Source organism: Dendronalium sp. ChiSLP03b (assembly GCF_034531165.2).
GTDB lineage: Bacteria > Cyanobacteriota > Cyanobacteriia > Cyanobacteriales > Nostocaceae > Dendronalium > Dendronalium minutum.
This window is the reverse complement of record NZ_JAVRBR020000125.1, coordinates 1-115,343: the sequence shown is the minus strand read 5'-3', so window position 1 is coordinate 115,343 and position 115,343 is coordinate 1. Positions and strand designations below refer to the sequence as shown.

At 41.0% G+C, this 115,343-nt stretch carries 102 protein-coding genes, 4 tRNA genes and 1 pseudogene (1 of these 107 running past the window's edge); 65 read left to right on the top strand and 42 right to left on the bottom strand.

The window, feature by feature from the left end:
- From RMY31_RS29290 to RMY31_RS29175, 24 genes are all read left to right on the top strand, one after another.
- On the top strand, positions 1-756 hold the 3' portion of the coding sequence (locus tag RMY31_RS29290) for a glycosyltransferase family A protein (RefSeq protein WP_322656496.1). 201 nt of this gene lie to the left of the window's left edge; only the last 756 of its 957 coding nucleotides appear in the window; its start codon lies beyond the left edge, outside the window; its stop codon occupies positions 754-756.
- Between the two features lie 530 nt (positions 757-1,286).
- Positions 1,287-1,370: transfer RNA gene (locus RMY31_RS29285), tRNA-Leu, on the top strand.
- A 738-nt stretch (positions 1,371-2,108) separates the two neighbouring features.
- Positions 2,109-2,696, top strand: coding sequence for a methyltransferase domain-containing protein (locus RMY31_RS29280; RefSeq protein WP_322656743.1), 588 nt, complete (start codon positions 2,109-2,111; stop codon positions 2,694-2,696).
- Between the two features lie 211 nt (positions 2,697-2,907).
- On the top strand, positions 2,908-3,099 hold the full coding sequence (locus RMY31_RS29275; protein WP_322656495.1) for a hypothetical protein: 192 nt from the start codon (positions 2,908-2,910) through the stop codon (positions 3,097-3,099).
- A gap of 503 nt (positions 3,100-3,602) precedes the next feature.
- Positions 3,603-4,400 carry a WecB/TagA/CpsF family glycosyltransferase gene (locus tag RMY31_RS29270; RefSeq protein ID WP_322656494.1) on the top strand — a complete coding sequence of 266 codons (798 nt, stop codon included), beginning with the start codon at positions 3,603-3,605 and terminating at the stop codon, positions 4,398-4,400.
- 181 nt (positions 4,401-4,581) lie between these two features.
- The gene (locus RMY31_RS29265; protein WP_322656493.1) at positions 4,582-5,268 is read left to right on the top strand and encodes an acyltransferase; all 687 of its coding nucleotides are present in this window, start codon (positions 4,582-4,584) and stop codon (positions 5,266-5,268) included.
- A 668-nt stretch (positions 5,269-5,936) separates the two neighbouring features.
- Complete coding sequence (locus tag RMY31_RS29260) at positions 5,937-6,203, top strand: oligosaccharide flippase family protein (protein ID WP_322656492.1); 267 nt, start codon at positions 5,937-5,939, stop codon at positions 6,201-6,203.
- A 135-nt stretch (positions 6,204-6,338) separates the two neighbouring features.
- Positions 6,339-7,148 carry an ABC transporter permease gene (locus RMY31_RS29255; RefSeq protein WP_409878799.1) on the top strand — a complete coding sequence of 270 codons (810 nt, stop codon included), beginning with the start codon at positions 6,339-6,341 and terminating at the stop codon, positions 7,146-7,148.
- A gap of 2 nt (positions 7,149-7,150) precedes the next feature.
- The gene (locus RMY31_RS29250) at positions 7,151-8,488 is read left to right on the top strand and encodes an ABC transporter ATP-binding protein (RefSeq protein ID WP_322656490.1); all 1,338 of its coding nucleotides are present in this window, start codon (positions 7,151-7,153) and stop codon (positions 8,486-8,488) included.
- A gap of 68 nt (positions 8,489-8,556) precedes the next feature.
- Complete coding sequence (locus RMY31_RS29245; RefSeq protein ID WP_322656489.1) at positions 8,557-9,402, top strand: FAD-binding protein; 846 nt, start codon at positions 8,557-8,559, stop codon at positions 9,400-9,402.
- Positions 9,403-9,459: 57 nt separating this feature from the next.
- A complete protein-coding gene (locus tag RMY31_RS29240) occupies positions 9,460-10,584 on the top strand; it encodes a polysaccharide pyruvyl transferase family protein (protein WP_322656488.1) in 1,125 nt (374 codons plus the stop codon).
- Between the two features lie 110 nt (positions 10,585-10,694).
- Positions 10,695-11,675 (top strand): glycosyltransferase, encoded by a 981-nt coding sequence (locus RMY31_RS29235; RefSeq protein WP_322656487.1) that lies wholly within the window; start codon positions 10,695-10,697, stop codon positions 11,673-11,675.
- A gap of 369 nt (positions 11,676-12,044) precedes the next feature.
- Complete coding sequence (locus RMY31_RS29230) at positions 12,045-13,223, top strand: glycosyltransferase family 4 protein (protein WP_322656486.1); 1,179 nt, start codon at positions 12,045-12,047, stop codon at positions 13,221-13,223.
- A gap of 78 nt (positions 13,224-13,301) precedes the next feature.
- Positions 13,302-14,405 carry a glycosyltransferase family 4 protein gene (locus RMY31_RS29225; RefSeq protein ID WP_322656485.1) on the top strand — a complete coding sequence of 368 codons (1,104 nt, stop codon included), beginning with the start codon at positions 13,302-13,304 and terminating at the stop codon, positions 14,403-14,405.
- A gap of 86 nt (positions 14,406-14,491) precedes the next feature.
- Positions 14,492-15,724, top strand: a complete 1,233-nt coding sequence (locus RMY31_RS29220; RefSeq protein ID WP_322656484.1) for a glycosyltransferase — start codon at positions 14,492-14,494, stop codon at positions 15,722-15,724.
- Between the two features lie 97 nt (positions 15,725-15,821).
- On the top strand, positions 15,822-16,736 hold the full coding sequence (locus RMY31_RS29215) for a glycosyltransferase (RefSeq protein ID WP_322656483.1): 915 nt from the start codon (positions 15,822-15,824) through the stop codon (positions 16,734-16,736).
- Between the two features lie 60 nt (positions 16,737-16,796).
- Complete coding sequence (locus RMY31_RS29210) at positions 16,797-17,762, top strand: glycosyltransferase family 2 protein (protein ID WP_322656482.1); 966 nt, start codon at positions 16,797-16,799, stop codon at positions 17,760-17,762.
- A gap of 112 nt (positions 17,763-17,874) precedes the next feature.
- Positions 17,875-18,999, top strand: coding sequence for a glycosyltransferase family 1 protein (locus tag RMY31_RS29205; RefSeq protein ID WP_322656481.1), 1,125 nt, complete (start codon positions 17,875-17,877; stop codon positions 18,997-18,999).
- Positions 19,000-19,059: 60 nt separating this feature from the next.
- Positions 19,060-19,872, top strand: coding sequence for a hypothetical protein (locus RMY31_RS29200; protein WP_322656480.1), 813 nt, complete (start codon positions 19,060-19,062; stop codon positions 19,870-19,872).
- Between the two features lie 23 nt (positions 19,873-19,895).
- The gene (locus RMY31_RS29195; protein WP_322656479.1) at positions 19,896-21,152 is read left to right on the top strand and encodes a glycosyltransferase; all 1,257 of its coding nucleotides are present in this window, start codon (positions 19,896-19,898) and stop codon (positions 21,150-21,152) included.
- 19 nt (positions 21,153-21,171) lie between these two features.
- Positions 21,172-22,350, top strand: coding sequence for a glycosyltransferase (locus RMY31_RS29190; protein ID WP_322656477.1), 1,179 nt, complete (start codon positions 21,172-21,174; stop codon positions 22,348-22,350).
- A 28-nt stretch (positions 22,351-22,378) separates the two neighbouring features.
- Positions 22,379-23,740, top strand: coding sequence for a hypothetical protein (locus RMY31_RS29185; RefSeq protein WP_322656476.1), 1,362 nt, complete (start codon positions 22,379-22,381; stop codon positions 23,738-23,740).
- A gap of 302 nt (positions 23,741-24,042) precedes the next feature.
- Positions 24,043-25,278, top strand: coding sequence for a glycosyltransferase family 4 protein (locus tag RMY31_RS29180; protein WP_322656475.1), 1,236 nt, complete (start codon positions 24,043-24,045; stop codon positions 25,276-25,278).
- A gap of 93 nt (positions 25,279-25,371) precedes the next feature.
- Entirely contained in the window at positions 25,372-26,586 is a 1,215-nt protein-coding gene (locus RMY31_RS29175) for a glycosyltransferase family 4 protein (protein WP_322656474.1), read from the top strand.
- Positions 26,587-26,662: 76 nt separating this feature from the next.
- Here the strand turns inward: RMY31_RS29175 and RMY31_RS29170 are convergent, their stop codons facing one another.
- The 7 genes from RMY31_RS29170 to RMY31_RS29140 form a co-directional block, all read right to left on the bottom strand.
- Positions 26,663-27,898, bottom strand: a complete 1,236-nt coding sequence (locus RMY31_RS29170) for a nucleotidyltransferase family protein (RefSeq protein WP_322656473.1) — start codon at positions 27,896-27,898, stop codon at positions 26,663-26,665.
- Between the two features lie 99 nt (positions 27,899-27,997).
- Positions 27,998-29,836 carry an ABC transporter ATP-binding protein gene (locus RMY31_RS29165; protein ID WP_322656472.1) on the bottom strand — a complete coding sequence of 613 codons (1,839 nt, stop codon included), beginning with the start codon at positions 29,834-29,836 and terminating at the stop codon, positions 27,998-28,000.
- A gap of 32 nt (positions 29,837-29,868) precedes the next feature.
- Complete coding sequence (locus RMY31_RS29160; protein ID WP_322656471.1) at positions 29,869-30,771, bottom strand: hypothetical protein; 903 nt, start codon at positions 30,769-30,771, stop codon at positions 29,869-29,871.
- Between the two features lie 231 nt (positions 30,772-31,002).
- The gene (locus RMY31_RS29155; RefSeq protein ID WP_322656470.1) at positions 31,003-31,185 is read right to left on the bottom strand and encodes a lasso peptide; all 183 of its coding nucleotides are present in this window, start codon (positions 31,183-31,185) and stop codon (positions 31,003-31,005) included.
- A gap of 104 nt (positions 31,186-31,289) precedes the next feature.
- Positions 31,290-33,305: a lasso peptide isopeptide bond-forming cyclase gene (locus RMY31_RS29150; RefSeq protein WP_322656469.1), complete on the bottom strand. Its 2,016-nt coding sequence runs from the start codon at positions 33,303-33,305 to the stop codon at positions 31,290-31,292.
- Positions 33,302-33,736, bottom strand: a complete 435-nt coding sequence (locus RMY31_RS29145; protein WP_322656468.1) for a lasso peptide biosynthesis B2 protein — start codon at positions 33,734-33,736, stop codon at positions 33,302-33,304. Before RMY31_RS29145 ends, RMY31_RS29150 begins: the two co-directional genes overlap by 4 nt.
- Positions 33,720-34,034, bottom strand: coding sequence for a PqqD family peptide modification chaperone (locus RMY31_RS29140; protein WP_322656467.1), 315 nt, complete (start codon positions 34,032-34,034; stop codon positions 33,720-33,722). The genes RMY31_RS29145 and RMY31_RS29140 overlap by 17 nt, the downstream gene beginning before the upstream one ends.
- Positions 34,035-34,639: 605 nt before the next feature.
- Between RMY31_RS29140 and RMY31_RS29135 the strand changes: the two genes are divergently transcribed.
- From RMY31_RS29135 to RMY31_RS29125, 3 genes are all read left to right on the top strand, one after another.
- Complete coding sequence (locus RMY31_RS29135; RefSeq protein ID WP_322656466.1) at positions 34,640-34,816, top strand: hypothetical protein; 177 nt, start codon at positions 34,640-34,642, stop codon at positions 34,814-34,816.
- Positions 34,817-34,907: 91 nt separating this feature from the next.
- Positions 34,908-34,979, top strand: a tRNA-Gln gene (locus RMY31_RS29130).
- Positions 34,980-35,523: 544 nt separating this feature from the next.
- Positions 35,524-37,722, top strand: a complete 2,199-nt coding sequence (locus tag RMY31_RS29125; protein ID WP_322656465.1) for a GumC family protein — start codon at positions 35,524-35,526, stop codon at positions 37,720-37,722.
- Positions 37,723-37,803: 81 nt separating this feature from the next.
- Here RMY31_RS29125 and RMY31_RS29120 read toward each other — a convergent pair whose 3' ends face one another.
- Positions 37,804-38,283, bottom strand: coding sequence for a hypothetical protein (locus tag RMY31_RS29120; RefSeq protein ID WP_322656464.1), 480 nt, complete (start codon positions 38,281-38,283; stop codon positions 37,804-37,806).
- Between the two features lie 237 nt (positions 38,284-38,520).
- Entirely contained in the window at positions 38,521-38,706 is a 186-nt protein-coding gene (locus RMY31_RS29115) for a hypothetical protein (protein ID WP_322656463.1), read from the bottom strand.
- Between the two features lie 96 nt (positions 38,707-38,802).
- On the opposite strand from RMY31_RS29115, the gene RMY31_RS29110 reads away from it, so the two are divergent.
- Positions 38,803-40,098 (top strand): hypothetical protein, encoded by a 1,296-nt coding sequence (locus tag RMY31_RS29110; protein ID WP_322656462.1) that lies wholly within the window; start codon positions 38,803-38,805, stop codon positions 40,096-40,098.
- Positions 40,099-40,306: 208 nt separating this feature from the next.
- Here the strand turns inward: RMY31_RS29110 and RMY31_RS29105 are convergent, their stop codons facing one another.
- Positions 40,307-41,452 carry a SpoIID/LytB domain-containing protein gene (locus RMY31_RS29105; protein WP_322656461.1) on the bottom strand — a complete coding sequence of 382 codons (1,146 nt, stop codon included), beginning with the start codon at positions 41,450-41,452 and terminating at the stop codon, positions 40,307-40,309.
- Between the two features lie 283 nt (positions 41,453-41,735).
- Here RMY31_RS29105 and RMY31_RS29100 point away from each other — a divergent pair, with 283 nt between their 5' ends.
- The gene (locus tag RMY31_RS29100; RefSeq protein WP_409878766.1) at positions 41,736-41,948 is read left to right on the top strand and encodes a hypothetical protein; all 213 of its coding nucleotides are present in this window, start codon (positions 41,736-41,738) and stop codon (positions 41,946-41,948) included.
- Positions 41,949-41,995: 47 nt separating this feature from the next.
- Here the strand turns inward: RMY31_RS29100 and RMY31_RS29095 are convergent, their stop codons facing one another.
- Positions 41,996-42,157, bottom strand: a complete 162-nt coding sequence (locus RMY31_RS29095) for a hypothetical protein (RefSeq protein ID WP_322656459.1) — start codon at positions 42,155-42,157, stop codon at positions 41,996-41,998.
- 95 nt (positions 42,158-42,252) lie between these two features.
- Here RMY31_RS29095 and RMY31_RS29090 point away from each other — a divergent pair, with 95 nt between their 5' ends.
- Together RMY31_RS29090 and RMY31_RS29085 are read left to right on the top strand one after the other, a co-directional pair.
- Positions 42,253-42,438 carry a hypothetical protein gene (locus RMY31_RS29090; protein ID WP_322656458.1) on the top strand — a complete coding sequence of 62 codons (186 nt, stop codon included), beginning with the start codon at positions 42,253-42,255 and terminating at the stop codon, positions 42,436-42,438.
- A 420-nt stretch (positions 42,439-42,858) separates the two neighbouring features.
- A complete protein-coding gene (locus tag RMY31_RS29085) occupies positions 42,859-43,170 on the top strand; it encodes a hypothetical protein (RefSeq protein ID WP_322656456.1) in 312 nt (103 codons plus the stop codon).
- A gap of 118 nt (positions 43,171-43,288) precedes the next feature.
- On the opposite strand, the pseudogene RMY31_RS29080 reads toward RMY31_RS29085, so the two are convergent.
- The 3 genes and pseudogenes from RMY31_RS29080 to lgt form a co-directional block, all read right to left on the bottom strand.
- Positions 43,289-43,483: pseudogene (locus RMY31_RS29080) on the bottom strand (phenylpyruvate tautomerase MIF-related protein); the annotation flags it as partial.
- Between the two features lie 119 nt (positions 43,484-43,602).
- Positions 43,603-44,388 carry a precorrin-4 C(11)-methyltransferase gene (gene cobM / locus RMY31_RS29075; RefSeq protein WP_322656455.1) on the bottom strand — a complete coding sequence of 262 codons (786 nt, stop codon included), beginning with the start codon at positions 44,386-44,388 and terminating at the stop codon, positions 43,603-43,605.
- A gap of 307 nt (positions 44,389-44,695) precedes the next feature.
- Positions 44,696-45,562: a prolipoprotein diacylglyceryl transferase gene (gene lgt / locus RMY31_RS29070; protein ID WP_322656454.1), complete on the bottom strand. Its 867-nt coding sequence runs from the start codon at positions 45,560-45,562 to the stop codon at positions 44,696-44,698.
- A 263-nt stretch (positions 45,563-45,825) separates the two neighbouring features.
- On the opposite strand from lgt, the gene coaD reads away from it, so the two are divergent.
- From coaD to RMY31_RS29045, 5 genes are all read left to right on the top strand, one after another.
- The gene (gene coaD / locus RMY31_RS29065; RefSeq protein ID WP_322656742.1) at positions 45,826-46,377 is read left to right on the top strand and encodes a pantetheine-phosphate adenylyltransferase; all 552 of its coding nucleotides are present in this window, start codon (positions 45,826-45,828) and stop codon (positions 46,375-46,377) included.
- Positions 46,287-46,937, top strand: coding sequence for a DivIVA domain-containing protein (locus tag RMY31_RS29060; protein WP_322656453.1), 651 nt, complete (start codon positions 46,287-46,289; stop codon positions 46,935-46,937). The genes coaD and RMY31_RS29060 overlap by 91 nt, the downstream gene beginning before the upstream one ends.
- A gap of 251 nt (positions 46,938-47,188) precedes the next feature.
- Positions 47,189-48,136 (top strand): LysR family transcriptional regulator, encoded by a 948-nt coding sequence (locus RMY31_RS29055; RefSeq protein ID WP_322656452.1) that lies wholly within the window; start codon positions 47,189-47,191, stop codon positions 48,134-48,136.
- A 455-nt stretch (positions 48,137-48,591) separates the two neighbouring features.
- Positions 48,592-49,671 (top strand): anthranilate phosphoribosyltransferase family protein, encoded by a 1,080-nt coding sequence (locus RMY31_RS29050; protein WP_322656451.1) that lies wholly within the window; start codon positions 48,592-48,594, stop codon positions 49,669-49,671.
- Between the two features lie 703 nt (positions 49,672-50,374).
- The gene (locus RMY31_RS29045; RefSeq protein WP_322656450.1) at positions 50,375-52,795 is read left to right on the top strand and encodes a sucrose synthase; all 2,421 of its coding nucleotides are present in this window, start codon (positions 50,375-50,377) and stop codon (positions 52,793-52,795) included.
- Positions 52,796-52,947: 152 nt separating this feature from the next.
- Here the strand turns inward: RMY31_RS29045 and RMY31_RS29040 are convergent, their stop codons facing one another.
- The gene (locus RMY31_RS29040) at positions 52,948-53,622 is read right to left on the bottom strand and encodes a peptidoglycan-binding domain-containing protein (RefSeq protein ID WP_322656449.1); all 675 of its coding nucleotides are present in this window, start codon (positions 53,620-53,622) and stop codon (positions 52,948-52,950) included.
- A gap of 475 nt (positions 53,623-54,097) precedes the next feature.
- Entirely contained in the window at positions 54,098-54,223 is a 126-nt protein-coding gene (locus RMY31_RS29035; RefSeq protein WP_409878760.1) for a hypothetical protein, read from the bottom strand.
- A 308-nt stretch (positions 54,224-54,531) separates the two neighbouring features.
- Between RMY31_RS29035 and RMY31_RS29030 the strand changes: the two genes are divergently transcribed.
- Positions 54,532-55,251, top strand: a complete 720-nt coding sequence (locus RMY31_RS29030) for a hypothetical protein (protein WP_322656448.1) — start codon at positions 54,532-54,534, stop codon at positions 55,249-55,251.
- A 146-nt stretch (positions 55,252-55,397) separates the two neighbouring features.
- Here the strand turns inward: RMY31_RS29030 and cax are convergent, their stop codons facing one another.
- Positions 55,398-56,480, bottom strand: coding sequence for a calcium/proton exchanger (gene cax / locus RMY31_RS29025; RefSeq protein WP_322656447.1), 1,083 nt, complete (start codon positions 56,478-56,480; stop codon positions 55,398-55,400).
- A 486-nt stretch (positions 56,481-56,966) separates the two neighbouring features.
- Here cax and RMY31_RS29020 point away from each other — a divergent pair, with 486 nt between their 5' ends.
- Positions 56,967-59,681 carry a DUF3536 domain-containing protein gene (locus tag RMY31_RS29020; protein ID WP_322656445.1) on the top strand — a complete coding sequence of 905 codons (2,715 nt, stop codon included), beginning with the start codon at positions 56,967-56,969 and terminating at the stop codon, positions 59,679-59,681.
- An 82-nt stretch (positions 59,682-59,763) separates the two neighbouring features.
- Here RMY31_RS29020 and RMY31_RS29015 read toward each other — a convergent pair whose 3' ends face one another.
- Positions 59,764-60,003 (bottom strand): hypothetical protein, encoded by a 240-nt coding sequence (locus tag RMY31_RS29015; RefSeq protein WP_322656444.1) that lies wholly within the window; start codon positions 60,001-60,003, stop codon positions 59,764-59,766.
- 30 nt (positions 60,004-60,033) lie between these two features.
- Complete coding sequence (locus RMY31_RS29010; RefSeq protein ID WP_322656443.1) at positions 60,034-60,279, bottom strand: HNH endonuclease; 246 nt, start codon at positions 60,277-60,279, stop codon at positions 60,034-60,036.
- 220 nt (positions 60,280-60,499) lie between these two features.
- On the opposite strand from RMY31_RS29010, the gene RMY31_RS29005 reads away from it, so the two are divergent.
- From RMY31_RS29005 to RMY31_RS28990, 4 genes are read left to right on the top strand one after another with little or no spacing between them, the layout of a single operon-like run.
- On the top strand, positions 60,500-60,928 hold the full coding sequence (locus RMY31_RS29005) for a hypothetical protein (protein ID WP_409878756.1): 429 nt from the start codon (positions 60,500-60,502) through the stop codon (positions 60,926-60,928).
- Positions 60,925-62,139 carry an Nramp family divalent metal transporter gene (locus tag RMY31_RS29000; RefSeq protein ID WP_322656440.1) on the top strand — a complete coding sequence of 405 codons (1,215 nt, stop codon included), beginning with the start codon at positions 60,925-60,927 and terminating at the stop codon, positions 62,137-62,139. Before RMY31_RS29005 ends, RMY31_RS29000 begins: the two co-directional genes overlap by 4 nt.
- Before the next feature lies 1 nt (position 62,140).
- Positions 62,141-62,497: a hypothetical protein gene (locus RMY31_RS28995; protein WP_322656439.1), complete on the top strand. Its 357-nt coding sequence runs from the start codon at positions 62,141-62,143 to the stop codon at positions 62,495-62,497.
- Positions 62,498-62,499: 2 nt separating this feature from the next.
- Positions 62,500-62,826, top strand: a complete 327-nt coding sequence (locus tag RMY31_RS28990) for a hypothetical protein (protein ID WP_322656438.1) — start codon at positions 62,500-62,502, stop codon at positions 62,824-62,826.
- Between the two features lie 180 nt (positions 62,827-63,006).
- Here the strand turns inward: RMY31_RS28990 and RMY31_RS28985 are convergent, their stop codons facing one another.
- Positions 63,007-65,466, bottom strand: a complete 2,460-nt coding sequence (locus RMY31_RS28985; protein ID WP_322656437.1) for a dynamin-like GTPase family protein — start codon at positions 65,464-65,466, stop codon at positions 63,007-63,009.
- A gap of 289 nt (positions 65,467-65,755) precedes the next feature.
- Between RMY31_RS28985 and RMY31_RS28980 the strand changes: the two genes are divergently transcribed.
- Positions 65,756-65,896, top strand: coding sequence for a PPC domain-containing DNA-binding protein (locus RMY31_RS28980; protein ID WP_322656436.1), 141 nt, complete (start codon positions 65,756-65,758; stop codon positions 65,894-65,896).
- Positions 65,897-66,133: 237 nt separating this feature from the next.
- Here the strand turns inward: RMY31_RS28980 and RMY31_RS28975 are convergent, their stop codons facing one another.
- Complete coding sequence (locus RMY31_RS28975) at positions 66,134-67,084, bottom strand: RsmB/NOP family class I SAM-dependent RNA methyltransferase (RefSeq protein WP_322656435.1); 951 nt, start codon at positions 67,082-67,084, stop codon at positions 66,134-66,136.
- A gap of 230 nt (positions 67,085-67,314) precedes the next feature.
- On the opposite strand from RMY31_RS28975, the gene RMY31_RS28970 reads away from it, so the two are divergent.
- Complete coding sequence (locus RMY31_RS28970; RefSeq protein WP_322656741.1) at positions 67,315-68,751, top strand: DUF2157 domain-containing protein; 1,437 nt, start codon at positions 67,315-67,317, stop codon at positions 68,749-68,751.
- 174 nt (positions 68,752-68,925) lie between these two features.
- Entirely contained in the window at positions 68,926-69,672 is a 747-nt protein-coding gene (locus RMY31_RS28965) for a GDYXXLXY domain-containing protein (protein ID WP_322656434.1), read from the top strand.
- 149 nt (positions 69,673-69,821) lie between these two features.
- On the opposite strand, the gene RMY31_RS28960 is transcribed toward RMY31_RS28965, so the two are convergent.
- Positions 69,822-70,640 carry a sulfurtransferase gene (locus RMY31_RS28960; RefSeq protein WP_322656433.1) on the bottom strand — a complete coding sequence of 273 codons (819 nt, stop codon included), beginning with the start codon at positions 70,638-70,640 and terminating at the stop codon, positions 69,822-69,824.
- A gap of 35 nt (positions 70,641-70,675) precedes the next feature.
- Between RMY31_RS28960 and RMY31_RS28955 the strand changes: the two genes are divergently transcribed.
- The 3 genes from RMY31_RS28955 (at position 70,676) to glmU (ending at position 75,020) form a co-directional block, all read left to right on the top strand.
- On the top strand, positions 70,676-71,641 hold the full coding sequence (locus RMY31_RS28955) for a tRNA (5-methylaminomethyl-2-thiouridine)(34)-methyltransferase MnmD (protein ID WP_322656432.1): 966 nt from the start codon (positions 70,676-70,678) through the stop codon (positions 71,639-71,641).
- Positions 71,642-72,220: 579 nt separating this feature from the next.
- Positions 72,221-73,453, top strand: coding sequence for a two-component system response regulator (locus RMY31_RS28950; protein WP_322656431.1), 1,233 nt, complete (start codon positions 72,221-72,223; stop codon positions 73,451-73,453).
- A gap of 181 nt (positions 73,454-73,634) precedes the next feature.
- The gene (gene glmU / locus RMY31_RS28945; protein ID WP_322656430.1) at positions 73,635-75,020 is read left to right on the top strand and encodes a bifunctional UDP-N-acetylglucosamine diphosphorylase/glucosamine-1-phosphate N-acetyltransferase GlmU; all 1,386 of its coding nucleotides are present in this window, start codon (positions 73,635-73,637) and stop codon (positions 75,018-75,020) included.
- A gap of 3 nt (positions 75,021-75,023) precedes the next feature.
- Here the strand turns inward: glmU and RMY31_RS28940 are convergent, their stop codons facing one another.
- The 3 genes from RMY31_RS28940 to RMY31_RS28930 form a co-directional block, all read right to left on the bottom strand.
- Positions 75,024-75,980, bottom strand: a complete 957-nt coding sequence (locus RMY31_RS28940; protein ID WP_322656429.1) for an isoaspartyl peptidase/L-asparaginase — start codon at positions 75,978-75,980, stop codon at positions 75,024-75,026.
- A 100-nt stretch (positions 75,981-76,080) separates the two neighbouring features.
- Entirely contained in the window at positions 76,081-76,245 is a 165-nt protein-coding gene (locus tag RMY31_RS28935; RefSeq protein ID WP_322656428.1) for a DUF2256 domain-containing protein, read from the bottom strand.
- Positions 76,246-76,729: 484 nt separating this feature from the next.
- Positions 76,730-79,600, bottom strand: a complete 2,871-nt coding sequence (locus RMY31_RS28930; protein WP_322656427.1) for a GAF domain-containing protein — start codon at positions 79,598-79,600, stop codon at positions 76,730-76,732.
- Between the two features lie 147 nt (positions 79,601-79,747).
- Here RMY31_RS28930 and RMY31_RS28925 point away from each other — a divergent pair, with 147 nt between their 5' ends.
- On the top strand, positions 79,748-80,884 hold the full coding sequence (locus RMY31_RS28925) for a quinone-dependent dihydroorotate dehydrogenase (protein WP_322656426.1): 1,137 nt from the start codon (positions 79,748-79,750) through the stop codon (positions 80,882-80,884).
- Between the two features lie 158 nt (positions 80,885-81,042).
- Here the strand turns inward: RMY31_RS28925 and RMY31_RS28920 are convergent, their stop codons facing one another.
- Complete coding sequence (locus RMY31_RS28920) at positions 81,043-81,768, bottom strand: hypothetical protein (RefSeq protein ID WP_322656425.1); 726 nt, start codon at positions 81,766-81,768, stop codon at positions 81,043-81,045.
- 496 nt (positions 81,769-82,264) lie between these two features.
- Here RMY31_RS28920 and RMY31_RS28915 point away from each other — a divergent pair.
- From RMY31_RS28915 to RMY31_RS28905, 3 genes are all read left to right on the top strand, one after another.
- A tRNA-OTHER gene (locus RMY31_RS28915) sits at positions 82,265-82,389 on the top strand.
- 255 nt (positions 82,390-82,644) lie between these two features.
- Positions 82,645-82,768: transfer RNA gene (locus RMY31_RS28910), tRNA-OTHER, on the top strand.
- Between the two features lie 37 nt (positions 82,769-82,805).
- Complete coding sequence (locus RMY31_RS28905) at positions 82,806-84,407, top strand: TROVE domain-containing protein (RefSeq protein WP_322656424.1); 1,602 nt, start codon at positions 82,806-82,808, stop codon at positions 84,405-84,407.
- Positions 84,408-84,614: 207 nt separating this feature from the next.
- On the opposite strand, the gene RMY31_RS28900 is transcribed toward RMY31_RS28905, so the two are convergent.
- Both RMY31_RS28900 and RMY31_RS28895 read right to left on the bottom strand, forming a co-directional pair.
- Positions 84,615-84,935, bottom strand: coding sequence for an NACHT C-terminal helical domain 2-containing protein (locus RMY31_RS28900; protein ID WP_322656423.1), 321 nt, complete (start codon positions 84,933-84,935; stop codon positions 84,615-84,617).
- Positions 84,936-85,224: 289 nt separating this feature from the next.
- Positions 85,225-86,076, bottom strand: coding sequence for a peptidoglycan-binding protein (locus tag RMY31_RS28895; protein WP_322656422.1), 852 nt, complete (start codon positions 86,074-86,076; stop codon positions 85,225-85,227).
- A 279-nt stretch (positions 86,077-86,355) separates the two neighbouring features.
- Here RMY31_RS28895 and RMY31_RS28890 point away from each other — a divergent pair, with 279 nt between their 5' ends.
- Positions 86,356-88,683 carry an AAA family ATPase gene (locus RMY31_RS28890; RefSeq protein WP_322656421.1) on the top strand — a complete coding sequence of 776 codons (2,328 nt, stop codon included), beginning with the start codon at positions 86,356-86,358 and terminating at the stop codon, positions 88,681-88,683.
- 303 nt (positions 88,684-88,986) lie between these two features.
- Positions 88,987-90,333, top strand: a complete 1,347-nt coding sequence (gorA, locus tag RMY31_RS28885; protein WP_322656420.1) for a glutathione-disulfide reductase — start codon at positions 88,987-88,989, stop codon at positions 90,331-90,333.
- A gap of 317 nt (positions 90,334-90,650) precedes the next feature.
- On the opposite strand, the gene RMY31_RS28880 is transcribed toward gorA, so the two are convergent.
- A complete protein-coding gene (locus RMY31_RS28880; protein WP_322656419.1) occupies positions 90,651-93,185 on the bottom strand; it encodes a CHASE2 domain-containing serine/threonine-protein kinase in 2,535 nt (844 codons plus the stop codon).
- A gap of 771 nt (positions 93,186-93,956) precedes the next feature.
- Here RMY31_RS28880 and RMY31_RS28875 point away from each other — a divergent pair.
- Together RMY31_RS28875 and RMY31_RS28870 are read left to right on the top strand one after the other, a co-directional pair.
- Positions 93,957-94,478: an NYN domain-containing protein gene (locus tag RMY31_RS28875; RefSeq protein WP_322656418.1), complete on the top strand. Its 522-nt coding sequence runs from the start codon at positions 93,957-93,959 to the stop codon at positions 94,476-94,478.
- Positions 94,479-94,570: 92 nt separating this feature from the next.
- The gene (locus tag RMY31_RS28870; protein ID WP_322656417.1) at positions 94,571-96,175 is read left to right on the top strand and encodes a 2-isopropylmalate synthase; all 1,605 of its coding nucleotides are present in this window, start codon (positions 94,571-94,573) and stop codon (positions 96,173-96,175) included.
- Positions 96,176-96,299: 124 nt separating this feature from the next.
- Here the strand turns inward: RMY31_RS28870 and RMY31_RS28865 are convergent, their stop codons facing one another.
- On the bottom strand, positions 96,300-98,777 hold the full coding sequence (locus tag RMY31_RS28865; RefSeq protein ID WP_322656416.1) for a HEAT repeat domain-containing protein: 2,478 nt from the start codon (positions 98,775-98,777) through the stop codon (positions 96,300-96,302).
- A 213-nt stretch (positions 98,778-98,990) separates the two neighbouring features.
- Between RMY31_RS28865 and RMY31_RS28860 the strand changes: the two genes are divergently transcribed.
- Positions 98,991-100,430, top strand: coding sequence for an ATP-dependent DNA helicase RecQ (locus RMY31_RS28860; RefSeq protein ID WP_322656415.1), 1,440 nt, complete (start codon positions 98,991-98,993; stop codon positions 100,428-100,430).
- Positions 100,431-100,536: 106 nt separating this feature from the next.
- Here the strand turns inward: RMY31_RS28860 and RMY31_RS28855 are convergent, their stop codons facing one another.
- On the bottom strand, positions 100,537-100,926 hold the full coding sequence (locus RMY31_RS28855; RefSeq protein WP_322656414.1) for a hypothetical protein: 390 nt from the start codon (positions 100,924-100,926) through the stop codon (positions 100,537-100,539).
- The gene (locus tag RMY31_RS28850; protein WP_322656413.1) at positions 100,913-101,506 is read right to left on the bottom strand and encodes a Uma2 family endonuclease; all 594 of its coding nucleotides are present in this window, start codon (positions 101,504-101,506) and stop codon (positions 100,913-100,915) included. The genes RMY31_RS28855 and RMY31_RS28850 overlap by 14 nt, the downstream gene beginning before the upstream one ends.
- Before the next feature lie 235 nt (positions 101,507-101,741).
- On the opposite strand from RMY31_RS28850, the gene fni reads away from it, so the two are divergent.
- From fni to RMY31_RS28830, 4 genes are all read left to right on the top strand, one after another.
- Positions 101,742-102,791, top strand: a complete 1,050-nt coding sequence (gene fni / locus RMY31_RS28845) for a type 2 isopentenyl-diphosphate Delta-isomerase (RefSeq protein ID WP_322656412.1) — start codon at positions 101,742-101,744, stop codon at positions 102,789-102,791.
- Between the two features lie 99 nt (positions 102,792-102,890).
- Positions 102,891-104,726 (top strand): signal peptide peptidase SppA, encoded by a 1,836-nt coding sequence (gene sppA / locus RMY31_RS28840; RefSeq protein WP_322656411.1) that lies wholly within the window; start codon positions 102,891-102,893, stop codon positions 104,724-104,726.
- A gap of 129 nt (positions 104,727-104,855) precedes the next feature.
- Positions 104,856-105,095, top strand: a complete 240-nt coding sequence (locus RMY31_RS28835) for a hypothetical protein (RefSeq protein ID WP_322656410.1) — start codon at positions 104,856-104,858, stop codon at positions 105,093-105,095.
- A 137-nt stretch (positions 105,096-105,232) separates the two neighbouring features.
- Positions 105,233-105,493, top strand: a complete 261-nt coding sequence (locus RMY31_RS28830; RefSeq protein ID WP_322656409.1) for a hypothetical protein — start codon at positions 105,233-105,235, stop codon at positions 105,491-105,493.
- Between the two features lie 101 nt (positions 105,494-105,594).
- Here the strand turns inward: RMY31_RS28830 and RMY31_RS28825 are convergent, their stop codons facing one another.
- From RMY31_RS28825 to RMY31_RS28800, 6 genes are all read right to left on the bottom strand, one after another.
- Positions 105,595-105,942: a hypothetical protein gene (locus RMY31_RS28825; protein WP_322656408.1), complete on the bottom strand. Its 348-nt coding sequence runs from the start codon at positions 105,940-105,942 to the stop codon at positions 105,595-105,597.
- 77 nt (positions 105,943-106,019) lie between these two features.
- The gene (locus RMY31_RS28820; protein WP_322656407.1) at positions 106,020-106,376 is read right to left on the bottom strand and encodes a hypothetical protein; all 357 of its coding nucleotides are present in this window, start codon (positions 106,374-106,376) and stop codon (positions 106,020-106,022) included.
- On the bottom strand, positions 106,373-107,203 hold the full coding sequence (locus RMY31_RS28815; protein WP_409878744.1) for a GMC family oxidoreductase N-terminal domain-containing protein: 831 nt from the start codon (positions 107,201-107,203) through the stop codon (positions 106,373-106,375). Before RMY31_RS28815 ends, RMY31_RS28820 begins: the two co-directional genes overlap by 4 nt.
- Positions 107,200-107,922 carry an FAD-dependent oxidoreductase gene (locus RMY31_RS28810; RefSeq protein ID WP_409878742.1) on the bottom strand — a complete coding sequence of 241 codons (723 nt, stop codon included), beginning with the start codon at positions 107,920-107,922 and terminating at the stop codon, positions 107,200-107,202. Before RMY31_RS28810 ends, RMY31_RS28815 begins: the two co-directional genes overlap by 4 nt.
- Entirely contained in the window at positions 107,855-108,118 is a 264-nt protein-coding gene (locus RMY31_RS28805) for an FAD-dependent oxidoreductase (protein WP_409878740.1), read from the bottom strand. Before RMY31_RS28805 ends, RMY31_RS28810 begins: the two co-directional genes overlap by 68 nt.
- Positions 108,115-108,336 carry a hypothetical protein gene (locus RMY31_RS28800; protein WP_322656403.1) on the bottom strand — a complete coding sequence of 74 codons (222 nt, stop codon included), beginning with the start codon at positions 108,334-108,336 and terminating at the stop codon, positions 108,115-108,117. The genes RMY31_RS28805 and RMY31_RS28800 overlap by 4 nt, the downstream gene beginning before the upstream one ends.
- Positions 108,337-108,462: 126 nt before the next feature.
- Here RMY31_RS28800 and RMY31_RS28795 point away from each other — a divergent pair, with 126 nt between their 5' ends.
- Entirely contained in the window at positions 108,463-108,663 is a 201-nt protein-coding gene (locus RMY31_RS28795; protein WP_322656401.1) for a glycoside hydrolase family 15 protein, read from the top strand.
- Positions 108,664-108,819: 156 nt separating this feature from the next.
- On the opposite strand, the gene RMY31_RS28790 is transcribed toward RMY31_RS28795, so the two are convergent.
- The 3 genes from RMY31_RS28790 to RMY31_RS28780 form a co-directional block, all read right to left on the bottom strand.
- On the bottom strand, positions 108,820-109,842 hold the full coding sequence (locus RMY31_RS28790; RefSeq protein ID WP_322656740.1) for a spore photoproduct lyase family protein: 1,023 nt from the start codon (positions 109,840-109,842) through the stop codon (positions 108,820-108,822).
- A 100-nt stretch (positions 109,843-109,942) separates the two neighbouring features.
- Positions 109,943-110,299 carry a hypothetical protein gene (locus tag RMY31_RS28785; RefSeq protein ID WP_322656400.1) on the bottom strand — a complete coding sequence of 119 codons (357 nt, stop codon included), beginning with the start codon at positions 110,297-110,299 and terminating at the stop codon, positions 109,943-109,945.
- A gap of 398 nt (positions 110,300-110,697) precedes the next feature.
- On the bottom strand, positions 110,698-111,189 hold the full coding sequence (locus RMY31_RS28780; protein WP_322656399.1) for a pentapeptide repeat-containing protein: 492 nt from the start codon (positions 111,187-111,189) through the stop codon (positions 110,698-110,700).
- Positions 111,190-111,787: 598 nt separating this feature from the next.
- Here RMY31_RS28780 and RMY31_RS28775 point away from each other — a divergent pair.
- A complete protein-coding gene (locus RMY31_RS28775; protein ID WP_322656398.1) occupies positions 111,788-112,072 on the top strand; it encodes a hypothetical protein in 285 nt (94 codons plus the stop codon).
- Between the two features lie 139 nt (positions 112,073-112,211).
- Here the strand turns inward: RMY31_RS28775 and RMY31_RS28770 are convergent, their stop codons facing one another.
- A complete protein-coding gene (locus RMY31_RS28770; RefSeq protein WP_322656397.1) occupies positions 112,212-112,784 on the bottom strand; it encodes a hypothetical protein in 573 nt (190 codons plus the stop codon).
- Positions 112,785-112,962: 178 nt separating this feature from the next.
- On the opposite strand from RMY31_RS28770, the gene RMY31_RS28765 reads away from it, so the two are divergent.
- Together RMY31_RS28765 and RMY31_RS28760 are read left to right on the top strand one after the other, a co-directional pair.
- Complete coding sequence (locus tag RMY31_RS28765) at positions 112,963-114,276, top strand: cytochrome P450 (RefSeq protein WP_322656396.1); 1,314 nt, start codon at positions 112,963-112,965, stop codon at positions 114,274-114,276.
- Positions 114,277-114,284: 8 nt separating this feature from the next.
- Positions 114,285-115,055: a hypothetical protein gene (locus RMY31_RS28760; protein ID WP_322656395.1), complete on the top strand. Its 771-nt coding sequence runs from the start codon at positions 114,285-114,287 to the stop codon at positions 115,053-115,055.
- The last annotated feature ends 288 nt before the right edge of the window (positions 115,056-115,343 follow it).

The window sequence follows — 115,343 nt, the reverse complement described above, 5'->3', positions numbered from 1 at the left end:
TATACTCCGGACGTGCATGAAATTCTGTCTATAAATGCAGGATTGCGTGCAGCAAATCAAGACAATGATGGCTACAACATTATTTTGCAAGATGATGTTATATTAGCAGACTTTATGTTAGAAGAAAAAGTCACAAAACTCTATGAATGGGTAGGATCAAATTTAGGATTTGTATCGTTTCGGCTAGGTGCTAACTTTGCTAAAGATGCTGCAACAAGTGAAACAGGCTTTTTCACAGATTATGTTGAAAATGCCTATGGGCATGGCATACCTGCAAAAGTTCTACTACCAGGTCATTTTGCATATAGAACAGTACCCATTAAAAGCCCAGTTTGTATTCCGTCTGCATTAATTCGCTCAGTAGGAATGCTTGAAGAACGCCTAGCGCCATATATGTATGACGATCTCGAATATGCAATACGTTGTATTAAAGCAGGTTTTATGAATGGAGTTTTTGCAATTCGTTTTTATTCAGATATTAAGTGGGGAACCACAAGAGCAAAACCAGATATTCAAATGGGCACAATTGCCAAAAGGAATCTTGAGAAAATTAGAGAGTGGCATGGTGATGAAATAAAAAAAATTTGTGAAGTCGGACAAAATCAGGAAATAGTTCAAATACCACATATGGTCAGTGAAGTTGAAAACAGATTAGCATTAGATACCTGGGAAAAAAATCATCAAGAATTGGAGCGTTTTTCTAATACATTAGGTAGGCGAATGATTAGGATGATTAAATCTATAGTAAAGCGTTAGAATCAATCCGAGCCGAAAGCTGAAAACCAAGTTGAGTATCACAGATGTACATAGCAAATATCGCACTTTTCTTATTTTGTAAGAATCCGAGTAATATCGTTGGGTAAACTACCCTCAAAACTGGTCAGCTAAATTTTTACTTATGGTAGAAAACAAAGTTATTGTCATTATTGATATGGTCATAAGTAGAATGGCTGAAATAATTCACGCTATGTCATTGCGAATGGAACGAAGTGAAATGAAGCAATCGCAAGGGTTATATCGATTTTACATTCTGTTACATAGCTATGTTTATTTTCACCGACTTACTTAAATTAAAACCACGAAACGTGCATTGAAAAAATTTATTTGAGACTGTTGCTGGCTTGCAGGAAAACATTTATATCTCATAGGATGGGAGATGATACCACGTTTATGTAGTTCTGTCAACAAAATGCTTAGACTTTATTAAAAGTGAAAAATTTAAGATTATTTATCAATCCTTGTTACAAATTCGCTAAATAGAGTATAATAGTAAAGTTGCAATCCTAGGGCGGGTGGCGAAACTGGTAGACGCACCACACTCAAAATGTGGCGACCTTGCGGTCATAGGAGTTCGATTCTCCTCCTGCCCACTTGAAACAGCATTAATCTCAGTGATAGTTTCTACGCAGGTATTTGTCTAGTATCACCTGTAGGTTTACTGAAATAAAAGGTTAGTAAAGTTATTACTAAACAGGTGCTAAGACTAAGAACTTGCTTCTCAGTCATAGATATTCTCTTAAACATTGCCAAAAATTATTGGCTGATAAAATGGGAACCATCAAGCAGGAAGTTATGTCTATCTTTAGATAGATGAAATTTATTATTTTTAGATATAATTTTATACATAAAATTGCTATTAGTAAAGCTACAAACCTTAATACTAAGTAAATTTGCGCTTTAATGAGAATTGCTGTAAATTTACACCTTTCATAAAGGGTATGTTAAAGATGTAGACAGAACTATAAGCTAAAATACTAAACTTAGTAATTAATAGGTGCAATAAATAAAAATTATCCACACAATTAAACAACAAAACCAGAGTTATATTGCTCTGATATATTATGTTATATAAAATTTGAATGTAATAAATGCATCCAAACTATTTATATTAGCAAGTTTTTGAATGTTCGCATATTTTATAAATTTATAAGAGGTTAGGTCTGGTGCAATCCATAAATTTAAAAACTAAACCAAACATCAAATTTTTTATTTATGAAGTAGTAAAACCTCTAATACAAGTTCGGTTTTTTGGAAATAGTCGTTTCTGTCCAGTTTGCCAGAGCAATGTACAGAATTTTAGTCCAGCACCCGCTACCCTACCACAGTCAATGTGTCCAGTTTGCCATTCAGTGATGCGACATAGGCTGGTCTGGATATTCTTTGAAAGATGTACTAATCTTTTCGATTCAAATAAGAAAAAAATGCTTCACGTCGCGCCAGAATATTGTTTTCAACGGCGTTTAAGTCGAATCAAAGGTATAGACTATTTGACCGCAGATATTTCTATGCCTTCGGCTATGGTGAAGATGGATATTACAGATATTCAATATCCAGATAATACTTTTGATGTAATTTATTGTAGTCACGTCCTCGAACACGTTGTAGATGATAGAAAAGCTATGCGTGAGTTTCATCGAGTCCTAACTAATAAAGGTTGGGCTGTGCTACAGGTGCCAATTGAAAGGCCCGAGACTACATATGAAGATCCATCAATTACAGATCCGGCCGAACGGCTAAAAGCATTTGGTCACCCAGAGCATGTTAGATGCTACAGCGCCAAAGATTACGAGCAACGTCTCATTGATGCAGGCTTTAGTGTAAAACGTATCAAACCCCTTGAATTTGCAAGTATAGAGGAAATAGAAAAGATGAGGATTTCAAAAAATGAAGATATTTTCTTATGCACTAAGTTATAGAGCTAGTGCAAGAAGGCAAAAGTAAAAAAGAGCCATTGCTTTATTGCGCTTTGTCGATTTATAGACATACTCCATGTAGTTTCCCGCAGGATAGCAACCAGGGTTCAAAAGGTAAAAAAGTCTTACACTCTAAACTTTTGCCTGCTTGACATGTTAAGTTTATTTACGCTGTGTTATACTAATCAATTAGAAAGCTAAAAAAATTAAGATTATGCAACTTAAAAGATGGGAGTCTCCCCGCCGAGAGGGTAGAAACGATAAAGGTCGAGGTGGTTCAGCAAGAAAGCGTCAACTCAAAAAACAAAGACAGATGTTACGCCAAAGACTAAAAGAAGACAGCAAGCCAGAAAAAAGTATCAATCGTAAACAGGGGGAAGATAAACAAGTCTTCCCCTTTTTTTAACAGAAAAGCTAAAAATAACAACCAAGCACATAAAATCTAGATTAAAAGTTATATAGATGACATTTTTGCCATTAATTATAAAAAATATTACTACTTATAAAAATATACTATTTCACATAAAAATAACCAAAAAATTGCTCAATTAACTGTTTGTGATTGCGCCATAGTACAGGGTTATTTTGCGGTATAAAGTGTTTTTCATAAGTATATTTAATGTAAATGTAATGCTAGCGTAAATAAATGAAAAATCAATTATGAAGTAAATGTGAACTTTGTTATTAAGAGTGTAACAACCATTAGTTAAGCCAGTAAACTAATATACGGTTACAGATGATCCTAGTAGTTTCAGGGAAGTACGAAAGTTACAAAAAAAGTATTATCAAGTGTTCAGGTGTGAACACGCTATAAGTACCAAAAAATTAAAAACTCAAACTTGTTGATTTTTTAGGTGCGAAAAATTCCCTAAAATAATGGATTTTTATCTTTGACACAAGGGGTGATTTATGGTAGGAGGAATGTTTCTGCCTACTCAAAAGGTACTTGATTTTCCTATTACGGCTTTACGTTTTGACGATCAGATACAAACAATCTTGAAGTGGGCGATCGCTCGAGAGAGTAAAACTGTATGTGTAGCTAATGTACATATGCTCATGGAGGCCCACTGGAATTCAGAATTTGCAAGCGTATTGCAAAGCGCAGATATAGTCACTCCTGATGGTATGCCTTTAGTTTGGATGATGCGGCAAATGGGAGCGCATTACCAAGACCGGGTAGCAGGTATGGATATCTTTCTGGCATTGTGTCAGCAAGCTCAGGTGCAAAATATTAGTATTTTCTGTGTAGGTTCGCAAACCGAAGTTCTTTCTAGAATGAGAAAAAGGTTAGAGCAGGAATTTCCAAGGCTGAAAATAGCAGCCATGGAACCCTTACCTTTTCGTCCCCTAACTGAGACTGAAGACGAAGCTTTGATTAATAAGATTAATTCCAGTGGTGCTGGCGTGGTACTTGTATCTTTAGGATGTCCAAAACAAGAAAATTGGATGGCTCAGCATAAAGGTAAAGTTCAGGCAGTCATGATTGGATTGGGTGGAGTTTTCCCAGTTTATGCAGGTATTCAGAAGCGCGCCCCAAGAATAGTACGAGACTTAGGACTGGAATGGCTTTATCGCTGGATTCAAGAACCGCGACGACTCTGGCGGCGCTATGCTACAACAATTCCACCTTTTATGTGGTTAGCTACTAAACAACTACTATTATCAAGTCCTCTTAGAGGAGTCTTCTTAAACGGAACTGGAGATTGAAGACTTAGTATTTGGTGATTTAAGGTGAAATACAACATAAGTCTTCGCTATTGTGCATTTTACCCTTAGATAAACGAAGATACTAATTATCTTCCAGAGGTGTAAAATAAGCGCTGGGATTTAATAATAAACATTCATCACCAAAAATTACTTAGTTCAACAACTTAGGAGAACCTTGCTAATGGATAGATTCATCGTTGCTGTTTTGGTAGCTTTGTTACCATCTAAACTGAAAATTTTAGTTTTAAGAATGATGGGGCATGAAATTGGAAAAAACGTTCATATTGGAATGTCAGTCTTAAATATTAAGAAAATAACTCTAAAAGATGGGGTAAGAATTAATAATTTTAACTACTTAAAAAATCTTGCGCATCTAAATATGATGGAGAGATCGGCTATTGAAGGATGGCTGAATTGGTTGACTGCTTCAAACACACATAATTATGGGCAAGAAGGCTTTGGATGTTTAGAAATTGGTGAGGGAACTCGGATATTAAGTAGGCATTATATAGATATTCAAGAGCGAGTAACAATCGGGAAATATAGTCTGATAGCCGGTAGCAATTCAGTTTTCTATACACATACTCTAATTGCAGACCCAAATTCTAGAGGAATCAATAAGCCAATTTTTATTGGCGATCGCTGTTATGTTGGCAGTCATTGTATCATCTTACCGGGGTCAGCTATCGGCTCATTTACATTAGTAGGTGCTGGTTCGGTAATCACGAAAAATTTCTCGGATAAAAATTATGTTTTAGTAGCTGGAAATCCCGCAACTATAAAGAAAAGCTACTCCGAAAAATCTAAGTTTTTTGGTTACTCCAAGCTTGCAGAAACAAATGCTGTTTTGGAAATGTCTGAGAAGTAAGAACTTAAGTCTTAGTTCATACTTAACTGAATGATGAAGTCAAAAATATAACTAAGTGCGTTCTTGTGTTACTAGAGCGATCGCGTTACATTATGTCTTTTGTGCAAGTTTGGTGCGCCAGTATCTGCTGCAAGATTTCCCAAAACATCACAGGAAAATTAGAACTTTATAAAATCTTAACAAATAGCGACCTAGGCTAAAGAGCATTTAAAGCTCAAGAATATAAGAAATAGGCTGTTTTGTAATGAAATTAAATCCATACTCAGTAGATTTTCTTATAAAACTTTCTTGAATGCTGCCAATTTGCCAAAAGATTGTGGCAATATAAATTTGACAGTAGTTACAAAACGCAATAATAATTTTTGTAACCAAAAGTAGTCATTTGATGTTATGTATATATCTCAGTGACATGTTTTCAGCAAAAGACTACACCGAGAGATAGCAATTCAGTAAATAGGATGAGACTTACATGAAATGAAAAAGCAACTTATTATTCACTGAGCTTGGAATATGACAAATAGATACTGCCAGTCCTTTCATTGGTAAAACCTGTAATGGAATCACCAAAACAATCATCAAATTTTCGAAAGAAAGCAGTTAAACGGGTATTCTGGTCTGCAATAGAGAGTTGGCGATGCCAGACAATTTCCTTTAGTGTTTTCTGGTTAGTGGCAGGTATACTAGGTTCGGAAAGATTTAGGTTAATTGCTTTACTTGGGTTATTTATAGCTTTTGTAGAACTTATTATTGAACGAGGATTTGCTACAGCGATCGTTCAACGTCAGAAATTAAAACTAGAGTATTTCAACACTGGCTTCAGGGCTAATTTAATATTCACTGTATTTCAAGTAACGCTGAGTCTAGCTTGTGTTGATTGGACAAAATCTGCACTGAGAGATCGCCAAGCTATAAATTTTTTGAGTGTTTCAGCTTAAATGTAATGATTGTTAGCCTTATGGACTTCATGGAACCGAATTATGGGTCAATCAATCAATAACAATAGAAATTCAGCAAAAATCCAAGGAACAAATCGACGAATATCTAGAGTGGTGTATCGACCTGAGAGTCAAATGCGGCATCCACTGCAACTATTCAAAGAAATGTGGCGGGACTTGCTGGGATCACGAGAATTAGCTTGGCGTTTATTAATACGGGATATTAGAGCTAAATACCGTCAGTCATTGTTAGGAGTTTTTTGGGCATTTATACCTCCAGTTATATTGGCAGCTGGTTTTACCTTTGCTAAGGGTAGCGGCGTAGTCAATCTAGGTAATACAGATTTGCCTTACCCTGCCTATGTTATGTTTAGCATGACCTTGTGGCAAACGTTTGTAGAAGCGCTAAATGGACCCATCCAAGCGGTAACATCTGCAAAATCAATGTTAGCAAGGATTAACTTCCCTCGTGAAGCTATAATTCTTGCCAAATTAGGCGAAGTATTTTTCAACTTTGGCATTAAATTAATTCTAATTTTAGGCTTGTTTATCTGGTTTAAGATACCAGTTACTTGGAACGTAATTTTAGCACCAGTAGCATTAATTCATTTAATATTGCTAGGAACATTTATTGGTTTACTGTTAGCTCCCATGTCTGGTTTATACCAGGACATTACAATGGGAATTACCTTAATTACTGGACTTTGGTTGTTTATCACACCAGTTGTATATCCCGTTCCTAATGGTGGAGTATTTGGCACCATAGTAAAGCTTAATCCTGTTACACCTTTGTTAGTCACAACAAGAGACTTAGCAACAACAGGTGTAGTATCAGATCCCGAAGGATTCTGGATTGCAAGTTTGATTGCAATATTAGGATTGCTGCTGGCTTGGATTATTTATCGTCTATCAATGCCCTTTGTAATTGAGAGGATTAGTTCGTAATCATGATAAGTATCAATGAGCAAGATCTGACACTAAAGCCGCAAGATAATGAAAGTGATATTGTCCTTTCAGTTAATGGAGTTTCTAAAAAGTTTTGTCGCGATTTAAAGCGGTCTTTGATGTATGGCGTTCAAGATATGAGCTCTGAACTACTCGGACTGCGGGGAAAAAGTGATAAATTGCGACCAAAAGAATTTTGGGCGCTGGATAATGTTAGTTTTCAATTACGCCGGGGGGAATCGTTAGGTTTAGTAGGTAAAAATGGCAGTGGTAAATCAACACTACTACGCATCATTGCAGGATTGATTAAGCCTGATACTGGATTTGTAGAAGTTAACGGCCGAGTAGCACCATTGATTGCACTAGGAGCAGGATTTAATCCAATTTTGACAGGACGGGAAAATATTTATGCCAATATGTCAATTTTGGGTCTGTCTAAAAAGGAAATTGATGAGCGATTTGACGAAGTTATAGATTTTGCAGAAATTGGGGATGCAATTGATGCGCCTGTGCAAACTTATAGTTCTGGGATGGCAGCGAGGTTAGGGTTTGCTAGTGCAATACATACCGAACCTGAGATTTTATTGATTGATGAAGTGTTGGCTGTAGGGGATATTAAGTTTAGAGCAAAGTGTTATTGTAAGCTGGACGAACTACGTCAAAAAGGTACTTCCTTTGTGTTAGTTAGTCATCAACCTCAGGCAATCTTAACTGTATGTAACTCTGCTATTTACCTATTAAAGGGCCAGTTGATTGAGTCTGGAGACACGTACTCTATAATGAATCGGTACGAAGAAGATTTATTTGGTAACAATGGTAAAAAAGAATTAGGAAAAATAACTCTACCAGAAAAACCTAGACATGAAAGTTTAGGATTTGACATTGTTTCGATGTTTTTCAGGGATGCTGAAGGTAATTGCATACAATCACCCGTAAGTGGTGAAATGGCAAGTTTATGCATACAATATAAAGCCTATAAAGATAAAGAAATTAATGAAGTCTATGTTAGTTTTGTTATTTCAGAATTAAATGGAGAAAGTGATATTATCCTACGTATCAGTAGCTTTGATGACGGTCAGGCATTAGGTATAGTTACTGGAGAGAATCAATTAAGATTCTCTGAATTACAGGTTCAAATGCCTTACTTATGTCTCAAACCAGGCTCATATAGCATTAAGCTTTTTGTCAAAAAAGACTCGCTTTATACACTCGATTTTGTTGAATATTTTAAATTTACAGTAGTCGCAAATGGAAGCATGAGTAAATGTTTATTTTATCAACCACGAATATGGAAATCTACAGATAAAGTTGCTGAAAATATGATGGCGAAGACTGAATAAGATATTTTTTATATTCTATAAAAATCATCATAATTACTTAAGTTTAGCAACTATAGATAAGCAGAAATATGGAAAGCATCAAGTCATTCACAGATAACAATCTGTCTTTCTATCGGACTACACATTACTTTGAACAATACGGAGAATTTTATACTGTAGATCAATTCCATGAATATTGTAATTGGGCTAAAGCTAATAATACTAAAGTATATATATTAGGTAATGGTTCTAACACCTTGTTTACCAGAAAGAGGGTGAAATCGTTAGTTTTGAAGAATAAGTTACACAAAAAAATTACTGCTTTACCAGGTAATAGACTAGAAGTTTCTTCATCAACTTTAATCATAGATGTACTGAAGTATTGTTATGAGAATTCCTTGGAATCTTTTTACTATCTTGCATCAGTACCTGCTACTATTGGTGGGGCATTAGCGATGAATGCAGGTCGTGGTAGAGAGCATCAGCTTACAATATATGACTTCGTTGAGACTATTAATTTTTTCGATTTTGAAAGTAATTGTATAAAAACTTTTGCAAGGGAAGATATTGTAAAAGGTTATAGAGAAACAATATTTACTGGAATTCAATCTCGTCTTATATTGAGTGCTACATTTAAGTTTACTAATTTAACTCTTAAGAAAAATCCAATAGTTGAGAGATGTAAATGGTCAAAGACAAATCAAGATTATTCTGCTCCTAATTGTGGCTCTGTATTTAAGAAAGCTGACTTTGATATATTAAATAAATTAAAAGGTTTTTCTTTCGGAGGAGCAGCTTTTTCTTCTAAAACAGGTAATTGGATATTGAATACTTCAAATAGTAGTATTCCTATAGTTATTTTGATACATTTTGTGAAAATACTGCATTTTATGAAAAGAGAAATAGCGGCTCTTGAAATAATTACTGTTGATTGATCGTCCAATATATAACCGAACATATTAATAAATTATAAACTTAGTAAAGAGGCAAAAATGAAAATAGGAATTCTTACCTTTCACCATACTACTAACTACGGTGCAACTCTTCAAACATATGCCTTGTGGACAACCATTAAATCCTTAGGGCATGACGTTGAAATTATTGATTATAGGCCCTACGTTGCTGTCCAGTACTACCAAAGAGATATTCAGAAGCTCCTCAATCGCAAACGTCAGTTTATTAAGATAAAAGTTCTTGTGGCGTTAGTTAAACTGATAATCAAGCGCTTAAAAATAAAGATATTTTTGAATACAAAAATTAAGCTTAGTAAAGATAAGTTCTATACGAGAGATTCTCTAAACGCTTTTGATTTTGATTATGACATAGTAATCTCAGGTAGCGATCAAGTGTGGTGTTTAGATTCATACCGAGGTTTTGACCCCTCATTTTTTCTAGACTTTATTGAAAGCAAAAAGATTCGTAAAATTAGTTATGCAGCTAGTTTCAGCTTCACAGAAAACCTAGGGCAAAATAAGGAATTAATTGGCAAATTAATAAGTGATTTTGAGTCTATCTCGGTAAGAGATAATCATAGCTTACGAATAATTGAGCGAGAGTGCAACAGCTCTGCAATAAGAGTTCTCGATCCTACGTTCTTAATTAACTTTAACGAAATTAAAGTAGAACCAAAGCTTAGGGAAGATTATCTTTTAATTTATTGTGAGGGAGAAATGGAAGATTATCAAGAAGATTTTATAAAATCAATAGCTGAAAAGAAAGAGCTATTAATAATTTCTGTTGGTAGATTTCAGAGAGTGGCACATAATAGCTTCATAGATATCGGACTAGAAGAATGGATAGGATATTTTAGTAAAGCTTCATTTGTAGTCACAGATACTTATCATGGAACTATTTTTTCTATAAAATTTAAAAAACTATTTACTGTATTTGCCAATCAACGCAAAAGTAACAAAACCAATTGTTTATTAGAAAAGCTTGAATTAAAAAATAGAATGATTAGCAAAGAAGAATATAATAATTTTTTTGTACAATTTCTTAGTATTGATTATACTTCAGTGGATGAGAAATTGAGGCAAGAAATCTCAAAATCCAAAAATTATTTATCTGAGGCTATTCAGGGCAAATCAACTCGGAATTACTTTTCAGCTGCTAAGTAAAAAATGTTCGGAGTGTTTTTATATTTAGCTATTAATTTGATTAGAGAAAATTTATGAAAGCCAATGTGAACGACATTAATACTATTTGCCTATAAAGTTATTGCAAAAATATGCTCGCCAATCAAACAAACAACCTAAATAACCAGCCATTTTTACCAAAAGTCTCAGTAGTTGTTCCGATTTATAATGGTGAATTAGATCTACCAGAGCTGATTAATTGTCTACTTGCTCAAACTTATCCTAATGATCGAGTAGAGTATCTTTTAGTGGACAATTCTAGTCGTGATCAGACTGCTGTAATTATCCAAACAGCAGTCCAAAATGCAAATTCCCAAGGGATAAATATTTGCTACCTGAGCGAAAATAAAATTCAAAGTTCCTATGCTGCTCGTAATACTGGTATTCGTGCCAGTACAGGTGAAATTATCGCTTTTACCGATGCTGACTGTCGTCCTCAGCCAGAGTGGTTATATGCTCTCGTTCAGGCCTTTGCCGAACCAACAATAGGTTTTGTTGGTGGCACAATTGTGGCTTTACCAGGTAAAACTATTTTTGAGAACTACGCAGAGCGCCGAAAAATACTGTCTCACAAAGATACAGCATTACATCCTTTTTTACCCTATGCTGCTGGAGCTAATCTGGCTATACGACGTAAAACTTTGCAAGAGATTGGTTTATTTCGTCCTTACTTAACAACGGGTGGAGATGCTGACATATGTTGGCGAATTCAACGTCAAAGTTCTTGGCAATGTTCTTTTGCAGAGCAGGCAGTTCTTTGGCATCGACACCGACCCAGTTTGTGGGAGCTAAGAAAACAATTTCGCCGCTATGGCCGCTCTCACAAGTACCTAGAAGAACTTTATAATATCGTTCTTTTCAAGAATAGATGGACATCGAAAGAATACTTCAGACGCTATGGACGTTGGTTGCTGAAGGAACTACCCCGCAATACTGTGAAAATGATATTAGGTAAAGCCACTTGGTTAGACTTGTTTATTACACCTATTGATATTCTAGTTTTTAATGCTAAAAGTATTGGATATCAGGAAGCAAACTTATCGGAAGACGCTCAGAAAATTGAGTTGCTTTAACAAGGATAGTTAGCCGTGAGTAAGTAAATTGCTGTATGCAGAACTGAACTCTGCAACTATTCTCTATATCGAGAATATTCAGGTTTATAAAATCAGGAGTTTTGGTAAGAAACTCTCATTTTATTTACTTTGAAATTGTATCAAATAAAAGCATACTAGTAATTACTTCAACGCCCTTTCACCCACAAAATTCAGGTAATCGGAAATGAGTATATAGCTTTTTCAATTTGGAATAGATGACTGGTGTAGTGATACTTTAAATCATTTTGTTAATTGGAAATGTAAAAATGATGTAAAGAAGAGAGCAGCTAGTAATTTTGATCTCTTTGGACTGTTCTCAGTGAAAAAAATTAGTTAGTAAAAATGAGTATGAAATTGCTAGTAATATCTCCAGTACCATCTCATCCTCAAAATGCAGGAAACAGAGCCAGGATATACAGCTTGCTCCTTAACCTTAAAGAGATGGGACATAATGTTTATTTTTTACACATACAACGAGAACCAGGTGATGAAGAAGCAATGAAATCTTGTTGGGGTAGTAATTTCTACTCAATACTCTATCAAGAGCCAAAAACGGCACAGAAAAAGCCACCTAAAAGGTTGGGTGCGAGAATATTGAGGAAAGCTCTATCTCTTGTGACAAGCGATCCGCGTTTTACCTACTTAATAGATGATTGGTATGATGACTCAGTAAATGCAGCCATACTCAATCTTTCAAAAAAAATTTCTCCTGATGTTGTTATGGTTGAATATGTATTCTTTTCTAAAGCTTTAGAATTATTTGAACAAAAAGTACTCAAAATAATTGACACTCACGACAAATTTGCAGATAGATATAAAATTTATCAAAAGCAAGGAAAGGCTCCTCGATGGTATTCAACCACTAAAAGAGAAGAGATAAAAGGATTAAATAGGGCAGATGTTATTTTAGCCATTCAGCAAAAGGAAGCAGATTGGTTTGCAAATATACTTAAAAACAAGCAAATATTTACAGTAGGACATGTAACACCATTACATAAATCTGAGTATCATAAAATTAATCATAAAATTCTTTTTGTTGGTTCCAGCAATCTAATAAATGTAGAGGGCATTAATTACTTCATTAAAGATGTATTTCCCATAATTAAATCAAAATTTGATGATGTAGAGCTTGTGCTTGCTGGAGACGTATGTGACCAAGTTGAAGTTTTTGATGGATGCCTTAAACTAGGTAGGCTAGACAATCTCCAAGAAGCTTATGATTTAGTAGATATAGTAATTAACCCAGTGAGATTTGGCACTGGATTGAAGATAAAAAATATAGAAACTCTAGGTTATTCCAAAGCGTTAGTAACAACTTTAGTAGGTGCAGAGGGAATCGAAGAAGGAGCAGGTAAAGCTTTTTTGATTGCCAATTCACCTGAAGAGTTTTTCAACGCTATCAAGAAAATATTTTCAGATGCTGAATTTTATGAAGAATTATCCAAAAATGCATACAGCTTTGCTAAGCAATGGAACCAACGTAGCCTCAAAATCTTGACTGATATACTGAACCCAGTGTCTAAATAACTCGGCACTTCTTTAGAAATTGTAGTTACGGTTAATAAATAAAAATAGCCAAAATACTTAGGTTACACAAATTCAACAATGACTAATGCTGACTTCAAACTATTATGGCTTCGAGAAAGCTTTCCCTGGATGGGACAGCATAGTGGGTATGAGCAAGTATGCAATCTTATTTCTGAGTTGCAACAAGGTTCATACCAGAGTGTTTGGATGGAAAACAAACCCCTACCTCGAATAGCCCATCATCTTTTAAAACCCATAGTTGCAAAGGTAAAGCGTAGCGGAACGTACAATACATCTAGCACTTTAGTAGAACTGAAGGCCTTGTGGCATATATTGACTTCTAAGTGTGACTTAGCACACGTCATATATTTGGAGAGAACATTAGGAATTTTACCTAAATGGCAGGAAAAGTTCTCTTTTAAATTAATAGCAACAGCACATCAGCCAGCAGGGTTGTGGCGAATGCAACGTCATCACCCTGAAATGCTTTCATCTTTAGATGGATTGATAGTTCTTAGTAGTAAAGAAGTTGAGTATTTTGACGAATACATTCCTGGCCGCGTTCATTTCATCCCCCACGGGGTAGATATCGAGTTCTTTTGCCCTCAAACAGATAAGGTAAATTCTACTGTAAATAGGGATAGGGATTACCCTCGTTGTGTTTTTTCTGGCATTTGGTTGCGGGACTTACAGGCTTTAGCACAAGTTATAGACGAAGTATTGGCTCGGGAACCGAGGATCAGATTTGATTTGATTGTACCTGCGGATAGACGAGAAAATCCTCACTTTTTTCGTATTGCCAGGCATAGTCAAGTTACCTGGTATGCAGGTATTTCAGACGCACAGCTGCGCGACTTATACTGTCAAGCCAGTATGTTAGTACTGCCCCTATTGGACTGTACTGCAAACAATGCTCTTCTAGAAGCGATCGCTTGTGGTTTACCAATAGTTTCTAATGACGTAGGTGGTATACCTGACTATACACAAGATTCATTTGCTAAGCTATTGCCTATTGGAGATATTGATGGGTTTGTAGAAGCGATTCTCAGGCTTGCTAATGATCCTCAGGAATGCGTGCAAAAAGGTGTTGCTGCTAGAACTTTTGCAGAACAAAATTTGCGTTGGGAAAAAATAGCTGCTCAGACTATCAATGTATATCAGAAAGTTTTATCAGCGTATTGACATTTTATGATATTGGAGATCAACTTAAAAGTAGGTGAAATATCAAAGTACAGAGATCGTCTGCCACTTAAAATAGGATATTTATAATGAAAATTGCTTTTATAGTTAATAACTTCCCCGTTTTATCTCAGACTTTTATTTTAAACCAAATTACCGGATTAATAGAAAATGGACACGAAGTTGATATTTATGCCGCTCCATCTAATGAATTAATAATCCATTCAGATATCAAAAAATTTAATCTAATGCAGCATACTTATTATTTCACAACGCCAAGCAAAAATCATTTGGTTACATTGTTCAGAAGTCTGACACTAACTTTGCTGAATTCATTGAAATACCCCATATTGATTTATTGGCTCATCAATGGAATTAACTATACTAAAGAGCTTTCACTGCCTGTATGGATGATACCTTATAGAGCCATACCATTTCTATCTAAAAATCCATATGACATTATTTACTGCCATTTCGGACCCAATGGATTAACAGGAGCTTTAATAAAAAAACTGGGTTTAACTCAAGGAAAGATAGTAACATCTTTTCATGGTTATGATATCACAAAGTATGTTGAAAAATTTGTTAAAAATCCTTACAATAACTTGTTTGAAGTGGGAGATTTATTTCTTCCCATTAGTGAACATTGGAAAAAGAAACTGCTCGATTTAGGATGCAATGAGCAGAAAATAATTGTCCACCGAATGGGAGTTGATTGTAACAAGTTTTCTTTTACTCCACGTTACCCAAGCGGCGATGGACAAATCCGAATAGTCACAATTGCAAGGTTAGTAGAGAAGAAAGGTGTAGAGTATGGTATTCGTGCTATTGCTAAGTTAGCAAAAGCCAATAAGAGGATAGAGTACAACATTATCGGTGATGGATCTTTAAGCACTCATCTACAAGAAATAATTCAAGAATTAGGTGTTGAAAGTACAGTAAAGCTACTAGGCTGGAAAGAGCAGGATGAAGTTGTTGAAATACTCAATAAAAGTCATATTTTACTAGCTCCAAGTGTGACTAGTCAGGACGGAGATCAAGAAGGGATTCCTGTAGTTTTGATGGAAGCTATGGCAATGGGTCTTCCTGTAGTTAGTACGCAACATAGTGGAATACCAGAACTTGTGCAAGATGCAGTTACTGGTTTTTTAGCACCAGAAAGAGACATTGATGCTTTGGCCAATAGATTGAGCTATTTGATTGAGCATCCAGAACTTTGGTCGAAAATGGGGCGAGCAGGCCGTAAGCAGATAGAAGAATACTACAATATTAATAAACTCAATCAACAGTTAATTAATATTTATCAAAAATTACTTAATTAAAAAATAATATTAGTTGTTATTAGTTTAAGTAGCTTAGTTAATTGTTAGGAAGTTTAATATTTTTATGAACTCAAATACTGCGATAGAGGAACTTAAAATGCCAGAACCACCTGAGGTAAGTAAATTTGTATCAGTAATTATTCCAGTTTTCAATGATGCAGAACGCTTAAAAACTTGTTTATTGGCACTGGAGCGGCAGACCTATCCGAAAAATCTTTATGAAGTGATTGTAGTTGATAATGCTTCTAATGAAAGTATCGAGGATGTAGTTAGTGAATTTGCGCAAGTCAAGCCTACTTATGAAGCTTGTCCTGGTTCCTACGCAGCCCGCAATAAGGGAATTTCATTGGCTAAAGGTGAAATTTTAGCTTTTACAGATTCAGATTGCATTCCAGCTTCAGATTGGATTGAAAATGGGGTTAAAAGTCTGCTCAATATACCTAATTGTGGATTAATAGCTGGTAAAATAGACTTTTTCTTTAAAAATCCAGAAAAATTAACTCCAGTAGAGCTTTATGAAAATATTGAAATGCGTTTTAATCAGGAACTTAATGTGCAGGAAACTCACTTTGGGGTAACTGCAAATCTTTTCACATTCAAGCATGTAATTGACAATGTTGGCATTTTTGACGAAAAGCTAAAATCTGGTGGCGATCGCGAGTGGGGAGAACGAGTTTTTAAAGCTGGTTATCAACAGATTTACGCAGATGATACTTGTGTAAAACATCCTGCCAGAAACTCATTTTCCCAACTTTATAAGCGAACAGCTCGTTTTGAAGGTGGTAAGTACGATTTAATGATGAGGGCAAATACTTCATTCTTGAAGCTGGGTATAAGTATAGTATATGCTTTAATACCACCATTTAAAGCTGCATATGAAGCTTGGCAAAATTCAGAATTAAATGGAAATAAACAGAAATTGCAATTTATATTAGTAATTTTTTTTGTAAGATACATAATCATTACTGAAAGAATGAGACTTTACTTGGGTGGTTACTCTAGAAGAGAGTAGTTGAAGGTCATGGCTTTTATTTATGCTAACAAATTAAACAATTCATAAAATTTAATTACTATGAACAACCAAATACATAAGGTTGAAAACAATCCTCTGGTTAGCATCGTAATAGGTAACTATAATTATGATAAATTTCTTGGTCAAGCAATAGATAGTGCGCTAAACCAAACATATCCAAATATTGAAGTTATTGTTGTAGATGACGGTTCACAAGACAAATCTCGAGAAATTATTGCTAGCTATGGGAACCGAATTATCCCTATTTTAAAGAAAAATGGCGGACAGCCATCTTGTTATAATGAGGGCTTTTTAGCCAGTCGAGGTACAATCATATGCTTTCTAGATTCTGACGATATATTCTTAGTTAGAAAAGTAGCAGAGGTAGTAAAGGTATTTGAATCTTTTGCAGAAGTTGCTTGGTGTTTCCACAGTATCCAGTTAATCAGTGAAAAAGGTAAGCTTTTAGATATAGTCGTCACACCCAATTACATATCTCGACAGTGCGATTTTCGAGGAAGGATTAGAATTGGCAAAATCCCTCCTGCTCTTCCACCTTCGTCTGGTCTATCTTTTAGGAAATCGCTACTCGAGAAAATTTTACCTATGCCTACAACTAGACAGGTATCGGCAAGCGATTATTATATCAAGTTTCTGGCAGTAGCGCTTGGAAAAGGTTTTACTTTAAGTGAAAACTTGGCACATCAACGTATACACGATAACAATGCAGCAACTTTAAGAAAAGATAGACAACATATAAAAGCTAGAGAATATTTGTTAACGGGTAAGTGGATCAAACAAGAGTTTCCACAATTTAAAAAGTTTGCTAACAAGTTGTTTGCTGTTGGTATTTTTTTTAATAAAAATGCAAAAACCAATGATTATGAAAATAATGAAATAATTCAAAACTATTTAAAAAATACTTCTATTTATGAAAAAATTAATATTAGTACTATTATACACTATTTCTCTATAAGAGGTGGAATAGAATTAATGTTAAAAAAAGCAAAAAAACTATTAAATTAACCTTTGGATAATTTAAATAGCTCTGCTTCAAACAATTTAAACAGTTAAAATGTGGAAATATATCGTAAATTAACTACCAAGGATTAACTTTAATTATTAGGACGAATTAATCATGCGCGTTGCAATTCTCCGCAGAACACCACAAGTTTCTTTCAGCATGGATGTTTACGCTGATGGTTTAGTCAGTGGACTGAAGGCTGTTCGACCAACATGGGAAATTGTGGAATTTGCACCAGCACCATACCCTTCTGATAAAAAGAATAGTGTTTGGTTGCTCGGACTGTGGAAGTACTACGAACGCTATTGGCGTTATCCTCGGATGATAGAAAAACAGAATGCCGATATCTTCCATATCATCGATCATAGTGATGGTCACTTAGCCCGCTGGCTCAAAAGAAAAGCTCAACCAAAGATAGTGACCTGTCATGATTTGATCAACTTATTTCAACCGGAAAACATTTACAGTCGGACACCTTTACCGTTTGTCAGTATGGCAGCTTGGAAATTTGCCATCAGAGGAATGGAGAAAGCCGATCGCATTATCAGTGTTTCTGCTCACACAGCAAAAGATGTAATAAACAATTTGAAGATTGCCAAAGAGAATATCACAGTTGTGCCTGACGCAATTGAGTCAATCTTTCGCATCCTTCCAAAAACGGTAGTTGAACCCTTTCGTCAGCAAAATGGCGTTTCACCAGAAACATTATGTTTACTCAATGTAGGTTCAAATCATCCACGCAAGAATGTTTTTACTATCTTAAAGGTAATGAAAGCCCTTAAGGAGCAGGGATTGCCTGTTTACTTTTGGAAAACAGGTGCTGACTTTACACCTGAGCAAAAAATTTTTATTCAAACCCACGATCTCCAAAATTTTGTTGCTTATTTGGGCAAGCCAGATAAAGAGAAGCTAGTTCAAATTTATAATGCTGCTGATGTACTCATAGCTCCATCACTTTACGAGGGGTTTGGTATGACGATTCTTGAAGCTATGGCCTGTGGAACACCAGTCATCACTTCAAATGTTACATCACTTCCGGAAGTAGCTGGCAATGCAGCTATTTTGGTTGAGCCGTTGGATGTTCAGGCAATGGTAAAAGCAGTGTGTTGTCTTCTGGAAGACTCCATCTACCGTCAGTCATTAATTGAGGCAGGTCTAGCTAGAGTAAAACCTTTTACTTGGGAGAATACCGCTGAACAAATTGCTACTGTTTATGAAACAATGCTGAAGGAAAGATAAATTACCTATAAGTGTTCTTTCCTGCTTACCTGATAATCAGAACAATTAAAGAAACTAGCTATGACAAATTCTCCACAATTTACCATTCTTATAAATAGTACAGATAGTTTTGAAGATTGTTGGCAGGCTTTTTTCACTCTTTTCTCTATCTACTGGCCCAATTGTCCACATCCAATAGTACTAAATACTGAGACTAAATCTTTCTCTTATCCTGGTCTAAATATTCAGTGTTCTCAAATAGGAGTTGGAGCTAATGAGCCATTTACAAAACTGAGTTGGAGTGACTGCCTAATTCGTTGTCTTGATAAAATTGATTCAAAATATATTCTTTACTTACAAGAAGACTACTTTTTAAATAATTATGTGAATACAGATGTTATCTATGATTTTCTCCAAATCATGGAGCGTGAAGGATATTCCCATATTCGGCTAAAGGCAACCCTTGCAAACAATCCCCATGAACCATCCTCTAAATATCCTCAACTCTGGAAAATACCTCAAAGATCCAATTATCGTATTGGTTTGCAAGCTGGGCTATGGCTTAAAGACCAACTAAAATTTTATCTGAAACCAAATGAGACAGGATGGGAATTTGAGCGCTGGGGTAGTCGTAGGGCACGGAAAATCGATGACTCTTTTTTCTGTGAAAACTCTGATTACTTCAAGCGCCAAAATAAAGATATTTTTCCATATTATCCTACGGGAATTGTGAAAGGCAAATGGTTTGAACCTGCCGTTGGCGATCTGTTTAAACAACACAACATTGAGGTTGATTACTCAGTCCGAGGATTTTATAAACTAGATAAAACACAAAATCTGATACAACTATTGAGGAGTAAAGTCCGAAAATTACTCATGCTTTATATTCCCTAAAGATTATAGTAGTACATTAAGAAATGAAAAGTTTAAATATTTTAGTATCTGCCTACGCCTGTAGACCAAATATGGGTTCTGAGCCTGGAGTGGGTTGGAATACAGTTCGGCAATTAGGTAAATATCATAAAGTATGGGTTCTTACTCGCGAGGATAATCGCTCGTTCATCGAAGCTGAGTTGACCAATAGCCAAATTCCTGGGCTGGAATTTGTGTATGTAGACTTGCCTGGGTCTCAGTTATGGAAAAATGGTCTTGGGGGAGTACATCTTCACTACTATTTGTGGCAGATCAAAGCCTATTTAGTTGCCCGCAAGCTACATAGCGAGATCGGTTTCGATGTGGCACATCATGTGACTTATGTTAGGTATTCGTCGGCGACTTTTCTTCCACTTTTACCAATTCCCTTCATCTGGGGACCTGTGGGAGGTGGAGAATCTGCCCCAAAAGCTTTCTGGAAAGATTTCAGTTTTCGCGGCAAAGTTTATGAAATTGTACGAAGTGTGGCTCACCGAATAGGCGAACGCGATCCATTTGTAAACCTAACTATAAAAAATAGTACTCTGATTCGGGCAACAACTGAGGATACTGCCCAGCGGCTACGGCAAATGGGCGCAATAAATGTCCAAGTTTTTTCTGAATCAGGTCTATCAGAAGCAGAAATTCTGCAACTTGCCCGGCGCACTATTCCTAATAGTTCCCCAATTAGGTTTATTAGCATGGCAAGATTATTGCATTGGAAGGGGCTTCACCTAGGGGTGCAAGCATTTGCTCAAGCAGATTTACCTGATGATGCAGAGTATTGGATTTTGGGGGATGGTCCTGAACGGGAACGACTACAAATTCTTGCTGAGAAACTTGGTGTTGCTAATCGAGTGAAATTTTGGGGTAGGCTATCAAGAGATGAAACCTTATGTAAACTCAGAGAGTGCCACATATTGCTTCACCCCAGTTTACATGATTCTGGAGGATGGGTTTGTTTAGAAGCAATGGCAGCAGGCTGTCCAGTGATTTGCTTAGATTTAGGAGGTCCAGCCGTTCAAGTTACAGAAGAAACTGGCTTTAAGATCCAGGCACATACACCTGAGCAGGCAGTGCGTGACCTAGCTGAAGCTATGGCTTGTTTGGCTCAAGACTCAGAATTGCAGGTAAGCATGGGTCATGCAGGAGAAAAGCGGGTTGCCCAATTTTTTAACTGGGATATGAAAGCGAAATCTTTAGCGCAGCTCTATGAAGAAATAATCGGCGATCGCAAGTGCAGTGGTAAAGTTTTAGCTTAAAGACGCGGTAACTAAAACAATGCGTATCCTAAGTATACATAACAACTATCAAATTCGTGGTGGCGAGGACGAATCTCGTGAGTCAGAAGAAAGACTGTTACGAGAAATGGGTCATGAAGTTGACGTATACCAAGAGCATAACGATCGGGTAGCAGAACTAGGAGCCGTACCAATGGCACTTAGAACCGTCTGGTCAAAAGAGTCTTACAACATAGTCAAACAAAAACTCAATAGCTCAAATTACGATATAGTTCATATACAGAATTTTTTTCCCTTAATTTCACCCTCTGTTTACTATGCTGCAAAGTCTGTAGGCGTGCCTGTAGTCCAAACCTTGCGAAATTACCGCTTACTATGTCCTAATGGCTTATTTTTCCGCGATGGGCAAGTCTGTGAAGATTGCATGGGTAAATTCATTCCCTATCCTGGAGTCTTGCATGGCTGCTACCGCGAAAACCGACCAGCAACTGGAGCGGTAGCAACCATGCTAACTGTACACCGCGCTATGCGTACTTGGATAGAGATGGTAGATGTGTACATTTCTCTAACTGAGTTTGCGCGGCAGAAATTTATCGCAGGTGGTCTGCCACCAGAGAAAATCGTAGTCAAACCTAACTTTGTGAATCCCGACCCAGGTGTAGGGTCAGGTTCAGGTGGTTATGCGCTTTTCGTCGGAAGGCTTTCTACAGAAAAGGGATTAGACACTTTACTAGCTGCTTGGGAACATCTGGACGGCAAAGTGCCTCTAAAGATTGTTGGGGATGGTCCTCTAAGCTCTCGAGTGATGGAATCAGTAAAAAGACTACCCCAAGTAGAGTGGCTAGGACGTAGACCTATGTCAGAAGTACATCACTTGATGGGAGAAGCAATGTTTTTAATCTTCCCCTCCAAATGGTATGAAACTTTTGGTCGCGTGGCAGTTGAAGCTTTTGCTAAAGGTACTCCCGTAATTGCTGCTAATATTGGAGCGATCGCAGAATTGGTAGACTCTGGTCGAACAGGCTTACATTTTTCACCTGGTAATTCAGAAGAACTAGCTGCCAAGGTGGAATGGGCTTTAGCAAATCCAACTATACTTGCCCAGATGCGTCATCAAGCACGAATTGAGTTTGAAGATAAGTATACTTCTAAGGAAAACTACCGAAGAATAATGGAAATTTACAAGAGAGCTTCTACTTGTAGATTCTCCATAACCTGACTAGGAGAATGAAAACATAGGGAAAAACATGAATGCAGAAATAGTATCTCGTACAAAACGAGAAGGATATATCCAAAACTCAAGCTTAATACTGCTAGCATTTTCCAGTGCTTTTTTTTCCCGTCTTCTTGAAACTGTAGGTTTTCCCTCAATCATTAATTTTCTGCACTTTGCCATTGTTCCTTTAGCTGTTGGAATTGTACTACTCAATAGCAAAACAAAAAATCGCTATCAAATAGCAACTACCTGGACTCTTTTATCTGGTCTAGCGATCTTATTAGGAGTGATGTTGGTTAGCGCTCTAGTGAATAAAGCAGGGTTGATTAATGTAGTTCTTGATTTCTTACTTCTTGGCGAACCTTTTCTACTATTGGTGGCAGTAATTAGTATTCCCATGTCCATAAAAAGGTGGGAACGACTAGAAACTTGGTTAATCCGTTTTGGCTTTATTAATATCTTTTTATCTTATCTCCAGCAATATATTATAGTGCCTTATTTTCGTCAGTATTTAAGGACTGGCTTGAGTGGCGCAGATCTAGTTCAAGGAGTTTTCTTTATATCTGGAGGTGGTAATACTTTAGCCGGTGGTATTTCAATGTTTTTTAGTGCGTATTACTTTCAAAAAGCCAATGATGTTCCTCTTTGGCAACGAGTAATGGTGCTACTTGCTTCGTTATGGCAAGTGATATTTAGCGATACGAAGCAGGTAATTTTAGTATTTCTCATAGCTTGGTCTATTTTGTCACTGATTAAAATTAAGAATATTAGAAAGGTACTAATGTCGGTAATAGGTATAGTTTTACTCGTAAGCATGATTATTTGGGGGGCGGAAAATTTAGAAGCCTTTCGTGCTTTCAAAACTTACCTAAGCCCAGAAGTCTTAAATCCTAGTAATGATACAACGCAAATTAAACTTCTACCACTGAGTATGATCCCTTCATACTATCAGTCATCCTTAAATTGGTTGTTCGGACTGGGACCTGGTCATACTGTTGGACGCTTGGGACAAGGAATGCTTAGTAAGTATGATTCTTTGTTCACCCCTCTGGGAGCTACATATAGTCCTATTGGATCGGCTGTTTGGGATAAATTTGCATTACTTGCAGGGGGTAACGGTACATCTTCTATCAGTACTGTTTTCTCTCCTTTTTGGGGCTGGGCTGGTATATGGGGTGACTTAGGATTTGTGGGCTTAGGAGCATACTTGTATCTCGGATATTTAGTCTGGAGTAGACTATGGGGTGACGATTTCGCTCAGTTTTTGCTGCTCAATGTATTAATCTTCGGTTTTATGTCTACTCAACTAGAAGAACCAGGTTTTATGCTCTATATAGCCATCATGGTTGGTCTGCGATGGCAAGAAAAAAGGCTAGAAAATTACAAATCTTAAGTTCGGATTTTCCCACAGCAGATAGTCGCTATAATACTATTTGTTTTTAGTAACGCTGCAAATACCATTGCTAATAATCCTTATAAACAAGATTTTCAGTACCAAAGGGATAGCTGAAACATAAATTTTTACGCCAACGATAATAACATTTACGGTGTTGTTTTATTAAGTATTTTTAGTTAAGAAATTCTGGGTTATGTTGTTTTTATATGTTTAATATTATAGTTATTTTCTCAAGTAGCCAAATTAACAATAAAAAGTGGTAAAGGGATAAAAAATCTCATTATAGAAGTATATTTTTTATGAAAATTCTGATTTCTGCATATGCCTGCGAACCAGGTCAAGGTTCTGAGCCAGAGGTAGGCTGGAATGTCGTCCGAGAAGTCAGCAAATATCACCATGTCTGGGTATTGACCTCAAACTGCCACCGACTAGGTATTGAAACTGAATTAGAAAGCAATCCATTGCCTAACCTAAACTTTGTTTACCTCGATCCCTTTGGCTGGGTAATAGATTGGAGCCTGAAAGGGAAGCAAACGCAAAAGTGGGTTCAGTTTCACTACTACATCTGGCAAATTAAAGCTTATTTTGTCAGTTACTTACTCTACCAGGAAATTCACTTTGACATAGTACATCATGTAACGTACGTTAAGTATTCGTCACCAAGTTTTCTTTCACTGTTACCGATTCCATTTATCTGGGGTCCTGTAGGTGGTGGAGAATCAACTCCCAAAGCTTTTTACAAAGATTTCAGTCTTCATAGCAGAATCTACGAATTGTTGAGAAATTTGGCTCGCTGGCTTGGGGAACAAGACCCTTTTGTACGTCTGACTGCGCGACGTAGCATCCTAGCTTGGGCTACAACTGATGATACAGCTCAAAGGTTGCATCACATCGGTGCAACAAATGTTCAAATACGTTCTCAGTTGGGTATCTCTCAGGAGGAATTAGTCAAACTTGCAAATTACACAATGCCCCTTCATTCTCCTATAAGGTTCATTAGCGTAGGTAGGCTTCTGCACTGGAAAGGATTTCATCTAGGATTAGCTGCATTTGCCAAAGCAAATCTACCCGATTGTGAGTATTGGATTGTGGGCGAAGGATCTGAGGAACAACAACTACAAATCATCACTCAAGAACTAGGTATTACTGAGCAAGTGAAATTTTGGGGTAGTTTGTCGCGTGACCATACCTGGAGTAAGATAGGACACTGCCATATACTAGTTCATCCTAGCTTGCACGAATCAGGGGGGTTTGTATGTTTAGAAGCAATGGCTCTAGGGCAGCCAGTGATTTGTTTAGATTTAGGTGGACCAGCTATTCAGGTGACATCAGAAACTGGCTTCAAAATCCAGGCGCGTACACCTGAGCAAGCAGTACAAGATATTGCTAAAGCGATGAGGTGTTTGGCTTCAGACCCAGAATTGAGGTTGCGTATGGGTCATGCTGGTCAACAACGGGTAAAAGAGTTTTTTAGTTGGGAAATTCAAGGTTTTTTCTTATCTGAATTATATAAAGAAGTTTGTACTCAGCGATAGATACCTGACTTGACAAACCCAAACTTTACCAGTTTCTACCCTTCTAGCTTAATTAATAGACTATTTATCAAAATCCAGCTTAGAGAAACAAGCATGAAGCTGTTAATTTTACATAATCGCTACCGATTTGCTGGTGGTGAAGATAGGGTAGTTCAGGCAGAAAAAAGATTGTTAGAGGCGAATGGCCATGAAGTGATTTTATTAGAAGAAAATAATCACAGTATAATCAGTGTTTGGGATACATTTGTAGCAGCAGGAGGAGCTATCTATTCTTTTGCAGCTAAAAACCGGGTCGAAGCAGAAATCAGTCGATTTTGTCCGGAAATAGTGCATGTGCATAATTTTTTTCCGCTACTTTCTCCTGCTGTGTACGATGCTTGTTATAGTGCGGGAGTACCTGTTGTCCAAACTCTTCACAACTATCGACTTGCTTGTCCTAAAGCAATGCCGTTTCGAGATGGCAAGACTTGTGAAGATTGCATTGGTAAACTGATACCTTGGTCTAGTGTTGTTCATGCTTGCTACCGCAACTCCCATCTCCAAAGTTCAGTTGTAGCAACAATGAGTACCTGGCATAGACTGCGAGGTACTTGGCACAAGCGAGTAGATGCTTATATTGTTTTTACCCATTTTCAAAAAGAAAAAATGGTTCAAGCTGGACTACCGACAGAAAAAATCTATATTAAACCAAATTTTGTTTTTCATGCCGACTTTCCACACAAAGATAGTCAGTGTGGTAAAGGTAACTACATACTTTTTGTTGGAAGACTTTCAGAAGAAAAAGGAGTTTCAGTTCTGATTGATGCCTACATTCAGAACAACTTATCCATACCACTAAAAATTGTTGGTGACGGACCCTTACGTCAAGTATTACAGGCAAAAGCCCAAAATGCAGGCTATGAAAATTTGATTGAATTTTTAGGATTTCAGGATAAATCAAAAGTTTTGAGACTAATGCATAATGCAAACTTTTTAGTGATACCTTCTATTTGGTATGAGGGCTTTCCTTTAACTATTGTAGAAGCTTTTGCTTGCAGTCTCCCTGTACTAGCTCCAAAATTAGGAAGTATGGCAGAGATAGTAGAAGATGGGGTAAATGGTTTGCACTTTGAGGCTGGAAATTCTCAGGATTTAGCTGCTAAAATTAACTGGGCGATAAAGCACCCAGAAGTGATGGCTGCTACTGGTAAAAATTGTCGTTCCACCTACGAATCTCAGTACACTTCAGAAGCTAATTACAACCAGTTGATGAAAATTTATCAAGAAGTAATTGATAAAGCAAAGTTCAAATTCAGAAATAAGTTATAGTTGATTGTGTCCAGAAATAAAGAAATGTACAATACGAAATATTATTAAGTTTATATATCTTAATTAGCTAATTTTACTACTTTATGATATGATCTGTCATTAAACGAATTGGTCTTATTAAATAGTATAAAAATGATAAAAATTTAGGTAAATGTACAAAACTGCGGTCTGCAATTGTTGGGACAACTATATGTTCATAACAATAGTAAGTTTTGTCCCAAGGATGTTCTATTAACTTTAAATGAAACAATGCAATTTTCAACTGGCTATTTGGTAAAGAATCTGCGGTTGGATAATAAAATTGCATAATAATCTGAGAATAAAGGGATTTAACTACTGGCTCATCTGCTATTTTTTGTATGATTGTTTCGGGAACCTCTGCATCCAAAAGTTCATGAGCTAGTGAAAGGCCAAGTAACAGCATTCGTCTCATTCTTAGCTTGGTAGTACGCTGCCAAAGCTTTTCCCAATTTACCTGAGGATAGGTACGAATTGCTTCGCTTAGATCGCAAATCCGATTCAGCGATCGCCAACAATCTTTACCGCCTTGCGAACAGAGAATTATAATCAGATTCTCTGCTGAAAAGCTAAGTATCTGCTTATCTGCAAAAGCAATAACTTTTGTATCTTTCCAGATCCATTCTGTATTATATGTAGCTGAAAATTGCTTTGATAAGATGCCTTGGTGAACGTCTAAAGTAATCTGCTCTTTGGAATCGTTTAGATGTAGTTCCCAATGAGAACGCAGATATGCATTTTGTTCTTGAACGGTGAGAGATTTCAAATAAGCTGCTTCTTTTTCACTACTATCGGCATATGGTTCAAATCCTTGAGCCATCAAAATTTCTTTGGTCTTGAGAAAATCTTTTCTATGAACTAGAAGATCCAAATCGCCGAAAGTTCGACGCGCTATATCTCCGTAAGTTGTAGCAGCTAATACGGGACCTTTAAAAGGAATTACAGGAATTGCATTCTCTTCAAAAATATTTAGAATTTTGACCAGTTTACTTGACTTGAAAAGACTGCGTTGAGCATTAGCAAAATAATAGCGCTGCAAATAAATAAGCACATCTGTTGGCACAAATTGCGAACAAGTATTGTTGAGAGTTAAAAATAGTAGTGGTAATACTCGATGCCAATAGGCAATTTCTAGTAGATATTTCCAATCAATATCTTCTTTTAGAAGTATTTTGATTTTCTTACTATTTTCCTCATCTATAAAAGTGCGCGTACAACAAAGTAATAACTTAATTTCAGGACGAATATTTGTATTTTGCTGCCGTATTGCTTTTTCTAATAATACTTTATTCATAGATAATACTTACTTTTTTGATGATTTTGTACAACCGATCGCATATTTTTAATAAAATGAGTTGATTTAGAAAAAATAATTATTTGATAGAGTAAATTGCTAAATTAGGCTGTTTTCAATTTTGGTTGACGAACCAGCTTCCATTTGATCTCGCCAAGACTGTGCATAAAGACCGTTTAAATTCAACAATTCGTTATGGCTACCAGATTCCACAATGCAGCCAGCACGCATAACGTGAATAATATCCGCCTGCATCGCCAGGGTGAAGCGATGAGTAATCACGATCGCAGTGCGATCGCTTGCTAAACTACGGAATCTCTCCAGCCAATCGTGTTCAGCCCAAGGATCCATAGCACTAGTTGGTTCATCCAAGATAATGATTTGGGCACGTCGAAAAAATGCCCGTGCTAGGGCCAGACGCTGCCATTGTCCGCCACTCAAATCAGTTCCATCTGGAAACAACTTACCTAACATCGTGTTATATCCTAAGGGCAAGCGTAAAATCTTCTCATGGATACCTGATGCTTGAGCCGCTGCTTCAATTTCTGCCTGATTTGATGCTGCTGACACATCACCCAAGGCAATATTTTCACCAGCCGTTGTGTAGTAGGAGGTTGGAGATTGAAACAAAACGGTAATTAATCGGCGGAGTTCTTTCACAGAAAAGTCACGCAGATCTACCCCATCTAGTTCAATACTTCCCGAATTAGGATCGTAAAAACGGCATAAAAGCTTAATTAGCGTGCTTTTTCCAGCACCATTATCACCAACGATCGCCACAATTTTACCAGATGGGATTGTCAGATTAAAATTCTCTAGTACTGCTTCCTCAGTCCCAGGGTAGCAAAAGTTTATCTGCCGAAAACGAATTCCCTGTTTAGGTGTTGCAGGCACTGGTACTGGGTTGGGTGGGTCTACAATTTTGGGCTGGATCTTTAAAAAATCAAACAAATTAGCAATAAATAAGCTATTGCGATAAATTTGCCCCAGATTCCCTAAAATATCCTTGACAATTCCCTGCCCCTGACGGAATGCTTGGAAAAATAGGGCTAAATCTCCTAAAGTCAAAATCCCTAGTAATACTTGTCGTCCCATCCAAGCCAAAGCAATACCAGAAATAGTTAATGCAATTATTGCAGCAACGAAGCGACCTATAGTTTGATCTCGCAGTAGCTTTAGCTGTTCTTGTCTGAGCCGACGACGCAGATTTCTATAAGATGATTGAAAGTAATCAGCAGAGTCAAACAATCTGACTTCTGCTGCCATCGCACTGTTTGTTAGCAGATAGTCGTAGTACGTCAGCCATCTGCGATCGGTTGTGGTTCTTTGTGACCATTGATACTGAACTTTATTTAGGTAAATTAGCACATAAAATGCAGGGAAGGCGCTGATGACCAGAATTGTGGGCAGCCATAGACCGTAAGGAAGCAAAACCGCAGCCATGGCCAACAAAGTAACGCTATTTTGCAATAGCCCTCCAGTACTTTCTAGTAAAGCAAGCGATCGCCCACTAGCCCCCTCCCTGGCTCTATTTAGTTTGTCGTTATACTCAGAGTATTCATAAAATCCATAATCGACAGCAACAGACTGTTTTTGAATCAAATTAGTGATATGGTCGCTGACCAATTCTGATTGAGCTGTCCGAATCCATTCCGCGGCACTATTCAAAAACTCTCCCACGAGCATAATCCCCGCCATCAACCCTACTGGTAAAAGAATTTTTTGAATACTGACCGCAGAGATACCAGAACCAGTAACTTGCACTAAAGCATTCACCGCCCATGGAGTTAGAGAAATGGAAACTGCGGGGAGCAATCCTTGGACAAACAGCAAAACCATCCAGACTAATGTCCAATACCTAGACGCACTCCACACCAAGCTGAGAGTTTTGACCAAATGGGAAAATATAGTGTTTGCACTGCGAAGTTTGCTAATCAAAATATCAAAACCCTATAAATTGTCGAAGCAAATTACAAAGAACTAGAGACAGTGGTGAAGGTATCGGCGCTGTCTGCCAAGTCATGTTCAACGAGCTTCACCAGTTCGGGTAAGTCTGCTAAAGCAGGTTTGCGAGTGAAGCGACGAAAGCTAACGTTTTTCACAAGCTCAGTACAAAGACGCAGATGGGAAGCAACAAATTCTGTCTCTGTTACTGCCATCATGGCACGGGTGTGACGTACTAGTTCGATGAAGGCATCCTGTGGTTGTAAACTAGTAATTTCGTGATTTGTTCCCTTGGACAATACATAAATCCGATGTAGCGGTAGAGGATTCTGTTGGAAACCACTACGAGGAAATTTGTAGGCTAGCTTGAATGAGTTTTGGGAAACCGGAGACAAACTTTCGCTATTGTGTCCTAGAGAAGCTACTGCTTCCGGCCAAAGCTTGAACTGAGGATAGGCAGGAAAAACTGTTGGGCAACCTGCGGCTATTTCTACAGGCATGACATCATCAGTTAAAGTATCATAGCCCTGAGTGTGGAATGCTGCTGCTAAAGTTGACTTACCCCATCCGGAACCACCCATAAATGCGACTGCTTTGTTGTTGATGTCAACACAACTAGCATGAAGAACCAGCAATCCTCGCTGCCGCAGTAATACACATAGTATGGGTCCCAGCACTAGATTGCGGAGTAAAGCTTCTTCCACTCCAGGCAGGGTATCAACGATCACTTCACATCCTTTGTGTATGACAAACTTACCAACTCCTGGTAAATCTCCTAGAAAATTACTACCACGGTCAAATTCCACCCCAGTTACATCGCCGACTTTACCAAACCGTACAATCACATCTGGATTACCCTGGCTCTCAATCAGTTCGGGCAAAAGCAGTTCAGAGGCAATGCATAAATTGTAGGCTTGATAAACTTTCATATTTAGCTATATGTCAACGTTTCTTCAGAGTCTGGCAATTAAAATCAATATGTAAAACTCAGATTTTGCCAAAAATATATTTGTCAGATGAAATGCCACGGGGACTTACCATAAATTTTGGTGAGATCCCTGCGGCAATTTACTTCATTCGTTTTTACAGATGCAATCCGAAGATTTTGCACAGAGAACTAGTAGAACTATTTCTCCTGCAATTTTCCAGGTGGATACCCTTTATTGGTAGAGGTCTACAGAACCATCACCAGTGATTGGGTTATTTGTAGCGGGGTTGGTTGCGGGAGAGGAACTGCCGGGAAAGAACAAGAAATCATCCTTATCAGATTTGCCAAGCAGTTGGGTAATCTCCGCAACGTTGCCGTGAGTTGTTAAAGTGGGTGTACTGTACTGTTTTTTCACGATCGATCTCCTCTTTTTGAGTTTGATTTGTAATTCAGGGTAATAACCCTTAATACTTGGACTTACAGCGTGCAAATAAAGCCACAACCTGCCAAGAATTGGACTTACAGCATCACTTGCTTGTGGTCAAGCCACAAAGCCAAAGTGACAGCCTGCCAAACTACCGTACTGTCATCATTGCTAGCTTTGTCATCGGCTGATATCAGTCGCTGATAAGCTGTTCGTAAGAAATCTACATTTATATACTTTTCAATACTTTCTAGTTTGTTGCACATCACTTCATCAAGAAGTTGGCGATCGCGATGCACTAGACCATGCAGAAAATTCGGTGTTAAATTTGTTTTTCCTCCACGCCATTGAATTGTTTCCGGCAGGATACCGTCTAAGGCACGACGCATCACCATGCGACCCCATCCTTGGTACAACTTCTGTTCAGAAGGTAACGCTAGACAAAATTCAATTAGTCGCTTGTCCATAAACGGATGACGAGCTTCTAAGGAAAACATCGCTGCATATTGATCCATCTGCTCTAGGGTGTAAACCAGTATCCCCTGTGTGAGACTACGCCAATGTTCTTCTCTAAGGGTGAGAGGTGATTCGGTGGAGTTATCTAGTGTCTGAATCCGCTCCTCTAAGTGAATTCGTTCGGCAAATTGACGCTTAACTAAAGGAATTTGCGAAATCAAGGATTTTGGGGAATTTTCTTGTTTGCGCCAAAGCTGCAAGACTTGCTCTACCAGGGGTTTAATTCCGTGATGGATAATCAATAGTTTGCGGGAAATACCAAAATATTGATGGATTTTCTGCACTCCTTGAGCAAATGCTATCCACCGGAACTGTTTTGCTAAATCCCGCAGCTGTGGCAGCCCATAATTTCGCAACACAGCAGTGTGTGAAACGTTATGATGTGGTGATAGAGCTTTGACTTCTTGTGCAAAAGTTTTCCACTTTCCTGCGCGTGCAAGTTCTGTGAGTCTAGTTGTACCATGACTGACGGTGGTATCTCCATCAAAACCATCTAGAGAAATCCGCAGTCCCAATTCCTTTGCAGCGTCATTGATCGTCCAAGGATAAAAATGACTTGGGCCTAACAAAGCTTCATCTTCATACTGGAAAATACTATCCAAGTTAGATAGCGGGCCAAACCGATCGCCGTGAACGTAGTGGGGAATTAATCCTCCCTGTTCGAGTACCGCATTGATGAAGGGACGCTCGTCACATTCAGAAATTTTGTCAAAAATACTTGAAATGGTATGTAGCGGAGTTTTTCCTTCTCGAGCAAGTAAATTCCGTGCTACACAGGTAATGGCAGAAGAGTCTAATCCACCGCTTAAGTGAGTTGCGATCGCAAAGGCACTACGCAAACGACAACGTACTGCTTCTGTAAATATCTTCCGAAATTCTGCTGCATAGGCCTCATTTGATTCTAACCGTAATTCCCGCTGCTCCAGCGTCCAATACGACCATATATTTAGCCCCGATTGGTTAACAACCATACTGTGAGCGGGAGGAAGCCTTAAAATGTCTTGGTAAGTAGTGATGGTTTTGTCTTCCATCATCAATGCTAAGTAATCAGCTATTCTTACCTCGTTCAGTCGGCGCGGTACTTGTGGTAAACATAACAGTGCTTTAATCTCTGAAGCGAATGCAAAGACTTGACTTGGCAGGTAATAGTAATAAAAAGGCTTGACTCCAAAATGATCTCTTGCACAAAAAAGAGATTGCTGGCGTTTATCCCAAATAGCAAAAGCAAAGTCACCTAAAAGATGTTCTGGGCAAAACTCGCCCCACTTTTCATAAGCAGCTAATATAAACTCGCTATCTGTAATCTTTTCGATTGGGCGTTCTGGCAGTTTCAATAAGGGTATCAGTTCCTCTCGATTATCAATGCGAGCATCTGCTGTTATCGCAAGATTCCCTGCTTGATTAACAAAAGGTAGTTTCTCTATTAATGATTCAGAAGTTGTCCATAGCATTCGATGTCCAAAACCAACAGACTCCTCAACCCAGATATCTGCACCATCAGGGCCTCGGTGTGCAAGTATATCGACCATTTTTTCTAAGTCTTGATAACTTACAGGCTGACTATTAAGATTCTGAACACCCATAATGCCACTCATAATTTCACGCCCTCCAAGGATGGCAGTGGCATATAGCGCGAAAGGTCTTGAAGATTGCCAATCACAACCCATCCTTGGTACTCAATCCAAGCATGAGCTTCCAGTTTTCCTGTTTCTCCTTTTGTAACACCAATGCGGAGTTCAGGAGAGTAGCCGTGGCGATTCATCAGTACTTGAGTAGCCAAGGCACGCGCCAGACATTTCGCACCAGGTACGTAACGGGTCGCTGCGTTGACAGCCCAAACAATCTTGCTTATGGAGACTCTATGGGAAATCTGCCCTTGTTGGTTAATTCTATTTAAGATTTTCAATAAGGTGCTAAACCGTAGTAACCACAACCCTAGCCTAATTGCTGCCAGTAAAATCAAGGTCTTGATTAAAAAATAGCGATCGCCTGCACTCAAACGCAGGAAATTACGCATTCGTCTCATTTTTAACCTCAATGAGTCCAGCAGCTAGCAGGTCATTCAGCAAAGCGATGAGGTCGCGATCGCAACGTTCAGTTTCAACTTCATATTCTTCTAAAAGAATATACTTAATATCTTTTACAGCTTTTGGTTCTTGAATTAAAGTCCAAATCCTTGCTCCTATCTCATTGAGTCCATGATAAATTCCAGTCTTGAGATGCAGAATGACCGCTTCACCGCCAATATCTGAAAAGATTTGCTCTTTATCTGCTACTACTACTGAAGAGTCTGAGATGTAGGTTTCTAATTCTGTAAATTTCATCTTTTCTCAATTTCCTCTGATTACCTATCTAAGATTTTGCATAGCTCATGCGTCTCATGTATTGCTTGTTACATTCACATCTGGTAGATAAAACAGTTTTTTTATACACAAGCCTTATTTAGACCATCTTGCTAAAGTAGTATTCAAAATCAGCAACGTACTTAATCAGACGACACCCGTCTCAGTAATAGCAGACTTTTTCAGCATAAAGAGTTACACTATATAGCTCTTTAATAATTTTTTCTGCTGATATACCCGAAAATTTTGTATAAAAAGTGTTAACTTTATAAACCAGCGTGATTTGGCAGAAGCACTTATTCGCATAGTCTTGTATCCAAAATGTTGGATAAGCTAGGAAATTTACTCACTGTATCCAAATGTTATTCTACATACGTGTATTCTTTTTTAAAGACAGATTCATCAAAAAAACACAGAAATGTCAAATTTTTGTAAAGTTAAGTTGAATTTACGCAGTTATTAAGCAGCTACAATGAATTGCATAGACCCCTTCGGAGTTCGGCAGTCACTCATGGGGGAAACTACGCCAGTTGCTACCCTTCTCCTACGGTCGCTGCTGCGCCTAGCTTGCTTAAAAGCAGGGAAACGTGAATGCTTTCAGCAAACAAGTTGCAAAGCCGATGGCAGTCGCTTTATGCCGAGGAAACCTTTCGGCTGTTCCTCTTTGGGGAAACCACCAAGACCGGACTGCCTCCCCAACGCAGTGGCTCCCTAATACTGAAGTTGCCTCACCAGAACGAATGAAAGTTTACCTTGCTGACTAAATTCATTCACTACAGTGTTTTTTCTGAATTTCCTCTTCAAGTACTTGACACTGTCCTAGGATAGGCTGTTATATTAATGAAGGCATGGCTTTGGGGCGTAGCCAAGTGGTAAGGCAGCGGGTTTTGGTCCCGCCATTCCTAGGTTCGAATCCTAGCGCCCCAGTACACAGAGAAACTACATTTATCATCTACTCTAGGATTATTGAGTCAGACAGTTTTTTTAGGTGTTTCCCGTCAATCACCCATCACAAAAGCTTCAGTTGAGATGGGTAACTTTACCCCAACTTATTATCTTTAGTCTTTAGCCACAAAATTAAAACAGTCAAGCAGCAAGCTGGAAAATAATGTTAGTTGTAACTCAGGCTTACTATTGGCTGGTAAAAATTATGTATGACTTTGATTCAAGGTCAGATGAACTCATAAATAAATTTATCCTAGGCAATGTTACTGTAGTTATATTGCGCTGCTCTGATTAAGCCTGTATTTTAAAGACTGTAGTCAGAATTATGAGTACATTAGCCTGGTTTTTAACAACACCCATAACATTAAGGGTACTTGGGCTATATAATTAACCAATTAATTTACTAGTTTGTTTGAGTACACTAGCGATCCAAGGTAATTTGCGGAAAGTCCAACTACCTACGCCAACATCAAATCGAAGGACCCACTTGTGTAAAAAGTTTTGGTAGTTTAATTTACAAAATACTATGCAAAAGTTAGAGAAATATCCTCACCTGTTGTCAGAAGCTAACGCTGCTCAATTAAATGACAGTGATGAGGGTGGATTGAATCTGGGCCAAATAGGAGCGGTTCTGCGTCGCCGAATCCTGCTAATTCTTGGTATAACAGGCTTATTAGCAACGGCGGCAGTGTTGAAGGCAGAAACAGATCCACCAGTATATCTGGGGACGTTTGACATTTTAACTAGACCAGTAACAGGTGAGAGCAAAGTTATACAAGATGTTCCTCAAGCTTTAGGTGGCGAAGAAGCAGCAGGAAAGTTAAGCAATACAACGATTCTAGTTTTGCAAAGTCATCGAGTTCTCGATCCTATTATTGAAAAGCTGCAACCTAAATACCCAGACCTGACTTATAAATCACTTCTTAGTAGCTTAGTTATTCAACCTGCGGTCAAGAACGGACAGATTTTACAAGTCCAATATACTGATGAAGACCAACAAAAAGTTATTGATGTTTCAAGTTTACTAGCTGATGCTTATCTGAAGTATAGTCTCGAGGAGCGTCAGTCAGACGTGGATCAGGCTATTAAATTTGTTATAGAACAAAGAAAACCATTGGAAGAGCGAGTTAAATACTGGCAAAACCAATTGCGAAACTTGAGATGGGAAAATAGCTTAATTGACCCGACACAGAAAGCTAATGAATTAGCTGGTCAAATTGCTAGTTTTCAAAAAGAGCAAATAGCTAATCGGGTGGAAATAGAAGAATTAGTAGCCAGATATGAAGATTTGCGAAGGGAATTAGTGCAACAGCCAGGTGAAAGGGCTGGTAATTCTGTGCTGAGTGAAAATGCTAGATATCAAAGGATACTCGATCAAATTCAAGCAGCAGACATTGAAATTACAAGACAGTCAGCTGTGTTCACGGATGATAATCCAGCAATGGAGACATTAAGGCAAAGGAAAGCTTATTTACTTCCCTTGCTTGCACAAGAAGAGATGCGAGTTCAAAGAGATTTTCAAAGCCGCATCCGTTCCCTGATAGCACGCGATCGCGCCCTCGATGAGAAAATAAAAAATCTCAACAATAGTGTGAGAGCCTTGGCAACTATTAGCCGTAATCACGATAACATTCAACGGGAATTACAAATTGCCAACAATGGACTCACGCAATTTACAGCTAAACAACAAGCGTTGCAAATTGAGAAATCTCAAAAGCTACAACCTTGGTCGTTACTCGATCCCAAACTAACTCAAGTAAATGAACCTAGTGCTGTTTCAGACAGTGCTAAGAGAAACTTAGCCTTAGGAGGTCTTTTAGGTTTACTGTTAGGTGTCGGAGCAGCTTTAGTTGTAGATAAACTCAGCGACATATTCTACTCTGCTCAAGAACTTAAAGAAAATACTAGACTGCCATTATTAGGGATAGTTCCTTTAAGAAAAGAACTTGAAGGAGCAGGAGCAAATTTATCAAGAAGTGTACAACAACCACTTCGCGCTTCCTTTTTTGAAGTTTTTCGCTCTCTGTACACCAATATTCTGCTTTTGGGTTCAGATACGGCAATTCGTTCTCTCGTGATTAGCTCAGCGGGACAGGGAGACGGTAAGTCTACCATTGCTATACAGCTAGCGCAAGCAGCCGCTGCCATGGGTCAAAGAGTATTACTAGTGGATGCTAATCTACGTTGTCCTAGCCTACACAATCGAGTAGGACTGATGAACATTCAAGGATTGACAGATGTAATTTCACAAGATCTAGACTGGCACAACGTGATAGAGCGATCGCCCCTTGAGGAAAATTTGTTTGTCATGACTGCCGGACCAACTCCACCAGACTCAATTAGGTTACTTGCATCTCATAAAATGCAAGATTTGATGAATGACCTACAAGCAAGTTTCGATTTAGTGATTTATGACACTCCACCTCTGTTAGGATTTGCAGATGCCTACCTTCTAGCTAATAATACCAATGGCATTGTGCTAGTAGCTGGTTTAGGCAAGCTAAAACGCACTGCACTACAGCAAGTCTTAGAAGAGATTAAAATATCAGGCACTCCCTTCTTAGGCATGATAGCCAACAAGTCCAAAGACGCTACACATGTTTCTCATAACTACTATCAGCAATATTACAAACAGAGCGGGAGTGCTGAGAGTGTCAGTGTAGAAGTAGTAAATGAAAATAATTCCTCAGCTTCTTATGCTTTGAGAAAAACTAGAAGACCTTAGATTGGGTAATTAATAAAGTCAAAAGTCAAAAGTTTTTTCTTTTGACTTTTGACTCTTGTATTACTCAATAGCAATAACAAGTTACTTTTCAGGCGATTTTAAAGCCTCGTCTAAAACTTGCCTAGCTTGCTCTGCCCTAGCTCGCGCTTCTTGATAACGCACATTAGCTTGGGCAAAATTTTTGAGAACTTTAAAACCTTCCTTGAGGCGTGTAATTTCCTCTTCAGTTACCGATTTATCTGAAAAGAGAACATCAACAGCCTTGCGAATTTCTAAGGCTTCTGTGCGAGATTCCTGAACTTTAAGCTTGAGTGTAGCTAGGTTGTTAAGAACCTGGACAGCTTGTGTAATAGCGTCCTCACCGCTAGTAGAATCAGTAGTTGGTTCTTTCACCTCAATTAATTGTTGAGGGCCAAATCCCTCTTCTAATTCTGTGGATAGCTTACCCGCATCCATCAGTTCCACCAACTGATCCATCGCTTTTTCACGGGCTTTAGCTGAATCTTTGCCAGGAACAGTGAGGATAATTTCTGGGCTTTGAGCGAGAGTATACTGAGCCATATGCTAGGACAGAAAAGTTGCTGGTTAACCAAGCCAAGGTAGATAATTTTAACATGAAGATAGTGGCAAATAGCAGCTTAATTCTCATCCAACTAATCTAATCGTCTCTGGCAAGCTGCCATCTGTTTTTTGCCCGCGTGAAATCAATTAAATCTGAACTCCACCACTGAGGGTAGCCAAAAGCGTCATTATTGTATTGCAAGCTGTGACCATCGCTAAAGGACAATGTTGCTGTTTCTAGATATTGGCAAGCATCAAGCTTAAAATCGAAGTAGGCTGGACGATCGCAAACAAGACAAACCTGATGCTAAGGATAGATCCAACCGCAATGATGTAGAGCAATTGGAGTAGTTGCCATCGAGTTGAGTCATGGGTACAACGCAACACTGAGATGCAAAAATCTAGCATTGCGGCAATTTGCATCCTTCTCGAGCGCTTGCGATTGGTATCCTGACAAGGTACTCAAAATAAAACTTTATACTTAAGAGAGAAAGTGAATTTCAATAGGAGGGGAGAGCTATGGCTCCTAATCCCACCATTATGCAAGCTGTGGAACAACTGGGCTACCGCGTTACCATTGGTGATGTGGCAACTCAGGCAGGATTAAATGTTGCTGAGGCTGGACAAGGATTACTAGCTCTAGCTTCTGATGCTGGTGGACATTTACAAGTAGCAGAAACTGGTGATATTGTTTACCAATTTCCGCGCAATTTTAGAGAGATTTTACGTAATAAATACTTGCAGTTACGATTGCAGGAATGGTGGAAAAAGGTTTGGGGAATTATGTTTTACCTCATTCGCATTTCCTTTGGAATTTTCTTAATTGCTTCTATCGCCCTAATTACTATTACCATCATTATCATCGCCACTGCTGCCAACTCAGACCGTGATAGCAACGATCGAGGCAGCAATTTTGGTGGGGGGTTTTTCTTTTTCCCAGATTTGTTCTGGTACTTTAGCCCAAATTATGACACTCACTACCAAGAACGGCGGCGCGAAAGGCATCAACAAAGCAATCTGAATTTTTTTGAGGCTGTATTTTCGTTTTTATTTGGCGATGGTAATCCTAATGCCAACTTAGAAGAACGCCGCTGGCAAGAAATTGCGACTGTAATTCGTAGTCACCGTGGCGCAGTAGCAGCAGAACAAATCGCTCCGTATTTAGATAATATTGGTGAGATATATACACAACAGTACGAAGATTATATGTTGCCCGTTCTCATCCGATTTAACGGGCAACCAACGGTAAGTTCTGAGGGGCAGATTGTATATTACTTCCCAGAATTGCAAGTGCGTGCAGCCAAACAGCATCGTCAGTCAGTGTCAGTGTATCTAGAGGAATCGCTTTGGCGTTTTAGTGCGGCCAGTTCTGGGCAAATTACCTTAAGTGCTGGGTTAGGCATACTCAATTTTGTCGGTGCATTAGTCTTGGGAAGTTTGTTAAGAGATGGCACAGTTGCCGCCCAATTGGGTGGACTAGTAGCTTTTGCACAAGGGATTTATTGGTTACTGTTGGCTTACGGAATAGGTTTTTTAGGCATACCACTGGTGCGTTATTTCTGGATTCAGTGGCGCAATCGCAAAATTGTTGCACGCAACCGCGATCGCCTTTCCCGAGCTAGGCTATTGACAAACCCAGATATAGCTTTACAGCAAAAAATTGACTACGCCCGTCAGTTTGCAACCGAAAAAGTCATCGGGCAAGAAGATTTAGTATACTCCACCGAAACCGACTTACTCGAACAAGAAGTGGAGCGTTCTGCACAAATTGACGCTGAATGGCAAAAGCGTCTCCAGCAAGGGAGTGGGGAGTAGGGGACATCCAATAATTAAATTACTCAATTCCTGCATCCAATACCAGTATCCAATTTCTTCTCCCCCTGCCTCCCCTGCTCCCCCTGCTCACCCAAGCGATTGATTATTTTTTTATTTGGAAGTCCCTAGGGATTGGGGATTGGTAATTGGTAAATTATATTTTTCTTCCTCATTACCCATTACCCAGTCCCTAGTCCCCAGTCCCCAATTACTTCGCCTTAATTGGTGTTAGAGCTACACCTTGGTAATAATGCCCTAAAATTTGTAGGTGGTTTGCTCCTTGGCGAGCTAGATTGTATGCACCCCACTGACTCATGCCTAAAGCGTGGCCAAAGCCAAGTCCTTGCAGTACAAAACCGCCATTCGCTCCCTTAGAAACGCTAAAACGGGTGCTTTTAAGTTTAAGCGCAGTCCGCACTTCCTCGCCTTGTAGCACCTTTGTACCTTTGTCACCAACAATTTTTAAGACTTTAACACTGCGGAAAGGAGAATAACTCTCTGGAATCATCTCCTTGACATTGCCCACACCAGAAATTCTGGCGCTAATTTCCGTAGGTGAGAAGGTTTTCACCCAATTACACTCACTGATATTTTGATCGTAGTCCTGAACGGCACGCAAGTAAGGTAAGCTATTTCCCCAAACATCTTCCACATTTTCGGTGTGTCCCCCTGAACAAGCGTGGAAGACTGAGAGAATAATTTTGTTTTGATAAGTTAGTACCTGCCCTGCTGTGCCATCAACTGCGGTATATGTGGAAGGAGATTCACTGCTGACACCTTTGTATATTTGCCAGCGATCGGGAGTATCACCTAAATCGTAAATGGGATTATTGCGCTGTTTTTCCCGCTCGTAAAGGGCATAAGTACGAGCTGCGATCGCTTGAGCTTTTAAAGCTTCTTGAGGCCAGCGGGCATCCATTTCCCCACCGATGACGCTGTAGAGATATTCTTGCACATCAACCCAGTTAACGGCTGTTAAGCCTTTTTCTGTGGGGACAACCAGAGTTCTACCTCGAAACCAGCGATCGCCAATATAAACGAATCCTTTACCTGTCGGTTCAATCCAAAACAAACCAGACTGCCACTTATCCAAAGCAACTCCGCCAGGAATAGCTTGGGCATAAAAGGCATTCATCCCCGGCAATTGTCCGAGAGTACGACCGGTACTGTCCTTAACAACCGCAGTCGTGGAACTGCCGACTTTTACTTGATTAACTCCCCTTTCAATTGCCACACGCAGAATTACAGAGGCTTGAGCGGGAGCAACCAAAGCAATCCACAAGAAGATACTGAGCCACCAATGACGTACTTTGATCTGGGAAAATAAAGAGCCGAGGTACAGTTGGAATTTCATACCGATCGTTTAAATCAAAATTGGTATCTGCTTGACGCTTTAAAATCTAGCGTCTACTACTCAACATGAGACAGTTCTCCAACACAGGAGGTTGCCACTTCACTCTAAAGTTTAACCCCACTTGATTAAAGTGGGGTTTGGCATCAGGTATTTACGATCGTTGAGCTTTGACAGCCGTTTGCCACTTGATTTTGCAATGAGGACAGTTAGTAAACAGTGATGAAATTTCAAAGCAACTGACTACTTCGCCGCAAATAGCCTCTACGTAGGCTTGTCCGTTCCAATGCCCAGGAACGTAATGGATTATTTTTTCTTCACTCATTTGCGATCGCGTAGCGCGCCTCGCACGGGCTTGCATCCCTTTTGGATGCAAGCTAGCAGCTTCGCTGCTGCTGTAGAGCTAAGCGCTCTACAGCTAACCGTGCATGAAGCGATCGCTCCTCGGCATAGTACAAGCGTTCGCCAGACGCGATCGCATTTCAAAACTTTGGGTTAGTTAAAAAGGATTGTTGTCTGGGCCTACTGGCTTATCCTGGTCTGCGGTCATTGGCTCAACTGGATAAAGTTGAGTGCGGACAAAGGCCATGAAAGAGCAACTTGTTCTGGCTGGTCTGATTGTTCAACTGTGGCGGTTGCTTCCATTGTTTCTGTTTGGTAATTGCCCAGGTTTTTCACCCGCTTGTAAGTGATGGTTTCGATTTTCATAGATGTGTGATATTTTTTACATATTCAAGGTTGAATTAGCTGAATTGATTTCAAGCGATCGCGCCACTTGATAAACGCGATCGCTTTTGATTTAGATGAGCTATCCTTGGGTAACTTCTATTTATGAAACCTCAAAGTATTGCCTTGTTTATTTCATAGGCATAACCTCCAACGAACCAGACGATCGCATCAGTGATGGTAGGAAATCACCAGTGAGTGTGCTGGCGAATCATGGTTATAGTTATGTTTCCGAAATCGGCAAGGATTTGATTCGCGTCTAAATTTATACCTCCAGCGATAGGACGGACAAGGCGGAGCAGATGGGAATGAACCGCACCAAGTTTTTAACCCAGATAGCGAGGGGGAAATTCGTTTAGAGAAAGGGATTCTAGTGGAAGACAGACAGCTGCTGGGGGAATCCGTAGCAGGCTAAAAGAGTTACAGCAAGCCTACCTTGGGTATGTGGATGCTGATAAGGAAAAACTTGAAACCTGCTTAAAAGAGAACGAGGTTCGCCGCAACGAAATAGTTGCAGCAATGCAGCAACTAGAAAGCCTTCTATTTAAGGCATTAGGAAATAGTGACGAAAATCCTTAAACCGTCCTCACCCATACAGGGAGGACGGTTTTGCTTTGTGCGATCGCATTCACTACACCACTGCGATCGCACGTTGAATGTTCTTTTAAATAAGTGAGTGAAATATGGGACTTTATAACCCTAGTCAAGTTACAGTTACTACACCCAGTAGTGGCACGTCAACACCTACAACTGTTCCGGCTTCTATTACTAGCGTTACTGTTCTAGATGCTAATTCTAATCGACAAGGTGCAACTATCTGGAATGAAAGTACAGCTAACTTGTATATAGAGTTTGGCGCAACAGCTACTACAAGTGCTTTTACCGCTAAATTGTCAGCAGGTGGCTATTTTGAAGTGCCTTTGCATTACACAGGCGTAATTAGTGGTATTTGGAGTGCTGCGAATGGGAATGCTTTGGTCAGAGAGCTAACTTAAAAAATGCCACTTTTTAATAGCGATTTGCTAGTGAATGTAGATTCTCACCCTGGCTTCAAGTCAGGGAATTATTACTTGTAATCTCCAATGGTTTGTTTTTCCAACAGCTTAACTCACGCTTGGATTCAACGTAGCAAATGGGATCTGTAGTACCAGCAAAAGTCATGGAAATTCCCGGTTCAAAAGCCGTCATTACATAGGATTCTGGTTTTCCCAAATGTTTTGCTAACTTGCCTGATAGGCTTAAAAGCATTGCCTCAACTTCAGCTTTTTGAGGAGTAGATACAGAAGTTTGTACTTTAATTAATGGCATAGTAACGAATTGGCATTTTAAATTTTATTGACATTTTTAAGTTTCCCGAACCGCAGAGGAGATGAGGGGGGATAAGAGAGCAGGGGGAGAAATAACTAATACCCCAGTCCCCAATACCCTTACTTATGAGAGGAGCGAAATAGGTGGTTGTGTTTGGGATGATATAAACGCGATCGCCCTGTTGCTGGTAAGAGTGCGGGGCTGATTAAATAAAGTGTGGTGCGAATCAGCTTTTCTTCATGAGTACAGGCTGCCATGTTATGAAGAGGAACGACCCTGATTTTTTCATCGGGCCATCCTAAGCGATAGCAAATCGCTATTGGGGTTTCGCTTGGGTAGTGTTCGAGTAGTTTAGCTTGGGCATTTTCAACGTGACGCGCACTCAAATAAAGGCAGAGACTAGCTTGATGTGCAGCCAGAGTGGCTAATTCTTCTTTGGCGGGGACTTCTGTACGTCCACTGATACGCGTCAAGATGATGGTTTGGACTAAACCGGGGACAGTCAGTTCTATTTTGAGTTTGGCAGCGGCGGCTTGAAAGGCGCTAATCCCTGGTATGACTTCAAAAGGAATGTTTGCCTCTGCGAGCAGGTGTATTTGCTCGTGAACTGCACTGTAGAGACTGGGGTCGCCAGAATGGAGACGAACAACAGATTTGTGTTGCGATCGCACCCGTTCAATCGTCAGCGCTAGAATTTCCTCTAAAGTCTTATTTGCAGTGCCAATCATTTCTGCATCTTCTCGACACAGGTGCAAAATCTGTTCGGGTACCAAAGAATCAGCGAATAAAATCACATCAGCAACAGCTAGTAGTTTCTGCGCCTTGACGGTTAATAATTCTGGATCTCCAGGGCCTGCTCCCACAATATACACTGCGGATTTTATGTAATCCAAATTGTTTTGCATACAAACTTTTTAGCTAATTTACGTAATTACCAGCAGGCATAAAATTTGCAAAAAAATTTTTTAGTACTTTCTCAGTATCTTTCCGGATTAACCATATTCTCTCTAGTAGAGAGTAATGGTAGATGCACCCTGGTTAAGCCCTAGAGAACACTCTGGGGCATTTTTTATTTTTTGTTAGTTGTTATTCTCCTTGTCCCCTCATCTCCACGGCAGTTGATGCCAGTCCGCTTAAGTCGGGAGACCCGCCCACGCGGCTGGCTCCTCCACTTGGGGAAACCCCAAGACCCTTCGGGTTCGCCAGCTTCTCCTACTCCCCATTTTCTTGAAAGGGAGAAACTACATCAGGCAAGGGGCGTTTACGTATATAAAGCCAAGCTAACCCAGCTAATCCCAAGGTAATTCCGGTGAGACTAACAACTTGTGCTATTCGCAACGGCCCCAGCATCAAGCTATCAGTGCGAAGACTCTCGATCCACAGTCGTCCTAAGCTGTATGTAGCTAGGTAAACCATAAACAACGTACCTACTCGTAAGCGTGACTTGCCAGATAAACCTCGAAAAAATAAAGTTATCAGCAGGGCAAATACCATCAAATCCCATAGAGATTCGTACAGGAAGGTGGGATGAAAGTACTCAAAATTAATCAATTCTGGAGGACGGCGTTCTGGTGGGATATACAACTTCCAAGGTAAGTTGGTAGGGCCGCCAAAAGCCTCAGAATTAAAGAAATTCCCCCAACGCCCGATCGCCTGTCCTAAAATCAGGGAAGGGGCTACTAAATCTGCTAGTTGCCAAAAAGAAACCCGCTTGAGCTTGGCGAAGATTAATGCTGCTAAAATGCCACCAATAATCGCTCCATGAATGGCAATACCTCCTTCCCATATCGCAATAATGCTTTTTGGTCTTGAGGCATATTCTGACCACTGAAACAAAACGTAATAAAGCCGCGCTGCGGGAATTGCTCCAATCACCAGCCAAATAGACAAATCGCTCAGCAAATCCGGATTAACGTTACGACGCTTTGCCAAGTACTGAGAAAGGCTAACCCCGATTAATACAGCTGAGGCAATCAACAAGCCATACCAGCGGATAGTAATTGGGCCTATTTGCCTCAGAATTGGTCCTGGAGAAGTAAATTGAAACGCCAAAGGCAAAGTTGAAAGATCCAATGCCATGCAAAAGTACCTAGTTGACTAAATTGTTGTGCTTTATCAGCTTCTAACACTACGACTAGAAGGGGCTTTCTGTATATAAATAATTAGAACAGGTTTTGCTTGACTGGGGATTGGGGACTGGGGATTGGGGAAAATGAGAGAAATAACTACTGACCACTCCCTCCTGACCAATCTTTTAACTTCTTAAGCAAAAATATTAGTTCGCTAGGATTCAATTGGGTTTCGATATAATTACCCAAGCAGTTTTGATGCACTTAAATACTGTGATTGCTATTTATCCAGGTAGCTTTGACCCCATCACCTTAGGTCACCTTGACATCATTCAGCGTGGTAGTAGGCTGTTTGAGCAGGTGATCGTTGCTGTACTACGGAACCCTAATAAGGTGCCACTTTTTACTGTGCAGCAAAGGCTAGAACAGATTCGTCTAGCTACACGACATCTACCTAATGTAGAAGCCGACAGCTTTGATGGTCTGACAGTCAACTACGCCCAAGAGCGACAAGCACAAGTTTTATTGCGGGGTTTAAGGGCAATTTCCGACTTTGAGGTCGAGCTACAAATGGCTCACACTAATAAAACTATTTCAACTCAGATAGAGACTGTTTTTCTAGCAACATCAAATGAGTATAGTTTTTTAAGTAGTAGTGTGGTAAAAGAGATTGCAAGATTTGGTGGTTCTGTCGATCATCTTGTTCCCCCACACATTGCCCTAGATATATACAAATGCTACAATCACAACTCTCCAACACCGAACCCAATCAAAACGGAAGCTATCCCCCCCCTCCAGAATATCCCAACGGATCTGGAAGCGTAGATATTCAGCAGGAACTTAATCGTCTGGAGGATTTGATTCTTGATGGTCTGCGTATTCCGCTGACGGGACGCACGCTAGTAGACGAGGAAATATTGTTGGAGCAGCTCGATTTCATCAGACTTTCCTTGCCATCAGTTTTTCAGGAAGCAGCAGCTATCCTAGAACAAAAAGAGGAAGTTCTGCTGGAGGCAGAAGAGTATGGGCAGCAAATTGTTGAGGCAGCCCAAGCAAAAAGAGCGCAAATTTTGGCTGAAAGTGATATTACCAAGCAGGCACAACGGGAAGCTGAAGAACTGCGGCAACAAGTGCAAAAAGAATGTGAGGCAATGATGCAAGAAACCCTCACCGAAATTGAGTTAAAGCGGCGTGCCTGTCAGCAAGAGTTAGAAGAAATGCGAAAAACTGCGATCGCCCAAGCTCAAGAAATTGAAAATGGGGCTGATGAATATGCTGATAGTGTCCTCGAAGGTATCGAGCAAGACCTGCAAGATATGTTACGAATCATCACCAACGGACGGCAACAACTACGAGCAGATTCACCTTCCTCCAAGAGGAAATAGTGCTGAGCGGAATTAAAAATTACGTGTATGGTAAAAATATTTTTACCTTTTTATAAATCAAATTTAAAGGTGCGACTACTCTTTTGGTAGAGGAAAAAAATTTTGATTTTCTGCTCTCTGTCTTTGTTCGGTGAGTAAAAATTTTTATTAAAATATGTCACAAAGAAAGTCTTGTAACAAACTCTACTAAATTGTGAGGACAAAACCGTTAACTTAATGAAAGCCATAAATGTAATTCAGGCTACATAAACATGCGGCTAGAGCAGTTGCAAGCCTTTCTGGCGATCGCACAAACAGGCAGCTTTCAACAAGCAGCCCGGAAATGTGGTGTTACTCAATCGACTATTAGTCGCCAAATCCAGTCATTGGAAGCTGATGTAGGGGTAGAACTATTTCACAGAACAAGTCACGCCAAATTGACTTTGGGAGGCGAACGTTTACTACCTCGTGTCCGCAAAATTTGCCAAGAGTGGGAGACTGCCACACAGGAATTAACAGACTTATTCGCAGGCAAGCAGCCAGAACTTTGCATTGCAGCGATTCACTCATTATGTGCTTCTTACTTGCCGCCGGTGTTGCAAAAATTTTGTCACGATTATCCAGAAGTACAATTGCGAGTCACATCATTGGGTAGCGATCGCGCCCTCAAAGTCCTCAAAGATGGATTGGTGGATCTGGCAATTGTGATGAATAATCGCTTTTTAACCACTGGTAAAGAGATAGTTGTAGAAGTACTATATGATGAACCCATAGAAGTGCTGATTGCAGCAAATCATCCCCTAGCCCAACACGAACGCATCCCCTGGTCGGAGTTAATTCATTATCCGCAAGTAGTTTTTAAAGATGGTTATGGGATGCAACGCCTAGTGCAAGACAAGTTTGAGCGCTTAGAGGCTAGACTTCAGGCAGCTTTAGAGGTCAATACTCTAGATGCCTTCCGGGGAGTTGTGCGTCAAGGAGAACTGATAGCTTTGCTGCCTCACTCAGCACTAATGGAAGCACTCCAAGACCCCACCCTAGCAGTTCGCCCTCTAGCCAGTAATAGTACTGGTGCGGTGTCTGACAATACTGGTTTGACTCGCCGGGTAGTAATGGTAACCACTCAAGACCGTCTCCAGATTCCCCCAATCAATCACTTTTGGCAACTGGTGCGGGAAGATATCCCACCGCAATTTCAGCAGCAGCGATCGGCTTCTTAAGTGTCATTTGTCAGTGGTGAGCCAGTGCGGTCTTGGGGTCTCACGCCACTTCCTTCAAAGAGGGGAACCCCCACAACGGAGTGGCTCCCCAAGGGACATCCAATAATTAAATTACTCAATTCCTGCATCCAATATCAGTATCCAATTTCTTCTCCCCCTGCCTCCCCTGCTCCCCCTGCTCCCCCTGCTCACCTAAGCGATTGATTATTTTTTTATTTGGAAGTCCCCAAGTGGAGCATCTGGCGTGCTTTCCCTCATGAACAACTGGCGAATCCAAAGGGTTAGTAGTTAGTGGAAATACCATTTTGAATTTAGGGTCGTACCTTTAGTGCGCTTCCAGCGAAACTTTGATTTTTGATTGTGAAACAGTTAATGGTAGTGGCTTTGAGTGCTTCATCTGTCACAATCACTGTTCAAATTGGTATAACTAACAACTGATAAAGGACAAAGTAAATATGAGCAATATATTTAGAGAATTACTGAAAAAGGTAGGTAGTGGAAACCACACGGGAGAGAATTTAACTCGTGCGGAAGCAGCTACCGCTACAAAAATGATGCTGTTGGGTGAAGCAACACCAGCCCAAATAGGCGCGTTTTTGATTGCTCACCGGATCAGGCGGCCTACGGGGGAAGAGTTAGCGGGTATGTTAGATGCCTATGATGAACTGGGGCCAAAGCTACAACCAATCGCTTCTGCACGTCCAGTCATAGTGTTTGGTCTACCTTACGATGGCAGAACGCGGACTGCACCAATTGCCCCAGTTACGGCTTTACTACTCGCCGCAGTTGGACAACCAATAATCATGCATGGTGGCGATCGCTTGCCAACAAAATATGGATTACCCCTGGTAGATATTTGGCTGGGACTAGGAATTGATTGGACTAGTTTACCGCTGGCAAAAACACAGCAGGTATTTGAACAAACGGGAATTGGCTTTGTTTATACACCCGTTCATTTTCCTTTAATTAAAACTATTTGGGAGTACCGCGACCAACTCGGCAAACGTCCACCCTTCGCCACAATGGAACTAATATGGTGCCCATATGCTGGGGATGCCCATATTATTCCTGGGTTCGTCCATCCTCCCACAGAAGCCATGTTCAAAGTAGCTCTTGGGTTGCGGGGAGTGACAAAATTTACATTTGTGAAAGGATTAGAAGGTAGTTGCGATTTACCACGCGATCGCACTGCGATTATTGGTTTATCTACACCTGACGCACCTCCAGAAATAGAAAGGTTACTTCTGGCACCGCATGAATACGGCTTTACTACCAAGAACGTAGCCCTTAGCAGTACCGAAGAGTTGATTGCCGAAATCCAAAAAGTTTTAGCTGGTCAACCTGGAGAACTAATGCAAACAGCCTTGTGGAATGGAGGGTTTTATCTCTGGCGGAGTGGCATTTGTCCAGATATGCGATCGGGTATAGCCAAAGCAGAAGAATTATTTACCAGTGGTGTGGCAACTACCAAACTTCAAGAACTGATTCAGGCAGTAACTTCAGCATCACAGAAGTCATTTCAACATACTTACTAAGTCACATAAAAAAGGCAGTCTCAATGAAAAACTTGCACCGCCATGCATGAAAAAGGAACTAGGGACTGGGGACTAGGAAGGCTGGGAGAGTTTTTTCATCTGTCCTGTATACGTAGTTCATCATGGCTACTCATACCAATTTAAAAAATGATTGCGACAGATGGATTTACATAACCCAGACGCAGATGGCAATTCCCAATCCCGATCCAAAATCCAAAATTGTATTAGATAAGTTGCTGATTAACATAGCAGTTAAATTTCATTTATCAATATTTTATTGTTTAGATATCTAATAGAAATGAGTATTTAGTTTGATTGACAAAAGTATGTATTAATGGGTTAAAAGTGCCAATCTATCTCTTAAAGATATAAACTGAGGGCTAGACTAGGAATACATATCACAAAACAATACTTGGCAGAAAAATTTTTTTTAAACTTTGTGAGAGAATCATTACATACATTACCTCTCTCAAAAGTCCAGAGAATTGTACACCTTTAGTTAGAGCCAAAAATACTGAGTATTAGATATTTTAAGTAAATAGGAACGCGAATTGAGAAGCCTTATGGAGAGAGACTGCCGTAAGGAAACACAGAGAGAGATTTATCTGTGTTTAATTGTGTTTCTATGCGATTAGACAGAGGGTAAGGATTTATTTTATTCTGCCTGGAAGTCAAAAATGCAAAATCATCTTTAGGGGTAAACATGTCCGAATTGATACAAGCAATTTTAGATAGTGAAGAAAAAAGTGATTTGCGTTCCTTCGCTAGTGAATTACGTCAGCAAGAACAAAAATATTTGCTGCGAAACGACATACTGAATGTATTTAGTGAATATTGCTCTAAGTCTCAGAAGCCTGAAACGTTTTACGCTTCTTCCCACTTGGGCAAACTAATTTACTATACTCAGGAAATTATTCAAGAAGACTCAAACCTTTGTTTCATCATTCGTCCCAAGATTGCTAGTCAAGAAGTTTATCGGCTAACAGCAGACTTGAGTTTTGAGCCAATGACGGTGCAGGAACTGCTAGATCTACGCGATCGCTTGGTGAACAAATTTCATCCCCACGAAGGCGATCTGCTAGAACTAGACTTCGGCCCGTTTTACGACTACACCCCAACGATCCGCGATCCAAAAAACATTGGCAAGGGGGTACAGTTTCTCAACCGCTATCTATCCAGCAAAATCTTCCAAGACTCCAAACAATTGCTGGATAGCTTATTGAATTTCTTGCGCCTGCATCAATATAACGGTATCCAGTTGCTGGTCAACGATCGCATTAAATCACAAGAGCAACTTTCCGAACAAGTAAAAAAAGCTATAGCTTTTGTAGGAGGTCGCCCCAGTGATGAACCCTACGAAGAATTCCGGTTTCAATTGCAATCGATGGGTTTTGAACCGGGTTGGGGAAACACCGCCCAGCGAGTACAGGACACCCTTAACGTCTTAGATGAATTAATTGATTCTCCCGATCCCCAAACTCTAGAAGTTTTCATCTCTCGCGTGCCGATGATTTTTAGAATCGTCTTGGTGTCTGCCCATGGTTGGTTTGGGCAAGAGGGAGTTTTAGGTCGTCCTGATACTGGCGGTCAGGTGGTTTATGTCCTCGACCAAGCAAAGAATTTAGAAAAGCAACTCCAAGAAGATGTCTTGCTGGCTGGCTTAGAGGGACTGAACGTCCAGCCAAAAGTGATTATTCTCACTCGCTTAATTCCCAATAGTGATGGCACTCTTTGTAATCAACGGCTAGAAAAAGTCCACGGCACAGAAAACGCTTGGATTTTGCGAGTGCCTCTGCGCGATTTCAATCCCAATATGACTCAAAACTGGATTTCCCGGTTTGAGTTTTGGCCTTATTTAGAAACCTACGCCTTGGACTCAGAAAGAGAACTGTTAGCAGAATTTCAAGGTAGACCAGACTTAATTGTTGGTAACTATACTGATGGAAATTTAGTGGCGTTTCTGTTGGCACGATGCATGAAAGTCACCCAGTGCAACGTCGCCCATGCTTTAGAAAAATCCAAATACTTGTTCAGTAACCTCTACTGGCAAGATTTGGAAGATAAATATCACTTTTCCTTGCAATTCACTGCTGATTTGATTGCGATGAATGCTGCCAACTTCGTCATCAGCAGCACTTACCAAGAAATTGTCGGCACACCGGATAGTGTTGGCCAGTATGAGTCCTACAAGTGCTTCACCATGCCGGAGTTGTACCATGTTACCAATGGCATTGAACTATTTAGTCCCAAGTTTAATGTGGTTCCACCTGGGGTGAATGAGAATGCTTATTTTCCCTACACACGGACTCAAGACCGAGTAGAAAGCGATCGCGATCGCATTTCTGAAATACTCTTTACCTTAGAAGACCCGTCCCAAATCTTCGGCAAACTTGACGATCCCAACAAGCGTCCTATCTTTTCCATGGCGCGTCTTGACCGCATTAAAAACCTCACAGGTTTAGCAGAATGCTTTGGTCAAAGTAAAGAATTGCAGGAGCATTGCAACTTAATTTTAGTAGCAGGTAAGTTACGCGTAGAAGAATCAGGCGACAACGAAGAACGTGATGAAATTGTCAAACTCTATCACATCATTGACGAGTACAATCTCCACGGAAAAATTCGCTGGTTGGGTGTACGCCTGTCAAAAACTGATTCTGGCGAAATTTACCGAGTGATTGCTGACCACAAAGGAATCTTTGTCCAACCAGCTTTATTTGAAGCCTTCGGTTTGACAATTCTGGAGGCGATGATTTCCGGATTACCAACTTTTGCCACACAATTTGGTGGCCCATTGGAAATTATTCAAGATAAGGTTAATGGTTTTTACATTAACCCGACTCATTTAGAGGAAACTGCCACAAAAATTCTAGAATTTGTCAGCAAATGCGAACAGAATCCTGCTTACTGGGATACAATTTCTCAGAAAGCTATTGACCGAGTTTATAGCACATATACTTGGAAAATTCACACTACCAAGTTGTTATCATTAGCCCGAATTTACGGCTTCTGGAACTTTACCTCGAAAGAGAATCGAGAGGATTTGTTGCGTTACATCGAGGCTTTGTTCTATTTAATTTACAAGCCCAGAGCGCAGCAACTGTTAGAGCAACACAAGTATCGGTAATTAGGGACTGGGGACTGGGGACTGGTGACTAGGAAAGACTGGAAAAAGGTTAAAGGGTAAAGAGCAAAGGTATAGTTCTTCCCGTTTCCCATTTCCTAATTCCTAATCCCCATTGCCCCTAATCCCTAGAAGGGACTCCGAGTTCCCGATTGTTATCTTGTCAAAAAGTACCAAGTTCTTTGACCGACGATTCCATCCACTGTTAAATTTTGTTTGTTTTGAAAGGCCTTGACAGCACTTTCTGTCAGCGCGCCAAAAACTCCATCAACTCGAATAGCATAGCCATTAGCTACTAATAGCCGTTGCAAGATTCTCACAGCAAGACCTGAACTACCAAAACGTAGATTTGGTATATTTTGGTTAGTAAATCTTGGAGATTTTGCAATACCTATTTCGTCACAATTTTGTTGGGCTATTAACTGTTTTTTACTAGGAAAACTTGCCTTTTGAGATTTTGCAACAACAATTTCATCGCTACTTTGTTTGGCTATTAGGCGTTGTTCATCAGGAAACTTTACCCTTACAGCTTGGAAATGTTGAAACTCAGCCAAGCTATACAAGTCTTTGGCAAGAATCTTCTGTGTCTCACTCATCAGAGTTTTTTGATGCCCACGCTTAAGCGCTAATCGAGTGACTGGAAAAGTCTCATTTAGCTGCATAAATTCAGGTGGCGCGATCTTCGCAGTTGGAATTAACTGATATGACCGATCCTGTGTTGATTTTTGCACGCCATTGCCTAGCTGAATTACAGACTGCTTGGGTAAATTGGACGGAGATAGTTGTTTCGTGATTAACACGCCCGTCATCAGCAGGACAATATCGTTCATTGTATTTGATATTACTAACACCCATATTTCCTTTGACAGAAAAATTGCCTTGAGTCCGGAATGGTGTGTACTTACAAGTTAAGAAATCGCCACAATTTACGGCAATCGTAATGATTGCTGAAGGTGTGGATAATTTCTGCCCTGTTTACCCTGCTTACCCTGTCAACAATAATAAACTCTAGATAAGAAAAAATTTATTCCACCCTAAGCAGTATATCTATCTCCAATGGTCGAAGAATAATTTCTACAATCCACCGAAATATATCCATTCATCAAACGCATAAATTCTTCGCCTCGCTATCCTGCGTCTATCCAAATGGTGTTCAACCGTTTTACCTGATTTACCAATATCGTGAACTCGTTAGAGAACTTCTTTACCCCATCTCCAGAAATAACCATACACCTCTGACCGCGCAGGAAAATCTCAAGGGTTAGCTTGCCATGTACACCCTTCACACAAAACATAGAGAATAATTTAGAACCACAGTGTTTTCGTACTTTTGCAGTAAAGCGATTTAAATGACAAAATTTCGAGGCGATCGCTTAATTCACGATTGGATTTGAGGTTTAACCCACATTCTGCATGAGTAATCGTACTCATTGTTTTGCCCTACGCAGGTTTTTTTGTCAAAACCTAAATTTTTATAAAACGGCTACAACTCATTTCTGGCAATAAATTCACGCTGATTTTCAAACTAAACCTGCGGAATGTGGAGTTCAAGGTAATTAAGATTATTTTTCTATATTCGTAGTCAAAAAAGAGAGATTAGTTATACAGATACAATGCTGTATTTTTCTATCAAAATTTAAATTGATAAGTGATGGATACACGGAGAAATTTCTTGATATTATTCCAAATATAGTGGATATACAAAACAGTTTCATTTATTAAAGAGTGCATAAATTCTCATGAACCCTAAAATATTCACACAGAAAATTCTTGGAGTAGTTCAATACTACGTATCACAAGATTCTCGGAAAACTTGGGGTAAGCCTTTCAACGATCAGACATTCAGGCAACAGATATTTCTTGAGTTAATCCAAAAAATTAATTTCTCAGCCATAGTTGAAACAGGAACATATAGAGGCACTACAACAGAGTATCTTCATAAATCTTCACAATTGCCTGTTTATACGGTGGAGTCCAATCCGAGATACTATGGTTACGCAAAAGCTAGATTGTTTGCATATAAAGATATAGTGATTAGTTATGGAGATAGCAGATCCTTTCTAAGACGTATCGTGGAAAGCTCGACACTCATCCAAGGACAAATATTCTTTTATCTAGATGCTCATTGGGGCAAAGACCTTCCTTTGAAAGAAGAGATTCAAATAATTTTTGAAAACCATCCTAAAGCAGTAGTAATGGTAGACGACTTCAAAGTGCCAGGTGATGAAGAGTATAAATACGATAATTACGGAGAAGGTAAAGTTCTTAGTCAAGAATATCTGGAGCCAGTAATTAAGAACTTGAATTTAGCAGCGTTTTTCCCCTCTCAGAGAGCTGAATTAGAGACTGGAGCCAAAAGAGGTTGTATTGTGCTTACAAAAAACCCTGACTCGATCAAGAAATTACAGGAAATGAATACCTTAATATCTTATTCCAACAGCTATTTATCTAACAATTAGTTGTAGCGGATGTAATTGATAGAACTGTATTTAATCACGCCCCCTGTTTTTTCTCTTTCAATTGGCTATCTAGCCAATAAGCACAAAAGCGATCGCTCTTGTTAAACTAAAAAGCGATCGCTCCTGCAATTTACTATCGAAAGTAACTATCCAATACCGCTAATGACTGGGTGGAAGTAAAAGGCAAACCCCAAAACTGTATAAGCGGCTAACAGTAAAGTGCCTTCTAACCAATTGGACTTACCATCAGAACTAATGCTATTGGCAATCAATACCGACACAGCCACAGCAACTAATTCAAAGGGCTTGAAATCTAAATCCATTGGCTTCCCAAGTGCCCACCCTGCTATCACTAAAACGGGAGCAACAAAAAGGGCAATCTGCATACTCGATCCCACAGCCACAGAAAGGGATAAATCCATCTTATCTTTCATCGCAACGGTAACTGCTGTGGCGTGTTCTGCGGCGTTACCAATGATGGGAACTAGGATCACCCCTGTAAACAATGAAGTTAAACCTAGCTTGGATGTAGCTACTTCCAAAGTATCGACCAACATTTCTGACTCAAGCGCTACCAAGAGGGTACATACTAGTAGCACTCCACTCCACAGCCAAATGTTTGGTTTAGTATGAATTTCTTCTGTCTCTGCCACACCCACATCATACAAATAGGCATGGGTTTTCATAGAAAAGAGCAGTGTTAGGGCATAAACCAGAATTAACACTACCGCAACAGCAAGAGACAGATTTTGTAGGGTTTTTTCGCTAATTCCGATAGAGGTGTAGTTCATCGCCGTGGGCAGTAAAATCGCAATCACTGCTAAATTCATTGATGAAGCATTTACCCGCGCCACAATTGATTGAAATGTTTGTTCCTTGTAACGCAGTCCGCCCAAAAGCATGGAAAGACCCATCACCAGGAGTAAGTTGCCGATAATCGATCCCGTGATGCTGGCTTTGACTACATCCACCAATCCAGCATTCAAGGCAATCAAAGCTATAATCAGTTCCGTCGCATTGCCAAAGGTGGCGTTTAACAACCCTCCTAATGTCGGGCCAACCACTACAGCAATTTCTTCTGTGGCTGTGCCCATCCAAGCTGCCAGAGGCAGAATTGCTAAACCAGCCGTGATGAAAACTATCAAGTCTCCCCACTCTAGAAACTTAGCTGCTAAGGAAACCGGGATAAAGAGTAACAGAGAAAGAAAAAGAATGTTTTTACCTGACATTTATTACCTTGAGTTGAAGATATCCTATCGAAAGCACTTAGCACACCAATTAGGATACTCTCAACTGTCGGCGAACCCATTCCGAGATTACACTGTTCCTGAACTGCTGTTAGAAATATAAAGTAAGATTGCGATTTAAATAGTTTCTGCAATCTTTTGTAGCAAAACTATGAATTTGAGTCAAAATTTTACACCAAAGATGGGGTTTAATATATTAAAAGACAATTAAATTTTTGATTGGCCCTGCCAACGAGAAAACCCCTAACTGAGGCGTTGTTCAATGGCTGATTATTTTGTGCCTTTTGGGAAATGTCTGTGCGATAACGCAGATTTCCCACTTTAGTAAGACCGCTTTCTCGGAGATTTGGTTGTATTCTATATCCATTAGTTTTCGTCTATACCGGATTTTGCGTTCAAACCTCTGTAGAAAGGTTTAACTACAGTGCTTTTGACGCAACTACAAGTTTTTTGTTTGGATAAATATACATGACTTCTGCTGCTGAAATGCCAGCTAGTTCTGGCTCAATGTTTACATCACATATAACTGCCAAAGATACTCACCAAAGCGATCCCCTAAAGAAAGCTACAGGTGTTTATGTGACGGTGCATGGACATTTTTACCAGCCCCCACGGGAAAACCCGTATCTGGACGCAATTGAACGTCAACCGAGTGCTGCACCTTTCCATGATTGGAACGAACGGATTCACTGGGAATGCTATCGCCCGAATGCCTTTGCCAGGATCTTAAATGACCGAGGCGAAGTCATGGGGATCGTGAATAATTATGAGTATTTCAGCTTTAATATCGGGCCAACGCTGATGTCGTGGCTAGAACGCCACGATTTGGAGGTTTATCAGCGGATTTTGGAGGCAGACGCTAAGAGTGCCCAGCGCTTGCATGGTCACGGCAATGCGATCGCGCAAGTATACAATCACATCATCATGCCCCTAGCCAACGAACGGGATAAATATACCCAAATTCGCTGGGGCAAAGAAGACTTCAAATCCAGGTTTGGCCGCGATCCCGAAGGCATGTGGCTAGCAGAAACAGGTGTGGACTATGCAACCTTAGAAGCTCTGGTTGCTGAAGGTATTCGCTTTATTATCCTTGCACCATCTCAAGCACTGCGTTGCCGTCCTCTACCTACCAAAGATGATCCCAACCCAGAATGGCATGAAGTTGGCGGTAGTCAGATCGATCCCACGCGCCCCTATCGCTGTTATTTAAAGCCCACACTCAGCACTTCAGCTTCTGCTTTAAGTTCGATTCAGGAGGGTAGTGGGGGTACTGACTATTCCCGCCCTTATATTGATATCTTCTTCTACGACGGCCCCATCTCACGGGACATGGGTTTTAGCGATGTCGTTTATAATTCCAATCATTTTGCTGGACGCATCGGTTCGGCAGTGCGTGGGGATCATCGTCCAGCACAATTAATATCTGTGGCGACAGATGGCGAAACCTTTGGACACCACAAGAAGGGAACCGAAAAAACTTTAGCCTACGCTTTTATCAACGAGTTTCCTCAGCACGGTTGGACGGTGACGAACTTTGCCCACTACCTCAGCCTAAATTCTCCCGCTTGGGAAGCGGAAATCAAGTCGGTCACGGCGTGGAGTTGTGCCCATGGTGTTGATAGATGGCAAGATGACTGTGGTTGCGGTGGTGAAGGCGGTGTTTGGCATCAGAAATGGCGTCGTCCCCTGCGGAATGCCTTAAATTGGTTGCGAGATCGGCTAACAGAGGTATACGAGGAATGTGGTAAACAGCTTTTGAGCGATCCCTGGCAGGCACGGGATGAATATATCCAAGTGATGCGCGATCGCTCCCCTGCCAATGTCAGCCGCTTCCTTACCCGCCATCAAACCCACAAACTCACAGCAGCTGAACAAGTAGACGCTTTGCGTCTATTGGAAATGCAGCGTCACGCTTTATTAATGTTCACCAGTTGCGGGTGGTTTTTTGAAGAACTATCTCGTCCAGAGGGAACGCAGATTCTCCGCTACGCAGCCCGTGCTTTGGAATTGGCGGGAGATGTCGCGGGTGTGCAGTTGGAAAAAGGCTTCCTCAAACGCCTGGGTTTAGCCCCCAGTAATGTTGATGACTTCAAGCACGGTGGGGAAATTTATCGACAATTAGTACTGACTGCCCAAGTAGGCTTTAAGCAAGTAGCCGCCCATTACGCCATTACTTCGCTGTTTAGTAATCACAAACCAGCAGAAACACGCAACTTTCTATCGACAGATACTGCTAGCAAAAATCCCCATCCTTACCAAAAGCGAGTTTATTGCTACACCGCCAATGAGCTAGATTACCAACTGCAACGCATGGGATCGCTAACTCTGGTTGTGGGGCATTTAAAGCTAGTGTCAGAAATTACCTGGGAAAGCGAACATTTAGTGTTTGCTGTGCTGCATTTGGGAGGCTGGGATTTCCATTGTTGCATTCAGCAATTTACAGGGCGGCGTGACTATAGCCAATTAAAAGAAAAGCTGTTTGGGGCCTTGCAACAGGCGAGTGCAGCTAATTCTATTTTGGTAATGACGCAGCTATTTGGTGAAGAAACTTTCAGCTTACAGAATCTGTTTGCTGAGGAACGTCACCGAATTATGCGGTTGATTAGTCAAGAAACGCTGACACGTTTAGATCAACTCTACACTCAGGCATATCGGGAGAATTACGGCGTACTGATGGCGTTCCACCGAGATGGATTAGTTGTGCCACAAGAGTTGCAGGTAGCAGCGGAGATTGCATTAGGGTATCGCTGTATGACAATGTTGCGATCGCTTGAACAAGACATAGCTGAACCACAACTGTGTTGGAATCACATTGTAGAATTAGAGGCGATCGCTACCGAAGCCAAACATTTGCGTTGTCGGCTGAATATTCCTGAAGGCAAGCAGATGTTAGAACAGTTGATTGTGCGATCGCTCTGGCAGTTGTTGCATGATGCTAATGGTAGTTTTCATGCAGATATCCAACTCTTGGATCGGTTGATTGATGTTGGCTATCAGTTAAATCTTGGCATCTCCCTAGAGCGATCCCAGGAACTATACTTCAGTTGTCTGCACAGTCAAATTTTACCCTTGTGTCTCACAACTCTTGCCAATGAAGAGGATAGCAATCAATGCCGTCAGTTGCTAAAGTTAGGGCAAAAGTTAGCTGTTGATGTCAGCGCAATTTTGAATAAATTTGGCTAAAATCGCACCAAGATGAAGAGACTTGCGTGCGCTGGTTCCCCAAACTTGCGGGTAGAGACGCGCCATGGCGCGTCTCTACTATTTATCCTTGAGGGCGATTGCAATGATATGGATAAAGCCACTCACACCTGAAAAGTCCGTGAGTATGCTTTTCTAAAAAGGTTCCAGCGTGGTGGCTACGCGAGATATTGATCCCAGCTTTAGTTTTGATTTCATATAACCAGGGGAAAGCTGCTACTAAAACAGCCATTACAGCGAAGAGGTACAAGACTATGGTTCTGATGGCTAATCTTCGGGAATTGCTGTTGACGTTTTGAGACATATAACTTAATGACTAACAAACTATCTTAGCCTAAGTCTCAAAATGTCGTCGGAAGCGAGGGTCAGTTTTGTCTGTCTTTTGCTGGTTGCAGGAGAAGCAGAGGGTGTACAAGTTGCTGATATCGTTTTGACCGCCACGAGCGAGAGGGATGATATGGTCGATAGTAAGGTTAGTTACTAAAGTTGTTTTACCGCAGCTTTGGCATTGGTAGCGATCGCGTTGGAATACATATTTCCTCACTTCCGGCGGGATGCGAATACGGGGAGTTTTGCTCATTATTTTTTATAAATTTAAGTATGGTAGCTGCATGTAATATTTGTAGCAATAAACTCGCTATCTATAATTAAATTTTACTGATTTAGCCATAATTACAGCTAAAACAACCCCTCTTTGGGAATATTTTTCTAAGAAATACATCCCAAGGGTATTTACAATATTGCTGGTTTCCGGGGATCAATGAGATAAACGCTCGGAAATTCAGTTAATGTCAAAGCTTATGCAGCTAATACAAAGACATTTATATTTTTTACTATTATTGTTATTATTAACTGCTTGTGGTAGTAAATCCACAAAAGATGAATTATCAAAAGAACTAACATCGGTGAAATCGTGGGCAGCAACGGCCCATTTCGTTGGCGATGCTTGGATACGCAAGGCTGTACCGACAAGTTATGTAAAACAAACACTTGTCAAAACCCAAGAAGAACTTAAAACAGAAACAGAGACATTATCCAAGTTATCAATCCCGACTGCTAATCGTAGCGCCATTTTTAAATCACTTCAGCAACTTCAAGACACTGTAAGTCAAATGTCAAAGGCAGTGGAAAAGAAAAACTATCAAGCGGTAGCTCAACAAATACAGCAATTATCTCATCAAGAGCAAGCGATCGCTAAACTGTCTATGACAGCAGGTGAACAGCTATGAATAAAATACTTGAAATTGCCCTAGGGATTATTACAAGTATTGGTGGCTTTCTGGATGTAGGTGCTATTGCCACTTCAGCAGAGGCAGGATCTGAATTTGGTTTTCAGCTGTTGTGGGCGATCGTTCTAGGAACAATTTGTGTGATCTTTCTAGTAGAAATGTCAGGACGTTTAGCCGCTGTCAGCAAACACACTTTAGCTGATGCAGTGCGCGAACGTTTTGGTTTTAATTTTTATGTTATTCCACTGCTTGCCGAAATCGTAGTTGATTTTTTAGTATTGGGAGCAGAAATTGGTGGTGTTTGTATCGCTCTTCAATTAGTAACTGGTATTAGCTTTCAGTGGTATGCTTTACCTGTAGCTTTCGCTATTTGGCTATTACTTTGGAAAGGAAACTTTAATCTTATTGAAAACAGTATTTCATTTCTAGGACTAGTTACATTAGTTTTTGTTGCCGCCACAATTAAACTTCATCCTTCACTAACTAACCTTGGTACTGGTTTATTGCCCACCTTACCGCGTCACGATACTACTCATTATTTATTCCTTGTAGTTAGTATCCTGGGTGCGCTCATCAGCCCCTACCTATTTTATTTCTACTCATCAGGTGCAGTGGAAGACAAGTGGGATGAGGGACACATCGGTACAAATCGGGCTGTTGCTGGCTTGGGTATGGGTTTTGGCAGTGTGGTTTCACTCGGAGTGCTGATTGTAGCAGCCATGGTGCTTCATCCCAAAGGTATTCAAGTTGATAGCTATGAACAGGCGGCACTAATGCTAACAGAGTCATTTGGCTACTGGGGCTTCATGCTGTTTGCTGCATCGTTAGGCATTGCCTGTTTTGGTGCTGCGTTGGAAGTTAGCCTTGACACTGCCTATATTGTGGCTCAAGCCTTGGGTTGGAACTGGGGCGAAAGTCTACATCCTAAGGAAGCGGCACGATTTAGTCTTGTCTACACAGTGTTTGTCTTTTTGGCTTCGCTGTTAATGGTAGTAGGTATTGACCCCCTGCAATTAACTCTGTTTTCAATGGCAGTAACAGCAGTCATCTTACCACCCGTCATCATACCTTTTCTAGTTTTAATGAACGATCGCTCCTATGTAGGCAAATATCGCAATGGCTGGATTAGCAATAGTGTTGTCATTTTTACGATTGCACTAGCTTTTGTTTTAGCCATCATTGCTCTTCCCTTAGAAATTTTTGGAGGTTGAAATGGATGTAATTAGAGATGTTCTCGACAATCAACTAGTTGACCGCAACCAACGCAAAATGGGTAAAGTTGATGGAATTGTCATTGAGTATGAGGACGGTAAACCGCCACGATTAGCATATATCGAAGTCGGTCTTGTTACCCTAGCTCGACGACTACATCCTCGATTGTCCGCTTGGCTAGCAGCAGTTGAAAGTAAGTGGGGTGCAAAGCACAGCGAACCGTTTCGCATTCCTTGGTCAAAAGTTCAGGATGTTGGCATTGACGTGCAAGTTGATGTCGATGCTGAAGCTACACCAGCATTAGCTTGGGAAAAATGGGTGCGCGAGCAAATTATTAGTCGCATTCCAGGTGCATAGTTATGACACATGAAATTCACCTAGAACTGCTTTTAGGCAAACAAGTACTAGACTCTACAGGTAAACCAGTTGGACGCATTGAGGAAATACGTGCCCAACAGCAAGGCGATAAATGGTTGATTCAAGAGTACTTAATTGGTAATATCGCCTTATTAGAAAGATTATCTGCTTGGGAGATTGGATTAGCAATTTTGCGTCGGCTCGGAGCGCGTAAAATTTACACTGGATATACTGTTCCTTGGCAGCAAATGGATTTGACAGACCCTCAAAGGCCAAGTCTTCGTTGTCATCTAGAAGAATTGAAAAGTTGTCAAAAGTCTACTACTTAAATATTAGTTAATTTGTTTGAATTACATAATTTGTTAAATCTTATTTAAAAATGACACTAAGTTGAGTCAAACAACGTGAAAATTAAAGCATCAAAGTTTGTATTTTTGTCGCTCTCACCCTAAAAGGAAAGGGCTATACAAATAAAGTCCGCCTACGCGGACTTGATAATGCTATAAATACTAAACCTGTGCTATGCCATCCAATAAACCATCTGAAATCAAAATACCATTACTCTCAGAAATACTATCAACAAGTTCTGAATCAGAATTACTAATTACAGGTAATAAATACTCATACAACTGCATTGCCTGCAAACAAGTATTGATATTAAAAACTGCTGAATTATAATCCTCAATTTTTTGTTCAACAGCACTTAATAAACGCTGATTATTCAAAATCTTCTCTTCAGCTTCTTGTTGCAGTGTTTGTTCTAAATAAGCACGCGCATGTGGATACTGCTGTAAAACTTCATCTGCTTGATTTTCAGCCATCGGTACTAAATGAGTTTTGAGAGTTTGGTTAATAGTTTGGCGGAAAGATTGACGAATGGTTTTGGAAACTTTTGGCTCAAAATCTAACTTCAATAATTGCCTAATTGCTGGTTCTGCTTCTACTACACTTTCAGCATCGTAACCTTGGGAAGTTTGCAGCAAAGTCTGACGAAATTGGTAGATCGAAAAAGTGCCTTCATCATAAAATCTAGGGCTTTCTCGGACAAAGCGATCGCATTCTACACTAGCTGCACTCACCAACGCCTGAGAAACTCTTTTTTCTACAGCTTTGACCTCTTGTTCAATGCCAGCATCATTACCTAACAAACGATATAACTGGCGATAATATTCTGATTTACGAATCTTTTCGATTAACCGCTGAAACAAGTTGGTCACAACTTGCTGGGAAGAATTTACTAAAATATCTTCTAATTGATTGGATAAATAATAAAATGCTTCTACTAAAATAGCAATTAACGGTGCAGTTGCATTACGTGGATGACTAATGGTTGCACGTCGATAAGCATCTGCTACAGAAAAGGTATCTAGCAATTCATCTAAACGACGAATCATCCGTGATTGTAATTGCCGAAAATCCGCTTCAAAAGCATCACAAGTACTATTAATTATTTGGTTAACTTCTTCTGTGATGTGTTGGCTAAAATCTTTACCAACTTGCTGTAGTTGCTGGTTGAGACGCTGCAACTCCTGTGCTTTCATCGCCTCAATTTCTTGCGGCTGGCTATCTAAATGCCGTTGCACAAACTGATAATGTTTTTTCAGTTTAATACATATATCTTCCAAGTCATTAGCGAGATTTTGAAAAAGTTGTGGGCGCTTTTCTTCAGTAAGGTAGCGATTAATAGCTGAGCGGAATTCTTCAATACCACTATCTTGAATTAGCTGTTTAATCAGAGGCGTTCCCTGTTCAGATAAAATCCGCACATAGTTCTGATTTGGAGTTTCAAAGCTGTTTACAGAAATGCGGAACTGGCTGGATGACAGCTTACCAGAGTTAGCACAATAACGATTAAACTCATTGACAAATTGTGGTGTTTCTTCCTGACCCTCTAAACTTTTGATAGTTTCTGCAAAAATAGAATCTAAACCAAATCTATCTTGTTCGCTTGTCTGTTTTATCTGACTGCCGTAAAATCCAAGTAATCCACTGGTTTTATAAACCCTACTCGTATCACGAAACTGCCCACCGATCAAATCATCCAATCGCTGCTTTAGCTGAGTATTGTACCAAGTTTCATCGATGCGGTTGAAGACATAAAAAACGCGATCGCGTATTCCGCCATTTTCCCGCATTGTTTCTAAAAGTTCTGTTTCTTCCTTTGTCATGTCACCAGCAGATGCAGGTTTTAATACACACACTACCGCTGAAGTATCAAGATGTTGAATTTTGGCATAAGTTAGCTGTGCATCCTTCTCCACTGGCGCATCTATTCCTGGCGTGTCGATGATGATATTTCCATCTTGCAACAGAGGATGATTACAGTAATATTCAATTCGCTTTAAAACCGCACTATTGCTACCACGACGCGCATATCCAGCAGCTTCTTTAAGATTAGAAAAATTAAATTGCTCCATCGAATATGTGGCATTATTGTTTGTGTAAATATGTTGGCGATTTGTCTTATATCCCTCCAGTAATAATATTAATGCGTTCGCTTGTTTTGCACGTTCTGATTTACTTTCACCACCCTCCTGCTGAATAATTACCTCACATCCTTGGTATAAAAGGCTAATTACTTCAGCTTGATTGATATTTGCTGTTGTTTTAAATCCCAATTGTTGACATAAAGAACTTGCTTGTTCCTGAATTTCTACTTCGCATAAAAAGGTCAAAACTACTCTTTCTTTATCAGCTTCTGCATATTCAATTTTACATTCTGTACCTGTGGCATGTCCTTCTGCACTGTACAGCAATTCTCGTTCTAGTAGTGCATTTATTAGCATCGATTTACCCGCACTAAATGCACCTGCAAACACAATTTCAAACTTCGGAGAAATCGCCTTCTCAAGAGAAGTTTGTACAGATGTAATGTCTTGAGAACGCAATGTTGGCTCTTGCTGTAAAAGTTGTAATATAAATTCAACTTGTTCTTTCAAATTTTGGCACTGATAAGGCAGTTCTGACACTATTATGCACCCATAAATATTTTGTATATTTTATTAATTAATTTAGAACGAATGCTTCAGTGTTATCACTGAGTACGCTTTTCTCAAGAAAGAATTCAGAATTAAATTCTGTGCGGCTGGTGGATGAATAAACGGTGGAATACCACACCAAATCGTAGATTTCGTGGTTTTCAATTAGTGATGGTTCTGAATTACCCACACTCTTATTCTAATTTCTATATTCTGACTTCTTCTTTAATTTTTGTACTCCTCAAATCCACTTTCTATGTAGATTATGAAAGTTTTTTCTATGAGACTAAAACCAAACGAAGATTTGAGGCAAAGTTTAAAAAACTTTGCTGTAGAGCATAATATTAAAGCAGGATTTATTTTGAGTGCGACCGGTAGCCTCAAACAAGCAGCAATTCGCTTTGCCGAGCGTTCTAGTTGACGAAGTAATGCACCTATAATTTTGAGATTTTTTAATTGGAAGTCTTCGTAGCAATTTATCCCATTTAAACGAATCACTAAGTACGCAAAGAACGCGAAGATAAGAAAGAAAAGATTTCATCAAACACTGATGCTTACTATAGCAGTCTTGTTTGAAAGCCTCAGATTCCCGATTTCTTTAATAAATCAGGAATTGTGCTTATCACGATTTGTTTATGATTGCTAGATATTTTAAAATTTATACATTTTGTATAATTCCCAAGCTATATAAAATGTCTTTATCTAGTTCTTTAGCCTCACCTTCATCAGTATTTTGAAAAAGTACTGTAAACGCACCAGCGCCTAATCTATCTTGAGGGAAAATCCGATAACAAGGCATAGTAGTTAAATGCGATTGATAGTCTTGTAGATAACTAATTTGTATTGCTTTAAATTGCGGAAAGCGTGATAAAAACCATTCACCAACTTGCTCATTCTCTTCCGGAGAATATGTACAAGTCATATATGCTAGACAGCCTTGTGGGGCAACTAGTTGAGCAGAGTTAGCTATAATTCTTTTTTGCCGATTTGCACTTTTATTAATCGCAGTGGGGTGGAAACATCCAGGCGCTTTTTCGCCTTTAGCTAGTAAAGATTGCCCAGTACATGGAGCATCTACTATAACTAAATTACTAGATAAGGTAATATTTTCTGCAAAAATACTAGAATCTCTATTAACTACAACACAAGGGCTGATATGGCAACGTTTTAAATTAGAAATTAGCATACCTAAACGTTTGCCAATTACTTCATTACTTATGAGTAAATCAGGTTGCAAAGCTTGATAAGCAAAGATACTCTTTCCTCCGGGAGAGGCACACATATCAAAAACTAAATGCATCGGCTGAGTAATTGTTAACAAAGTAGCAGCCGCAAATACAGAAGAAAAATCCAAACAATAGAAATATCCTTGGTTGTGTAGGGGATGTTGTCCTGGTTTTTCTCCTAGATATAAACGGTCTACAAACTGTGGTTGCCAAATGGTTGGCGTTTCCACCGAAAAAGGTAAGTTATCGGGCTTTTGTTGACACCAAAGAATACAAGGTTGAAAAGGCTGGGGATGAATTAACGCTTCGATAAATTTTTCTTGTTTATCTGGGTTTTCAAACAAACGCCGCGAGAGTTTAACTAGTAAATTTGAGGGTTCCATTAGTAAAACTGTTACAGAAGAACAATGCTATGCAGTGGCTTGGCTGCATACTGAAAACATAATGACCGCCATTCTGACGGGGAATCAATTGAGGTGTGGATATTTGAAATATGGGGGTGTAAAGGAAGAATTTCCTACACCCATACACTCATACCCTTCTACACCCTTCTCTGCTGCAATTTCCACATGTCGTGAAAAATCAGAACTACCCCACTGCACTGGAGATGGTCATGGTGTTAGAGAATTTTCAGCGGAAATTACGCCAAGAATCACAACTGTGGCGCGATGAAGGAATAATTAGTGCTTCGCAATACGAACAAATAGCAAGCCGTTATCAATTTAAGAACCTAGAAGCTGCTGCACGCGATCGCTCTAAAATGATTGCGATCGCTATAGGCAGTATCCTTTTATGTTTCGGTGTGATTACTTTCGTCGCTGCCAATTGGCAGGCATGGTCGCGAGAAGTCAAATTCATTTTGATGATGAGTTTGTTTTTCTCAACTAATATCATTGGTTTTTACACATGGACACAACCTACATCGGGCAAGAACGAAGGTAAGAAGCAACAACGCAGTAAACGACTATTGGGAGAGGCATTGCTAATTTTGAGCGCTTTTATTTTAGGCGCAAACATAGCATTGATGGCAGAGATTTTCAACATAAACGGTTCGGCTACCGAACTGTTTCTTGCTTGGGGGTTTGGTGTTTTACTCATGGCCTACAGTCTGTCCTTAAATTCCTTGGGAATTATGGCCATTATCCTAATACAAATAGGCTATTGGGTGGGAAAAGGAGATTTGTCGTACTCTTCACCCTATTCAATTCAATGGTCTTGGGCACGGCTAGTATTACAACATATGCCCTTATTGTCATGGTTGCTATTTGTCCCTCTAGCCTACTTTTGTCGGTCACGTTGGATTTTTTGCTTGGCAGCCTTAGCCTTTGCTAGTTCCTTGCTAGTTAACCTCGACCCTCTACCACTTCTAAATCTTTCTGATGTGGCTCCTTGGGTGGCATCTTTTGCTTTTGCACTGCCGCCTGCATTATTCTGGAGCTATGACGACCTGCTGTTTCCTACAATCAATTACAGGTTATTTCAACCTCTAGCCCGCGATTTAGCGTTAGTTGCTTTTGGTCTTGTCTTCTACGTTTTATCCTTCCGTTGGCAATGGCAAGCTCAATCTTACACTTCTTCTTACCCTCTGACCAATAACACGAGCTTATTCATGTCTCTTCCCATCATCGATTTGGGAATTCTCAGCGGTTTAGCAGTACTGCAATGGTTGTTTCTGATGCGTCAAAGAAATAACCCCCCTCGTCGTGAAGTAATTTTCACTACCGCTCTTATTACCACCTTTCTTGGCTTTATAGCCATAGTACCTTTCTGGCATCAAACTATTAGTCGCATTGGTGACTTGGGCAGTTTTATCTTCAACGTACTTTTGGCAATCTTGTCCTGGGGACTAATTCAAGAAGGATTGAAGTTAAGCGACAGACGCTCTTTTTGGGGCGGTATGCTATTGTTAACACTGCAAATTATTAGTCGGATGCTGGAGTACGACACTGACCTACTTTTCAAATCGCTGGTTTTTGTAATGTGCGGTTCTGTGTTAATTAGTGTCGGACTCTGGTTTGAACGTCGGCTAACTGCTGCAACTAAGAAGTAAAGTTTAAGAACTGTATGTGTGTAGGTGAGAGTAAAGGGTACAAAGGTATGGTGTTGGATTCTCTATATCTTGACATTCTTATCCCCTTACACCCCTACATCCTCCAAGGGTAAAATCTTTTTGCGTAAGTCCTGTTGTAGCTTCCCCAATACCCTTCTTTTTACGACTACGCTCATGAAAAGTGACTCCTCAGAATCTAGTAAGAAAAGTGATTCTTCTGGATCTAGTAAAAATAAATCATTGTCTCCTGAAGCTGAATTCTCTAAGAAGCTGACTTTTCGGGATTACTTAATTGCCACTGAACAAAAAGCAAACCAGCCCTTACCTTTTTGGCGGCTATTGCTTCCTTTACTAATTCAAACAGGAATAATTTTGGCAGTTCCCACCCAGGCAATGTATACCAACCTCACAGGCAAAGAGGTGATTTTGCAAACAGTGCCTGTAAACTCTAACAATGTATTGCAAGGCTACTCCCTAAACCTTGACTACAACATATCCCGTGTTTCAACTTTGAGAAGACTTCCTGGCTGGGAAGATGTACTTAGGAGAAATCGGGGCAGTAATAGACAATTAATCTCAGGAACCAACTTGTACGTGATTTTGCAAGAGCAACAATCTTTTAGTGGTGGTGTTCCCAGAGCTTGGCGGCCTGTACGTGTGAGTAGCAATCTCCCCACTTACCTCTCATCTAATCAAGTAGCCTTAAGAGGTGTTTATCAAGATGGTTTTGTTAACTATGGCGTGGAAACATACAATATCCCAGAAGAACAGCGATCGCAGCTGAATAATGATATTGCGCGTACTGTCCGGCAAACCAGGAATGGACAGCTACGACCAATAGTAGTAAAAGTCAGAGTAGACCCACAGGGTAACGCTGTGCCAATGAGTCTGTGGGTACGCGATCGCAACTATCGTTTTTAGTACTCAACGCCAATATTACAGGATGAGGTCAGAAAGTAGGGAGTAGGGAGACAAGGAGAGAAGTCGCCTGGAGGGAAACCCTCCTTGCGAACTTCGCCAACGGTATCCGCTACGTGGAAACCCCCAAGACGGCGCTAGCTCACCACTGACTAATAACTAATCCAGTCGCTCCAGCTACCAGCATAAAGTTTAGCAATGTGAATCCCAGCTAATTCTAAAGAAAGTAAATTCACACAAGCAGTAACGCCTGAACCGCAATAAACTAAAATTTCTTCTGCTTTTTCTAGCTTTTGCCAGCGGAGACGTTGCTCTTGAGGGGAAATTAACTGGCCTGAAGAGTCTGTAGCTTCTATCCAGGGATAGTTAACAGCACCGGGAATATGACCAGCAATTTTATCAATTGGCTCCCGTTCACCGCGGTAGCGATCGCTTTCTCTAGAATCTACCAAAACTACTTGTGGTAAATCTTTTCGACTTTTCACAGCCTCAATATCTACTACCAGTTCTGTGTTTATCTGAGGAACAAAGGTAGCTTTCTGGGGTTGGGGAATAATATCTGTAATAGGATATCCTGCTTGTTGCCATCCAGCAAAACCTCCATTCAGTACCGCAACTTGCTCATGTCCTAGATAGTGCAACAACCACCAAAGACGAGCAGCAAAGGCAAAGCGAGAATCATCATAAGCTACAACTAGAGTTTTTTGGAAATTCACTCCAATCGCTGATAATTTGTTAGCTAGATCGTTGGGATCGGGTAAAGGATGTCTTCCACCGTGCTTTCCTACAGGACTAGAAAGATCCTGATTCAAATCTAGGTAGTAAGATCCTTTTATGTGGCTTGTTTGGTATTGCTGTTTTCCTAGTTGTGGAGCGGCTAAAGAAAAACGACAATCTACAATGACGACTTGTGGATCGTCAAGGTGTTTCAAAAGCCACGCTTGCGAAACAACAAATTGGTTGTTAGTCATTTGTCAGTTGTTAGTTATCATTGTTTATTTGCCAAATGTCAGACTCGGAGGAAAACTTTACACCTCAAGCAACAGCAGATGGTTCTTTCACTTTCGTTTCTCACGAATTTGGTGAATCATTTCACAGCCATTTTGGAGCTAAGCAGGAAAGTTTTCTCAAGTTTGTTGCTCCTACTCAACTGGCTACATCTGCCCACAAACCAGTTTTGCGACTATTGGATATTTGTTATGGTCTAGGATACAACACAGCAGCTGCTTTGCAGACAATTTGGGCTGTCAATCCCAGTTGTAATGTGGAATTAATTGGTTTAGAACTGAATCCATCTGTACCACAAGCAGCGATCGCTCATCATTTATTCGACAACTGGAACTATGAATACACCGCAATTTTGACCCAACTTGCTTTTGAGCATCAAGTGCAAACAGATCGCCTCAAAGCAAGCTTACTAATTGGCGATGCCAGAACCTCGATTGGGTTAGTACATCAGTTAGACTTTCAAGCGGATGCAATTTTTTTAGATCCCTTTTCACCACCTCAGTGCCCTCATTTATGGACTGTTGAATTCCTCAAACTAGTTTCCCAGTGTTTACACGCTGATGGTATTCTGGCAACGTATTCGTGTGCGGCTGCTGTACGTACAGCACTTTTGGCAGCTGGATTACAGATAGGCTCTACCCCACCTGTGGGTAGGCGATCGCCTGGTACGGTTGCGGCCTATCCTAGAGATGGCGAGCAGATAAGCACAGGGAAAGTAGCAGTAAGTTTTTGCCCTTTGCCCCACATCCCCTTCGCTCCCTATCCTCTTCTCCCCCCCCTTTCCCAAGAAGAAAAAGAACATTTGCTAACTCGTGCTGCCATTCCTTACCGCGATCCGCAATTGAAATCTCCTGCTGATGTCATAGTGATGCGGCGACGACAAGAACAGCAAACCTGTTTACTCGAACCGACTTCCCGTTGGCGAAAACGATGGTTGAGAGGTAATGAAGAACTCATCATATAAGCACTGGTTCTTAGTTATGCTGCCATCACAAATACAACAAATCATCTTTAAAGATCGATTAAAAATAATCGTAAAAATTTTACAATTATTTTGTTTTATCTAAAACTAAGATAGTGAGTTTTTGTAATCGCAGTTACAAAAAATAAAATTGTATTCCTAAATACAATAGTTTGCGTATATATTCTGTGTAGCATGATTTACTTAAATAGCTAATTTAAAATACGTATCTTGCTATATCGGTATAAAAACTTTAAACTCAAACTGTACTACTTTGATTTAAATTGAGCAAGTACAATGTTTTCTAGCGCTACTATGTTAAGAAATCTCAGTGAAAAACCTGATTTAACATTTGCGCGAATTTATCATACTGGAATGAAAGGCAAGGAAATCCGGCACAAGATTCCCGTAGCAATATTCTCAGTGTTCTCATAAGACATAAAAAATATGATGTCTATTATTTAAGCAAGCAGCTTTACATAATTCATAAAGCTTGGGTATGCGAAGTGGAATATGGTCAAGCACTAAACTTGTTTGTGCAGTCGGATACTGTTAACTTCTCTAAAAGATTGGGGTGTCTTTGTGATTCAATGGAGTTCCAAGAGTCCAGACTCTACTGAACAAAATATTATTGGGTCAAACCGCCTGAACGCAGTCAATAGTATCAGTTCAAAGAATGCTTTAGGATTGCAGAATTTAGAAGGTTATTCCTTGGGCTTATCTAAAGAAGGCCTTTTGCCAGAACAGAAACAGGTAGAGCCATCTTGGATGAAACCTGATATTAATTCTGGTTACGATTCATTAATCTCTGGAACTCTACAAGCCAAAGGTTCTAAAGTGAATGGCTTTGATTCAGAACTGCCAAAAGTGTTAGTTGTTGATGACCATACTGCCAGTCGGATGACTGCCGTTGCCCTTTTATCTATGGAAGGGTATGAAGTTATTGAAGCTGACTGTGGTTCTACAGCAGTAGAACTAGTGATCCAAAAACAACCGGATCTGATTTTGCTGGATGTGATGATGCCGGGAATGGATGGTTTTGAAGTATGCCAGTTACTCAAGCAGGACGAGCATACTAGACTGATTCCAGTGATTTTTATTACAGCTTTAAATGACAGGCGATCGCGAATTCGGGGAATTGAAGTAGGAGCGGATGATTTTCTTACCAAACCGTTTGACCGTGTGGAACTGGCGGCGCGTGTTAAGTCCCTAGTACGGCAGAAGTGTTTAAACGAAGATTTAGACCACACAGAAAAAGTGTTATTTTCCGTTGCCAGAGCAATTGAAAGTCGCGATCCTAATACTGGTGACCACTGCGAACGGCTAGTAAAACTAGGACAAGCTTTTGGTGAATACCTGAATCTATCACGCCACCAAATTCGAGATTTAATGTGGGGAGGTTATCTTCACGATATTGGCAAGGTGGGTATTCCCGATGCGGTGTTACTAAAGCGCGGCCAACTCACACCCGAAGATTGGGAAATTATGAAGCAGCATGTTGTCATTGGAGAAAAAATCTGTCAACCACTACGCAGTATGCGGGGTGTAGTTCCCATTATTCGCCATCACCACGAGCGCTGGGATGGCTCAGGCTACCCCGATGGGCTAAAAGAGGATGAGATTCCCTACTTAGCACAAGTGTTTCAAATAATTGATATTTTCGATGCGCTAACAAGCGAACGACCTTACAAAAGAGCTTTTACTCTAGAAGAAGCAGTGTCTGTCATGGTAGAGGAAACCGAATTAGGTTGGCGCAATCCTAAACTAATGCAGCAGTTTGCAGAGTTTATCCACTCCTACCAGGAAAAAGAGTAGACAGGCTTGGGCATGAGGGGATAAGAGGACGCGGGGAATTTTTATCAATACTCTGTGCGTCTTCTTCATCTCCTGTCTCCTTTCATAGTTTCGGTCTTCTACGATCAGCTGGTATGATTTGAGCCTAAATCTTAAAGTAACAAGCGCGAAAGCGCAATTCACTGATAGCTAATGGCTAATTATGGTAGTTGTAGCAATTCTAGCGGCGGGACGCGGCACAAGGATGAAATCACACTTACCCAAAGTGTTACATTCATTGGGTGGGCGATCGCTAGTAGAAAGAGTTCTCGAAAGTGTAAAGCCGCTTTTGCCCTCACGACAGATAGTGATTGTGGGGTATCAGGCTGACGAAGTGAAAGCAGCCATGCAATCGATCCCCAGTTTGGAGTTTGTAGAACAAACTGTGCAACTAGGTACAGGTCATGCTATCCAGCAATTACTTCCCCATCTTGAGGGATACACCGGAGATTTACTGGTACTAAACGGCGATTTGCCCTTAGTACGCGCCCAAACCCTCAAGCAGCTATTACAAGCTCATCAAGAAAATCACAATGCCGCTACTATCCTTACCGCGCACCTGCCCGATCCCAAAGGCTACGGGCGCGTTTTTTGTAACGGTGATAATATTGTCCAACAAATTGTTGAAGACAAGGATTGTACTGCTGCTCAAAGACAAAATCGTCGGATTAATGCTGGGGTTTATTGCTTTGGTTGGCAGGATTTAGCAAGGGTGTTGCCCCACTTAGAATCGAATAATGCCCAAAAAGAATATTATCTGACTGATGCTGTCACCCAGGTCGGGAAAGTGATGGCAGTTGATGTCGAAGACTATCAGGAAATCCTAGGGATCAACGATCGCTTGCAATTGGCAACAGCATACGAGATTTTGCAGCAAAGGGTTAAGGAAAAATGGATGGTAGCGGGCGTTACTCTCATAGACCCCACCAGCATCACAATTGATGAGACTGTAGAGCTTAATTCAGATGTAATTATTGAACCCCAAACTCACCTACGGGGAAACACTGTTATTCAAACAGGCAGCCGCATCGGGCCTGGAACTTTAATCGAAAATAGCCAACTAGGCGAAAAAGTGACAGTGCAGTATTCTGTTGTCACAGATAGCATTGTGCAGGCGGGAAGCCGGATAGGCCCTTATACTCATTTGCGCGGTCATGCTCAAGTGGGTGCTGGTTGCCGCGTCGGTAATTTTGTGGAATTGAAAAATACTAAGTTAGGCGATCGCACTAACGTGGCACATTTGTCGTATCTGGGCGATACCACTACTGGCAATCGGGTAAATATCGGTGCGGGTACAATTACCGCCAATTATGACGGCGCTAACAAACACCCAACCAAGATAGGCGATCGCACTAGTACAGGTTCTAATACTGTCTTAGTTGCACCAGTAATTTTAGGGAATGATGTCTACGTGGCAGCTGGTTCCACAGTTACCGAAGATGTCCCTGATGATTCCCTAGCGATTGCCCGCGAGCGTCAAGTGGTAAAACCAGGTTGGGTATCAAAGAAACGCTCAGAGCAAAACCCACAATCGAAAAACTCTAGTTGATAGCTAAGGCACAAAGCCCACTTCTGTTTCTAGGGGTAATTCGAGAGTATCTCCTATGTTTTCGCCGTTGTGGTAAGCCGCAAGTAAGACTTGACTGGTTTTTCCCCAAGCGATCGCTCCCGTTGCATCTAGGGCGATCGCTCCCAAATCCCGCTGGTTCTGGTGGGCTTCGACAAATGAGCGTTGCATGGCATCTTTGAGAGACATACCGTCAGTAACGCGCACCACAATCCTTGGTGCTAGGCATTCGTCAATGATGTCTTCTCCGATACCAGTGCAACTGACACCTGCGTGGCTAGTAGCATAATTACCTGCTGGCATAGCAGAATCACTTACCCGGCCTATACGCTCGAAGCCTTTACCACCAGTGGATGTACCAGCAGCTAAACTTCCATAGGCATCTAAAACTACTACGCCGATTGTTCCCCGGCGAGAATTACTGCTTTCCACTAGTTCGGGTTCTGCTACCACACCAGCCATTGTACTTTTAAAATTATCCTGGCGCTCTTGTATCCACTCTTGCAACCGCAACTCAGTTAAAGCGTTATAACTGGGAAGTTGTAATTCCCGCGCCAATTCAGCTGAACCGTAATCCGATAGTACTCGGTCTGGTGAGTTTTGTAAAAATTGTGCCAACTCAATGGGATTTTTCACCCGCGAGACATTAATTACACCACTAAAGCGCCCTGATGTGCCATCCATCAGAGAGGCACTCATGCGGATTTGACCATCAGATTGCAACACTGAACCCGTACCCGCATTGAAACGTGGGTCATCTTCTAGCATTTGACATCCCTGCACTACTGCCACAGAAGCAGTTACGCCTGACAATAAAAGAGCATAGACTTCCTCTACTACTGTATGGAGCGATTTGCGTACCGCTTCCAAGCCTCCTTTGCCGTGGAGAGAACTACCCGCTCCTCCATGAATGATTAATTTGGGTTGCACCTGTGACTTCATTTATCCTTTGCGCTATTTGCGTCTAAGTTGCGGTTGGTTGTTCTAAGGATTGGGTATTGGGTACTGGGGATTGGGAAAAAACTTTCCCTATCCCCAGTTCCTAGTCCCTAGTCTCTGTAATGTCAGAACGGCGACGGCGACAACGTTCTGAGCAGTATTTCACTTCGTCCCAGCAATCTTGCCATTTCTTACGCCAAGTGAAGGGACGTTGACATACCGGACAAATTTTTGTAGGTAGGTCAGATTTAGAACGAGCGCGTCCCATATAAATACTGTGCAGACGATAAGTTGATTTCTGAACGATGGAAAATAATTATAACCAGTTTGCTACGAAGGGAGGATACCTGGAGCGAATAAATGTGTTGTCAATCCCTCCATAGACTTATTCCTGAGCTATTTAGCTGAAAAAGTTTATCGTGCCTACACCCAACAACAGCAGCTAGAAGGTTATGGGGCACGGCTATTTTACTTTCAACCTGCTAGGTCGGCTTAACAGTTTTCAGCAGGGGAATTGTAGGAAACCATCAGTAAAAGAATTAATATAGGACTCGATCGCTACAGAGATGATATTTTTCAAGCTGAGATTTAGTGTATTAGCCTCAATCACGCAAAAGTGTTGCGCGATAATGACTTAATCTCTCCCAATTGCGATCGCATGCATTACCGAGCAATCAAGATTCCCAATGGCTGTCAAAGGAGTTGGAAATTTCTAGAACTGAATTTTTAGATGCTTGTTTTGAAAAATAGTGCTAGGAATTTTTCTCAGCTAAAGGCAACAGCAAGCGACTGACTACCCGATGATCTGGTAACTGATAAAAATGCAATTCTCCTCCCCATTGCTGCATGAGGTTTTGGCAGATTAGCAAATGCAAACCTGGTGGCTGGTCGAGGTGAGAGGGAGCAAGCACATCTTTGGGTGTATTCTGATGTAGCGCAGCCAATAGCTGTGGTTCAATGATGCCGTTATCTGTAATCGATAGTTCTAACAATCGCTCATCTAAACGGCGACACCAGATATCAATCCTGCCGCTGCTTTGAGAACGGTGACAAGCTGCAACTAACAATTCATGAAGGATTAATTCAAATTTTACAATATCGCCAGCGATCGCCATTGTAGATGAGCTTGAGGTTTGAATTCCTTTAATAAATGAAGAATTGTTTGCCGAATCATGCTCTTCACCTGATTGTCCCAAACCATGTACGCCGACCCACAGTTTGTGTTGCTTGAATAAAGTTTCTACTCGTTCGAGCGATCGCTTGAGAAAACTGGTTATGGGCATGGTTTCCCCGCTCATATGTAAATGCCACTGCTCAAGTTTGAGTAATCCAGTCATAGAAGCCGTTGTGTGGTCTAACTGCCGCAGCAATAACTGGTAGCGCGTCTGAGTTAATTCATTAGTAGGAATGCCCAAATCATGTATTTGGCTAAGTAGTAGTGTTGTTGTTCTCTGAATTTCCTGTAGGCGGCGGTGTTTGTACCAATTGAGTTGCCGTAACTCCTGGGTTGAAGACTCTAAAAGTTGGATGATTTGTTGCTGACGACGCGACCAAGCTAATTGAGCGACCAGAGTTTCTGTGGCATTGAGGCTTTGTTGTGACCATCGACGTTCTCGACGGTCTGCCATCACCACCACTCCTGTGGGTTCATAGTCAGCAGATGTACGTAGAGTCATGACCAAAATTTGACCAATGCCCGGGCCGTTCAACCATTTTCTAGTTTCTGGCGGCAAATCATCCACGTTTACACTCAGATATTCTTCCTGACCAAGTCCCCACTGGATCAAAGCCTCAGATTTGATGGAAACTGATGCATTTGTAACTACCCCAAACTGACTATCAGCAATTACCCCAGGCAGAATTTCTGCATTAGCTTGTCCGGGTGTCCAGGATAGGAGTAGCGTCAGAGGACAGCCGAGAACATATGCTATTTGTTCCAATACTGTGCCTTCGAGATCCTTTTTCTCAGTCTCGGTTTTTTCGCTCTGGGCTGGTTCCAAGATGCGGAGACATTGCTTGATACTGGACAAAATTTTTTGCTGATGTTCGGTATCAGTGTGCAGTTGCCATTGGCGAACAATGACACCAATCTGTTGACTGACGACCCACAGCAATTCTTTTTCTAGAGTTGTCCAAGTGCGATAATTTTCGTGAGCGAGGAGCAAAAGTGCTGCGGGTGCATGACCTTGAACGCAATTGCAAATTAAAAGCGATCGCACACCATTTTCTAGCAAAGAAGCACGCCAGTTCAAAAACCGCAAATCTTCGTTTAAGTTCTCTACTTCCACCGCAGTTTTTGTAGACTTCAACATTTGCCTGTCCATGTCTTTGAGAGCATCGAAGGCATATGTCAAAGGTCGGCGATTATGAGGTTGGGTTTGGTAAACAACTTGATAGTTATTCTGCTCGGGATTGTACTGCAATAGTAAAAAGCGGGTGGCAGCTAATCGAGCCAACACTTTCGTAGCACAATTGTGTAAAGCTTCATGAAGGTCTTGGTTACTATAAATGGCTTGGACAATTTGGCTAGTTAGATAACTATCATCTTGGATTTGTTTGATAGTGCTTTCCATACCGTCAGTGGGAGCAACTAAAGAGATTAACCCCGCAGCACCCTGGACAAAATTTTTGTCCGCCTCTGTCCAGATTCGAGGTTCATTACCTTCCACCGCCAGAAAACCTAGCAAGTCATTTTGCCACATGATGGGAGCCGCCAACAGCGATCGCACCTGCAACCGTTGCAACAACTTGCCTGTAAAATGGCTTTTGAGAGAACTGCGTGCATCACCAATCCAGACAATTTGATTGACTGCCAAAGCATAATAAAATTCGCTTAACTCCTGTACCGTGATGCCAGCTGCTGGTTGCTGATTGTTACGATCGCGACCCATATTCGCCAGCTGATTGCTCATCCGACACCAAAAGTAGCGCCCTTGCCGCTCAAACCAATAAATATTTGTTCGGCTAGGAGAGACAAATTGATGTGTTGTCTCTACTACTGTTTTCAGCCTTTGATCCAAATTATTTAAAGTGCGTAAATTGTCTAGTAACTGTAATAATGGCTCGTCAGGACGTTTGGTTTGCTTTTGCTGCAAATCCATCTCATGTTGATAAAGCACTGCCCCCAGTTCGCCCAAAACCATCATTAGACGTGCTTTGGCTTCCCCAGGTAGTAAGTAACCCCAGCGTTCTGAACCCAGCAATAACACACCCAAACAGCGGTCTTTGTAGCGAATCGGTAAAAAGACTGTACCTCTAATGTTAAATTTTTTACTAATTTCTAGCCATTCTGCTGCACGCACTTCAGTTTGCAAATCCGCTAAGCCCAAAGGACGCTGTTCAATTACTACTTGCTCTAACAGATCGCCGGAATTGAGGACAAACCGTTTGTGTAAAAACCGAGTGTCACGATCCGGGATGATGCCTCCTTTGCCGAATAATGTATGTTTCAGGCGATCGTAAAGGGCAATCCAAATTAGACTGTAGTCAAACTGCTCTTGAACGTAAGAAATAGTAGTTGTAATCAGAACTTCAACATCATCCTCTTCCCTGAGGCTTTGTAGGACTTGTCCCAAGGCATGGATCTGCTGTTCGGCGGCTATGTTTTTTTGTGGCTGCCCCATCTGATTATTGGTTTACGCAACTTGTAATATATAAGATGCCCAGAAAAGCATCCTAAATAATAAGCTGTCACAGTAATCATTAAAAGCGTCAGTTGTCAGTGGTCAGTAGCAACTGACAAATGACAACTAACAACTAACAACTGACAAATGGATATTTATCAAGCCGCAATTCGTCCGTTTTTGTTTAATTTAGTCAAAACAGATCCAGAATGGTTACATCAGCAGACGATTCGTAGCTTAAACTGGCTATCGCAAACTAATAGTCACCCTCCTGCCAGCTGGATAAACCGCAGCCTAAAGCAGTCTTTATGTTTGTGCGATCCGCGTCTAGAACAAACTTTGTTTGGCTTAAGCTTTCCCAATCCTGTAGGCTTAGCAGCAGGGTTTGATAAGGATGGAGTAGCCGCTGGTATTTGGTCGAGTCTTGGTTTTGGCTTTGCGGAACTTGGTACTGTGACGTTTGTGGCACAACCAGGAAATCCTCGTCCCCGCTTGTTTCGCTTACCTTTGGACAAAGCTGCACTCAACCGGATGGGTTTTAATAATAGCGGTGCAGCAGCAATGGCAACACGTCTGGCACAGGAAAAACAGGAGTTAGTTTGGTCAATACCCATAGGTATCAATTTGGGTAAATCCAAAATTACACCCTTGGAAGCAGCAGCAGAAGATTATCTCAATAGTTTTCGCTTACTCAAGGATTTGGGTGACTATTTTGTAGTTAACGTTTCTTCCCCTAATACTCCAGGGTTGCGATCGCTTCAGGATGCTTCCATGCTCAGTGCCATCTTGGATTTATTGCAACAAGAGAATAATATTCAAAAGCCGATTTTTGTCAAGATAGCACCTGACTTAGAATGGGAAGCGATCGCCGACATTATTTCTTTAGCTAAAACCTACCAACTAGCGGGAATTATCGCCACTAATACCACCATTAGCCGTGATGGACTGAAAACTCAAATAATTGACCAAACAGGTAAATCACCTCAGGAAGAAGCCGGCGGAATTAGCGGTGCGCCATTACGCGATCGTTCTACTGAGGTAATTCGTTTTATTTGGCAGCAAACCCAAGGACAAATCCCGATAATCGGAGTTGGCGGTATTTTTTCCCCCGAAGACGCTTGGGAAAAAATTACTGCTGGTGCTAACTTGCTCCAGATTTATACAGGATGGATTTATCAAGGTCCGATGGTAGTCCGTCGAATTCTTGCTGGTTTACTTTCCAAGTTAGAACAGAATGGATTAAACTCCATCAGTGAAGCTGTAGGCTTGGAAATTAAAAATTAAAAGTTAGAATTTTTAATTTTTAACTATAAAGAATTCAGGAGTCAGGAATCAGAATTCAGTATGAATTTTGTACAACAGTGATAAATAAAGGTATTTCAATTCTCTACTGATTGTATTTAGATTCCTGAATTCCGAGTTCTGAATTCTTTGTTCGTTATTTAGCTTTCTTCCAGTGGGAAAAACTCCTTAGTTGTTTCCGAAAAAGTCCAAGCAATACCATCTGGATCGCGGCTGCGACTCCATTCAGGAAATTCGGGATCGTTTCGCCGTTTATATACCGTGCTGGAATAAACATTCAGCCGTTTAGCTAGTTCCGATTGGATGAGAGAGCCAAAAACTAACTGTTTTGCCAGATTTTGTTTCACTTCCGTGTGAACTGCTGGTGGTGGTAGTTCCGCTTCTGGTTTTTCTTCCAGTGACTGTGGTGGCGGTGGTGCCAAGAGCGAACGCGCAGTTTTGGTAACTGGTTGAGCAGGAAGTTCTTTAACAGGCTCGCTACTGTCTAGTATGTTGCCCAAAATACTAGCAGTTATAAAGTAGTAGACTTCACCCCCTTCTTCAGAATTGATGAAACTTGCACCGAATTCAGACGCTTTGCTATCTAGGTAGCGTTTTGCTGCTGACCCAGAAAAATTGCCCCTAATTGCCAAGTCCATTGGCGTAATTTTGCCCTGATTTTCCCGAATTAACCTATGGAAAACTGGGTTAACTCGCTGACTCCACTGTTGCCATTGATATTGCTGCCAAATTTGGAAACCAATGCCTAACACAATTAGTGCTAACAAAAATCTCCAAGTGGCAACCAGGAAAATAATCAAAAACGAGATTGGCAAAAGTAGAACGAGAAAAGCCTTCCCGTCGCCTTCTAGTAATTTTTCACTCATGCTGATTCTTGCCAAGTGAATTTTTGCAAATGATATACTATCTTGGCAAAAATTGGGTCACTTTTTTGTATCGTTTGGCAAAGTTCCGGCAAATTGTCCGGCAAAACTAAAACATAGTCTGGATATAGGTTATGGTTTCAGAAACTCCAACTAGCTACCAGATCGGAAAACACAGGCAAAAGTGTTTTGTCTAAAAACTTAAGTCACCATAAAGAATTTAGCATTAGAACAAAATTAGAAAAAATATACAATTTAAAATCCAAATGCCTGGATTTACGGCAAATTTTCACATATATAGCTGTTTTCACTTGGGTAGTCTTACGTGGAAAACATTGTTGCATGATGCAACTATTCTTAACTGAACGAAAATTCTGAAAATTAACTTGCCAGCCTCTTGACACACAATAATACGTATACTACATTAGTAATACAAGCTGATATGTCCAAAGGAGTTAGCTTTGATCGGTAACATATATTTGTAATTTAAATTTTCATGTGGCGGGTAGCTCAGTGGCAGAGCGCTAACATCCTTGTTCATCCCTTGCCTGCAAAGGCCGAAGAATTGAGGGTTATCGATTTGGGTTCGAGAGGTCGCAGGTTCAAATCCTGCTCCGCCACCCAAAACCTAATTTTGAATTTCATCTGGTGGGTAGCTCAATTTGGTAGAGCAATGAACGGGTTTAATTACCCATAGTCCTTAGTTCACAACCTTGCCTGTAAAGGCCGACGAATCGAGGGTTATCGTTAATTCATTGGTTGCAGGTACCCTACCCTTCGGGAACGACTTCGTCGAACGGGAAGCCGCTAACGCGTCTACAATTCCTGTTCCACCAGAGTAAATTTTGCATTTTTAATTTTTAATTTTTAATTTTCATGTGGCAGGTAGCTCAGAGGTAGAGCGCCTAAAACATCCTTGTTCATCCCTTGCCTGAAAAGGCCGACGAATTAGGGTTATCGCCTTCCAAGCGGGATGTCGCAGGTTCGAGTCCTGCCCTGCCACCTTTCATTTTTGCCCGCAAGGGCCGGGAGATGAAGCCATGAATTACAATTTCTTTACTAAAAAGAAGACAACTACACCACAATCTCAGCCTATCCCCGGACGAGAAGCAGAGATGATTCAGGGACGTTCCGGTGGTTGGATGTTTGATGCTGGCATTTGGAAGATGCTGCGCCGTTGTCTATTGGTTGGTACGGCAAAAAGCACCTACTATGCTGGTAAGCAAGAACTAACCGAAGATTTTGTAGCAGTTGTCAAACAAGCTGTTGCTGAAAATCCCAGCCATGTAGCGGAAGAAATTCTCTATGCTAGCGACGGACGCGCCATCAATAACAGTGCGCCCATCCTCGCTTTGGTACTACTATCTATGGGTGAAGCACCACAAGCAAAACAAGCTTTTGGTGAAATCTTTCCCCAAGTTGTCCGCACTGGTAGCCACTTCTATGAATGGCTGAATTACACCAAGTCTTTGCGAGGATTTGGCAAAATCGTGCGCGAAGCTGGTAAAACTTGGCTATCACGAGAAGATGTGAAGGGCTTGGCTTATCAGTTGTTGAAATATCAACAGCGTCAAGGCTTCTCTCATCGAGATGCATTGCGGTTGTTTCACGTCAAACCACCTACAGAAAATCACCGTCAATTATATGAGTGGGTAGTCAGAGGCTGGGAAGACTTGCCAGCAGAAATCCCCTCAGAAGCTTTGGCACAGATTTGGTGGTACGAGTGGCTAAAGCGAAATCCTTCTCAAACTCATGAAGCTATTTCGCAAGGACGCTTAACCCACGAAATGGCTGCACCTGTAGGCAAGATGGATAAGCAAGCTTGGCAGTTGCTATTTAGTGAAATGCCAATAGGTGCAATGCTGCGTAACCTGGGTTCGCTAACTGAACTAGATGTGTTGCGAGCTGATGAAAGTGCTAATTTGTCGCGTGTGGAAGCAGTTCTCAACAACAAGGAACATCTGCGTAAAGGTCGTATCCATCCGATTGATGTTTTGAAAGCTCTCAAAACTTATGAATCTGGAGGAAGATTAGGACGCAGCCAGAAGACTTGGAAGCCAGTTCCTCGCATTGTGGACATCTTGGAAAAGGCGGTTGAACTGTCTTTTGATGTTGTCCAACCCACAGGCAAAGTGTTCATGCACGCCGTAGACGTTTCCGGTTCTATGGGTAGCTTAGTTGCAGACATGGGGCTGAGTTGCTGTGAAATTGCCACCACAATGGCACTGGTGACAGCAAAAGCAGAGAAAAACTACATGATTCGCGGTTTTGCTACCGAATTCCGGGAATTAGGTATCACTGCTAAAGATAGTTTTAGTTCTGCGGTTAGCAAAGCTAGAAATCAAAACTTCGGCGGAACTGATGCCTCTGTAGCTTACGACTGGATGATTAAAAACAAGTTCAAGGCAGATGTAGTTTGCTTCTGGACTGACTCAGAAAGCTGGGCTGGTTATAAGCATCCCAGTCAAGCGCTGAAGGAGTATCGCAAAAAGGTTAATCCTGATGCCAAGGCGGTATATGTCACCTTGACACCTTACCGCATTACCTTAGTAGATCCTCAAGATCCATTGTCTTGGGATTTGGCAGGGTTCGATCCGGGAACACCTCGCATCATCCAGATGCTAGCTACAGGTGAGTTGTAAGAACGGCTGAATAACAAAGGATAAAAGGTAACACTTCTTTTATCCTTTTTCATGGCGGGTTATCCTGATTCGCACCTTGCCTTTCGGGGACGAAGAATTTAGGGTTATCGGTTACATCTCCACCATTTTGGGGATTAGCGGGTTCAATTCCCGCACCCGCCTTTGTTTGATTTTTAACTTACGCAAAGTCGCAAATAAGAAGGCGATTTAATTTTTAAATGGTCGTTTTTCAATTTCAGCGATGGGTAAGAGTAGTGTGTCTTCTATGTGCGATCGCACTTCCTCAGAAGCATATTTGAGGCAATCAACAAGTAATTTATTAGCGTTGTAATATTGTTGCAATAAGTCTTTTTGCCTCTGTGTAAACTTCCAATCATGACCAATGTTACGATATTTAATCAACATTAATCTTAGTTTCTCTGCTAAATCCTTGACCTCACTTTCCCACTCATCTTGCCAAGAATTTTCATATCTTCCACCATATAAAAAAGACATGGTAGCACTATAGTCAAAAATTTTATTTTCCATCTTTTGAAGTAACTTTATTAAGTCTATTCAACTCCAAGATTAATCATGCTCTAATTGTTGTAGCCTTGCCCGGTGAAGAAGCAGAAATTTTTACATTCGACCGTACAAAGTTGATTCATTATTGGAACCAATGGCTTAAACGGCTCAAGTTCTTCTACAGTGAGGCTGCTGCCTAGAAGGGAAAATAAAAAATATAAAGCCTGCAACGGATAGCAGGCTTTATATTTGTAACATTAATGTTACAGGCGGATTATGAACTACACGAAACAGCACAGCGATCGCTCATCATTTAATTATTATTAAATAATGTCCCCACATAGTTAATAATTGGTTTCCAAAAGATACCAGTTAAAACGTAGGGAGCATATTTAAACAGCGGCAAGCTTGTCTTGCTCGAATGCTTCAGCGGTAGACATTCTAATAGGAATGGCACTACACAAGTGAGTGCATAGGCAGTTGCTAAAGCTGTATTCAATTGAGGAGCAGGGCCTGGTATCGGGCTATGATAAATACCCAGTATAATACAAGAAATCATTAAAAATTGCTCCCAAAAGAACAAGAACTGAGGCGATACAAAATAAATTAACTGGGGAAAACTTTTGTCTATTTTTTGCCGCATTCCCAACAGCACAGCCCAAGTTGCAGCCCCAACCAGACCATCATCTTTTAGTCCATATACTCTTTGAAAGCGTTTAACACCTCTTTCAGTTTCTCTATCAAAATATCCATCGGGTTCTTTTTTAGAAAATCCTTCTTCGTACAGGATAGTTTGTAGTTCCTTAACTGCATCCTGTAACTCTGGAGGCGTTATTCGATGAATCCGAGAAAGTTTTGGGTAGAAAAGGCAAGCCCAACTTAACGGCCCAACTATTCCATCCACCCGGAGATTATTTCGTTTCTGAAATTCTTTGACTGCTTCTTCTGTTTCAAAGTCAAATTTACCGCTAATATTCGCCAGAAAACCCTGAGTATACAAGCGCTCTTGTAGTTCATTGATTGATTCCTGTACTGACTTTGGCGTAAAGCCTCGGTAAAGTATAGGACGTTTATTAAACAAACAAACTTGTTTTTCATCTGGAAAATAAGGCTGGGGTTGTTTTAGCCCAAGTGAAAAAAATAAGGATCTAGTTGCTCTATTCATTCGGTTCTCCTGATAGTAAGGTCTGAAAAGAATAGTCTGGCAATATTTTTTGTAGGGCGTGGTGGAGACGATCTCTACACCACGCTTGCTACCGAGAATCAAGCACTTAGAACTTAAGCTACTGAATTAACTACTAATAGCCCATTGCAAAGTTAAAAAATTGTTAGTGTTTTGTGAAACTTTTGTTAGTGAAAATGTTGCAAATACGACATTGTGACAATTTTGTCCATTAAAATACTGCTAATACAACATTTATGACGGACTAGTAGGGTGATATTTATGTCAGGTCAGTCAGAGAGTGGGAATTTGTCCAAAACTTGGTATCGAAAAGTTTTGAAGGAATGGGAGATAGATCGTCTACTGACTGACTTGGAGGCTAGAACTCAACAGCGATACAGGCAAAATACCAAGAAAGACCTGTTACTTGGGTTGCTGTGTGGATATAGCTTGAAGAAGATCGGCAAGGATTTGCACAAGGATAACGCTTCTGTCAGAACAGGATTGAGCAATATCTACCGAGACATTGAAACTTTGACAGGAGAGTCAGACAAAAGGGTCAAAGCAAGCAATCTGGTCTACATTCTAGAAAAACATGGGTATCGCAGAGGTGTTACTGCATCTCCTACCCCCAACCGCTCCATCCCCCACAATCTGCCAGCGCCGACTTACACAGAATTTATTGGCCGCGAGGCAGATATGAAGACTCTGCTAGAACGCCTTTCACCGGAACATGGCGCTCACATGATTACGGTGCATGGCATTGGTGGCGTTGGGAAAACGGCGCTGGTGCTAGCAGCTGCTTACCTGTGTTTAAAATCTAGTTGTGAAAACCACGGTGTTGCACCGAGATTTGATGCGATTATTTTCACTTCTGCTAAACAACAGGAACTCGTTCCCGATGGTATTTTGCAACGACAACAGGGACAGCGTAACCTACGCGAGATTTTTCGAGAGATTGCCAATGCTTTAGGCGACCCGACTATTATTCAATCTCCTCCTAATGACCAATTTGAACGCGTACGTCAAATTTTATCAAGACAGCGATCGCTGATGATTGTTGACAACATGGAGACAATAGAAGATAGAAATCAAGTAATTGAATTCCTCTACAATCTACCTATTTGCGTCAAAGTAGTCATTACTACCCGCGAACGGATTGCCCTTCTGCCAATCAGTCTGCGAAACTTGCCCTTGGATGATGGTTTGCAGTTAATTCAGCAACAAGCTGGAGAAAAAGGTATAACTATCAATGATGAAGAATCTAAGCTACTGTACGATCGCACTGGCGGAATTCCCCTTGCCATTGTCTACGCCCTCGGTCAAGTATCCAGTGGCTATCCTCTGAACTCAGTGTTGGAGCGATTAACCTCGGCTACAGGTGATGTGGCTCGTTTTTGCTTTGAGCAAACCGTGCAAGGTATCAAAGGACAGCCACCTCATAAATTACTTATGTCACTGGCGATTTTTCCTGACTCTCCCATACTCGCCGCTGTGGCTGAGGTTGCTGGACTGACAGCCTCTCCTGATTCTGTAAATGTTGGCTTGGCACGTTTGCAGCAACTCTCTTTGGTAAATCTAAACCCAGAGACTAAGCGTTATGAAATGCTTTCTCTGACTCGTGAGTATGCCTTAGCTGAATTAGCAGGTTACCCAGATTTTGAGAGAGAAGCAAGGCGGCGCTGGGTGACATGGTATCTAGATTTTGCCCGCAGTTATGCCGGAGAAGATTGGGAAAAGTGGATACATTACAACAAAATAGAACAAGAGGAAGGAAATCTGCGGGCGGTACTTTATTGGTGTAAAGACCAAGACCACTACGCCCAAGTCAGGGATTTATGGCTGCTGTTAAACCACTATGCCAATCTTTACGCCTATTGGGACGATCGCCTCGATTGGTTGCAATGGCTGGTAGAACAAACAGAAAGACGTGGTGAATGGTCATCTTTGGTAAAAATTATCATCCGCAAAACTTGGCTACTAATTCGGGAATGTTCAGATCGAAGCCTCAAACAAGCAGACGAAATGTTGCGACGAGCATGGGTGCTACGTGACTGTGCAGACTTAGACTTATGCGTACAGGCTGACTTAGCTGAAAATATCGCTAGACTGCGAATCAGACAGAAAAATTATACTGATGCGCGTAAATGGCTCGATATCGAACAGAGCTTGGTGATTGAGGCTAATCTAGAAGAGCAAAAGCATATCCGTCATTATATTCCCGTTCATTATCACCGGGCGGTCATCTTGTATCGAGAAGGTAATTATTCTGAAGCCAAAACACTCTTTCAAGAAGTGATGCAAAGTGCAGAAAAAATTCATTGGCATCGGGTGATTAATTCTGCTCAAAATTGGTTGGCTGATATTGCCATAGAACAAAGCGATCGCGATCGCGCTCAACAGCTATTAATTAAAGGCTTAACTGTAGCTCAAAGAAGCAAAAACAAACGGCGTTTAGCCCGCTATCAACGCTCTCTTGCCCGCTGGGAACGAATGTGGGGAAGTACAGCAGAAGCTTACAAATTGGCAAATAAGGCCATGGATAGTTTCAAGCATCTGGGAATGACACAGGATGCAGAGGAAATGCAATTTTTACTCAATTCACCATAATTCGTAATTACAGCATAAGTATAGAATTATAGAATTATATTCTGAATTCTGGACGGCAGTTGCTACAAGTCGGGGAACCGCAAGGGCGCACTGCCTTCTTCTAACTCCTGAATTCTTTCTTTTAAATAATTGCGATCGCTGTTTCTTTTGTATCTAATTGCCAGCAAAGCATCAATCTGCTACGTATCTAAGGGTTTTCATCCCATTTTGTCCACCCAAAGACAGTAGCTGAAATCTTGACAGAATAACTATAAGGAATGAAATAGCTCTGCTTTCCAAACAGTTAAAAAGGGACAGATTTTTATGGCATTTGATTACGACCTGTTTGTCATTGGTGCTGGTCCTGGGGGATTAGCAGCAGCGAAAAAAGCAGCTAGCTACGGTGTCCGTATCGCTGTTGCCGAACAAGAAACCATCGGTGGTACTTGTGTAAATCGCGGTTGCGTTCCCAAAAAACTGATTGTCTACGCTGGTGACTTCGCCAAAGACAACCAAATGGCCCACTATTACGGTTGGAGTGAATGTCAACAGTACTTTGACTGGACACTATTTATGAAGTCAGTACATCAGCATCTCGAACAGATTAACCACTCGTATTATCAGCAGTTGCAAACAGCGGGAATTGAATTAATTCGGGAACGTGCAACTTTTGTCGATGCCCATATTTTAGATGTAGATGGACGCAAAGTGACAGCGGACAAAATTTTAATTGCTGTGGGATGCCGTCCTATTAAGCCCACAATTCCGGGCATAGAATACGCCATCACATCCCGCGAGATGTTTCACTTACCCTATCTACCGAAACGTTTAGCAATTATTGGCGGTGGCTATATTGGTACAGAATTTTCCAGTGTGATGCACGCTTTCGGATGCGAGGTGACGGCGATCGAACAAGATGCCATGATTTTATCAGGGTTTGATGATGATATCCGCTCTGGCGTGCAACAAGGTTTAAGCAAACGGGGAATTCGGTTGTTTACCAACAGTACTGCTCAAGAAATTACGCTCTGTGATGATGGGTTACTCTTGACTACTAGTGGTGACTTTCAGGAAACCATCGCCGCAGACAGCATCCTAGTTGCCACAGGTTACACTCCCAATACCAAGAATCTCGGTTTGGAAAAGGCCAAAGTCGAACTTGGCAAACAAGGTGCAATCAAAGTAGATGCATATAACCGCACCACCCAAGAAAATATTTTTGCTGTGGGTGATTGTATCAACCGAGTGCAATTAACTCCAGTTGCTAAAGCAGAAGGTATTGCCTTTGCCAATACAGTTTTTGGCAACAAGCCGCAAAAACTTAATTATGATTACATACCTTCTGCTGTTTTTTCCCGTCCAGAAGCAGCTGGTGTAGGAATGACAGAGGCCAAAGCGCGAGAAAAATTTGGTGAATCGGTGAGATGTTATTGCCACCACTTTCGACCACTGTTTTATCAGCTAACTCAACAGGATGAGCAAGCCACAATTAAATTAGTAGTAAATGGCGATTCTGAGCAAGTTTTGGGCGCTCATATGGTGGGTGAACATGCAGCTGATATCATTCAAAGTCTTGGGGTGGCAATTCGCCAGGGTATTACCAAGCAAGAACTGGATGAAACAATTGGCATTCACCCTACCATAGCCGAAGAGTTCCTTTCGTTAGATTAAAAGTCTTTACCATAAGGCTTTTTCGGAAATATCAAATCGTATTAGTACATCACGGCGGAAATAAAGCTAACGTGAGTTCGACGGATTTAAAAACCCCTCTCCAAACCTCTCCCCTAAAAGGGAGAGAGGCTTTAAAAGCTTGATTCTTTCGTTCAAAAGTAAAAAGATTTCTGCCCCTCTCCGCGTCGGAGAGGGGTTGGGGAGAGGTTCATCGAACTCACGTTAAAGCTAACATTTGAAACAAGTAAAAAGCTTGCAGTATTAAGAGTTCTTTCTTTTTACTTTTGCCTTGTTGTACTAGCTATCCCGATTTGGTGTTACACTGCTGTTTCTGAAGATGCTCCTGTCCAAGGTTTGGTAGGAGTGTCTGAGTCTTCTTGAAATGAGTCTTGAGTCTTTGAAGTTTGCTCAAAGGTAAACTTTTTCGGCAGTTCCTCATGGGGAGCTAATCCTTTGGGGAGCGACTCTTTTGGGGAGCCAGCGCTAGCTCCTGCTTGTAATTCCTCATTGACTGCTGTAGAAGTATCTGCCGCTTGCCGTAGGGTAGAGCCAGTGCTTTGCTGAGTGAGAGAATAAGGATTTTCAGGCTTTATTGTATACAAAGCAGACGGGGAAATGTCTTGAGAATTTGCCAGCTTGTCAATGTCTGCTAAAGCCTCTGATGCTGATTGATATCGCTGTTTGCAATCATCTAGCACCATTTTAGAGAGAATCTTAGCTAAGGAGTCACTTACCAAAGCCTTGTCAATCCATTTCACCTCTCCATGAGTATCTCTATCCATTTCATGGGGTGCAATACCTGTCAACGCTTTAATCCCAATCATACCGACTGCATAGATGTCACTGTTATATTGCGGTCGCCCAAAACATTGTTCGCTTGGTGCGTAACCCTTAGTGCCAATGCCAATTGTAAAGGGTGTTTGCTCGGAATTCTCCATCTGTGGTGTGGAGACTTGTTTAACAGCGCCAAAGTCAATTAATACAAGCTTGTAGTCGGAGTGTCGCCGGATGATATTAGTAGGTTTAATATCCCGATGAATCACGCCACTTTCATGGACAAATATTAGTGTTTGCAATAAATCTCTCAGAATTTCGATGACTGCGGTTTCTAAAAGAGGTTTGCCTGATGGCAGTTCCTGACTTAGAGGATGACCGACCATATATTCCTGGACTAAATAAAATTCTGCATCTTGTTCAAAATAAGCGAGAAGCTGAGGAATTTGGGGATGTGTTCCCAATTTTTCTAGAGTTTGCGCCTCTGAATTAAATAAACGTCTGACAAGTTGTAATCCGTTTGATTGGGTGTTAGCAGGTTTTAGCTGCTTGACAACACATCGCGGGTTTCCAGGACGGTGAGTGTCTTCAGCGATGTATGTTTCGCTAAATCCACCTGCACCGAGAACTTTGACAATTTTGTAGCGTCCGGCGAGGATTTTCCCTGATAATGATAAATCCCGTTGCTGAAGCAAGTCTTGGAGGTCACCTTGTTGGCTGATAATCTCTTGGACAATAGGGGAAGTTTTATATTTCTGAAAAATATTTACTAAATGCCGGATTCTAATTTTTTCCCTAGCTACTTCGGTTCCCAAATAAGACAGTCCGCAAAAAGCCATGGCGATTGTTGGTATAGCAGTGGGGAAAATTAAGTGTGCATGTACAAAGCTCGCATAGCTAATTCCACCCCAAATGGTAGCTAGAGCAAGGCTAGAGGCAAATCTATTAATGCCTCGCTTGGTTCTAGTAATGATGAATGCTGTGCCACCGACTAACGCCAGCACAAACAAACTCCGCAGAGGTAGACTGTTAATTGCTTGGGCGATCGCTTTATCTTGCATCAAAGTTGCGATCGCATTGGCGTGAATTTCCACCCCTGACATCTGCTCTAAACTGCTCGCAGCAGCGACTGGATGATAATCGTTGTTTAACTTATCTGTCGAGCCAATCAAGACTATCTTGTCTTTGAAAACCTTTCCCTGCTGCAAATAAGTATTCCAGTTTTCTGTGTCGAGTACATACCAAAAGGGAATTGTCTCAAATGTCCCCGCCGGTCCCCAAAAATTAATGCGATCTCCCTTTGGGCTAGGATAATTTACTTGTGCTGCCAATAGCACTGCTTCATCAAATGAAGGCATTTTCACTGCTAGGGAATCGTCTTGAGCTACCAACTTAGAAAACTCGCTAGCTAATCGATGAACTTTGCCATCTAACTCTAGGGGAAAATTAACTGAACCAATAGAAACCGACCCCACACGAAACATTTCCTGAGGCGGACTCAGTTGCATGAATGTTCCTTGATGTGTCTCAAAACTTTCGTAGAGCGCTGCTAAGGTAACTTTACTACCGTATTGTTGCAATGCTGCTTGCAGTTGGCGATCGTCATCAGCACCATAACTACTGGGTGTATCAAAAACTATATCTAAAGCAACAGACCGGACACCAGCCTTAATCAACTTTTCGGTAACTTGAGCGTATGCAGCGCGTTTAAAGGGAAATGATTTCAGTGTTTCTAGGTAGGCGTACTGTTTTGGATCTGTTTTATAGTACTGTTCGGGAACTGATATTGACTGGTCGTCGATTGCTAAAATCACGATATCTTCTGGAGGTACAATCGAGCCGCGCAATTGAAAAAATGTGGAAAGCGCTTGATTTTCCATCAATTGCACTATGCTCAAACCTGAAGCACTCAGCAGTGCTGCACCTATAACTGAGACACCAGCAAGCAGATGACCTAAGCGAGCCATGAGTTGGGCTTGGCGCGCTGATGCGGTCGGAGTTATTTTGGTAGGCTTTGACGCTATCTTGGCAGCAGAGATATGTTTTTTAGTTAAGGTAGATGTAGGTTCTTCTGCCATATCGTGTTAATAGTTGGTTTACGTACAACTTTATTTATTTACTCAGGTTCCTTTTTACTACAACCATCTTGAAATTAGACTTAAATGAAAATCTTATACTTTTGTAATATATCCTCTATTCATTACCAAACTTGGGTTATAAAACCTCGACATCACGAGAAGTTGCCAGGAAAATTTACATCAAGGCGAATTTTGGTGGCTCTCAACCCAGCTACTGCCTAAGTTATTCTCCGATTGAGATTCAAGTAGTGATTGTTCAAAAGACCTGAGCCGGAAATTCTCCGACTCTGCATTGAGTTTTTACGAGATTCTACTCTACTCCAGCCTACAGGTACGCCTCTAATAATTAATCTCTTATGAGTTTCTGAGGTAATACGTGCCTGTTGTACAAAACTGGCTTTTTCCATTAAGCTGATCCTTTTATTGACTGCAAAACTTATAGATGAGCATCAATTTATATCCTACCCCAAGACCTATCCCTTACCTCTTTAGGAGTAAACTTGACAGTTATACAGCTCAGAATGCTGTTGCTCAGTCAATTTTATTGGTAGATTTTGATCGTGGGGTGTCTCTTATGGTGTTGGGAGTGAAAAGGTGTAACGCCCAATAGCTTAAGTCCAATGTTTCCGCAAATTTTATGTTTTGAAAGAGGTAAGATAAAAGCTATACATGAAGAGCTAATCTAGAGATATTAGCAAATTTATCATTTGAGAGTTGCTATAATCTATTGTTCAATCTAAATTCTTTTCTATATATTAGGTGTATTTTTCTATGGGTTCCCCTATGAATCGTCTGTCTATTTTTGTAGACGGAAACAATATGTTCTATGCTCAACAAAAAAATGGTTGGTTTTTTGATCCCCGAAGAGTTTTAGAATATTTCAAACACGAGCAATCCGAGACTACTTTAATTAATGCTTTTTGGTACACTGGCTTAAAAGATCCACAAGATCAACGAGGTTTTAGAGATGCACTCATCAGTCTGGGATATACAGTCCGAACTAAAATTCTCAAAGAATATTATGATGATTCATCCGGTCGGTATTCGCAAAAAGCCAATTTAGATATTGAAATTGTTGTAGATATGTTTAATACCGTAGACCAATACGATAGAGTAGTTTTATTCAGCGGTGATGGAGATTTTGAAAGAGCAATAGAACTTTTACGCTCAAAAAATACACATATTACGGTAGTATCTACAGAAGGTATGATAGCTAGAGAATTGCGTAATGCTACGGATAGATATATAGATTTGAATGATATTAGAGACCAAATAGAAAAAGTGGAAGGATAATTACTTAGCAATTATTTACAAAAATTAAGAGTAAGAAAAAACTAAGGTTTAAGATTTTTAAGTAAAAAAATAAAACTAAACAACAAACCAAAATGACCAATAAACCAGAGCGAATCATTATTTTTGATACTACACTCCGAGATGGAGAGCAATGTCCGGGAGCAACACTGAATATAGACGAAAAGCTAGCGATCGCCAAGCAACTAGCACGCTTGGGAGTAGATGTAATTGAAGCAGGTTTCGCCTTTGCCAGTCCGGGAGATTTTGAGGCAATTAGCAAGATTGCTGAAATTGTGGGGACACAAGATGGCCCTGTAATTTGTAGTTTGGCAAGAGCTAGGCACGATGATATAAAAACAGCAGCAGCAGCGATTAAAGCAGCTGCTCATGGCAGAATTCATACATTTATTGCGACTTCTGATATTCACCTCAAGTACAAACTGAAAAAAACAAAATCGGAAGTACTGGCGATCGCCGAAGAAATGGTGGCTTATGCTAAAAGTTTCACTGATGACGTGGAATTTTCGCCCGAAGATGCTGGACGTTCTGACCCAGAATTTCTTTATCAAGTATTAGAGCGAGCGATCGCTGCTGGGGCAACAACAGTTAATATTCCTGATACTGTAGGTTACACTACACCCAGTGAATTTGGGGCAATTATTAAAGGCATTAAAGATAATGTCCCCAACATTGACCAAGCAATTATCTCCGTTCACGGACATAATGATTTAGGTTTAGCAGTTGCCAATTTCTTGGAAGCTGTAAAAAATGGCGCACGGCAATTAGAATGTACCATCAACGGCATTGGTGAACGGGCAGGAAATGCAGCCCTAGAAGAATTAGTCATGGCTTTGCACGTCCGGCGGCAATATTATAATCCTTTCTTAGGAAGACCAGCAGATTCTGAAGAATCCCTAACAAATATCGATACCCGTCAAATTTACAAAACCTCGCGTTTAGTTTCTAATTTGACAGGAATGCTAGTCCAACCAAATAAAGCCATAGTGGGAGCGAATGCCTTTGCCCACGAGTCTGGTATTCATCAAGATGGGGTACTAAAAAACAAGCTCACCTACGAAATTATGGATGCCCAATTGATTGGTTTGACAGACAATCAAATCGTTTTGGGCAAACATTCTGGCAGAAATGCTTTCCGTACCCGCTTGAAAGAATTGGGCTTTGAACTGTCAGAAACTGAATTAAATAAAGCATTTGTTAAGTTTAAAGAAGTAGCTGATAAAAAGAAAGAAATTTCCGATTGGGATTTGGAAGCAATTGTTAATGATGAAATCCAACAAGCCCCTGATTTATTTCGCGTAGAGTTAGTGCAAGTTTCCTGTGGTAGCAACGCCAAACCTACTGCTACAGTCACCCTCCGCACTCCAGAAGGTGAAGAATTAACCGACGCAGCTATTGGTACTGGGCCAGTAGATGCAGTTTACAAAGCAATCAACCGTGTGGTTAACGTGCCAAATCAGTTGATTGAGTTCTCTGTGCAGTCAGTGACAGCAGGGATTGATGCCATTGGGGAAGTAACTATCCGTCTCCGGCATGAATCTAGAGTGTTTGCGGGTCATGCGGCGAACACAGATATCATAGTTGCATCCGCGCAAGCATATATTAATGCGCTGAATAGATTATATGCATCTCTGCAAACTCAAGAAAAGCAACAAGAAGTGACTGCACATAAAATCTAGGAATAAATCTGGTTTCAGGGTGGGTTTTTCCCGCCCTATTTTTTGCCTAAAGTTCAGCACAGCTATTAGGTAGAATCACATATTTTTACATTAATCATAAATATTTGTTCCCTTCTCCTTGATTCTAGGGCGTAGTCGATATTACAGGATTTATCGATGTATTGACTGGGACAGTATAACCTGCAAGTTTACCTAGCTTTTGGGATATGAAGTCTGATTCTTTCGCGTTGGGAACCTGAGATAAATAACAATCTCGGACTGCTAGTAAAAAGCCTTGGATGGTATCTTGATTACCTGTTTTGACTAAATCATCGGCTTTGCGGAAAAACAGCGATCGCCATTTGCCATCATTATTACCATACTGTTCGACAATATACAAAGCTGCCAAATATTCAGCTAAAGGATCGAGACAAAAGCGAAATTCGTCTTTTGCAGAACCAATAGTTTGAATAAGGTGTAGGCAGTTTTCGAGATATTCTAAACATTTTTCTGGCTCGTTTATATTTAAGCTTGTTAAAGCTGCGATCGCGTCTGTTCGTTTAGCATTTCCTGGTTGATAATTAGCCTGTAAACACTCCCAAGCTAAAATTTTGGCGTATTGATGCAGCGTGCGATCGTCTAATTTATCAGTTGTGACGTCACGGTTCAACTCATTCAAATAACCCAACATTAAATTGGGAATGTTTTCTGGTATTTGTAAAGATGTGCCCTGACGCGTTTCTACAGCTGTAATTAATTGTTCGCCATACAGCTTTGCCAACAATACGGTAATATTACCTTGACCGACCATTAAAGATAGACGACTGCAAGCATCAAAAAATTCTTGATCTGTAAAAACATCTCTTTTACCGCGTTGCATCAGGTAAGCTTCCATAAAAGAAGAAAGTTTATTCGCTTCAATTCGCAGAGGTTTGATAGTTGTTTTATTTACCCTTCCCAACTTTTCCTCAATTCGAGAAGTAATTACCAAAGCATTAACTGGAAACTCTGGAGAATCTGGCCCAATAGCTTCGCGGGTAGTAGTCTTCAATTCCGAAAAGCGGTCTACAATTACTAAGATGCGTTGCTTTCTTAACAACCGTGTCAGCAATTCTGCACAAATAGGTTCTGGTTCATCAATTAATGCTTGCAGCTGTCCGCGAATTGCTTCTAGCAGCGAAGATTTATTTTCTACTATGCGAAATTCTTCTTCTAGTAACACGGGTAACATCAGATGTTCGCACAAACGTCGATCTTTTGTTTCTGCGATCGCCCAACTAGCAATTTGGCAAGCTAAACTAGTTTTGCCAATACCACCTTCTCCACAAATTACCAAGCAACTACGCTTCTTATCAAAAGTTGCACGTAGGTTTTCTGGTGTTAGTTGGGAAACAGTATTCCCATTTAAGACAACAGGAATAGGAATGTAGCTAGTGCGAGAACTCACTGTATCCTTCTTGGGAAACTGTTCCCGCACCGAATTCATGTACTTCTCTACCCACGCATCTAAAACTTGCGGATGGTAATGAAACCAGCCAACAAACAGCACATATCGCAAAGGGACATTAACATTGACAAATGGTAGAGAAAAATCTGTGTAAGGTTTCAGGGCATTATTAATTTTCAACAACCACAATGGTGTGACTCGCAGCAAAATCAACCATAAACTAGGAAGTAAGGTGATATATGCCGCAATTCCCAAAAGTAATTTATGCTGGAGTAACCATTCTACAGCCCTGTCAAATAAGCGTGTTTCCTTTTCTGCCTTTAATGCTTCTAGGGGACGGCGAATCTTGGCAACATCGAATTCTGTGAACTTATCTTGGTTTGCTTCCAGAATTTTGAGAACTTGCTCAAATTGCGAGATAACTTTGATTAACTTGGTACTAGGCAAGTTGTTTGCAATATCTTGATAGCCACCGATGATACCTGATAATCCTTTAACTGCGGCGTAGCGTACATAATATTCTGCATCCTTTAATAAAGGAATAATATCTGCAACCGCAGGTGTAGCTTCACTTCCCATTGTACCCAACGCTAGGGCTGCATTTTTGCGGACTCTGGGGTTTTTATCCTTTAATGCATTCATCAGTGAAGGAACAGCAACTTTTGCTTCTCCACCCAGTCTTCTCAACGCCGCAGCTGCATAGATACGCACGTATTCTTCCTTATCCTGCAATGCGGCCATTAATGTTGGCACTGCGGGTTTAGCGGCTTTGCCAATTTCGCCCAAAGCCAAGGCTGCATACATTCGCACCTGTGCATCCTCATCCTGTAGCGCCTCAGCTAAAGCCCCCACTGCCAAATTAGCCTCCGAAGCCATATCACCTAATACCCAAGCGGCACGCCAACGGATATTAAAATCTGGATTTTTCAAAACATCTATGAGTGCGGGTACTGCTGGCGAACCAATACTTACCAATGCATCATGGGCTTCTAGGCGTACACGGGCATTGTTATCGATTAACTTTTCAACAATGGGAGAAATTTTTGTATCATCAGGAATTTGCGCCCAACTATTACCAGTCCAAAGCAGGAACAGCATCAGACACAATACAACTAGCTTGAATGTAGCTAGTAATGTTTGTCTGGCTTGCTTGGTTATCGCATCGTAGTGAGTCAAGCGATTAACAACTCCAGTCAGAAAAAACTGTATCTATTTTACTCTGAGTGCTAGTAGGTGCAGTTAGGCGATGCCTTCTGGTGCGTCCGCTACGCGTAGCTTGCTTCCCCGAAGGGGTACGCCAACGCAACTTTTGTTCTTGCTGCTAAAACTACTGAACTATTTTTTCTAGAGCAGAGGATATATTCAGAATTATTTCATCTACTACTGCTCATGAATCAACCCGTAACAACATCTTGGAATTCAGTTCGTGCTGCCTTCCAAAAAATCTGGGGTTACGAAGATTTCCGTCCACCACAGGGAGAAATTATCAGCTGTTTGTTAGCGCAAAAAGATGCATTGATTCTCATGCCTACAGGAGGAGGAAAATCAATTTGTTTTCAACTTCCGGCATTGTTGCAAACAGGATTAACTTTGGTAGTTTCACCCTTAGTAGCCTTAATGGAAAACCAAGTACAAGAACTACTTCAGCATCACCAAAAAGCTGCCCTTTTGCATAGTGAATTACCTTCATCTCAACGTCGGGCGACGCTGCAAGCTTTAGAACGTCAACAACTAAGATTGTTGTACTTATCGCCAGAAACTTTACTGAGTGCGCCAGTCTGGGAAAGATTGTCTCAGCCGCAATTGCAAATTAACGCTTTAATTTTGGATGAAGCCCATTGTTTGGTGCAGTGGGGAGAGACATTTCGACCAGCTTATCGCAGATTAGGAGCAGTCAGACCTGCATTGCTGAAATACAAACCACCAGGAACAAAAATTAGCTTAGCTGCTTTTACTGCGACAGCCGACCCTTCAGCCCAAACTATTATAAAAACAGTCTTAAAATTACAGCAACCAGAAATTTTTCGCCTAAATCCTTATCGTCCTAATTTACATCCCAGCGTCCGCATAGCTTGGACACCAAGAGGTAGAAAACAACAATTACTCAAATTTATTCAAAATCGACCGCAACAAGCTGGATTAATTTACGTTCGTACCAGGAGAGATAGCGAGAATTTAGCTGCATGGTTAGCAGAGATGGGTTATGCCACAGCTAGTTATCATGCGGGATTGGGTGCAGCAGAACGCCGTGCAGTGGAAGCCAGTTGGTTAAGCGATAAAATACCCTTTGTTGTTTGTACTTGCGCTTTTGGTATGGGGATTAATAAACCAAATGTGCGTTGGGTAATACATTTTCACGCGCCACATCTATTGTCTGAATATGTGCAAGAAATTGGTCGCGCTGGACGAGATGGAAAACCAGCAGAAGCATTAACGTTGGTGAGTGAACCTACAGGGTGGTTAGATCCAGAGGATAAGCAAAGACAGCAGTTTTTTGAAGAAAAAATGCGATCGCAACAGCAAACAGCGCAGCAACTCATCAAAAAACTGCCAAAACAAGGAGAAGTAAATGCTGTAACGCGACAATTTCCTGACGGTGCTACAGCACTAGCCTTACTCCATAGCAGCGGTCAGTTAAACTGGCTTGATCCTTTTCATTACAGTATTGAGCAAACGAAAAATCAGCCGACAACACAATTACAAGCTGGCAAACAAATGAATCAATATTTGACTACTAAACAGTGCCGTTGGCAGTTTTTATTAAACGCTTTTGGGTTTGACAAAGAAGCAGCTAACTGGCGTTGCGGACATTGCGATAATTGTCGCTAACAGTTTGCATCTAGGAACTATAGGACTTTGTAAAAACAGGCTCAAAGTGCTTGCAAAGCTAAATAAGGTAAGGATTTTACATCAATTAATCACTTTTCCTTTCCGCTCAATAAATCCAAGTCTCTCGCTCTTGTCCCTGAATCGACTGTATAATTCCCAACTTTTCCTCGATTTTACGCGGCAGAGTGCGTGTGCCAAAGATGTAAATGCAAGATTCTTCTGGTGAATCAGTCAAAACACGAACTCTGGCTTCATTATCTTGTAAACGCTCTATGAGAATAGATGCACAAACTTCCACATCTTCAGGAATTTCATATACCTCCTTTGTAAAAATGAAACTCTTGTGCAAACTGTTTGCAATTTGGCCAATAAAATTTTGTTCGGGTAATCGATTTGTGAAGCGATAAACGTATGTCCGGCAGCACTTTCCATCTTCTAACTGCTCTAACTGAGGAATATTTCGCACTTTTATCTGACTTGCATCATACTTTCTCATTACTTTCTCCAGCGTTGAGTACTTGTTTTGCGGTTAGCTGTAATTCTGGGAAGATAGTAGAAACAATTACTGTATTTCCTACAAATACAGTTTCTTCATAAAGCCCATCAACTAATGTCAGTACAGTGATTATGTTCCTTTGGGGATCAACAATCCAATATTCTGCAATTCCCCTAGCAGCATACTCGGAACGTTTGTAGCGGTAGTCGCAATCTTCATTAACTTTGCCAGGAGAAACGACTTCGATAACCAGTGCTGGAGGTGGCATATCCCAGGTGATTGTGGATCTCGTTGCACCTTGTAAAGCTATTGCAAGTTCATCTGTCAGCACAACCAAGTCAGGTATGCGAGTTGTCGCACGAGAACCACAGACTACAATTTCAACTTTGTTGCTCAACCGATTAATTGGGACGAACTTAAGGAAATTTACGAGTAAAAACAGAGATATGTGGATATTTTGTGGGCTTTCGGGTGGCATTGCAACTAATTCCCCTGCCACCAGTTCATAATGGCTATCTGTGCCATCGTCATACTTTAAATATTCCTCAAGCGTCAGTTGTTTGTTGGTAATTGCGGTCATTATGACGTAAGAGAAAGTTGCATACTCAATATTTTATCAAATTCAAGAGTTTTGCTCGAAGGGCGATCGCTTGTAAATTAGTACCCAAGCTTTACGATCGCAGATTGCCCAGGAAAAGGTGCGCCTCACATATGGACTGCTGACGACAAATCACTTTTTATCTACGTTCTTAATGCCACAAAATACTTGAAACTGCAAAAATGGTGATTACTAATACTTTAATTTATATCTACCAGTGAACGCTCCTACCAGTAACTCAGCACAAACCCAGTCGCGCAAAGCGGATCATATCCGTATTTGTTTAGAAGAAGATGTTCAGTTTCACCAAACTACCAACGGACTAGAACGCTATCGCTTCACTCATTGTTGCTTACCAGAATTAGACCGCAACGACATCGATATCAGCACAACTTTTTTAGGCAAACACCTAGGTGCGCCTTTACTAATCTCTTCCATGACAGGAGGAACAGAACAAGCAGGAACGATTAACCAGCGTCTAGCAGAAGTCGCGCAACACTATAAAATTGCTATGGGTGTAGGTTCCCAGCGAGTAGCGGTGGAAAAACCCCAGGTGGCTAATACCTTTGCCATTCGCAAATATGCTACCGATGTTCTCTTGTTTGCCAATGTCGGGGCCGTACAACTTAACTATAAATATGGCTTAGATGAATGTCTACAAATTATCGATATGCTAGAAGCTGATGCTTTAATTTTGCACATCAACCCCCTACAAGAGTTTATTCAACCTCGAGGCGATACTAATTTTAAGGGATTACTTGACAAAATTTCTAAGCTATGCGGTCAATTGCCAGTGCCTGTGATTGCCAAAGAAGTGGGCAATGGAATTTCAGCGCCAATGGCAGAAAAATTGCTAGCTGCTGGAGTGAGAGCAATTGATGTAGCTGGGGCAGGTGGTACTTCTTGGGCGAAGGTAGAAGGCGAACGAGCAGAAAATGTCTTGCAACGGCGGTTGGGGAATACTTTTGCTGATTGGGGTTTGCCAACAGCAGAGTGCATTACAAGTATTCGTGCGATCGCTCCTAATATACCCTTAATTGCCTCTGGAGGCTTGCGTCAGGGACTAGATGTAGCCAAAGCGATCGCCCTAGGCGCAGATATAGCTGGGTTAGCAATGCCTTTCTTACAAGCAGCAGTGGTATCAGAAGCAGCACTCTACGATTTAGCTGAGGTGTTAATTGCTGAAATCACCACAGTGTTGTTTTGCACTGGCAATGCCACCTTGCATCAGTTAAAACATTCTGGAAGTTTACAACGCATAGAATAGTAAGTAGTAATTTGTTAATTGTCAGTTGTCAGTTGTTAGTTGTTTTTCGACTGACCGCTGACTACTGACCACTGACCACTGACCACTGACTAATGACTAATGAATAATTTTATTAAACAAACTTTTGCCAGCTTATTAGGCAGCTTACTAGGACTATTTATTTTCTGCGGTATCGGTACTACAGGACTATTACTTCTGTTATTTGCTGCTGCTACCTCCAAAGATACTGGTTCTTTAGTAAAAGATAAGTCAGTAGTAGTTTTTGACTTGTCAATGAACATCACCGATAGAGAACCCAGTTCTGGTGAAGTGTTTCAGCAAACACTATCAGGTGTAGAACAAGAGAGGATGACACTCCGCAGCGTCCTCGACACTCTGGAAAAAGCGCGGCGCGATCGGCGAATTGTCGGCATCTACTTGGATGGAACTCGTACAAGTGCAGCTAGTAGTTTAGGTTTTGCCTCTCTCAAAGAAATCCGGAAAGCCCTAGAAGAGTGCCGTGCTGCTGGGAAGAAGATTGTCGCCTATGGTATGGATTGGGGAAAACGGGAATATTACTTGAGTTCGGTAGCAGATACCATCGTTCTTAATCCCTTGGGTTTGATGGAAATTAACGGTTTGAGTAGTCAACCAATGTTCTTGGCGGGAGCATTGCAGAAATACGGCATTGGCGTTCAAATCGTGCGGGTAGGAAAATTTAAAGGCGCAGTAGAACCGTTTATCCTCACAAAACTGAGTCCAGAAAACCGCGAACAAACGCAGAAATTATTAAATGATGTTTGGGGAGAGTGGCGCACTACAGTAGGAGCAAGCCGGAAAATTAACCCCCAAAAGTTACAAGCGATCGCAGATAATCAAGCAATACTAGAAGCCACAGCAGCTAAGTCCAGCGGTTTAGTAGACCAAGTGGCTTATACCGATCAAGTGATTGGCGACCTGAAGAAATTAACAGCCAGCGATAAAGACGATAAAACATTCCGACAAATTGATTTAAAAGAATACGCCCGAATTCCCAACAAATCCCTAAGTGTAGAACGCGACTCAAAAAATAAAGTTGCTGTGGTATATGCTGAGGGCGAAATTGTTGATGGGAAAGGTGAAGATGGACAAGTAGGAGGCGATCGCTTTGCGAAACTCTTCAACAAACTGCGACAAGATAAAGATGTAAAGGCGATCGTGCTGCGAATTAACAGTCCTGGTGGCAGTGCTACAGCAGCTGAAGTCATGCAACGAGAAGTGCGATTGACCCGTGAAGCGAAACCCGTTATAGTCTCAATGGGCGATGTCGCCGCCTCTGGTGGTTACTGGATTGCTAGCGACTCCAACCGGATTTTTGCCGAACCCAATACAATTACAGGTTCAATTGGTGTATTTGGAGTGCTGTTTAACGGGCAAAAGCTAGCGAATGATAATGGTATCACTTGGGATTCAGTAAAAACCGCCCGCTATGCTGATACTCAAACAGTTGCTCGCCCCAAGTCACCTCAAGAGTTAGCAATTTACCAACGCAGTGTTAACCGAATCTACAATCTATTTCTCAACAAAGTTTCTCAAGGGCGAAAATTACCAGAACAAAAAGTAGCAGAGATTGCCCAAGGAAGAGTTTGGTCTGGTGAGGCTGCCAAACAAATTGGTTTGGTGGATGAAATAGGCGGGCTAAGTGCTGCCATTGAATACGCTTCTAAGCAAGCGAATCTGGACAAAGATTGGCAATTGCAAGAGTATCCCAAAGAAAGCAGCTTTGAAGAACGCTTTTTTGGACGGGCAGTTGAAGAGACACGCACAGCTTTAGGAATTGAAAAAGCGCAAATCAAATCATCTAATCCCCTGACGACAGAATTGCAGAAACTCCAACAAGAAATTACAATTCTGCAAAATATGAACGATCCTCAAGGCATTTATGCCCGCTTACCTTTTAACTTAAAAATTGAGTAGTTGCAATGGGGAATAAGTATTGGTTACTAGAAATTGATTAGTTTTCTTGAAACCAGCTGACAGGAGCAGCGAGGATGTGTAAAGTAGTTGAAGATTATCTACTGTTTTTAATCTTTAATGCATCCATCTATGGATAGAAAAACCAAACGCCTTTTGCTGCTAGTTGTTTCCTGTAGTGTAGCAGGTGTAATTTTAGGAGGTACTTCTGCTTGGGCAGAGAGTAATCTTTGCTTGCGTGCTAGCAACGTTACAAACGATTGCCTGACTCAAGACCCAATTCAAAAAACTATACAAGGAATGAGTACCGGGTTAGTAGCCGGGGCAGGAGCGGCTTTTGGTGTAGCATGGAATGCGCGTCATGAAGACTAGTGGAAGAAGGTAGGAGGCAGAGGGGCAGGGAAAGTAAATTCTTCCCTCCCTTGTCTACCTTGTCCCTCCGTTCGCGTAGCGGATACCGTTGGCGAAATATTGCTTAACAAAAAAATAGCAGATTTATCGTGTATTACATGGTTAGAAAGAGCAAACCTAACGGCGTATTACACGGGGAAGAAAAAATTAAGTTAGCTGCTCAAATAATCAATAAACTATGGGGAATTCGCCAACGGTATCTGCAACCGGGTAGCAGGTCATTTTTACTTAATGACGACCTACAAACTGTTAGTGACTCAGTTTCTATATTCCTCGATCGTTACGATCGCGCGGCAAGTCGGCAAGATTTAACTATAGTGGTTCTTAGTTGGGTGCAATATAGTAACAGCAGTGGGTGAACCATCCAATAATGTCTTTTTTAGTTACTGCATTGAGTGCATTTGTAATAGCTTCATCTAATTCTTGATATGTTCTAGCAGCTTGCGATGCCTGCGGCGGGCTACGCGATCGCCAATCCACTGCCGCTGTTTTCCTCCTCTGATGGCTGTTGCTGGCCCGATCGCTTACGATGCTTCGCACCCTGATGGGACAGAAACCAGTTTGCGGCAGTAAATACAACTGCACCACTCACAAACCCAATGGCTGTTGAGTCAAAGCCACCACGTTTATACGCTTCATCCATCAGTTCAAATGCTAGTGCCGAAATTAGCACACCAGCACCAAAAGCCATAACTGCGGCGATCGCCCGTTGGGGAATCTTGGTGTAGTAACCCACTGCTGAACCCAGTAGTAATGCTGAACCACCAAGCAAACCCCAGAAACCTGCTTTTAACCAAAGTGGAAACATTATTAATTCGTAATTCGTAATTCGTAATTCGTAATTGAAATTGTTGGCTTATACCAAAGAAACCTTATTTTGAATTTTCAATTGGTATCGCCTTGGGGTTTTGATAGTGCATGTAATTCTTCCCAACTGTAATGACGGGGTAATTCAATTGGTTTATCATCGGCTCCGAATCCCAATCCAATTGTTGGCTGGAGTTCTTCGGTTAATTCCTCAACGTATTCTGCTAGCTGATTGCCTGCGACCCCACCAGTAATTGCTCCAGCAACTCCACCAATGGCAGCACCGACCTTACCATCTATTGAGCGACCGAGTGCGGCTCCTCCTACGCCACCTCCTACAGCACCGAGACTTGTAGCCAAGGGATGAGAATTTGTCTGTTCTGACTCGTTCTTTGGTTGGTCTTGTGGTGTAATTTGCCGTTCATCGTTCGTCATAATTTTTTATCCTTTTTGACTTGACGATCGCTTGCTTCGGTATTATTCAGCGTATAGTCAATGTGAATCTTTTCACCTACTACACGAATGCGATTATTTGGGTCTGGTAAATCTTCTGTCTGTAACCACCAGCCAACCGAACGTTCGGCAAGCAAATGTCGCTCATAATGAGGAATCAGCTTGACGAACGGAGCCATCAGTGGTGGTGCTTCTGCGGGAATCATATCGGCTAGCACATTGCCCGTATTCTGCACCATGCCCATTGGATAAGGAAAATCCGGTTCTCCCCAGTAACAATCATTGACGGCGATCGTTTTTTGAAAGTTGGCGTGATTCACTTCTAAATGTATGGAAACTATGGCCGTTTCCAACTGTTTCATGAAATTCCGCCCTACTTGATCGGAACTGTTTGCCAATCCGTTGGGATGTTTGTCGTTAGCAGAACGTAACAACAAGACAGCCGAGTTGATAGAACCACAGCCAACAACTACAATATCGCCTGCAAACCAATGCCGCTCCCCTGCAATTTCAGTTTCTACACTTGTAATCTCTTGTCCCGACTCACTGGTATGCAACCGCAAGACTTTGGCATTGGTTAAGAGGGTGAAATTGGCATACTTTTCGTGGCTGGGACGAATAGCATTGACATCGGCATCAGCTTTTGCGTGTACGAGACAGGGGTATCCATCAAAGGTATCGCAGCGAATGCAGGGACTCTTGGTGCGATCGCTCTCATTGAGCTTTAATCCTAGTGGTAGATGGAATGGGTAATAACCCAGTTCGCGTATGCCATCAGCGACGGACTGCATATCTGGCTCATGACTCACAGGCGGATAGGGATATATTCCTCAACAGTTGGCATCTGGTTCCAGCGCATAAATTCAGATATAGCTGCTGTTTCTGTATCTCGATGGCTGGTTGCAACTGCCAAGACTTGATTGTTTTTGATGTAAAAAGCAATGAATTGCTGTTTTTGCAGATCGCCATCTACAACTATTTCATCCCAACTTTGGGCATGTCCAACGTAGCGCAATCCAAATTTGAATTGCATTGTCCAGAAAAAGGGAAGCCCTCTAAATTTGACTGGTTGGCCTGCCATGTTCTGAGCTGCTATTCGCCCCTGCTGTGCTGCGACTCGCCAATATTCAACGCGAATCGATTCGCTTGTACGCCAATCAGGATAACGGGCAATATCGCCAGCGACATAGATGCCATCAGCTGCACGCAAGTATTCATCAACAACAACACTGCCATCTTTGGGATGCAAATTGACACCCTCAAGAAAATCTATTACAGGCTGCACGCCAATGCCAACAATTACTATATCTGCCCTCAAGCGATCGCCATTATCTAAAATTACAGCTTCTACCTTGTCACTACCCTCAAATCGAACCGCTTTTCTACCCAACTTAAAGGAAACGCCGTTTTCTTCATGAACTTGCTGAAAGATTTTGCCGATTGACTCGCCCAAGGTTTTTTTAAAAGGTACAGAATCTGGCGAAACAACAGTTACTTGTAAGCCTTGCTGACTCAGCCCAGATGCCACCTCCGTGCCAATAAAACTGGAGGCAATGACTACCACTGCGTAATGTCAAAATGTTTTGCAAGTCTGCACCAGGAATATCTAATTGGCGTGGTTTTCCTCCTGTTGCTACTAGTAGGGCATCATAGGTTAACGAATCACCATTAGTAAAGGCGAGCGCTTTTGTAGTTGTTTGCACCCGTTCAACTCGCTGATTCAACTAGGGAAAATTCCAGTACCGGAAATATGCGCTAATCTCACTTTCAGTGGCAAGGAACGCGATCGCCTTTTTTCTAGCTGCATTTCATTTTCCACAGCTAGGGCCATGCATGTTAAGTTTACTCTATCATTTATATCCTGACGGACTCTCAGGATTGCTAATTTAGCGATCGCAATTACTAAATTTATCGCCGCCATCACCGGCAGTTCCGCCATCATCTCTGAGGGGATTCATTCAGTTGTAGATACTGGTTTGAACAGCAAAAGCAGCAATACAACCAACAGTGGAAGCGATCGCGCGACAGCATCAAACCATTAGAAAATGTTTCCTTTGATGATAGAAAGTTGTATCACAACAGCATTAGTCTGTTGTTGGCACATGAAGACAAAACTTATCCAGGTGCGTTAATTGCCTCCCTGGCGATTCCTTGGGGTGAAGCCAAAGACGACCAAGATCGAGGAGGATATCACCTTGTTTGGACGCGGGATCTGGTTAGCAGTGTTACAGGTTTGGTGACTGCTGGGGAAACTGATACAGCAGTTTGATGGCTGAGTTGTACTTGTGATGAGGAAATAAGGAACTTCCAAATAAAAAAATATCCCATCGCTCTTGAAGCTGGAGGATCTGGGAAACAAGAATATAATACTATAGTGTTGCTTGCAGAAAGTTGGATAATTTATTTTTTGGAGTTCCCCAAACAACTAAGTCCAGTATAAAATCTTGGCATTTGGAAAGCGCCGTTGGATTTCATCTTCAAAAAAGCGCTTCATCGTCTTCATCGTAACAGCGTCATAAACATACTTAATACTGCCAAACTTATTACGCTTGACACTGCGGTTTGCCTCATCCATATCTAGTTTCGATTGAGGATACCAACTCTGTAACACCTGTTTTGACCTTGGTGTAAAGCGATGCGAAATCAGCTCAAAAGTGAGGTCACAATTCATATCAAGTGCTTCACTGATTGAGTCAAACAATCGACTGTAGTGCATTTGCCAATCATCTATAGGCATAATCGGGGCGATGACCAGTCCTACTGGATAGGCACCACCGCCACATTCTCGTGGTAAAGCTAACTTACGCAATGCCCCAAGCCTTGATACTACTGACGCTGTACCACCTTCTAATCTAGCGGAAATAGGTGTAGCATTAACGCTCATCCGGCAGCGGGTATGATTATTATGAGGTAATTCGAGTAAGCTATCTACCGCGTCGAATTTTGACACCCAACGTAAATGTGCATCGTTACGGCTGCCAAAGTAGCGGATGCACTCAGCAAGGCTACCTGTAAGATGCTCGATGCCTAACGGGTCAGTGTAACAGCTTACTTCATAAGTCGTGATTTGTCCCTGAAGCTCGTAGGCTGCCAAATTTTCTAATATTTGTGGCAAATTAGCAAAAGCACGGATAACTGGCGGGCCTGATAAACTACCAGCTAAGTAACAGTATTGACAATGTGCGGGACAGCCCTCGGCGAGATGAAATTGCCAATCAGCAGATGGTGGAATGGGACTGAGCTTGAAGTGACTGGACGGCGCAGTCACAACAGCTAGGGTACGCTTGGCGATATTGTAAGTATCACGCTCATCTTCACCGCGTAAGCCTGTAAGACGGTTGCGTGGCAACTCTTCAATTGGGATGTTGAGTGCCTGCACACGCCTTAGAATCTGCTGCCCCCAAGACTCATCTAAAGCAGCAGGCGTAAACAGTGCCCGTTCAGGCATCCACAACCTGGCTGGTCTTATTTGTATGTCTAGGACTGCAACGGGGTCTGTAATTGTATTCAGCATTACTCTCCGTTCTATATCTTGCTGATATCTGCAATTAATTCTCTAAAACTTGCCGAATTCGTCGCTCCAACAAATCCAAATCTAGACTACCTTCATCACGACTAATCCGCCGCACTGTGGAGTTAACGTTGGCTAAGTCTACCAATAAATCTTGGAGAATTTCTTGCTGTTGACGTGCCTGGGTGACTTCTCGTGGCTCCTGTACTAAATCGCGCACGATAGTATCCTCAGCTCTTGAGGCAACAATCGGGTTAGTTTGCCCCTGAAGTTGAACAAAGGTACGTCGCCCTGGCCCTCGGTCTTCTTCGATAGGTATAATCGCTGTCACTTGGTCGGAGCGCACGTACTTACCAAATCCTAAATGGACTAGCACCGATGACTGTATTTTCATTTAAATAAAAGTTGTCTTTGTGACTTACTTCTATTTTAAAATTTTGGTTGAGAACTTTGTGGCTATAAACAAAGTGGGTTCTACTAAATTGAGAGTAGTAGTTTCCTATCGTAATTTTTCTCTTGTCGAGCTACATTTTGAGGCAAATGGCAGTCCTTATGAACTTCGTATATCGCCGCCAAGCATGAAAGCGGTCTTTCCCCACTCCCTGACGAATGTAGGTTTTTTACAACAACCCTGGAAACGGCACAAGGTGAGACAGTGCTGCGGGAGGGAAACCCTCCCGCAGGCAACTGCGTTAGCGAGCCTGCGAGTGTCACTCGAAGGGAGGACAAGGGAGATAAGAAAGAAAAAATTTATTTATGGGGATTCCTCTTCTGCCTCCTCCCTTCTTAAAACTACTTACATCCTAAAGACTCGCGAGTGTCTACACCAGTTTTAGAATTGACTCCACTAGCTTTTGTACAGAGTTTTTTGACCTGAGGCCCATCTAAAACTGCATTGGTGAAATCAGCACCTGTGATGTCAACATTATCAAAAGTCGATCGCAACATCATTGCATCCGTCAAAACCGCATCACTCAAATCAGCGCCCTTGAACTTTGCTAGATAGGCTATGCCTTCACTAAAATCTGCACCATGCAGATTTACTCCCTCCAAGACCGTACCGTTAAACACGCCGCCACGTAAATCGGCATTGCTAAAGTTAGCATTCTCTAAATTCACATTGGTAAACTCAGTACCAACTAAACTTTGACCGGAGTAATCCTTACCCTTGAGTTCGTCTCCAGCAGAACGGGTAATACTGGAAGAACTCGCAGCTTGCGCTGATAGGGGAAAAAAAAGAACCATAGCTAAGACAAAGCTAGCTAGTAGTTGCCAATATTTCATAATCTCTTCTTAATAAATCTCAACACTGCCATCCTTAAATATTAAACCGCACTAGGGAAAGGAAGTGCTGCGTTTCCCAGGATGTGAGTGAAACCATCCCGTGCGTATCAGAAATACGGCAAAAAGTGTGATTATATTACTTGTTGACTCAGCCAGTGACGGAAGCTGGAGTGGTAAAGGCTGTAATGAGTTTCTTCATTATTTTGTTGCTGTTTGAGGTATTCCAACCAATTTTCTAACACTTCCTCAATTTCATATTCATCCTGGTTACGCTCTTGGGTTCCCCCCGAATGGTTTGAACGATATAGTCGAGGAGTCGAGGAGTATCACCTGCCCAAAGGGATTGCTGCCCGAAGCAAATATGCTGAAACTATTGGTAATGATCGGATGCAGTTACTGAAAGTCCTGTGGGAGTCTCCCACTGTTACCTATCTGCGTCATATCCCGGCGGTGGAAATCCTTTGTCAGTCCTGGATTCATCAATATTAGACCTCTTGCAAAAGTCAAGAAATTAGGAATGTCATTCTGAACGAAACGTAGTGTAGTGAAGAATCTCACCCAATGTGTCGCTTTGCTTAACATGACACTTTAAGGATTTATGCAAGAGGTCTATTATGTTGAGAATAACTCTTTACGCTTACGGGCTGCTACTGATTTACCCCCAACTGGCACTCGGATGGATTCGCTTTATGACAAAGATACTCGCTACGGCAACAAACGCGGTGTCACTTGGACTGGCTACAAAGTCCATCTCACTGAAACCTGTGATGAGGATAGTTGCTTGGTTACAAGGCGTACCTCATGCCAAGAAACGAACATCAAGATTTGCAGCACTCGCTATCACTTAAAGACTTTCTTGATTCAAAACCCGAATCATCTCTAAACTTCTACTTGCTCATTCCATGTAATACATGGAATTCAGATTTTAATCTTTTTTATTACTCAAGTGCTTGCTGGTTTCATTGCAGGGCAATTCTCACCTTTTTGGGTGAATTATTAAAGTTCGCCAACAGTATCAGTTACTACTTACAATCCTCGCAATTCCACTCAACAGTTAAATAGCCTTGATTATCATTGAAGGCTCCACCGTTATTATTATCTCCAGTATCATTGATTGTAAAGAAAACTGTTTCATTTGGGTCTAATGTTAAGGTTTGCTCGTGTCCAATAAAATGGTATTCGCCTTTCTGACGAACTATCAAAGATCCCTCTGGAAAACCAGGCAAGTTGTATTTTTGAGTAGCCCTACTGTAATTAATATTTCCATCAGCACCATTAGGCTCTAAGTTTGAGTTGTATGTCCACTTGTCTTTGTTAGCAACGAAGTGAAATGTCCTAGTCGAGGATTGTTTATTAACAAAGGCTTTACCTAGCGAACTGTTAGCTGCTACTGTAAACTTTCCTTCCGTCTCTTGAGATACAGGTGATGAAGTAGCTGCATTTGCTGGTGGAGTATTAGATTGTGCTGGTGTTGATGGATGCGTGACTTGAATTACAGCTGCAATAATAGCTGCAATCCCGGCACCTCCGCCTAAAGCTGTAAAAACGCCAGGTAAGCTTTTCCAGAAACCACTTTGCTGTTTATTGTCACTCATAAATTACACTCTGATTTATCAAACCAAGAAACTTAGTTGCTTTAACGCCGTCAAAAAAGAACCACAAGTGTAAAAATGCTGATTACGGAAAAATAAACAGATCGACCAAAGTAAAGATATTATCAGTCTAAGCTAATCGTCATTCACTTTTCTCAGATAATTCGTGTAGTAAGGGCTTATGAATAAATATCAATATCCGCCTGGTAGCTTTGGTTTACCTGTATTAGGTGAAACACTTCCTTTTCTTTTCGACCCAGACTTTATTAAAAAGCGCTATCGTCAGTACGGGTCTATTTTTAAAACTCACCTGAGTGGCAAACCGACTGTGGTGATGATAGGGCCAAAGGCGGTTGATTTCGTGCTTTCCAGCCACATGGATTATTTTTCTTGGCGTGAGGGATGGCCTGATAACTTCAAAACATTGCTAGGCGAATCGCTTTTTCTGCAAGATGGAGAGGAACATCGCAAAAATCGTCGTTTGATGATGCCAGCCTTGCATGGGCCAGCATTAGCAAATTATGCCACCACGATGGAAGATATCACACGCACCTATCTCAAAAAATGGGAGGAGAAACAGCAGTTTACTTGGCACAAAGAGTTTAAACAGCTGACATTTGATATTGCCAGTCAATTGTTGTTAGGTACTAGTCCTGGTGAGGAATGCGTGCGTCTCAGCCAGTTGTTTACAACTCTCACAAATGGACTGTTTGCTATTAATACCCTGCCCTTACCATTTACTCAATTTGGCAAAGCCATAACAGCTCGCAATCAAATCTTAGAGCATTTAACAAAAGTTGTCACAAAACGCCAGCAAAACCCAACAAAAGATACCCTTAGCCTGTTAATACAAGCTAAAGATGAAGAAGGTAACAGTTTAAGTGAAAAGGAACTTATCGCCCAAGCAGTGCTTTTACTATTTGCTGGACATGAAACCACCACATCAATGCTGACTTGGCTATGTGTAGAATTAGCCCGTCATCCAAAAGTGTTGCAACGCGCTAGAGAAGAACAATTGCAACTTGCAAGTAAAGGCGATCTCAATTTGGAACAATTGGGGCAAATGCCTTATTTAGAGCAGGTTTTGTTGGAAGTTGAAAGATTTCATCAACCTGTTGGAGGCGGGTTTCGTGGCGTGATTAAAGACTTTGAGTTTAATGGCTTTCATGTCCCCGCAGGTTGGCGACTGTTGTATTCAATTCTCATGACTCATAAACTAGAGGAAATTTATCCTGAACCAGAACGTTTCGATCCTGACCGTTTCAATACTCAGCGCCAAGAACACAAACAGTATTCTTTTAGCTTAATTGGTTTTGGTGGCGGCCCGCGCATCTGTATCGGCATAGCCTTTGCCAAAATGGAAATGAAAATTATTGCTGCTCAACTTCTACGCAGCTATCATTGGGAGATATTGCCCAATCAAAGTTTAGATCCAGTGTTTTTTCCCTCAAATCGCCCCAAAGATGGTTTGCGGGTTTGGTTTCAGCCTAGGTGAAATATTCTATGACACCTCAAATAGACATAAAATTGCCTGAAGGAGTTTGGCAACGCTGGCAAACAGCCAAAGATTTTATTAACCAAGGCGTTAACTCTGTTACTAACTCAGCACAGCAAGCTGGACAGTCTTTAAAGCAAACAGCTACAACAACGACCGATAAAGCAATTAATACAGTTACAACTACTCTTGAGCAAGCAAAAGGTTCTTTAGAACAAAGTTGGCAAACAGCTGAACAAGTTAAGAGTACAACATCGACAGCAGTTCAAACTGCGATCGCATCTTCAGTAAATGATTGGCTGGTGCAACACCCTGCATTGTTACGACTAGTTCAAATACTAGGTTGGGCAGCTAATCATCCAATTATTAGTTTGGTAATTTTGCTTGTTATACTTGCTCTACTCTGGAGCATTATTAAAGCAATTGTACGATTGATTGAAACAGCTAGTTGGTCAATACTGCAAGTACCATTAAAATTAATTCAAGCTTTTCTTCAAGTTAGCGTTTTATCATTAATTAAAGTTGGCAGGTTTTCTGTTCAACAAATAACAGGTGCGAAAATTAATGACAATGTGCCAGATTTACTACCTGCCAATTATCAAACAATTTATCAAGACAAACAACAACGTTTATTAGAAATTTCTCAACGTTTAGAAGCAATTCAACAGGAACAACAGGAACTGCTACAAGAAGCAGCAGATTTGATTGCTTCAGACAATATTGAAATCAAAATCCCAGAAATTAAACAGCCAAAAACCTTTGGATCGCATCTTGGCTAAGTTCATCTGTTGAACCGGAGGCGACAATAAGCTAATGAGCATTTAAGTTGCATAAAACCAGGGCCTCAGCCCTTACTACCAGCGAAGCATCCTAGAAAAATGAATGACGATTAGCTTACCACCTTTTTGCATAGCAAGTACTATGTAGTGGCGTGTCAAGGCTAAAATGTTGCATTAGAATCGCCTGTTTCATCGGTTTCAAAAATTGGATAAAGATGTTTAAGTTTGACACGCGCGTCTTCAGTAGTAAAACGCCAAATTACTTTACTGGCGGTACAGTTGCGTTGT

Bases quoted from the DNA above. Each gene is read 5' to 3' on its own strand.
- RMY31_RS28830 (WP_322656409.1), top strand. From the start codon at position 105,233: ATGGTTAGAAAGAGCAAACCTAACGGCGTATTACACGGGGAAGAAAAA.
- RMY31_RS29010 (WP_322656443.1), bottom strand. From the start codon at position 60,279: ATGAGCAAAACTCCCCGTATTCGCATCCCGCCGGAAGTGAGGAAATAT.
- RMY31_RS29170 (WP_322656473.1), bottom strand. From the start codon at position 27,898: ATGAATAAAGTATTATTAGAAAAAGCAATACGGCAGCAAAATACAAAT.
- RMY31_RS29225 (WP_322656485.1), top strand. From the start codon at position 13,302: ATGACTAATGCTGACTTCAAACTATTATGGCTTCGAGAAAGCTTTCCC.
- sppA (WP_322656411.1), top strand. From the start codon at position 102,891: ATGAATAATTTTATTAAACAAACTTTTGCCAGCTTATTAGGCAGCTTA.
- RMY31_RS29005 (WP_409878756.1), top strand. From the start codon at position 60,500: ATGCAGCTAATACAAAGACATTTATATTTTTTACTATTATTGTTATTA.
- RMY31_RS28955 (WP_322656432.1), top strand. From the start codon at position 70,676: ATGTCAGACTCGGAGGAAAACTTTACACCTCAAGCAACAGCAGATGGT.
- RMY31_RS29040 (WP_322656449.1), bottom strand. From the start codon at position 53,622: ATGAACGATATTGTCCTGCTGATGACGGGCGTGTTAATCACGAAACAA.
- RMY31_RS28785 (WP_322656400.1), bottom strand. From the start codon at position 110,299: ATGAAAATACAGTCATCGGTGCTAGTCCATTTAGGATTTGGTAAGTAC.
- RMY31_RS29090 (WP_322656458.1), top strand. From the start codon at position 42,253: ATGAGCTATCCTTGGGTAACTTCTATTTATGAAACCTCAAAGTATTGC.
- RMY31_RS28940 (WP_322656429.1), bottom strand. From the start codon at position 75,980: ATGAAGTCACAGGTGCAACCCAAATTAATCATTCATGGAGGAGCGGGT.
- RMY31_RS29020 (WP_322656445.1), top strand. From the start codon at position 56,967: ATGACTTCTGCTGCTGAAATGCCAGCTAGTTCTGGCTCAATGTTTACA.
- RMY31_RS29120 (WP_322656464.1), bottom strand. From the start codon at position 38,283: ATGGCTCAGTATACTCTCGCTCAAAGCCCAGAAATTATCCTCACTGTT.
- RMY31_RS28895 (WP_322656422.1), bottom strand. From the start codon at position 86,076: ATGAATAGAGCAACTAGATCCTTATTTTTTTCACTTGGGCTAAAACAA.
- RMY31_RS29030 (WP_322656448.1), top strand. From the start codon at position 54,532: ATGAACCCTAAAATATTCACACAGAAAATTCTTGGAGTAGTTCAATAC.
- RMY31_RS29145 (WP_322656468.1), bottom strand. From the start codon at position 33,736: ATGAGACGAATGCGTAATTTCCTGCGTTTGAGTGCAGGCGATCGCTAT.
- RMY31_RS28880 (WP_322656419.1), bottom strand. From the start codon at position 93,185: ATGGCAGAAGAACCTACATCTACCTTAACTAAAAAACATATCTCTGCT.
- gorA (WP_322656420.1), top strand. From the start codon at position 88,987: ATGGCATTTGATTACGACCTGTTTGTCATTGGTGCTGGTCCTGGGGGA.
- RMY31_RS29210 (WP_322656482.1), top strand. From the start codon at position 16,797: ATGAACAACCAAATACATAAGGTTGAAAACAATCCTCTGGTTAGCATC.
- RMY31_RS28920 (WP_322656425.1), bottom strand. From the start codon at position 81,768: ATGAGTGAAAAATTACTAGAAGGCGACGGGAAGGCTTTTCTCGTTCTA.
- glmU (WP_322656430.1), top strand. From the start codon at position 73,635: ATGGTAGTTGTAGCAATTCTAGCGGCGGGACGCGGCACAAGGATGAAA.
- RMY31_RS29000 (WP_322656440.1), top strand. From the start codon at position 60,925: ATGAATAAAATACTTGAAATTGCCCTAGGGATTATTACAAGTATTGGT.
- RMY31_RS28980 (WP_322656436.1), top strand. From the start codon at position 65,756: ATGAGACTAAAACCAAACGAAGATTTGAGGCAAAGTTTAAAAAACTTT.
- RMY31_RS29045 (WP_322656450.1), top strand. From the start codon at position 50,375: ATGTCCGAATTGATACAAGCAATTTTAGATAGTGAAGAAAAAAGTGAT.
- RMY31_RS28960 (WP_322656433.1), bottom strand. From the start codon at position 70,640: ATGACTAACAACCAATTTGTTGTTTCGCAAGCGTGGCTTTTGAAACAC.
- RMY31_RS29250 (WP_322656490.1), top strand. From the start codon at position 7,151: ATGATAAGTATCAATGAGCAAGATCTGACACTAAAGCCGCAAGATAAT.
- RMY31_RS29095 (WP_322656459.1), bottom strand. From the start codon at position 42,157: ATGAAAATCGAAACCATCACTTACAAGCGGGTGAAAAACCTGGGCAAT.
- RMY31_RS29230 (WP_322656486.1), top strand. From the start codon at position 12,045: ATGAAATTGCTAGTAATATCTCCAGTACCATCTCATCCTCAAAATGCA.
- RMY31_RS29150 (WP_322656469.1), bottom strand. From the start codon at position 33,305: ATGAGTGGCATTATGGGTGTTCAGAATCTTAATAGTCAGCCTGTAAGT.
- RMY31_RS29215 (WP_322656483.1), top strand. From the start codon at position 15,822: ATGCCAGAACCACCTGAGGTAAGTAAATTTGTATCAGTAATTATTCCA.
- RMY31_RS29205 (WP_322656481.1), top strand. From the start codon at position 17,875: ATGCGCGTTGCAATTCTCCGCAGAACACCACAAGTTTCTTTCAGCATG.
- RMY31_RS28935 (WP_322656428.1), bottom strand. From the start codon at position 76,245: ATGGGACGCGCTCGTTCTAAATCTGACCTACCTACAAAAATTTGTCCG.
- RMY31_RS28765 (WP_322656396.1), top strand. From the start codon at position 112,963: ATGAATAAATATCAATATCCGCCTGGTAGCTTTGGTTTACCTGTATTA.
- RMY31_RS29110 (WP_322656462.1), top strand. From the start codon at position 38,803: ATGGCTCCTAATCCCACCATTATGCAAGCTGTGGAACAACTGGGCTAC.
- lgt (WP_322656454.1), bottom strand. From the start codon at position 45,562: ATGGCATTGGATCTTTCAACTTTGCCTTTGGCGTTTCAATTTACTTCT.
- RMY31_RS29115 (WP_322656463.1), bottom strand. From the start codon at position 38,706: ATGCAAATTGCCGCAATGCTAGATTTTTGCATCTCAGTGTTGCGTTGT.
- RMY31_RS28790 (WP_322656740.1), bottom strand. From the start codon at position 109,842: ATGCCTGAACGGGCACTGTTTACGCCTGCTGCTTTAGATGAGTCTTGG.
- RMY31_RS29235 (WP_322656487.1), top strand. From the start codon at position 10,695: ATGCTCGCCAATCAAACAAACAACCTAAATAACCAGCCATTTTTACCA.
- RMY31_RS28965 (WP_322656434.1), top strand. From the start codon at position 68,926: ATGAAAAGTGACTCCTCAGAATCTAGTAAGAAAAGTGATTCTTCTGGA.
- RMY31_RS29190 (WP_322656477.1), top strand. From the start codon at position 21,172: ATGCGTATCCTAAGTATACATAACAACTATCAAATTCGTGGTGGCGAG.
- cobM (WP_322656455.1), bottom strand. From the start codon at position 44,388: ATGCAAAACAATTTGGATTACATAAAATCCGCAGTGTATATTGTGGGA.
- RMY31_RS28970 (WP_322656741.1), top strand. From the start codon at position 67,315: ATGGTGTTAGAGAATTTTCAGCGGAAATTACGCCAAGAATCACAACTG.
- RMY31_RS29255 (WP_409878799.1), top strand. From the start codon at position 6,339: ATGCGGCATCCACTGCAACTATTCAAAGAAATGTGGCGGGACTTGCTG.
- RMY31_RS28760 (WP_322656395.1), top strand. From the start codon at position 114,285: ATGACACCTCAAATAGACATAAAATTGCCTGAAGGAGTTTGGCAACGC.
- RMY31_RS29180 (WP_322656475.1), top strand. From the start codon at position 24,043: ATGAAAATTCTGATTTCTGCATATGCCTGCGAACCAGGTCAAGGTTCT.
- RMY31_RS29280 (WP_322656743.1), top strand. From the start codon at position 2,109: ATGTGTCCAGTTTGCCATTCAGTGATGCGACATAGGCTGGTCTGGATA.
- cax (WP_322656447.1), bottom strand. From the start codon at position 56,480: ATGTCAGGTAAAAACATTCTTTTTCTTTCTCTGTTACTCTTTATCCCG.
- RMY31_RS29160 (WP_322656471.1), bottom strand. From the start codon at position 30,771: ATGAAAGTTTATCAAGCCTACAATTTATGCATTGCCTCTGAACTGCTT.
- RMY31_RS28900 (WP_322656423.1), bottom strand. From the start codon at position 84,935: ATGGAAAATAAAATTTTTGACTATAGTGCTACCATGTCTTTTTTATAT.
- RMY31_RS28820 (WP_322656407.1), bottom strand. From the start codon at position 106,376: ATGACGAACGATGAACGGCAAATTACACCACAAGACCAACCAAAGAAC.
- RMY31_RS28925 (WP_322656426.1), top strand. From the start codon at position 79,748: ATGGATATTTATCAAGCCGCAATTCGTCCGTTTTTGTTTAATTTAGTC.
- RMY31_RS29015 (WP_322656444.1), bottom strand. From the start codon at position 60,003: ATGTCTCAAAACGTCAACAGCAATTCCCGAAGATTAGCCATCAGAACC.
- RMY31_RS28825 (WP_322656408.1), bottom strand. From the start codon at position 105,942: ATGTTTCCACTTTGGTTAAAAGCAGGTTTCTGGGGTTTGCTTGGTGGT.
- RMY31_RS29275 (WP_322656495.1), top strand. From the start codon at position 2,908: ATGCAACTTAAAAGATGGGAGTCTCCCCGCCGAGAGGGTAGAAACGAT.
- RMY31_RS29050 (WP_322656451.1), top strand. From the start codon at position 48,592: ATGAGCAATATATTTAGAGAATTACTGAAAAAGGTAGGTAGTGGAAAC.
- RMY31_RS29185 (WP_322656476.1), top strand. From the start codon at position 22,379: ATGAATGCAGAAATAGTATCTCGTACAAAACGAGAAGGATATATCCAA.
- RMY31_RS29125 (WP_322656465.1), top strand. From the start codon at position 35,524: ATGCAAAAGTTAGAGAAATATCCTCACCTGTTGTCAGAAGCTAACGCT.
- RMY31_RS28975 (WP_322656435.1), bottom strand. From the start codon at position 67,084: ATGGAACCCTCAAATTTACTAGTTAAACTCTCGCGGCGTTTGTTTGAA.
- RMY31_RS28990 (WP_322656438.1), top strand. From the start codon at position 62,500: ATGACACATGAAATTCACCTAGAACTGCTTTTAGGCAAACAAGTACTA.
- RMY31_RS29240 (WP_322656488.1), top strand. From the start codon at position 9,460: ATGAAAATAGGAATTCTTACCTTTCACCATACTACTAACTACGGTGCA.
- RMY31_RS28875 (WP_322656418.1), top strand. From the start codon at position 93,957: ATGGGTTCCCCTATGAATCGTCTGTCTATTTTTGTAGACGGAAACAAT.
- RMY31_RS29195 (WP_322656479.1), top strand. From the start codon at position 19,896: ATGAAAAGTTTAAATATTTTAGTATCTGCCTACGCCTGTAGACCAAAT.
- RMY31_RS29220 (WP_322656484.1), top strand. From the start codon at position 14,492: ATGAAAATTGCTTTTATAGTTAATAACTTCCCCGTTTTATCTCAGACT.
- RMY31_RS28995 (WP_322656439.1), top strand. From the start codon at position 62,141: ATGGATGTAATTAGAGATGTTCTCGACAATCAACTAGTTGACCGCAAC.
- RMY31_RS29055 (WP_322656452.1), top strand. From the start codon at position 47,189: ATGCGGCTAGAGCAGTTGCAAGCCTTTCTGGCGATCGCACAAACAGGC.
- RMY31_RS28775 (WP_322656398.1), top strand. From the start codon at position 111,788: ATGCAAGAGGTCTATTATGTTGAGAATAACTCTTTACGCTTACGGGCT.
- RMY31_RS28770 (WP_322656397.1), bottom strand. From the start codon at position 112,784: ATGAGTGACAATAAACAGCAAAGTGGTTTCTGGAAAAGCTTACCTGGC.
- RMY31_RS29140 (WP_322656467.1), bottom strand. From the start codon at position 34,034: ATGAAATTTACAGAATTAGAAACCTACATCTCAGACTCTTCAGTAGTA.
- RMY31_RS28905 (WP_322656424.1), top strand. From the start codon at position 82,806: ATGAATTACAATTTCTTTACTAAAAAGAAGACAACTACACCACAATCT.
- RMY31_RS28870 (WP_322656417.1), top strand. From the start codon at position 94,571: ATGACCAATAAACCAGAGCGAATCATTATTTTTGATACTACACTCCGA.
- RMY31_RS29245 (WP_322656489.1), top strand. From the start codon at position 8,557: ATGGAAAGCATCAAGTCATTCACAGATAACAATCTGTCTTTCTATCGG.
- RMY31_RS29035 (WP_409878760.1), bottom strand. From the start codon at position 54,223: ATGAGTACGATTACTCATGCAGAATGTGGGTTAAACCTCAAATCCAAT.
- RMY31_RS28800 (WP_322656403.1), bottom strand. From the start codon at position 108,336: ATGATGGCGGAACTGCCGGTGATGGCGGCGATAAATTTAGTAATTGCG.
- RMY31_RS28780 (WP_322656399.1), bottom strand. From the start codon at position 111,189: ATGAAATATTGGCAACTACTAGCTAGCTTTGTCTTAGCTATGGTTCTT.
- RMY31_RS28835 (WP_322656410.1), top strand. From the start codon at position 104,856: ATGGATAGAAAAACCAAACGCCTTTTGCTGCTAGTTGTTTCCTGTAGT.
- RMY31_RS28930 (WP_322656427.1), bottom strand. From the start codon at position 79,600: ATGGGGCAGCCACAAAAAAACATAGCCGCCGAACAGCAGATCCATGCC.
- RMY31_RS29100 (WP_409878766.1), top strand. From the start codon at position 41,736: ATGCCCAGGAACGTAATGGATTATTTTTTCTTCACTCATTTGCGATCG.
- RMY31_RS29200 (WP_322656480.1), top strand. From the start codon at position 19,060: ATGACAAATTCTCCACAATTTACCATTCTTATAAATAGTACAGATAGT.
- RMY31_RS29105 (WP_322656461.1), bottom strand. From the start codon at position 41,452: ATGAAATTCCAACTGTACCTCGGCTCTTTATTTTCCCAGATCAAAGTA.
- RMY31_RS29175 (WP_322656474.1), top strand. From the start codon at position 25,372: ATGAAGCTGTTAATTTTACATAATCGCTACCGATTTGCTGGTGGTGAA.
- RMY31_RS29060 (WP_322656453.1), top strand. From the start codon at position 46,287: ATGCTACAATCACAACTCTCCAACACCGAACCCAATCAAAACGGAAGC.
- RMY31_RS28855 (WP_322656414.1), bottom strand. From the start codon at position 100,926: ATGAGAAAGTATGATGCAAGTCAGATAAAAGTGCGAAATATTCCTCAG.
- RMY31_RS29265 (WP_322656493.1), top strand. From the start codon at position 4,582: ATGGATAGATTCATCGTTGCTGTTTTGGTAGCTTTGTTACCATCTAAA.
- RMY31_RS29270 (WP_322656494.1), top strand. From the start codon at position 3,603: ATGGTAGGAGGAATGTTTCTGCCTACTCAAAAGGTACTTGATTTTCCT.
- RMY31_RS28860 (WP_322656415.1), top strand. From the start codon at position 98,991: ATGAATCAACCCGTAACAACATCTTGGAATTCAGTTCGTGCTGCCTTC.
- RMY31_RS29085 (WP_322656456.1), top strand. From the start codon at position 42,859: ATGGGACTTTATAACCCTAGTCAAGTTACAGTTACTACACCCAGTAGT.
- RMY31_RS28890 (WP_322656421.1), top strand. From the start codon at position 86,356: ATGTCAGGTCAGTCAGAGAGTGGGAATTTGTCCAAAACTTGGTATCGA.
- RMY31_RS28850 (WP_322656413.1), bottom strand. From the start codon at position 101,506: ATGACCGCAATTACCAACAAACAACTGACGCTTGAGGAATATTTAAAG.